Here is a 110,215-nt window from a genome sequence, read left to right as displayed (position 1 = left end):
TTCCTGCCCACCTCCGACCTGATGACGCCCTTGGCGCTCTCCAGCGCGGCGGCGGTCTCGGCGCGCTCGCCGTCCGACCCGTACACCGTGTAGTACACGGTGGCATCGCGCAGGTCGTTGGTGATGCGGGTGTCCGTCACGGTCACGAAACCGAGCCGCGGATCCTTGATCCGCCTCTCCAGCATCTCGGCCACGATCTGCTGGATGCGGTCGGCGAGCTTGCGCGCCCGAGCTGCGTCCACCATGATCGCACTCCCTTTCTGTGGTCCGGGCGAGGAGTTCGCCCCCGCCCATTCATTGTGGGGCGAGGCCCCACGCCCGCGCTCCGCTGCCGTCAATCCTCGTCGTGGAACAGCCGCTGCCGGGCGGACAGCAGCTCGATCTCCGGCCGCCCGGCCACCAGCCGTTCGCACTGGTCGAGCACCTGGGTGCAGTTGGCCGCGGTGCCCGAGACCACCGCCACCCCGATCTCCGCCCTGCGGTGCAGGTCGTTGCCACCGGTCTCGGCGACGGCCACCGCCGGGAAGTGCTTGTGCACCTCGGCGATGATGGGCCGCAGGACGGACCGCTTCTGCTTCAGCGAGCGGACGTCCCCCAGCAGCAGGTCGAGCGTCAGCGCACCCACGTACACCTGGTCGATCACCTCGGGATCTTTCGGAAGATGGAACGACGGTGGTCATCCGCCGTGTTCCCGGACCGTCCCCGGCGGACGGGCACGGTCCGGACATGACGGACGCCAGGCTAGAAGATCCGCCTGGCGCCGTGTCACCCGATTAAACGATCACATCGCCGGTCGAGTCCGGACGATCGCCCGCGCGGCTCCTCGCGGAACCGCGCGGGCGTCCGGCCTGCCTCAGTCGCGGGGCTTCTCCCGCATCTCGAAGCACTCGATGACGTCGCCCAGCTTGATGTCGTTGTAACCCACGCCGATACCGCACTCGAAGCCCTCGCGGACCTCGGTCGCGTCGTCCTTGAAGCGGCGCAGCGACGACACCGTGAGGTTGTCGGCGACCACGACGCCGTCGCGGACGAGGCGGGCCTTGGCGTTGCGCTGGATGATCCCCGAGGTGACCATCGAGCCGCCGATGTTCCCGATCCGCGGCACCTTGAAGATCTCCCGGATCTCGGCGGTGCCGAGCTGGGCCTCCTCGAACTCCGGCTTGAGCATGCCCTTGAGGGCCGCCTCGATCTCCTCGATCGCCTGGTAGATGATCGAGTAGTACCGGATGTCGACGCCCTCGCGGTCGGCCAGCTCCTGCGCGTTGCGCTCCGGCCGCACGTTGAAGCCGAGGATGACCGCGCCCTCCTCGGACGCCAGCGACAGGTTGACGTCGTCCTGCGTGATCGCGCCGACACCGCGGCGGATGATCCGCAGGCTGACCTCGTCGCCCACGTCGATCTTGAGGAGCGAGTCCTCCAGCGCCTCGACGGAACCGGACACGTCGCCCTTGAGGATGAGCAGCAGTTCCTGCCGCTTGCCCTCCTGGAAGTCCTTGAACAGTTCCTCGAGGGAGCTGCTCTTGCGACTCTTGAGCAGTTCGGCGTTGCGCTTGCGCGCGACCCGCTTGTCGGCGATCTGCCGGGCGATCCGGTCGTCCTCGACGACCAGGAAGTTGTCGCCCGCGCCGGGCACGGCCGCGAGGCCGAGCACCATCACCGGACGGGACGGGCCCGCCTCCTCGACGCTGTTGCCGTTCTCGTCGAGCATCGCCCGGACGCGGCCGTTGGCCACGCCGCAGACGATCGAGTCGCCGACCCGCAGCGTGCCTCGCTGCACCAGCACGGTCGCCACGGCGCCCCGGCCCTTGTCCAGGTGGGCCTCGATGGCCGAGCCCTGGGCGGGCATGTCGGGGTTGGCCTTCAGGTCGAGCTCGGCGTCGGCGGTCAGGACGATCGCCTCCAGCAGGCCGTCGATGTTGACGCCCTGCTTGGCCGACACGTCGACGAACTGCGTCGAGCCACCGAACTCCTCGGCGACCAGGCCGTACTCGGTGAGCTGCGCCCGGACCCGGTTCGGGTCCGCGCCCTCGACATCGATCTTGTTGACCGCCACGACGATCGGGACCCCGGCCGCGGTGGCGTGGTCGATCGCCTCGGTGGTCTGCGGCTTGACGCCGTCGTCCGCCGCGACCACCAGCACCACCAGGTCGGTGGTGTCGGCACCGCGGGCACGCATGGCGGTGAACGCCTCGTGGCCCGGGGTGTCGATGAAGGTGATCTTACGGTCCTCGCCGTCGACCTCGGTCTCGACCTGGTAGGCGCCGATGTGCTGGGTGATGCCGCCGGCCTCGCCCGCCTGCACGTTGGCGTTCCGGACGGCGTCCAGCAGCCTGGTCTTACCGTGGTCGACGTGGCCCATGACGGTGACCACCGGCGGACGGGACTGGAGGTTCTCCTCGCCGCCCTCGTCCTCGCCGTACTCGATGTCGAACGACTCGAGCAGCGCGCGGTCCTCGTCCTCGGGGCTGACGACCTGGACGTCGAAGTCCAGCTCCAGCCCGAGCGCCATGAGGTCGTCGGGATCGACGGACTGGGTCGCGGTGACCATCTTGCCGAGATGCATCATGATCGCGACGAGCGACGCCGGGTTGGCGCCGATCTTCTCGGCGAAGTCGGTCAGGGTCGCGCCCTGCGGCAGCCGGATGGTCTTGCCGTTGCCGCGCGGAGCCGAGATGCCACCGGCGGCGGGCGCCTGCATGTTCTCGAACTCTTGACGGCGTGCCCGCTTCGACTTGCGTCCACGCGCGGGGCGTCCGCCTGGGCGTCCGAAGGCGCCCTGCGTACCGCCGCGACCGCGGCCACCGCCACCGGGACGGGGGCCGAAGCCACCGCCACCGCCCGGACGGCCGCCGGCACCTGCGCGGGGGCCGCCGAAGCCGCCACCGCCGCCACCGGGACGGCCGCCGCCACCGGGCCCGCGGCCACCGCCGCCGGGCCCGCGGCCACCGCCGCCGGGCCCGCGGCCGCCACCGCCGCCGCCACCAGGACCACCGCGCCCGGGGGCGCCGGAGGGCCGCGAGGACGGCATGTTCATCGGGCTCGGACGCGGGCCGCCCGGCCGGGGCGGCATGCCGCCCGGGTTCGGACGCGGGCCGCCGGCGCCGGGAGCGCCGCCAGGACGCGGGCCGGGACGCGGACCGCCCGCGGCACCGCCGCCGCCACCGGGACGGTCACCGCCCGGACGGGGACCGGGACGCGGCCCCGACTTGGGCGACTGCCCCATGCCGGTGTTGGTCGAGCTGAACGGGTTGTTGCCCGGACGCGGCCCACCGGGACCGCGGCCGCCGCCGCCCTGGCGCGGGCCGGGGCGGGGCCCCGGCTTGGGCGCGCGGGGACCCGGCTTCGGGCCGCCCGGCGCGCGGTTGCCCGCGCCGGGACCGGCCGCGGGCGGAGCGCTCGGGGCCTGCGCCGCGGGCGCGTCCACCGGCGTGCTCGGCACCGGCGGGACGGGCGGACGCGGACCCGGCTGCGGACCCGGCTGCGGACCCGGCTGCGGACCGGGCTGCGAGCCCGGCTTGGACGCGCCGCCGCCCTGGCCACCGGGACCGGCCGGGCCGGCGGGACCACCGGGAGCCGGCCTGGGCGCGGACGTGCGCGGACCGGGGCGCGGCCCCGGACGGGCACCCTGAGAATCGGAACCGCCGCCGGACGGACCCGGACGCGGCGGCGCGGACGGGCGCGGCGCCGGCTTCTTCGGCGCGGCCCGCCTGTCCCCCTGCTTGGGGGCGGAAGAAGAATTTGAGAAGGCTTCTTTCAGCCTGCGTTCGACCGGCGCCTCGATCGTGGAGGACGCCGACCGCACGAACTCGCCCATTTCCTTGAGCTTGGCCATGACGACCTTGCTCTCTACACCGAACTCTTTGGCGAGCTCGTAAACCCGGACCTTCGCCACTGCACTCCCTACTCGGTCCGGGGGTGCGGCCTCCGGACCGTCGCTAACTTGCCGTACTCATCGCGGCGTGCTCATCGAGCGCTCATAGCAATCTCGACCTGCTTCCGACTAGACGTCGCTTACCATTCGGCCATCCTGCTGCCGCCCGGCGAGGGCCGCAAGCCGCTCCCGCAGCGGACCACCGTCGAGCGGCCCCGGCAGGCGGAACGCCCGCGGGAACGCCCGACGCCGCTCTGCGAGTGCGAGACACTCCAGGTCAGGGTGCAGATGCGCACCCCGTCCCGGCAGCCGCCCACGAGGGTCGGGGACGATGACGCCCTCGACCACGACCAGGCGCAGCAAGTCAGACTTGGCCGTGCGAACCCGGCAGCCCACGCACATACGAACAGGGGCCGCCCGGCCACGTTCCATGAGTCTACCGCGCCGAGGCGTCGGCGGGGCCTGTCGCATGCTCTCCTGACGCAGAAGATCCGGATTCGCCGGGCTCGGTGGCCTTCGGCGGTGTCTGCCCGGGCTCGGTGTCGGACCGGATGTCGATCCGCCAGCCGGTGAGCCTGGCGGCCAGCCGCGCGTTCTGCCCCTCCTTGCCGATGGCGAGGGACAGCTGGTAGTCGGGCACGACCACCCGGGCGACCCGGCCGTCGGCGTCGACCACCTCGACACTCGAAACGCGCGCCGGCGACAGCGCATTCCCCACGAACTCGGCGGCGTCGTCCGACCAGTCGACGATGTCGATCTTCTCGCCGTGCAGCTCGGCCATCACGTTGCGGACCCGGCTGCCGAGCGGGCCGATGCAGGCCCCCTTGGCGTTCACCCCCGCCTTGCGCGAGCGGACGGCGATCTTGGTGCGGTGGCCGGCCTCGCGCGCGATCGCCGCGATCTCCACGGTGCCGTCGGCGATCTCCGGGACCTCCAGCGCGAACAGCTTGCGGACGAGGTTCGGATGCGTCCGCGACAGCTGCACCGACGGGCCGCGGTGGCCCTTGCGGACCTGCACCACGTAGGCGCGCAGCCGCTCGCCGTGCTCGTAGCGCTCGCCGGGCACCTGCTCCTGCGGCGGCAGGACGGCCTCGATCTTGCCGAGGTCGACCAGCACGTTCCGCGGGTCCTTGCCCTGCTGGATGATGCCGCTGACGATGTCGCCCTCGCGCCCGGCGTACTCGCCGAACGTCAACTCGTCCTCGGCGTCCCGGAGCCGCTGCAGGATCACCTGCTTGGCGGTGGTCGCGGCGATCCGGCCGAACCCGGTCGGGGTGTCGTCGTACTCGCCGACGGCGTTGCCCTCGTCGTCGGTCTCGGTCGCCCACACGGTCACGTGCCCGCTCTGCCGGTCCAGTTCGACGCGCGCCTTCGGCGCCGCGCCCTCGGTCCGGTGGTAGGCGATCAAAAGGGCGTCTTCGATGGCCTTGACGGCCACGTCGAGCGAGATGTCCTTCTCGCTCTCCAGGGTCCGCAGGGCGGTCATGTCGATGTCCACGAGGTTCCCCCCTCTAGTCCGGCTCAGCCGGAGAACGCGTTTCCCCGGCCGTGTGCGACGGGGACGTGTCGCTCTGCGGGGGCGTCCCCGCAGACCCCTCGGAAGGGGGTGCGAACTCCACCTGCACACGGCCGCGCCCCAGCTCGCCGAGGCCGAACCGGCGCCGCACGACTTCCGGTCCGGCGGTCTTCCCCTTCCGGGGGGACGCTCCCCCGGACCCCCCGGAGGGGGTCGCGGGCCCAGCGGACTTGCCGCCGCCTCCGGCTCCCTTGGGCCGGCGCTTCTGGACGACGTCGATCTCGACGGCCTCGTCGTCGGCCGCCACCACGCGGCCCTCGATCTGGCCTCCCTCCGCCAACGGGGCGACGACCAGCCGGCCGACGGCACGGCGCCAGTGCCGCGGCTCGGTGAGGGGGCGGTCGACGCCGGGCGAGGTCACCTCCAGCACGTAGGCCGAGGTCCCCATCAGATCGGACCCGTCGAGCAGTTCGGAGGCCGCCTCGCTCAGCCGGGCGATGTCGTCGAGGCCGACCCCGTCGTCCCCGTCCACGACGATCCGGACGAGCCTGCGGCGGCCGGCCGGCCGCACGTCGACCTCTTCCAGGTCGAAGCCCGCCCCGGTCACCGCGGGCGCGAGCAGCCGGGTCAGCTCCGCGGCGGCGGCCTCCCGCGACGGGCGTGCCGGGGTTTCCCGCCCCTGCTGTCCGCGCCTCCCTTGAGCGCGGCCGCCACGGGACTCGACGCTCATGGGCCCTCCTCCTGTTGTGCAGCCTGCGTGAGCGGGGTCACCGCTCGTCCGTTGACACCTCAAGACTATCGACAGCCGGAGACCGCAGCGGTCTTTCGGACGGCTCACCGGCGCGGCGGATATGGAATGCTTGAGCAGGCCCGATGGACGCGGACGGAGACCGGCACCGCGGCGGGCCGCTACCATCTCCGCCAGCGGGTGAGGAGACTCCTTTGCCAGAGGCCGTTCCGCTCTCGCCGAAGGCGGTGTCACCCTCACCGAGGGCGATGTCGCGCCGCGCGATGCTGGGCCGGGCGGCGGCGCTGGGCGGCGGCGTGCTGCCGGCCCTCCCCTGGCTCGCGGCCTGCGCGGCGGAGGCCGCCCCGCGCAAGGACGTGCCCGTGCTCGTCGGCGCGATCGCGTCCGAGCAGAACCTGATCGCCACCTACGAGTCGGTGCGGTCCGCGAACGCCTCGCTGGCCGGACGCCTGGACCCCGTCCTCGCGCATCACCGCAGCCATCTGGCCGTCCTGAAGCGCCACTACGTCCCCGGGTCGGGTGACCGGGCGGACGAGGGCGGGGCCGTCCCGTCTCCGAGCGCGGTACCAGTCCCCGCCGGCGGCGGGAGCCTCTCGGTGCTGCGCGATCTGGAGGACCGCGCGGCCAAGGCGCGGACGGCCGACGTCGCCAAGGCCGGACCGGCGCTTGCCCAGCTGTTCGCCAGCATCGGCGCCTGCGAGGCGGGCCATGCCATGACGGTCACGGGCGAGGCTCCGGGCGTCCGGTCGAGGTCCGACTCCGACGCCGTGCAGAACGTGCTGGCCGCCGAGCACACGGCCGTCTACGGGTACGGGGTGCTCGGGGCCCGGCTGCGCGGGACGCTCCACCAGACCGCGAAGGAGCGGTGGAACGCCCACCGCGCCCGGCGCGACGAGCTGATCTCGATCCTGTCCGTCCGGCCGGTCGCCGCGGCGGCCGCCTACCGGCTGCCCGTCAAGGTCACCTCCGTCCGTACCGCCGCCCAGCTCGCGGCGGCGCTGGAGGACGGCCTCGTCCCCGCCTACCTCGGCCTCTCCGGCGTCTCCTCCCCCGACCTTCGGGCCTTCGCCGCCGACGGCGCGCAGCGGGCCATGGCGTGGTCCGCGCGCTGGCGCTCACGGGCGGGCGCCGCCGCGCCCGCGGAGGCGTTTCCGGGGCTGCCACCCTCGGCCCTGTCCCCGCGTCCCGAACCGGGTGAGTGATCTTCGGCTGGGCGGGAACAGGTGCGGGCCGCCGGGCACGCCCGTCCCGGCGGTCTCCGCTCTTGAGGTCCAGTAGGGTCCACCAAATGACCGCGTACGGCCTCCTCGTCTCTCCTTCGCACAACCGGGTCTATGCACAGGCCGCCGCCGACCTGGTGAAGGCGGAGCTGGCCGTGTTCAGTGAACGGGCCCTCGGCGGACGCGTCCATGACGTCCAGGAGACGACGATGGGCGGTGTGCCGTACGTGACCTTTTCCGCCGATGAGCTGACCGATCAGGACGTCCTTCTCCTGTCGAACCTGTCGTCGCTCTACGCGCTGTTCCGGATCGAGGGCGAGCTGCTGCGTCCTGTCATGCTCCAGCCTCTCGACCTGTTCGGCAGCGACCTGCTCACCATCCAGAAGTACTCGGGAAAGACGAACGAGTACTTCACGAAGCTGCTGCTGAACGTCACGGCGATGGCGACCGACTCCCCCATGGACCTCGTCACCGGCCGCCCCCGCGTGCTCGACCCGATGTGCGGGCGGGGCACGACCCTCAACCAGGCCATGATGTACGGGCTGGACGCCGCCGGGATCGACATCGACGGCAAGGACTTCGACGCCTACGCGGCCTTCATCAAGACCTGGCTGAAGAACAACCGGGTCAAGCACCAGGCCGAGATCGCCAACGTCCGGCGGGAGAAGGCCGTGATCGGGCGCCGCCTCCATGTGACGCTCGGCGCGTCCAAGGAGCGCTACAAGAGCGGCGAGACGATGGAGATCACCGTCGTGAACGCCGACTCCCTGGGCGCCGGCAGGTTCTTCCGGCCGGGCTCGTTCGACCTGATCGTGACGGACGCCCCCTACGGCGTCCAGCACGGCAGCCGGCCCAAGGGGGCGCAGCCCGGCCGCAAGGGGAAGCCGCAGCTGTCGCGCAGCCCGGTCGAACTCCTCACGTCCGCCGTCCCCGAATGGACGCGCCTGCTGCGTCCGGGCGGCGCCATCGGGATCTCCTGGAACACCTTCGTCGGCCGGCGCGACCAGCTCGCCGAGATCCTCACCTCGAACGGCCTGGAGGTCCGGGACTCCGGCGCCTACCGCGGCTTCCGGCACCGCGTCGACCAGGCCATCTCCCGCGACCTCATCGTGGCGACGAAGCCCCCGGCCTGAACGGCCTCAGGGGGAATGCCAGGTCTCCACGTGCGGGAGCAGTTCGTCCAGTCCGTGGATGAGGGCGTCCGGGGGCGTGAGACCGGGACGGTCGAACGCGTGGGTGGTCTGGTGCCGGATCTGGACGGCGCGCATGCCGGCGCCCTTGGCGCCGTGGATGTCGTCGTACGGGCGGTCACCGACGAAGACGCAGGACGCGGGGTCGGTGGCGCCGACGGCGTCCATGGCGGCCCTGAAGGCTTCGGCGTGCGGCTTCGTCCAGGGGATCTCGCTGGAGTAGACGGCGCCGTCGAGCAGGTCGAGCACGTCGTCGCGGGCGAAGACGCGCTCGTGCCACTCACGGGTCCAGATGGTGTTGGACAGGACGCCGATCTTGATGCCGCGCCCGCGGAGGGCGTCGAACAGGCCGGGGACGGCCGGGTCGGTGTGGGTGTGCGGGGTCCAGGTCTCGAAGTGGGTCGCGAGGAGCGCCTCGGTGGGCTCCACGCCCGCCATCGCGAACGCCTCCGCGAGCGTGGCGCTGCGGTGCTCCTCGGTGCCCCGCCGCCATAGTTCGTCCTCGGCCGCGACCAGCGCGGCGACGGCCTTCTCGACCGTGTCGGCGGGGAGGTGGGCGGAGCAGATGGTGCGCCAGACGTCGGCCAGTTCGAGGTCGTGCCACGGGGTCAGGGTGCCGCCCCAGTCGAAGATCACAGCTTGTACGCCCATGCACCGGATCGTAACCATCGGGACCGCCCTGGACGATCATTCATCCCCGCGGTGGCCCGCCGGTGCCGGTGTCCGCCGGGCCGCGGCTCGCCGCCGTCCGGGACCGCGAGTAGGGCGCCGGTCAGCGGGGATACCGCTCCGATGAGCGAAACCGAGCCGACGGAGGGGGTCATGAGAGAACGCAAACCCGGCGAGGATCGCGATTTCCGCGCGGACATCGACGACATGGGCGACGACGAGCAGGAGGAGCAGGTCGCCCTGACCGAGCAGTACGTCCAGGACCCGCCGGAGGACCATGTCATCGAGGAACCCGAGGAGAGCAGGAACGGCGTCGGGATCACCGACTACGAGGGCCGGACGGCCCGGCGAGGCGAGGAGGAACCGTGGCCGGATTCCGCCACCCCCGCCGAGGACGACGCGGTGAACCCCACCCGCAGGCCCTGAGCACGGGCGTGACCGGCGGGCCGCGGCAGGCGCGGCCCGCCGGCCAGTCCGCCTCCCCGTCCCGTGACGGACGTGGCGAGAGTCACTTTGCGGTTCATTTCCGCACCCCGGGGAATGTCATAGGCGGGCCGTAGGTTGCGCAATGCGGGCGAACTTGCGAGGTGACCGGGACATGTACGAGACAGTCACGGCACCGGTCCACCCCCCGGCCGACGCCGAATCCCCGTTCCCGCTCCGGGAGGAGCCTGACGAGCACGCGCCACCTCGTGCGTGGTGGCGGCGCAAGGCGGGCCTGATCGCCCAGTGGGCGCTGGTCCTCGGCGGCCTCGCCGCCCTGCCGCTCTACCGCGACGAGCTTCCCGACTTCGGCGCCACCTGGACGGCGGCGTCGCACGCCGATCCGGGCTGGCTCACGATGGTCGTGCTGGCCGTGGCGGGCTCGATGGGCGCGTTCGCCCGGCTGCAGCGCCGGCTGCTGCGCGTCGGCGGACTGCGGATGCCGCTGCGGCGCGCGTTCGCGATCACCTATGCGGGCAACGCCCTGTCCACGACGCTGCCCGCCGGCCCGGCGGTGAGCGTCGTCTACACCTTCCGGCAGTTCCGCCGCGGCGGGGCGTCGGCGCAGCTCGCCACGGCGGTGATCCTGGCGGGCGGAGTGATCACCACGACGGCCTACACGCTGATCGCCCTGCTGGCGCTGCTGGCCGACCCGCACGCCCGCGGGTTCGCGCTGCTCGGCCTCGCCGTCCCGCTGACCCTCGGGGTCCTGCTCGTGCCGGCCCTCCGGTGGCGCCCGCTGCGCGCCCTGATCACCGCGCCGCTGCGCCGCGCCTACCGCGCCGCACTCGCCCACCCCCGGATCGCCCCGTACGCCGAGCGGCTGGCCGGTGTCCGCGACGTCCTGCGCCCGACCGGCCGCGACTGGGCCGCGCTCATGGCGCTGGCCCTGCTGAACTGGGTGTTCGACATCCTGGCGCTGCTGTCGGCGGCGCACGCGGTGGGGATCGACGTCGACCCGAACGGCGTCGCCCTCGCCTACTTCGCCGCCCAGGCGGCGGGCAGCCTGCTGCCGCTGCTGCCCGGCGGCCTCGGCGCCGTCGAGGGCAGCATGGCCGCCTCCCTGGTCGCGTTCGGCGCGACGCTGTCGCCCGCCGCCGCGGCCGTCGGCCTCTACCGGCTCGTGTCCTACTGGTGCGTCGTCGCGGTCGGCTGGATCGCCTGGGCCGCCCTGCACGAGGGACCGCGCGTCCCGGCCCGCGTCAAGGCCGGGCTGGCCGGCGCCGGACGCCTGATCATGGACGGCATGTCCGCCGTCGCCTTCCCTTACGCCGCCGCCCCGCTGCACACCCCCGCCGAGGCGCCGCGCCCGTAGTCCGTGCGCCCGTGGTCCGGCCTCGGTCCGGAGACCGACGCCGGGCCGGGACCTTCGGCCGAGATCGCCTTCGCGGGGAATCAGCGCACCGGGACAGGGGCTTTAGTAGTCATCGATGTACCCGCCACGAAACGGACGCCCATGTACGGATCTCCCAACGGCCCGTCCGGAACATCGGTGACCGGCGTCGACGCGACCAGGTTCCGCTCGGTGCTGGGCAGGTTCGCGACCGGTGTGGTCGCCGTCACCGCCATCGACCCGGCTTCGGGAGGTCCCACGGGCCTGGCCGCGAACTCCTTCACGTCCGTCTCCCTCGATCCGCCCCTCGTGGCGTTCTGCGTCGCGCACACCAGCACCACGTGGCCCCTGCTGCGCTCCGCCGGCCGGCTCTGCGTCAACATCCTGGGCGAACCGCAACTGGAGATCTCCGAACGGCTGGCACGCAGGGGCGGCGACAAGTTCGCCGGCACGCGCTGGACGCGAACCCCCGGCGGCGCCCCGCTGATCGACGGGGCCCTCGCGTGGATCGAGCTCTCGGTCGAGCATGAGCACCCCGCCGGCGACCATGTGATCGTCGTCGGCCGCGTCCACGATCTCGCCGAACACCACGACGGGACTCCGCTGATCTTCTACCGGAGCGCCTACGGCACCATCGGCTGAGACGCCGGTGCGGGCGGAGGGGTCACACCGTCTCGGGGGCGCGCAGGCGGGTGAGCACCTGGACGGGGTCGTCGAGCACCTCGGCGAAGGCGAACTCGGCGGCGCCGACGAGTGTCGTGTCGTCGCCGAGGGAGGCGGTGCGGAGCTTGACCTTCTCGCGGGAGGCGGCGAGCGCGTTGGTCGCGAGGATGCTGCGGATCTGCGCGGCGGCGCCGAGGTAGATGTCGCGGAGCGTCCCGCCGAAGATGACCAGCCCGGGGTTGAAGATGTTGACGAGGTTGGCGACGCCGAGGCCGAGCCAGTGCCCGACGCGCTGCAGAGCCTCCCGCGCCTTGATGTCGCCGGCGTCGGCGGCGGCGACGACACCGCGGACCGCGTCGCGGCCGGCCTGGCCGGGGACCTCCTCGCGGCCGGCGTGGTGCAGCAGCGTCAGCTCCCCCACCTCGGCCTCCAGGCAGCCCTTCGAGCCGCAGGCGCAGGGCCTGCCCTCCGGGTTGACGACCATGTGCCCGATCTCGCCGCCGAATCCCTGGTCGCCGCCGAGCAGCCGGCCGTGCGCGATGATGCCGCCGCCGACGCCGACGTCGCCGTGCAGGTAGATGAGGTTGTCGACGCTCACGCCGGCGCCGCGCTCGTGCTCGGCGAGGGCGCCGAGGTTGGCGTCGTTGCAGACCGAGACAGGGATGCCGAGGCCGAGCCGGCGGGACAGCGCGTCGCCGAGCCGCAGGTCGCCCACGTCCAGGTTGGGACCGAACATGATCGTGTCGTCGGAGCGGCGGACGGTGCCGGGATAGCCCAGGGCCGCGCCGACGCAGACGGCGTCGCGTTCGGCCTTGCGGACGAGGGACCGGGCGCCCGCGACGAGCACGCCGAGGAGTTCCGTGGGGCCGGAGTCGCGGTCCCGGACGCCCTCGCGGCGGTCGAGGACGACGCCGCCGAGGCCGACGCGGGCGACGACGAGCCGGTCGACGCCGACCTCGAACGCCAGCACGTACACCCGGGTGGATTCGGGCCGGACGACGAGCGACGGTCGCCCGGCGCGCCGCCCGGGGCCGCGCGGCAGCTCCTCGCGGACGAGCCCGGCGGCGGTCAGGTCGGACGTCAGCGCCATGATCGTGCTGCGGTTCAGCCCGAGGGACTCGGCGAGCGTCGCCCGGGACGCCGGCCCGCGCAGGTGCACGAAGCGGAGCAGCGTCCCGAGATTATGTCGCCGGATGTCCTCTTGCGATGGGCCGGCCTTCATCATCGGTGCAGCCCCAGCTCTCCGCTGGTGCCCGAGGTGATCAGCTCGACGACCTGCCGGTGGGTGATGTCCGCGGTCCTGACCTGGGCGACCATCCGGCCGAGGTACAGCGCAGCGATGCGGTCGGACACCGCGAACACGTCGTTCATGTTGTGCGAGATCAGCACGACGGCGAGGCCCTTGTCGGCCAGCCGCCGGACGACCTCCAGGACCTGCTGGGTCTGTGAGACGCCGAGCGCGGCGGCGGGCTCGTCCAGCACGACGACCTTGCTGTCCCACAGGACGGCGCGGGCGATCGCGACGGTCTGCCGCTGGCCGCCCGACAGCGTCGAGACACGCTGCCGCACCGAGCCCATGGTGCGCACGGCGAGGCCGGACAGGGCGTTGCGGGCCATCTCCTCCATGCCGGTCTCGTCCAGCGCGAGCCCGCGGCGCTGCTCGCGGCCGAGGAAGAGGTTCTGGACGATGTCGAGGTTCTCGCAGAGGGCGAGGTCCTGGTGGACGATCTCGATGCCGAGACGGGCCGCGTCGCGCGGGCTGCCGACCCGCGCCGGTCGGCCCTCGAAGCGGTACTCGCCCGCGTCGGCCGGGTGGATGCCCCCGATGATCTTTACCAGGGTGGTCTTGCCGGCGCCGTTGTCGCCCACGAGCGCGGTGACCTCGCCGGGGTAGGCGGAGAACGCCACGTCGTGAAGCACCTTCACGGAACCGAAGCTTTTGCCGATACCACGCAGGTCAAGGGCTGGCGTAACTGACATGCCTAGAGGCTCCCACCGTGCCGCACCGCCGCCGCCCGCCGGACGGCTGGGGGCAGTGAGCGTATCAGCAGCGTTCTCCCGCGCGGAACCGCCGGACGGCCTGGCGGGGCCGTCCGGCGGGGCCTGGGAGCCGACGGTGCGGGCCATCGGCTCCCAGGCGTTTCCGGGCGCGTTCACGGGGTCACCGCGCGCACGGAGTCACCGTCCCGCGGTGGTCCGCCGGCGCCTGGCGATGGCGTCGATGCTCGCGGCGAGCAGCAGCACCACACCGGTGATGAGGAAGGTGAGGTACGCCTTGGTGCCGAGCAGCCCGAGCCCGTTCTCGATCATGGCGATGACCAGGCCGCCGAGGAGGGCGTCGCGCGCCTTGCCCCGTCCGCCGAACAGGCTCGTCCCGCCGATGACCGCGGCGCCGACCGCGTACAGCAGCGTGTTGCCGCCGCCCGCGGCGGTGTCGACCGAGTTGAGGCGGGACGCGGCGATGATGCCGCTGATCGCCGCCAGCCCGGAGCAGATCATGAAGACCGAGATCCGGATGCGGGCGACGTTGATGCCGGCCCGGCGGGCCGCCTCGGCGTTGCCGCCGACGGCGTAGATGTGCCGCCCGTAGGAGGTGCGGCCGAGCACGAACGTGCAGATGATCAGCAGGACGCCGACCACCAGCACGCCCCACGGGACGCCGCCGAGCGTGATCAGCGGACTGGGAGCGCGGTCCAGGCTGAGCACGTAGGTGCTGATCAGGAGCGCCGCGGCGACGACCGCGGACATGGCGACGACGAACGCCAGCGGCTTGGCGTGCAGGCCGAGGGAGCGCTGGCGCCGCCAGCGCAGGAGCTGGGTCGCGGCGTAGCCGCCGGCGGCGAGGACGGCGAGCGCCCAGCCGAGCCCGATCGGCATGTTCTTGTTGGCGAGCGCCACGATGAAGTCGTCGCGCACGGGCACGGTGCCGCCTTCGCCGATGAGGCGGAGGGTGATGCCTTGCAGCCCCAGGAAGAAGGCGAGCGTGACGACGAACGACGGGATTCTCAGCACCGAGACGAGCCAGCCGATCAGGGTGCCGATGACGAGGCCGACCGCCACGGCGCTGAGCACCGCGACGTACCAGGGCTGGCCCGAGTCGACGATCAGCTTGGCCATCACGGCCGCGCTGACGCCGCTGGCCACACCGGCGGACAGGTCGATTTCGCCCAGCAGCAGCACGAAGACCAGGCCCATGGCCAGGATCGTGATGGGGAGCGCCTGCGTCGCCAGGTTGGCGACGTTGCCCTTGCTGAGGAACGTTTCGGGCTTGAGCGCGGTGAACAGCGCGATGAGGGCGACCAGTCCGAGGATCGCGGGCAGGGCGCCCAGCTCACCTGCCCTGATCTTGTTCCAGTAGTCCAGGAGCGCGGACTTCAGGTCGTGCTCGCGACGGTCGTTCGCGAAGTCCGAGTCGGCGAGTTTGATGGCGGGAGTCTTGCTCTTGGGGATGTCGGTGGACACCTGGTCCCCCTTCAGATGCTCTCGGCGGCGGTCGCCGGCGCAAGGCCGAGATCACCGGAACGGCCGGCGGTGATGAGTTCCACGACTTGGCCGTGGGAGACCTCGGAGGTGGCCACGTCGGCCGCGACCCGTCCGAGGTAGAGCGCGCTGACGCGGTCGGCCACCTCGAACACGTCGTTCATGTTGTGCGAGATGAGCACGACTCCGTGCCCGGTGTCGGCCAGCCGCCGGACGAGGTCGAGGACCTGCCGGGTCTGGGCGACGCCGAGCGCGGCGGTGGGCTCGTCCAGGATGACGATCTTGGACTCCCACAGCGCCGCCTTGGCGATGGCGACGGTCTGGCGCTGCCCGCCGGACAGGCTGGACACCTGCTGGCGGACGGACTTGACGGTGCGGACCGACAGGCGGGCCAGGGTCTCCCTGGCGGCCTCCTCCATGGACGTCTCGTCCAGGACGATGCCCTTCTTCCGCTCGCGGCCGAGGAACATGTTCTGCACGATATCCAGGTTGTCGGCGAGCGCGAGGTCCTGGTAGACGACCTCGATGCCGAGCGCGGAGGCGTCGCGCGGGCCGCTGATCGTCACCGGCTTGCCATCGAACTCGATCTGTCCCGAGTCGATGGGGTGGATACCGGCGATGCACTTGATCAGGGTCGACTTGCCGGCGCCGTTGTCGCCGACGAGCGCGACCACTTCGCCCAGCCGCACCGTGAGGTCCACGTCGTGCAGCACATGAACGGCGCCGAAGCTCTTGTTGAGCCCGGTCAGGCGGAGGACCGGGTCTCCTTTTTCAGCCACGTGTTTCCTTCCAGAGGTTTGCGTGGTGCCCGTGGCGGGCCCCGCGTGTCCCGGGTTTCCGGGGACCCGGGACACTGTCAGCGGCGCGGGGCCCGCCACGAGGTCTGACAGGGCTGGCTACTCGATGCCGGCGGACTTGCACTTGGCGGCGTAGGCGCCCTTGCACAGGTCTTCCTTCTTGACGAAACCGTCGCCGGTGACCTGCTTGAGGTTCTCCTTGGTGACACCGATCGGGTTCAGCAGCACCGACGGGACGTCCCGCTTGCCCGTGGGGTCGTTCGTGGTGCCGTTGGTCTCGCCCTTCTGGCCCTTGATGAGGGAGATGGCGAGCTTCGCGGCGGCGTCGGCCTCCTGCTTGACCGGCTTGTAGACCGTCATGCACTGGGTGCCGTCCAGGATGTTCTGCAGACCCTGCAGGGTCGCGTCCTGGCCGGTCACGGCGACCTTGCCCTGCTCCTGGTTCTTCTTCAGGATCGAGATGACCGCGTTGCCGATGCCGTCGTTGGCGGCGAGCACGCCGTCGATCTTGCCCCCCTGCTCGGTCCACATCTGCTCGAAGATCGTGGCGGCCTTCTCGGCCTTCCAGTCCGGGACGGGCTGCTCGGCGACCTTCTTGTAGTTGGTCAGCGGGTCGAGGATGTTGTGCGCGCCCTTGGAGAACAGGGTCGCGTTGTTGTCCGTCGGCGCGCCGTTCAGGTAGGCGATGTTGGCCTTCTTGTCACCGAGGCACTTCTGCAGGCCCTTGCCGAGCTCCTCGCCGACCTTCACGTTGTCGAAGGACACGTAGTAGTCGGAGACCCCGCCGAGGGCGAGACGGTCGTAGTCGATGGTCTTGACGCCCTGCGCCTGCGCCTTGCGCTGGACGGCCGCGGCGGAGTTGGAGTCGAGACCGTCCAGGATCAAGACCGTGGCGCCGCTGGTGAGCATCTGGTCGGCGATGGTCTGGAAGCGCTGGGTCGAGCCCTCGGCGTTCTGGATGTCGTAGGCGACTCCGGCCGCCTTGAACGCCTGCTCCAGGTAGGGCCGGTCGAAGCTCTCGTAGCGGACGGAGGAGGTGGTGTCGGGCAGGATCACGCCGACCTTGCCCTTGGCGGAGCCGCCCGCGTCGTTCGAGCCGTCGTCCCCGCATGCGGTGAGACTGAGCGCCGCGGCCGTCGTGACGGCCATCAAGCTGAGGATCCCCTTGCGCATTGCCCGGGTCCTTTCTGGGGGTGGCCGCCGTGCCGCGGCCTGGGGTGGTAGCCGGTGCCCGGCGAGTGAGATTGCCCACTCGCCGGTCGAATGTTGTGCCCCGCAACTTATGTCGCGTCCGGCCGTCGCGCCAGACCTATCGGGAAGTTGATTTGTTGTCGCGGGTAACAATCCCGTAACGCGAGATCAACATGGGTGAAACCTTGGATGGCATGACGAGCCCGAGTCCGGGCCGCACCCCCGCCCGGCCCCTCCCGCGACACCGCACGTCAGGGCATATGTTCGGCGGCTCAACATTCACCTCGACCGGCGGTCAACCGGCGCGGCCGAATCCCCACGGCCGCCCGGAGCGTCTCGACCCAGGTGAGAGGCAAGATCGGCGGCCGAACCCGGACAACCCCCCGACAGCCCGGCCTCACGCCCCCACGCGGACCCGGTCAACACCGCCCCGCCGCCAGCACCGCGCACCAGCCGCACGGCGCGCCCTGACGGCACCGCGCACAAGCGGCACCGCGCGCCGCCGGCGCCGTGTCCTGGCAGCGCCGTGTCCTGGCAGCGTGTCAGTGGAGGGCGAGCACCTGGGCTATGCGGTCTGCCGCGGAGGTGACGTCGGCGGCGGGCGCGATGCGCTCGGCCCACGACCACCAGTACCACCAGCCGTCCGCGCCCTGCTCCGCCAGGATGTTCTCGGTGAGGGCGGACGCGTCGGGGTTCAGTACGTGCAGGCAGGGCGACTGGCCGCGGGGCAGGGTGAGACGCACCCGGAGGCCGCGCTTGACCAGCTCGTCGCCGAGCTCTTCCAGATATTCGAGCCGCGTCTTCGACAGCGCGGCCGTTCCCGTATCGTCAGGCGTCATCTTTTGTTCCTCACGGACGCCGCGTGGCCCGACGTGCTCTCAGCCTCCCGCTTCGCCCGCCCGTGCGCAAGCACCCCGGCCGCGGGCCGGCGGGACGGGAGACGTGGAGGCGGCCCGCGTTTCGGCGGTCGACCGGCCCCTGTCCGGGATATCTTGCGCGTAGCAGATGAACCGGAACATGGGGGCGACATGACGGTGGGCGCGGGTGCGCAGCCAGGAGCCGGCCCTTCTCCCGCGCCGGCCGGCGGAGCGGCGCGGGGCGCGCTGACGTGGCACCGGTTCCACTACGCGGTCGGCGTGTTCCTCGTCGCGTACGGCGCCGCGGGCCTGATGACCGCGGTGGCGCTGTGGGGCGACCGGCTGGACGAGATCGAGACCTACTTCGGGTCCGGCCCCGCGACCGGCGTCCTCGTGTTCGTCAAGGCGGCCGAGGTGCTGCTCGTGGCGGCCGCCGCGGCGGGCGTGGTGCTGCGCCGCGACATCCTGCTCGTGCCGCCGATGGCGGGCTGGATGGCGGGGTTCGCGATGTTCGCCGTCCTGGACGTCTTCAAGGGCAGGTGGGGCGGCCTCTTGGAGCACCTCGCGTACCTGGCGGCGTTCGTCGTGCTGCTCTTCCTGTCCTACGGGCTGAGCGCGAAGGCCCAGCTCGCGGGCGCACCGAAGGACGCCGGGCAGGGGTCGTCCCCGCGCGGGCCGAACGGGCTCTCCTGGACGCAGGAGTTCGCCCTCCAGGCGATCAACCGGGCCGCCGCGCTCACCGGGCCGCGGTCCCGCCCGGAAAAGCGCGAGTGATCTTGGCAGAAGTTGCCATTGGTGCGGCTTCCGCCCGATGCCACGTTGTGGCTCATGAGAGCCCGAAAGCCCGCAGGCACAGCCCTGCTGAGGTCGTGGACTCCGCTGGTGACGGCGGTGTCCCTGGCGGTCGCCGCGTCGTTCGCGGCGCCCGCCGCCGCGCAGCCCGCCGCGCCCGCGGCCGGCTGCGACCCGACGCAGACCGCGCCGGTATACCGAGGCAAGGTCCCCTCCCCGAAACAGGTCCTCGGCTTCGATCTGGGTGAGCGGCAGGCGAGCGCCGTGGAGTCCGACAGGTATCTGGAGACGGTCGCCGCCAAGAGCGAGCGCGTCGTCTCCGGGACGCTGGCCACCACCGCCCAAGGGCGTCCGCTGAAGTACGCGATCGCCGGACGTCCCGAGCTGATCTCCAAGGCGGGGCTGGCCAAGGTGCGCGCGGAGGCCGCCCTGCTGCGCGATCCCCGGACGCCCGCCGCGCTCGCCAAGCGGATCACCGACCGCGGCGTCCCGATCCTGTGGGTCAGCGGCAACGTGCACGGCGACGAGCCGAGCGGCACCGACGCGGCGCTGAAGGTGCTGCGCGACCTCGGCGACCGCACCGACTGCGCCGCCACGGCGATCCTCGCCAACGCGCTCGTGATCGTCCTGCCGACGCAGAACCCGGACGGCCGGGAGCTGAGGACCCGCGAGAACGCCTACGGCTTCGACATGAACCGCGACTGGTTCGCGCGGACGCAGCCGGAGAGCGACGGCAAGCTGGCGATGCTGAACGCGTACCCGCCGGCGCTCTACATCGACGCGCACGAGATGGGCGGGACGTCGTACTTCTTCCCGCCGAACGCCGATCCGATCTACCACGAGACGCCCGAGCAGGCGGTCGGCTGGATCAACGACATGTACGGCGCCGCGATGGCCGCCGAGTTCAAGCGGCAGGGCATCGACTTCTTCAACCGCGACGTCTACGACCTCTTCTACCAGGGGTACGGGGACTCGGTCCCGACCAGCGCCTTCCACGCCGCCGGGATGACCTACGAGAAGGGCGACGAAAGCCCCTACCCGGAGCGGGTGAAGGAGCAGTACCTCACCCAGTGGGTGTCGCTGTCGGCGGCGGCCCGCGACCGGCACCGCATCCTCACCGAGTGGCGCCAGATGACGGTGGACGCCTACGAGCAGGGCAAGGCGGGGAAGCTGGAGCCCAACCAGGTCTACAACCCGCCGAACCAGATCGACCGGCAGGTGCCCGATCGGAAGGTGCGCGGCTACTTCCTGCGGGACGACCCGGCCAAGCGCGCGGAGGTCCGGCTCATCGTGCGGCGGCTGCAGCGCATGGGCGTCCGCGTCGAGAAGCTCGTGAGGCCGCTGACCGTTCCGGACTTCAAAGCCTATGGGCGCCCGGAGGCCAAGACGACGCTGCCGGCCGGCACGTACTGGATCTCGATGGCGCAGGGCCAGAAGCACTGGATCCAGGCCATGCTCAACGAGGACTCCTACACGCCGTTCCCGTACTTCTACGACGTGACGGCGTGGAGCCTGCCTCTGCTGGGGAATGTGTCCGGCGGGTCTTCTGGGGCCGTCCTGCACCCGCGGGCGGTACCGGTGCGGACGCTGGAGGCGCCGCGTCCGGGGCATGAGGGCAAGGCGGCGCCCAGGCTCGGCGTCCTGCAGCTGTCGGCGACGTCCTCGTCGGCGCGGCAGTCGACCGGGTGGCTGCGGCACCGTCTCGACCGCGAGTGGAAGCTGCCGTTCACGCTGCTCAGCCCGGCGGACATCGCGGCGGGAAAGCTCGACGGCGTCCAGGTCCTGGTCGCCCCGAACGGGCCGGCGTCGTCCGCCTACACGGCGCTCGGCGACACCGGGCGTGCCGCGCTCCAGCAGTGGACGCGGAACGGCGGACGCTACGTCGGCTGGCAGGGCGGCACGCAGCTGGCGGCACGGCTCGGGCTGACGACCGCGACGCTGGCCGAGCCGACGTCCGACATCCCTGGGACGCTGTTCCGCGTGAACGTGGACGGCAAGAGCCCGCTGTCCGAGGGCGTCGGCGCGACGGCCTGGAACTTCACCTCCTACGACATGGTCATGAAGGCGTCCAGCGGCGTCGCCGTGTCCTATCCGGAGACGGGCTCGCCCGACTGGTTCGTCTCCGGGTTCGAGCGCGGCGCGGCCGAGCTGGGCGGCACCGCGGCGGTCGTCGACCAGCCCGTCGGCGAGGGGCGTTCCGTGCTGTTCGCGGCCGAGCCCAACTTCCGCGCGTTCAGCGACGGGACGGCCGAGCTGCTCTACAACGCCGTCCTCGGCCTGGACCCGAAGAAGGCGGCGGCACCCCAGGCGACCGCCACCGCGAAGGCGGCTCAGGAGGCGGCCGCGTTGCCGTCGTACGAGTCGCCCATCCGCGTGTCGGTGAAGGCGGCGGACGCCGCGAAGGCCGCGTCCGTGCTCCGCTCGGCGGGCGCGACATGGACGGAGAAGCGCGCCGGCGGCGTCGTCCACTACGTGATCGACAACCCGCGGGGGTTGCCGGTGGACCACCACCCGTTCGCCGCTCGCCTGCCGTCCCTCATCCGCAAGGCGGGGATCGACCCGGTCGCGGTCACCCTTCCCTGATCGGTCCGCGCGGCGTGCCGGGCCCGTCCCGGCACGCCGCGCGGGCTTCAGCCCTCTCGCAAGAACGCTCAGCGGACCAGCCAGGCGATGGCGGTCATCGTGCCGGGCGGGACTTCGGTGAACCCGCCGTCACGGACCGCCACCGTCGCGTTCCTGACGCACTGCCGCCACGGAACGTCCCGGGTCAGATGGACGGGCGCGCCCGCCTCGGCCCACGCCTCCACGTGCTTGCGACGACCTTGGCGGAGGAGCAGCTGGGCGGCGTGCCCGCACTGGGCCGCGGCCTTCCCCGTCGTGATCGTGATGTCCGGGTTGAGGGCGATCGCAGCGTACGGCGGCGCAGGCGGCGGCCCCGGCTCCTCGGCGTCGGCCAGGTCGAGGCCCGCGACCTGGAGCTTCGCCAGCTGCGGCGGGACGTCCGACACGGGTCCGGGCGGGAACGCCCGCACCTGCGCGCCCGCGTGCTCGACGGTGATACCGGGCAGCGCCTCCGCCTCCGGCCAGCGGACGCCGCGGGCCCGCCGCGTCACCTTCCTGATCCGGCGCGACTCCCACTCGCGGACGGCGGCGCGCCACTCCCCCTCGGGCTCGGCGGCGCGCGGGTCTGTCAGCAGCCGGACGACCGCCGTCGCCGCCGCCTCGCAGACCGCGCCGTGATTGGGCGGATCGGCCTTCTCGGCGCGTACCACCAACTGCATCGCCCATGGCGGATCATCGAGGGGGTCGTAGTCAGGTCGCACGCGTGGAGTATTCCAAACCCGATCCGGCTTTCCCGAGGCGGATGTGGGTACTGCAACTCTTATCGTCTCCCGGACGTCGGTCCTTTAAGGGACGGGCTCGTTCCGGGCAGGACGGTCCTCGCCGGAACGGGCGAGGGGGCACGGCGCAGCGTTCGGGTCGGAGGTCGCCGGTGACCAGTGGCGGGTGGAACGATTCCATACCGGGAATCGGCACGTTCTTCGTCGGTATCGACGTCGCCCCCGGCCGCTACAGGTGCGAGGAGGGCAAGGGCGGCTGGTGGGTGCGCTTCACCGGCCCCGGCGGGGGCGACCCGGTCGGCTCGTGGCCGCTGCCCGCCGGCCCCACGGAGATCGAGATCGCGCAGACCGACTTCGCGTTCGAGACCCATGTCTCCACGTCGTGGCGGCGGATCGCGCCGCCGCGCGCCCCCGAGGACGGCGCCCCGGCCGAGCCGCGTCCCGTCGCCGACCCGTCGCTGCGGGCCGAGCTGGACACGATCGTCGCGCGCCGCAAGCCGCTGCTGTGGCTGGCGCCGCTGTCGGTCCTCGCCCTCGGCCTGATCGGCTCCCCGGTGCTCGGCTCACTGTGGCTGATCGGGCTCGGCATGCTCGCGGTGCTGGTCGCGCTCGGCACCCCGTCGGTCTCGCTGGACCTGCGGCGCGCCCGCGAACTGGAGCGCCGCCGCGACCGCTACCTCACCCCCGAGGACTTCGACGACGAGGGCCGGGCGCTGCTGGCGCGCGTCCAGGCCGCGGTCGACTTCGTCCGCGACTCGCAGGTCAACCGGGAGGGACTGCTGGACGCGGTGGACAACGCCGTCACCCTGCCGCGGCAGGAATGGGAGATCGCGCAGGTGCTGGCGAAGCAGTCCAAGCTGCGCACGGAACAGGACGCCATGGCCGAGGCCGCGACGCTCCCCGAGGTGGAGGCGGCGCTGCGGCCGCTCCGGGACAAGCTCGACGTCTCGGTCGAGGCGGTGACGCGCCGCATCGAGGCGCTGGAACGCTACGCCGAGCGGGCCCGGGCGGCGGACGAGGTGCTGCGCGCCCAGCGCCATCTGGAGGCGATCGCGGAGAAGGCGCAGGAGTACGACGAGCTGCTCGCCGACACCGTCCGGGACGACCTCGCGATGCCCGCGATCGAGCGGCTGACCGAGCAGGGCGACGAACTGCTCCGGACGCTGCGCGAACGTCTCGCCAAGGCCGCCGAGGCGGGCGGCGAACTCCCGCCCCCGTCCTAGCCGACCAGGGTGCGGACCTGGGTCCGGGAGGTGAAGAGTTCGGCGCGCATGCCGGCCTCGCGTGCGGCGTGGACGTTGCGTTCGTTGTCGTCGAAGAAGAGCACGTCGGCGGGCCGGACCCCGAGGCGCTCGGCGCAGATCTCGTAGGCGCGCGGGTCGGGCTTGGCGACGCCGATGTGGCAGGAGTAGACGAGCGCGTCGAAGTGGGCGAGCCAGGCGCCGTGCCGGTCCTCGAAGCGGGGCACCAGGTCACCGATGATGTTGGAGAGCAGCCCGAGCGTGCGTCCCTCGCCGGCCAGTTCGCCGACGAGGGCGACCATGTCGTCGTCGACGTCGGTCCAGCTGCCGAGGTCGGCCTCGATCAGCGCGGGGACGTCGGGGAACGTGGCGCCGAGCCGTCCCGCGACGTCCGCCCAGTAGGACGCGCTCTCCTGGCCGGCGTCGTAGGCGGGGCGGCAGGCCCAGTAGGCGTCCCAGAACGGGGGGCCGGACCGGCCGGCGATCTTCTCGATCCGCCGCACCGCCTCGGGCGTCTGGGTGCGGGCGATCACTCCGTACAGGTCGAACACGATCACATCGGGCATGGACCCGAGCCTATGCGGCCGGGGTGGAACGGGCCGGAGCCGCTTCTCTTAGCAAGCGCTTGCTGCAAGCCGTAATCTGGTGCGGCGCGATCGAGCAAGCGGTTGGGCGGCACGGCATAATGAAAGGGTGACGACCACGAGCGCCAAGTCCGGACGATCCAGCGCCCGCGCCGCCGGCGAGGGCGGTGCCCGCCGCCGCGGCCGCGGCTCGCCCGGCCTGGCGTCGGAACGGCGCGCGCACCTGGTCAAGCTCGCGGCCGAGCTCTTCGCGGAGAAGGGCTTCCAGGCCACGACGGTCCGCAACATCGCCGACGAGGCCGGCATCCTCTCCGGGAGCCTCTACCACCACTTCGACTCCAAGGAGTCGATCGTCGACGAGATCCTCTCCGGGTTCTTCAACGACGTCATGGCCGCATACCAGGCGGTGATCGACGAGAACGACGACCCGCGGGACACGATCGCCGGGCTCGTGCGGGTCGCGTTCGGCACGCTCGAACCCCACCGCGCCGCGATCACGGTCATGCAGAACGACTGGAACTACCTGAAGGGCATGGACCGGTTCGCCTATCTGACCAAGTCCGAGGACGAGGTCGAGAAGATGTGGGTGAACACGCTCCAGGCGGGCCAGGCGGAAGGGCTCTTCCGTCCTGACCTCGACCCGAAGCTGACCTACCGGATGATCCGCGACACCGTGTGGGTGGCGGTCCGCTGGTTCCGGCCCGGCGGCCGGCTGAACGCCCAGGGGCTCGCCGAGCACTACCTCAAGGTGATGTTCGACGGCATCAACCTGCACTGACACGGCCGCGTCGATCAGGATCGCGACGCCGAGCCCGAGGCCCATCTGCTTGACGGCGACGTCCGCGCCGAGCAGCACCGGCAGGAACACCATCACCATGATCGCGGCCGCCGCGGTGATCACGCGGGCGGTGCGGGACAGGCCGAGCGCGACGTCGTCGGCGAAGTCGATCGAGGCGGCGTTCGGCCCGCCGACGTAGGCCCGCGCGTCCGTGTCATTCGGGCCGGCCGTATACATCCGTTGGTGTACATCCGGCGCGGTATCCCACAGTGGGCGGTCCCTAAGCCCCATAGTGTGCTTAGTCACTATTTGCCGAGTAGGGGTGACGCATTGGTCCGTGGGGACGCTGTTACCGATGAGATCTACGGGGGGAGGGCGCCATGACGGCTCAACGGGGCGCCGCCGGTCGGGACGAGCCCACGCCCGCGGCCATGCGCGCCGCGACCGCGCGCACCCTGCAGGAGCAGTTCCCCGGAGTACGCGTCTGGTACGGCGAGGCGACCGGGTCCTGGTGGGCCATGGTGCCGCTGCGCGACGGGCCGCGGCTGCTGGAGGCCCCGTCCCCGCAGCAGCTCCGCGACGAGATCATGAGCCTGCGGACCCGGGGGTGACCGGCCCCGGCCGCTGAGGGCCCCGAGCGTATGCCGCCCGCCGGGAACGGGGCGCGATCCGTCCCCAGCGGGCGTCTTCGAGGAAACTAACCCGAAAAGTGTTCAGGCACAAGCGCTTGCTCGGTTCCTGCCTTCTGCGTGTCCGGCCTGCTACGGCTCGTACTGGATGGACGCGCGCTCCGCCGTGATCGGCGTGATGTACTCGTCCACCACCGCGCGGTGAACCGGATGGTCGCGGTACACAAGATAGGCGTCCCGGTCGGCGAAGTCCGCCACGACCACGAAGTCGTACGCGCCGGGATTGACGCCCGCGTTCACACCGACGCCGTACTCCCTGATCTCGGGGATGACCCCGGGGAGTTCGCGCAGCTTCGCCGCGACCTCGTCCTGCTGGCCGGTCGTCGTCCCCTCGGCCCACCTGAACATGACCACGTGCCGGAAACCACTCATGGTCGGCACGCTACCGGTGGCCTCGCCCGGTGGCCTCGCCCGGTGGCCTCGCCGCTCAGACGCCGCCGAGCTCCGCCGCCGTGATCGCGCCGAGTTCCCAGCACGCCTCCAGGTCGGCCTTGCCCGGCTCGCCGATCACCACCACCGGGGGCTGGACGGCCTTCCACTTCAGCCCAGTGGTGATGGAGTCCAGGGCGCGCAGGGCGCCGGTCGCGTCGTTGTTGCCGTGCAGGAAGGCCCCGAACGGGCGGCGGACCGTCTCCTCCAGGCACGGGTAGTAGATCTGGTCGAAGAAGTGCTTCAGCGCGCCGGACAGGTAGCCGAGGTTGACCGGCGAGCCCAGGAGATAGCCGTCCGCCTCCAGGACGTCCACGGCCGAGGCCGTCAGCGCGGGCCGGGAGACCACCTCCACGCCCTCGATCTCGTCGGTGGACGCGCCTGCGCGCGCCGCCTCGAACATCGCCTGCACGGACGGCGACGGCGTGTGATGGACGAGCAGGAGCCTCTTCATCACCACGAGGCTAGCGGTGTTCCGCGCTCCGGGCGGGGTATGGCTTGGCTGGACGGGGGCGTCCGGCCCACGACAACGTCCGATCCCGGGAATGAGTTCCAGAGGATCTTGGTTGGGGGCTCAGCGGAGGTGTCCTTCGTGCGATCAGACGAGTCATTCCGGGGGGACGTCCCCCCGGCGACGCGTCATCCGGCGGTGCCGCCGCACCTGCGGCCGGTCTGGCCGCTCGCGCTCACCGCGGCCCTGGTCGCCGTGCTCATCGCGGTGCCGGCGCTGTCGCGGTCCCCGGAGTGGCTCGGCCGGCTGTCCCGGCTCGTCACGGGCAGCCCGCTCGCGCCCGGGCACGCCGTCGCGCTCGGCCTCGCCCTCGCGCTCGTCGCCCGCGGCGCCCTCCTGCGCCGCCGCGCCGCCTGGTACGGCCTGGTCAGCCTGGCGCTCCTCGGGCTGCTCGCCGTCATCGCCGGCGACGACCCGCTGTGGCGGCTGCCATTGCTCGCCGCCGTGCTCGGCGGGCTGTGGCTGGAGCGCGACCGGTTCCCGGTGCGTCCGCACCCCGAACGCGTCCGCACGGCGGTGAAGACCGGCGCGCTGCTGGTCGCGGCCGCCCTCGCCGGGTCGCTGCTGTTCGGCGGCGTGTCCGTGCGGTCGGTCGGCGACGTCGCGAGCGGCCTCGGCGCCACCGGCGCTCCCATGGACGGCGCGTCCTGGCTGCCGGGCGTGCTCGGCCTGGCCGGCGCCGCCGGGCTCCTCCTGCTGGTCATCACCCTCCTCGCCCCCGACCCGGCGCCCCCGCCCGGCGACGAGGCGGAGCGGCGCCGCGTCGCGGGCCTGGTTCTGCATCCCGGTTCCGACACCTTGGCCCCGTTCGCACTACGGCGCGACAAGGCGTACGTGTTCAGCGCGGACGGGCGGGCCGCGATCGGCTACCGCGTCCTGTTCGGCATGGCGGTGGCTGGCGGCGACCCGGTCGGCGACCCGGCATCGCACGCCGACGCCGTCCGCGCGTTCCGCGCCATGTGCCGGACGACCGGCTGGCGCCCGGCCGTCCTCGGCGCGAGCGACGGCCTGCTCCCCGCCTGGGGGCCGTGCCGGACGATCGGCTTCGGCGACGAGGTCGTCATCCGCCCCGGCAAGTTCACGCTGTCGGGACGGCAGATGCGCAACGTCCGGCAGGCCGTCAAGCGCACCGAGAACTTCGGCGTCTCCTCCGAGATCGCGCCGGAGCGCGAGCTCACTCCCGCGCTCCGCGAGCGGTTGCTGGACGTCGCGTCCCGCTCCCTCGGCGGCGCCGCCGAACGCGGCTTCTCGATGAACCTGGACGAGTTGCTGACCGGCTACCACCCGGGCGCGATCGTCGCCATCGCCTACGGCGAGGACAAGGAGCCCATCGCGTTCCAGCGCTACGTAACCGCGGGCGAGGGCGTCAGCCTGGACGCGATGCGCCGCACCCCGGGCGGCCCCAACGGCGTCAACGAGCGCCTCATCGTCGAGATGGTCCAGTACGCCGCCGAGCACGGGTACGGCGTCGTCTCCCTCAACTTCGCCGCCTTCCGCGAGCTGCTGGACTCGGACGAGCGCAACGTGCTGGAAAAGGCGGGTTACCGCGCCCTGCACCTTCTCGACCCGTGGATCGCCGTCGAGTCGCTGTACCTCTTCGACAAGAAGTTCAGGCCGTCCTACAAGCCGCGCAACGTCGTGTTCCGGTCCTGGTTCGACATCGCGTGGCTGGCCGCCGCCCTGCTCACGCTGGAGTTCGGCCGGACGCGTCCGGCCCAGCGCGCCGCGGACCCGGTCACCGAACCCGTCCACCACCTGGGCCGCCCCTGACGCGCTCCCCGGCTCGGCGGGGAGTCCTAGAACGTGATTCTATGGAGCCCCCGCCCGAGAGGATCGCGCATGAGCAGCACGGTGCAAGGCCACTGCGATCCGGCGTTCGCCGGCGTCCGCGAGGTGTTCGAGCGGCACTTCGCCGAGGGACGCGAGCTCGGAGCCGCCGTCGCCGTCCACGTGGGAGACCGCAAGGTCGTCGACCTGTGGGGCGGGGTCGCCGACCGCCGCACCGGACGTGCCTGGCTGCCCGACACACCCTGCTTCGCGTTCTCCTGCACCAAGGCGGTGACCGCCACTGCGGCGCTGCTGCTGGCCGAACGCGGCGCCTACGAGATGGACGGCCCGGTGACGGCCTGGTGGCCGGAGTTCGGCGCCGGGGGCAAGGACGGCGCGACCGCCGCGCACCTGCTGTCGCACCAGGTGGGCCTGCCCGCGTTCGCACGGCCGGTGTCCGCGGAGGAGGCCGCGGACGCCACGGCGCGGGCGGCGGAGCTGGCCACGCAGAAGCCGGAGTGGACCCCCGGCGACGCCCACGGCTACCACGCGCTGACCTACGGCTGGCTGGCCGGTGAGATCGTCCGCCGGCTGTCCGGCCGGACGGTCGGCGCGTTCGTGAAGGACGAGTTCGCCCGCGGCCTCGACCTGTGGATCGGGTCCCCCGGCGACGTGATCGAGCGAGCCGCGAAGCTGACCGCGGGACGGCGCACCGGGGCCGGCGCCGACGCGCCGAGGGCCCCCGGGCACGACCTGCTGAAGCGGCTCGCCGACGCCTACACCGACCCGCAGAGCATGATGAACCGGTCGATGAACAACCCGCACCCGGGCAAGGGCGGCTACAACAACCCCGTCGTGCTGCGCGCAGGCTGGCCCGCCGCAGGGATGATCACCACCGCACCCGCGCTCGCCGGTTTCTACCGCGACCTCGTGGCGGGCCGGATCCTGCGCCCGGACACGCTGCGGGACGCCCTTCGCCCGCGCGCCGGCGGCCCGGACCGGACGCTGCTCGTGGACAGCGCGTTCGGCCTCGGGTTCATGCGCCCGTCCCAGACGTTCTTCACACCCAAGCAAGGACGGGAGTCGGCGTTCGGCCACACCGGCGCGGGCGGCTCGATCGGGCTGGGCGACCCCGAGGCCGGGCTGACGCTCGCCTACCTGCCCAACCTGATGGGCGACCAGGCGTCCGGCGACCTGCGCGCCTTCCGCCTGACGCAGGCCGCCTACGCGTCCCTGTGACGCGGTAGCGTCCTCGGACATGGACGTACGTGATCTGCATCCTTGGCCGTCCACCGCGCGTGAGGCCGAGGCGATCCAGGACCGGTTGCGTCCGATGCTCGAACTGGACGTCCCGGGCCCGGCGGCGCCCCGCACCGTCGCGGGACTGGACGTCTCGTACGCGGGCGACGGCGGAGGCACCGGCGACCGGCTGGCCGCCGCCGCGGTCGTCCTGGACGGCACGACCCTGGAGGTCCTGGAGGAGTCGGTCGCCGTCGGCACGGCCGAGTTCCCCTACGTCCCGGGCCTGTTCGCGTTCCGGGAACTGCCCACCTTGCTGGACGCGCTCCGCGCGCTGAAGACGACACCCGACCTGCTCGTGTGCGACGGGTTCGGGGTCGCGCATCCGCGGCGGTTCGGGCTGGCGTGCCACCTGGGCGTCCTGACCGGCCTGCCGGCCATCGGCGTCGGCAAGACCGCGTTCGTCGGCACCTACGAGCAGCCCGGGCCGCGGCGCGGCGACGCGAGCCCGCTGCTGGACGGCGGCGAGGTCGTCGGGCGGGTGCTGCGGACGCGGGACGGCGTGAGGCCGGTGTTCGTGTCCGTCGGCCATCGCACCGATCTCGGCACCGCGTGCCGCAACGTCCTGGCCCTCGCGCCGGAGTACCGCCTGCCGGAGACGACGCGCAGGGCGGACCGGCTGTCGCGGGACGCCCTGGAAGCGCCGTCCGGGTAGCGCCGCCCCCTGGAAGGTGGCAGGCTCGTCCGAAATGCAGGCGTTGACCACCCCGGTCACCCGCGACACCGCTGGACGGTGCCCATGGACACCCGGCCGATGCGGGCCGACGCCCGCCGCAACTACGAGCGAATCCTCACCACGGCCCGCACGGCCTTCATGGAGAACGGCACGAACGCGTCCCTCGACGACATCGCCAGGCGCGCCGGCGTCGGCTCGGGAACGCTCTACCGGCACTTCCCCACCCGTGACGCGCTGCTGCACGCGGTCCTGCGGGAGCGGATCGACGGGCTCCTCGCGCACGCGGACGAACTGCTGTCCGCGCCGGCCCCGGAGGCGGGGCTGGGGCTCTGGCTGCGGACCTACCTGGCGGGCGCGGCGACCCCGCGCGGCACGGCCACCGTGATCATCGAGGCGATGTCCGCGGAGTGGGCGGACACCGGCCTCGGCGCCGCGGCCGCCGCGATCTGCGACGCGCTCGGCCGGCTGCTGGACCGGGCCCAGCGGGCGGGGACGGTCCGCGCCGAGATCGACCCGCGGGATCTGCTGCGGCTCACCAACGCGATCGGCGTCGCGTCCGAGCGCACCTCCGACCCCGGCGCGTACGCCGACCGGATGCTCACGCTGCTCTTCGACGGTCTGCGCGCCGCATAGCAGGGCCGCCTTGTTCCGTTGACCAAGCGTTCGCTAGGTTTACTGGGAAGCGACGTGGCGACGAGGAGCGTTGATGGGGCAGCTTGACGGCAAGGTGGCGCTGATCACCGGTGGTGCGCGCGGGATGGGCAAGGCGCACGTCCGCCGGTTCCTGGACGAGGGCGCCAAGGTCGTGTTCGGCGACGTCCTGGAGGAGGAGGGCGCGAAGCTCGCCGCCGACCTCGGGGACGGCACCCGGTTCGTCCCGATGGACGTGACCCGGCAGGAGGATTGGGAGCGGGCCGCCGAGACGGCGACGGCGACCTTCGGCGCGCTGAACGTCCTGGTCAACAACGCCGGGATCCTGCGGCACAAGACCATCGAGGACATGGCGCTCGACGAGTTCCGCCGGATCCTGGACGTGAACCTGATCGGCCAGTGGCTCGGGGTGAAGACGGTCACCGCCCCCATGCGCGCGGCGGGCGGCGGCTCGATCATCAACGTGTCCTCGACCGAGGGCTTCATCGGCGCGGCCGGCCTCGCCGCCTACAGCGCCAGCAAGTTCGGCGTCCGCGGCCTGACCAAGTCCGCGGCCCGCGAGCTCGGCCGGTACGGCATCCGGGTGAACTCCATCCACCCGGGCGGCGTGCTGACACCCCTGACCATGCAGGACGACATCGTCTCGGCCACGGCCGGCAGCGCCGACGCGTTCCTGAAGGCGCTCCCCCTCGGCCGCATGGGCAAGGCGCAGGAGGTCTCGGGGCTGATCGTCTACCTGGCCTCGGACGACTCGTCCTACTGCACCGGCAGCGAGGTCCTGGTCGACGGCGGCATGCTCACCGGCGCCGGCTACTGAGCGTGACGGGCCGCCGGTACCGGCTCGGACCCCCGCACCGGCGGCCCGTCACGGGCCTATGGACGCAGCTTATGGACGCAGCTCGGTCCACCCTTCGACGGCCTCCAGCTGCGCGGCGAGCGAGATGAGCGTGGCCTCGTCGGAGTCATGCCCGAGCAGCTGGGCCCCGATCGGCAGCCCGCTCTTCGTGAACCCCGCGGGCACGTTGACTCCGGGCCACCCCAGCACATTCCACGTCCACGCATAGGGGCAGGCGGCCGCGACGCCCGACTGCGTCTTCCGGTATCCGGCCCCGTCGAAGGCACCCACTTTCAATGGGGGCTGCGCGGTGGTCGGCGTCAGGACGACATCGGCCACCTGGAAGATGCGGCCGACCTTTCTGCGCAGGTGGGGGTCCATTCTCCTCGCCAGCGGCAGCAGCCGTCTGCCGACCAGCCGGCCCATGCGCGCCTCGGCCTCCGTCCTGCGTTCTGGCCTCGCGTTCGGAATCGAGTCCAGCCAGTCGGCGACACCGGCCGTCCCGCGCGGAACGAGCCCGAGCCCGACGAGCCCGTAGTCGGGTTCCGCCGGAAAGACCTTGTGCCCCAGATCGGTGAGCCTTCTCGCGAGCCGCTCGACGGCCGCGCGGATCTCCGGATCGAGCCTGCCGCTCACCCCGAAGGCCGTCCGGAACGAGACCGCGACCCGCAGTCTCCCCGGCTCCCGCCGGGCGGCCTCCGCGAACGGCGTCAACGGGGGATCGACCTGGTGCACATCGTCCGGGTGGCTGCCGCTCAGCACGTCGAGCAGCAGCGCGGCGTCCCCGACGCTCCGCGCGAGCGGCCCCCACACGGTGATCCCGTTGAACGGATCGGTGTGCGGATACCCCGACACCCGGCCCCGCTGCGGCTTGATGCCGACGAGGCCCGTCCACGCCGCCGGAATCCGGATCGACCCGGCGCCGTCCGACCCGACCGCGCCGGCGACCATGCCCGCCGCCACGGCCGCCGCCGACCCGCCCGACGACCCGCCCGGGGTGTACTCGGGATTCCACGGATTCCGCGCGACCCCGAACCCGGGCGACTCGCTGAACGGCCACAGCCCGATCTCGCACGTCGTCGTCTTCCCCACGATGACGGCGCCCGCGGCCCGCAGCTTCCGGACGACCTCCCCGTCCTCCGCGACCGGCCGGTGATCGCCCGCCACGGCGAACGGCGTCGTCTCCCCGGCCAGATCCGTGTCGTCCTTGATGGCGACGGGCACCCCGAGCAGCGGCAGCCGCTCCCCCTCCGCGAGCCGCTTGTCGGCCTCCAGCGCCTCCTGCCCCGCCGCCTCGCACCGCACCACCCGGAAGGCGCCCAGCGACTCCCGCCGTCCGATGCTCTCCAGGCTCTCCTCGACCAGATCCGCGGAGGAGACCTCTCCCCTCGCCAGCGCCTCCGCCTGCTCGGCCAGCCCCAGCCCCAGCACCACGCCGCCTCCCGGAGTATCGTTCGTTCGAACGAACGATACTGAACACGCCTGTTCTAGGGAAGACTGAGCACCGATGAGCGCCCGCGACCGGATACTCCAAGCCACCCTCCGCCTGATCGGCGAACAGGGCATCGGCGCCGTGACCAACCGCGCCGTAGCCCGCGCGGCCGGCGTCTCCCTCGGTTCCCTCACCTACCACTTCCCCAGCCAGGAGGACCTGCTCCGCGAGGCCCTGCACACCTTCGTGGACGAGGAGATAGCCCGCATCACGGCCTATGTCACGTCCCTGGGCGAGTCCGGCATCGCCGCCGTCCAGGCCGCCGACGAGGTGGAGAAGGCCGTCGTCGGCTTCGCCTACGGCCCGGAGCAGATCGCGAACCTGGAGCTCCACCTGCACGCCGCCCGCGACCCGGCCCTCCGCGAGACCTCGGTCCGCTCCGTCGAGGCGTACGACCACCTGGCCGCCGCGATCCTGAAGGCCCTCGGCATCCCTGACGCCGAGCGGCACGCCCCGGCGATCGTCGCGATGCTCTACGGCCTCGCCGTCCGCCGCCTCGCCACCGGCGACACCGCCGCCACCGGCACCGCCGACGCCTTCCGCCTTCTCGTCCTGGGCGCGCTCCCCCGCTGAAAAAGACTTCTGGCCCGCACGGCCCCAGAGCGGGGTAAGGGGGCCGTGCGGGCCAGAAACCTGTCTCAATCAGGAACCTCAGTCGGAACCTCAGCCGACGTTCGCTCTGCTCTCCGCCTGTGCACCTCCGCCGTGTCTCCGATGTGACGCCACTTACGCTAAGCCGCCGGAACCCCCAGCAGAACGCCCTTAAGGCTCCTTTAGGGAACCCCTGAGCCACCCTTATTCAGGCTAAGTTCGAGGCCGTCCTGGGAAGTCGCCCAAAGAACCACTCACCTGCAGAAACACGGACGGGCTCCAGGTTGCGCCCTCCTTGGGATCGCCGAACCTGGACAAGGCCGGGCCCGTTGGACACCAAGAGGCGCTCACCGACGGGTGATCCGGGGCACGGCCGGCTCGCTGACCTGGACATAGGCCACCGCCTACCTGGTCACCCGTGGCGGACGACGACTCCGGCTCAGCCCCCCTCCGCCGGTCATGGCGCGGAGCGGCCGCAGACACGACCACTTGGCCGCAGCTGCTCCCCGCGCCCTGATCGACACACGGCATCACAGCGACACCCTCGTCCTCCCGACACGGCGGCCAGACCCCGATGCTCGGCAAGACACATTCAGTCGCAGCAGGACGGTGATTCTTCCGGCGGGTTTCAGCAGGAAATGTCTTTCCGTGGCCGGTCTCAGTTTTTCTGGTCACCCCTCTACGTGTCCTTCGAAGAGCTTGTATTTCGCGGTGTCATCGTGGGTTCGAGCTCGCATCTGGGAGAAGGTGCCGCCTGCGTCCTGTCCGTGGCCCTCTTTGCAACTGTGCAGGTCTTTTACACTCCAGGCTGGCGAACGGCCATGTTTCCGGTGATCGGTGCGCTGATCACGGGCGTCGTCCACGGCATTCTCTTTCTTCCGGCTCCGAACATTTGGCCGCTCATCGTGGCGCACTGCGTTTACTTCTTTTCCGCGATGCGCGCCTTGCGATCTTTTGAACGCGGTCGCGTGCAGTGAAGAGGGGTTCCGTGTTCGGAATGTCGCGGGTCTGTGATCTGGGCGGGCGTACGATCTGCGGCTGTGAGGTGGGTCACAGCGGTGGTCGCGGCCGGGATCCTGGCCGTCCTGGCCGGGTGCGGCGGGGCGGCGGCGGCGCCGTGGCGGCTGGTCATCGCGACCGGGGGCCGCGAAGGCGTGTACTACGCCTACGGCCAGGGGATCGCCAAGGCGGCGCGGGAGCGGCTGCCCGAGGCGAGGCCCCAGGTGATCTCGACGGGGGCCTCGGTGGAGAACCTCCGGCTCGTGGGCGAGGGGCGGGCCGACGTGGCCTTCACGCTGGCCGACTCGGCGGCGCTGGCGTTCGAGGGACGGCCGCCCTTCGCGGCGCGGGAGCCGGTCGTCGCGCTGGCGCGGCTGTACGAGAACTACACCCACCTCGTGGTCCCCGCGGACAGCGGCATCCGGCGGCTGCCCGATCTGAAGGGGCGGGTCGTCTCGCTCGGGGCGGCCGGGTCGGGGACGGAGCTGATCGCGACCCGCCTGCTCACGGTGGCCGGGGTGGACCCGAAGCAGGGGGTGCGCGTCCGCAGGCTGCAGGTGGGGGACGCCGCCGACGCGCTGCGCGGCGGGCATGTCGACGCCTTCTTCTTCTCCGGGGGACTGCCGACCGGGGCGATCGCGGATCTGGCCCGGACGATCCCGATCCGGCTCATCGATCTCAGTGCGTATGTGGAGCCGCTGGAACGGCGATACCGGGCGTTCTACGAGGAGCGGTCGATTCTCGCGTCGACGTACGGGCTCGCCGGGCAGGTGCGCACGATCAGCGTGCCGAACTATCTGGTGGTCAACGCGTCGATGCCGGAGGAGCGGGCCTACCGGCTGACCCGGTTGCTGTTCACGCGGCGGGACGAGCTGGCCGCGGCGCATCCGGAGGCGCTGCACCTCAACCGGCGGTCGGCGGTCTCGACGTATCCGCTGCCGCTGCATCCCGGCGCGGTGCGGTACTACCGGGAGGCCAAGCGTCAGGGCTGACCGGGGCCGCGGGAAGCACGACCCTGGCGTGCAGGCCGTGCGGGCGGGCGGGGCGCAGCTCCAGGCCGCCGCCGGACGCTTCGGCGAGCGCCGTGGCGATGCTCAGGCCGAGGCCGGTGCCGTCGATGTTCTGGTGCTCCGGGCCGCGCCAGAACCGCTGGGCGGCGTTGGCCAGGTCGCGCCCGGGGAGGCCGGGGCCGTCGTCGACGACGTCGATGGCGACCAGAGGTCCGTCCGGGGCCTCGAAGGGGCGCGAGACGGAGACGGTGACGGTCGCGCCCCGGCCGGCGAACTTGACGGCGTTGTCGACGAGCGCGTCGAGGATCTGCCCGACGCCGTCCTGCACCGCGAGGACGGCGGCGTGCCTCGCGCCGCGGTGCCGCACCCGCACCCCGGACGGGTTGTGCCGCAGCGCGTCCACGCGTTCCCGGGCCACCCGGCCGCAGTCGACCACGGCGATGCCGGAGCCGCCTCCCTCGGCGCGGGCCAGCGCGAGGATGCCGTCCAGGATGCGGCCCAGGCGGGCGACCTCGTCGACGGCGAGCGCGAGATCGTCCTCCCCGTCCGGCGGCATGTGCGGGGCGAGGTTCTCCACCCGCAGCCGCAGCGCGGCGAGCGGGTTGCGCATCTGGTGCCCGGCGTAGGACACGAAGGACCGCTGCTGTTCGAGGACCTGGCCGACCGCCGTGACCATCGCGTTGAAGTGCTCCCCGAGCCGCCGCAGCTCGGCCGGGCCCGTCGTCACCGCGACCCGCGCCTGCCACTGGCCGGCCGACAGCTCGCCGGTCGCCTCGTCCAGCCGGCGCACCGGGCGCAGCACCCACCGGGTGAGCGGGACGGCGGCCAGACCGAAGACGAGCAGCGCCACGAGGCCGGCGGCGGCGAGTTCGCCCCACCGGGTCAGGGTACGGTCCCGGACGTCGGTGGTGGGCGAGATGGTGATGACGGCGGCGACGACCCGGCCGCCGAGGCCGACCGGCTCCGCCACGATCATCGGGGCGTGCCGCCACGGCCACACGACCTCCTTGCTGTCGGAGCGTTCCCCGGACAGCGCGTCCCGCACCCGGAGCCGGGCGTCCCCGCCGAGGACCAGCCCGCCGCGGGAGGCCAGCACGACGGTCCCGTTCCGGTCGATGACGGCGGTCGCGATGCCGTACAGGTCGTCGTAGCGGGTGAGCTCGGCGCGCAGCGTGACCATCTCGCCGGTGCGCAGCGCCGGTTCGGTGAGGGAGGCGAACCGGGCGGTGTCGTTGAGCTGGTCGATGAACAGGCTCTGGGTGCCGCGGGCGGCGAACGCGATCGCGAGCGGGACCTCCAGTGCCGCCAGCACCAGCAGGAGCAGCGACGCGTAGAGCACCAGCATCCGCCGCAGCATGCCTCTCCCTCCCGCCTGGACCGGCCGGAGCCGTCTCACGGTCCCTTCGCCGGACGTCCGGCCCCTTCGGGTTCGCCGGTGCCGTCGCGGACGGCGAGCCGGTAGCCGACGCCGTGCACGGTCTGGACGACCGCCGGATCGCCGAGCTTGGCCCGCAGTGTCGCCATGTGCACGTCGAGGGTGCGCCGCCCGCCCGGCCACGTGCTGTGCCACACCTCGGCGAGGAGGCGCTCGCGCGAGACGACGACGCCGGGCTCGCGGGCGAGCGCGGCGAGCAGTTCGAACTCCTTGCGGGTCAGCGCGATCTCGGTTCCGCCGGCCCCGGTGACGAGCCGCCGGGCCGGGTCGACGCGCAGGCCCCGCACGGTCACGGCGGGACGGGCGGAGGGCCGGACGCGCCGCATGACGGCGTCGATGCGGGCGCTCAACTCTGCGAGGCCGAACGGCTTGACCAGGTAGTCGTCGGCGCCGGAGCGCAGTCCGATGACGCGGTCCCGCTCGTCGCCGCGGGCGGTGATGGCGATGATCGCCACGTCGCCGCCGCCGCGCAGCCGGCGGCACACCTCGATGCCGTCCAGATCGGGCAGGCCGAGATCCAGCAGGACGAGGTCGGGTTCCGGCGCGTCCAGCGCGGCCGCGGCGGTGCCCGCCCGGGACACCTCGAAGCCCTGCCGCCGGAGCGCCACGAGGAGGGCGTCGGCGAAGCGGTCATCGTCCTCGACGAGCAGGATTCGCATCGCCCATTAGCGTAAGAATCCGGACGCTCTCTGTATACGGCCCAAATCCTAGAAGAATCTTAAATTTCGCAATTTGCCCTTCCCGGTGCGGGGACGCCGCCGTTTACCTTCCCGTGCATAAGCGCAGGACAGGCGCTTATGGGCCGCTCCTTCGATCGGGGCGGGCGGCGGCCCGGCCGATTCGAGGAGAACGGGCGGACGACATGCACACCAGGAAGGCCGCGGCACTGGCCACGGCGGTCGCGCTGGTAGCGGCCGGATGCGGATCCAAGGGCGAACGCGAGGCGAGCGGCGGCGGGGACACGCTGCGGATCGGGGCGTCCATGTCCCTGACCGGTTCGCTGGCCCGGGAGGGCGGCCTCACCAAGGAGGGCTACCAGCTCTGCCAGCAGGCGGTGAACGCCAAGGGCGGCGTCAAGGTCGGCTCCAAGAACCTCAAGATCGACATCCGGTACCAGGACGACACGTCCAAGCCCGACACCGCCGCCCAGCTCGTCGACCAGTTCAACGACAAGGGCGTCAAACTCATCCTCGGGCCCTACGGCTCCGCCAACACCGAGGCGGCGGCCGCGGTGGTCGAGCGCAACGGGCAGGTGATGGCCGACAGCTCCGGCGCCGACGACAAGATCTTCCACAAGGGGTACAGGCGGACGTTCGCCGCCCTCTCCCCCGCCCGCTCCTACGCCGCGTCCATGGTCCAGGCGATCAACGAGATGGCCCAGCCGAAGCCGTCCACGATGGCGTTCCTGTCGGCCGACGACGGGTTCTCCAAGACGGTCGCCGAGTCCGGCGCCGCGGAGGCGCGCCGCCTCGGCTTCAAGGTCGTGGCCACCGAGTACTTCCCGAGCGGCACCTCCGACGTCTCGTCCGCGCTCACCAAGGTCAAGTCGATGAGGCCGGACGTGATCATCGGTTCGGTGCACGTGGCCGAGGGCATCGCGATCATCAAGCAGGCCAAGGAGCTCGGCGTCGCCCCGGCCGGCTTCGCCGAGACCGTCGCGCCGCCCACGCCCGACTTCGCCAAGTCGCTCGGCAAGGACGCCGAAGGGGTCCTCGGGTCCACGCAGTGGACCGACAAGACGACCGGCAAGGACAAGTGGATCGGCACGGCGGCCGACTACGGAACGCAGTTCCGCGCCGCGTTCGGCGGCCGCGCGCCCGAGTACCACGGCGCGGAGGCGACCGCCGCCTGCCTCGCCCTGGTGTTCGCCGTGGAGAAGGCCGGGAGCACCGACGCGGACAAGGTCCGGGACGCCCTGGCCGCGCTGGACGAGCCGACCTTCTTCGGGCCGCTCAAGTTCGCCGCGAACGGCCAGAACCTCACCAAGAAGATGCAGGTCATCCAGATCCAGAACGGCAGGCCCGTCGCCGTGTGGCCGAAGGACGTCGCAGAGGCCCCGATGACCTGGCCCGGCACCGGGAAGCGCTGATGAGCCAGTTCCTGCAGGCGACCGTCTACGGGCTGCTCCAGGGCGGGCTGCTGGCGCTGATCGCCGTCGGGTTCTCCCTCGTGTGGGGGGTGATGAATGTGATCAACCTCGCCCACGGGGCGTTCGTGCTGGTCGGCGCGTACCTGACGTTCGAGCTGAACCAGCGGCTCGGCCTGGACCCGTTCGCCGCGATCGTCCCGGTCGCCGCCGCCCTGTTCGCCGCGGGCTACCTGGTGCAGCGCGGCCTGATCAACCTCGTCGTCAAGGCGCCGATCTTCATCACGCTGCTGCTCACCTTCGGGCTGGACCTCGTGCTGGTCAACGGACTCGTCCTGCTGTACTCCGGCGACTACCGCTCGGTCACGACCTCGTACGCCGGGGACGGCTTCACCCTGCTCACCGGCGTCCGCGTCCCCGTCGGACGGCTGCTTGCGGCCGCCGTCGCGCTGGCCATCACGCTGATCCTCGTCGCGGTGATGCGGCACTCCCGGACCGGGCTGGCGATCCTCGCCACCGGCATGGACCGCGGCGCGGCCCGGCTGATGGGCATCCGGGCGCGGCACGTCTACGCGCTGACGTTCGGGATCGCCGCCGCCATGGCCGGGGCCGCGGGCGCCGCGGTCAGCGCCGTCGGGACGTTCAGTCCCGCCGACGCCGGACGCTTCACCCTGTTCAGCTTCGTGGCGGCGGTGCTCGGCGGGCTGGGCAACATGTACGGCGCGCTGATCGGCGGAATCGTGCTCGGCCTCGTCGAGGCGTGGGGCGGGCAGCTGCTGCCCGGCACCCTGGTCAACGCCGTCGCCTTCGCGGTGCTCGTCCTCGTCCTGGCCGTCCGCCCGCAGGGCATCGCCGGCCGGGCCTTCTACGCGAGCCGGGTGGAGGTCTGAGCATGGAGATGAGCACCGCCACGGCCGGCGCGGGACGGAACGAGAAGGCCCCCGTCCCGCGCGGGCGACGTCCCGGGTGGCTGCCGTGGGCCGCCGGGGCGGTCGCCGTCCTCGCCGCGCTCGGCCTGCAGAGCCAGCTGTACACGGGTCAGGAGCGCACGGTCACCACGGTCTTCATGTTCGTCACGCTGGCGGTCGCGTGGAACCTCATCGGCGGCTTCACCGGTTACGCGTGCTTCGGGCAGGTCGGCTTCTTCGGGCTCGGCGCCTACACCACGGTCGTCCTCATGGTCCACGGCGACCTGTCCTTCTGGATCGCCTGGCCCGTCTCCGCGGCGGTCGGGGCCGTGTTCGCCGCCGTGATCGGGCTGCCGCTGCTCCGGCTCAAGGGGCACTACTTCGCGGTGGCGACGCTGGGGGTCGCCGAGGGACTGCGGGAACTGGTCACCAACGTCCCGCGCTGGACGGGCGGCGGAGCCGGCATCACGATCCCGTCCACCGGCGACCGGGCGCCGACCCTGTGGCTCGGCAACGACGGCTTCTATCTCCTCTTCCTCGGCCTCGGCACGGCGGCCGCCCTGGTGGCGGCACTGATCTCGCGCGGCCGCACCGGGTACGCGCTGCGCGCCATCAACCAGGACGAGGACGCCGCCGCGGCCATGGGCGTCAACACGACGTGGGCCAAGACGGTCGCGTTCGGCGTGTCCGCCGCGCTCACCGGCGCGGCCGGGTCCGCCTACGCCTTCCAGCAGGTCACCATCTATCCCGAGCGCCTGTTCGACGTGAACATCACGGTGCTCATGGTCGTCATGGTGGTGATCGGCGGGTCGGGCACGGTCTCGGGGCCGATCCTCGGCGCGCTCGGCATCGCCGTCGTATCGGAGTACCTCCGGCAGCACTTCCCGCAGATGCACAGCCTCACGCTCGGGGCGCTGATCATCGTGGCGGTGGTCCTGCTGCCGCAGGGCCTGGTCGACTTCGTGCGGGACGCGGTGCGCACGCGCGACTTCTCACTCCTGTCCAACGTGCGGAGGTACCGGCTGTGACCGCGCCGCAGGAACACCCGGCGGACGCGGAGTCCACGACCCCCGTGCTGCGGACGCGGGGCCTCGGACGCCGTTTCGGTGGGCTGCTCGCCGTCTCGGACGTCGATCTGGCCCTGTCCCCCGGCCGCACGCTCGGCGTGATCGGACCCAACGGGGCGGGGAAGAGCACGCTGGTCAACCTGATCAGCGGTCATCTCAAGCCGTCCGCCGGGTCCGTCCTGGTCGGCGGCAAGGACCTCACCGGGGCGAGGCCGTGGCGGGTCGCGCACGCGGGCGTCGCGCGCACCTTCCAGATCGTCAAGCCGTTCCGCGGGCTCACCGTCGCCGACAACGTGGCGGTGGCCGCGATGTTCGGCCCGTCCCCGGTCCGCGCCCCCGCGCACGCCCGCCGCGAGGCGGCGGAGGTGCTGGAGCGGGTCGGGCTCGGCGGCCGGGGCGACGTCCCGCCCGCCGAGCTGTCGGTCGCCGACGCCCGCCGGCTGGAGCTGGCGAAGGCGCTGGCGCTGCGGCCGCGGGTGCTGCTGCTGGACGAGGTGCTCGCCGGGCTGCGGCCCGCCGAGATCGACCCGGCGCTGCGGCTCATCGACGAGCTGCGGCGGGACGGCCTCGCCGTGCTGATCATCGAGCACATCATCCAGGCGATCGCCGCGATCTCCGACGAGGTCCTGGTGCTGCACCACGGCACGGTCCTCACCCAGGGCCCGCCCCGGCAGGTGCTCGGCGACGAGCGGGTCGTGGAGGCCTACCTCGGGCGCCGCTACACGAGGAAGAACCGCTCATGATGCTGGAAACAGGCCGGCTCACCGCCGGATACGGGCGGGTCCGGGTGCTGCACGAGGTCTCCCTCGACGTCGGCGAGGGAGAGATCGTCGCGCTCGTCGGCCCGAACGGCGCCGGGAAGTCCACTCTGCTGCGCGCCATCACCGCGATGATCCCCGACCGGAGCGGGACGCTGACCGTCGGCGGCCGGTCGCTGATCGGCGCGTCCGTGGAGGCCGTCGCGGCGGCGGGGGTCGCGCACGTCCCGGAGGGCCGGCGGCTGTTCCCCGGCCTGACCGTGCGCGACAACCTGCGCCTCGGCGGCTGGCTCGGCCGCAACAGGGACCTCGGCCCGGTGCTGGAGATCTTCCCGGTGCTCGGCGACCGCCTCGGCCAGGTCGCCGGGAGCCTGTCCGGAGGCGAGCAGCAGATGTGCGCGATCGCGCGGGCGCTGATGGGCAGGCCGAGACTGCTGCTCATCGACGAGCTGTCGCTCGGCCTGGCACCGCTTCTCGTGGACGAGATCCTGGCGCGGCTCACCGGCATCGCCGCGGCCGGGACCGGCATCCTGCTGGTCGAGCAGGACGCCGGCGCCGCGCTGGAGGTCGCCGACCGCGGGTACGTGCTGGAACTGGGCGAGATCGTGCTGGCCGGCACGACCGCCGAGCTCGCGGCCGACCCGCGGATGCGCAGCGCCTACCTCGGCGGCGAATGGGAGGCGGACGCCGCCGCCGTCCGGCCGGGGAAGGAGGCCGGCGAGGAAGCCTGACGCGATTCCGGGAAAGAAAAGCCTTCATCACTCTGTGTCTATACAATATGACTCTAGGTAGTGACGAAAGTGCGTCGCAGCAACCTGGAGGAACAGATGCACGTAGGGATGAAGCTCGGCATGGGCCTGGCCGCCACCGTGCTCGCCGGCAGCACGCTGAGCCTCGGCGCGGTCGCGGGGGCCGCGCAGCCGCCGCCGGCCCCGGGCCGGGGCGCGCCCGTCAGGCCCGCGCCTCCGCAGGACGAAGAGGGTCACGGACCGGGCGCCATCGAGGTCGGGCCTGATGGCGCCGCCGCGGCGATGGACCGGCTCCTCGTCCGGGACGAGGAGCGCACGCGCTGGTGCCGAGGGAGGGTCCTCCCGCAGGACGGGCTCAACGTCCGTTCGGGGCCGGGCCTCGGCTATCCCCGGGTCGGCGTCCTGGAGCACGGCACCTGGGTGCGGACGGACTGGGACACCATCCAGCGCCGGGACGGGTACCTGTGGGTGCGGATGAGCCAGCGCCACTGGATCGCCGACTACAAGCTCGGCAACGGCGACGGCAAGTGGTACGTCAAGTACTCCGACTGCTGACCGCGCTCCCACCGGGCCGATCGTGTGCGGGGTCGCCCCCGCGCACGGACGGCCCGGTCCCGACGCGCTGTTAGCCTCCCCCGTATGCGGAACGTGCCCTACACCGGTGGCGAGAAGGAAAGCCTCAAGGTCAGCCTCGACCGGCATCGAGACGTGGTCCTGTGGAAGCTGAACGGCCTTGACGAGGAGCGGGCGCGGCGGCCCATGACGCCGTCCGGGACGAGCCTGCTCGGTCTGACCAAGCATCTGGCGGCCGTCGAGTACAACTGGTTCTGCGAGACGTTCGGGCGGGAGACCGAACCGCTGCCCTTCGACGACGACGATCCGGAGGCCGACCTCAGAGTCGAGCCGGACGAGACCACGGCGGGGATCGTCGCGTTCTACGAGCGGGCACGGGCGGCGTCCGACAAGGTCATCGACGAGCTGGACCTCGACTCGCGGGGCACCGCCTGGCACGGTGCGACGGTGTCCCTGCGATGGGTGCTCATCCACATGGTCGAGGAGACGGCGCGGCACGCCGGTCACATGGACATCCTCCGGGAACTCGTCGACGGCGCCACCGGCGACCACGACGGGGCCTAGAAGCCGGTGTCCGCGAAGCGGACGAGCTGGACCTTGTACGAGGTGGGCGCCGTGGGGACGTTGCCGCTGGCGAGGACACCGGCGACGTAGATGAGGGCGGCGACGGCAAGGCCGACCAGGCCGATGAGGCCGGCGGCGACGTACTGGGCGCGGGGGCGTCTCATGACGATCAAGCTAGGGTCGCGCGACGCCGCCCCTTCCGCCCTTAAGCCGGACTTAATACGGATCTATAGTGATCGTCCGGCCGGCCGGCCAGGCCGCCGGCCTGCGTGCACGGGACGCGGCCGCTAGGTGCGGGAGTGCCGGCGGCGGCCGACCAGGCGGCGGGAGCGGCGGGCGGGCGGCAGCCACCTCGTCCGGAACCACATCTGCACCTGGGCTCCGCCGAGGACGCTGCGGTGGATGCGCAGGTAGCCGCCCGTCGACTCGGCGGCGCGGCGCGCGATGTCCAGGCCGAGGCCGGTCGACCCGCCGCCGCTGCTGCCCCGTTTCAGCGCCGCGTCCGGGTCGCTGATGCCGGGCCCACCGTCGGCGACGAGGATGCCGGTGACGCCCTGCCCCTGGTGCAGCGTGACGACGAACCCGGTGCCCTCGGCCGTGTGCCGGAAGATGTTGCCGAGCAGCGCGTCCACGGCCGCGGCCAGCTCGGTGCCGGGGATCGGCAGCGCCGCGGGCCCCTCGGCGCCGATCAGCTCGCAGGAGCGCCCCTCGTCCTCGGCGAGGACGGACCAGAACGCGACGCGGTCGCGCAGCACCTTGGACGCGTCGCAGCTGCCCCGCCCGGTCGGCCGCCGGACGGTCCGGATGATCTGGTCGACCTCGCGTTCGATGCGGTCGACGGCCTCCCGGGTCTGGTCGGCGACGGACCCGTCCCCGAGCGCCTCGGCGTTGAGCCGGAGCGCGGCCAGCGGGGTGCGCAGCCGGTGCGACAGGTCGGCGGCCATCTCGCGCTCCGCCGACAGCAGCTGGACGACGTGGTCGGCCATCGCGTTGAACGCCAGCCCCGCCTCGATGAGCTCGGGCGGCCCGTCCGGCTCGATCCGGACGGACAGCTCGCCGTCCCCGAACGCGCCCGCGGCCTCGGCGAGCCGCCGCGTGGAGCGGATCATCCGGGCGCCGAGCCGGTCGGCGACGGCGACGGATCCCGCGACGAGCGCGGCGGCGACGGTCGTCATGACGAGCCACGCCTTCCACACGCCGCGCGACAGGTCGTCGTCGGGCAGGAAGACCTCGACGACCGCGGTCCGGCCGGCGTCCAGCGACACCGGCTGAAGCAGCGCGTACCCGCCGTTCACCCGGGCGGTGTAGGAGCGTCCGCGCCGGCCGGCCTCGGTGAGCTGCTCGGCACGGGCGCTGAAGTCGCCGTGCGGGTTCTTCGGGACGAGACCGCCGTCCGGCATGTGCACGGTCATCCGCCCGGCGGCGCCGGCCTGGGTGCTGGCGACGGCGCGTTCGAGGGCGGCCGGGTCCTCGGTGACCACGAGGACGGGGCCGAGCGCGCTGGCCTGCCGCTCGGCGGTGGTGAGCGCGCGGTCGCGGGCGATCTCCCGGACGGTGAGCGCGAGCGGGATCAGGAACGCCAGCGCGACCATGGAGGTCACCGCCAGCGACACCAGGACGAGCGTCTTCCTCATGACCGCGGATCGGGTTCGGCCAGCCGGACCCCGACGCCGCGCACCGTGTGCAGGTAGCGGGGGGCGGCGGCGGTCTCGCCGAGCTTGCGGCGCAGCCAGGACAGATGGACGTCGATGGTCTGGTCGTCGCCGTACGCCTGCCGCCAGACCTCGGCGAGCAGTTCGCGCCGCGCCACGACCCGGCCGGGACGGGCGGCGAGGTAGGCGAGCAGGTCGAACTCGCGGCGGGTCAGCTCCAGCGATTCGCCGTCCAGCAGCGCCTCCCGCCGGTCCAGGTCGATGTGCAGGCCGCCGACGCTGAGCTCCGCGGTGGGCCCGGACCGCGCCGACCGGCGCAGCACCGCGGCGAGCCGGGCGCTGAGATGCTCGATGGAGAACGGCTTGATGAGGTAGTCGTCGGCGCCCGCGTTCAGTAACCGGACGATCTCGGGTTCGTCGTCGCGCGCCGTCGCGATGATGACCGGGACATCGGAGATGCCGCGCAGCATCTTCAGTACCTCCGCGCCGTCGAGGTCGGGCAGCCCGAGGTCGAGCACCACGACGTCGGGCGGCGACTGGGTGACCTCGCGCAGCGCGTCCATCGCGGTCCCGACGCTGCGCACGACATGCGACCGCACGCTCAGCTCACGAATCAAGGCAGTCCGGACATTCGCGTCATCCTCGACCACCAAAACACTCGCCATGGCGGAACCGTATGCCACCATGTGCCCATGCGTCGCGCGATGTCGTATGTTGCCCCCTGGGCGGGGGTGACCGCGCTCGCCGTGGCGCTCTCCTGGCTGGGGGTGCGCGACGTGGTGCGCAGCGCGGTCTCGGAACGGTCGGCCCCGCCGCCGCTCGCCGGCCCCGTGATCCACTCCAGCCCGACCCCGCCGCCGGGGCCGTTACCCAACGGATCGCCGACCGCGCGGCCGAGCCAGGCGACGGGCCAGGACAGGGGACCCGAGCCGTCCAAGACGCCGAAGGCACCGCCCGGCAGACCCGACGGTGCCTCCACTCCCCCGAAGCCGCCCGACAACGTGCGCAGCTACGAGACCCGGGGCGGGCGCGCGGCGATGTCGATCGAGAAGAACCGGGTGCGGCTCGTGTCGGCGACCCCGAACCCCGGCTTCGAGACCCGCGTGACGCAGGCCGAGGGATGGCTTCGGGTCGATTTCCTCGGCGACAAGCACACCTCGTCGGTCGTCGCGTCCTGGTACGAACATGACCCGACGGTCAAGGTCTACGAATACTGATCGCAAGACCAGTCGACTGTAGATGGTTTGCGAGAAAACGGTTTCACCGGCGGATCGGGCGGGAAACAGTCGATCACGTTGACGGAGCCGGCGGGGGCGGTCGGACAGAAGAGAGCCCCCATGGTCCTGGATCCCGGAGAGGCCGGGCGCGCCCGCGCCGCCGACACCGCGGAGCGCCGCGCGCAGGTCCGCAAGGCCGCCGCCGCGAGCGTGATCGGCACGTCCATCGAGTGGTACGACTTCTTCCTCTACAACACCGCCGCGGCGATCGTCTTCAAGGACGTCTTCTTCCCCGAGTCGAGCGACTACGCCGGGACGCTGTCGGCCTTCGCGACGTACGCGGTGGGGTTCGCGGCCCGCCCGGTGGGCGCGGCGATCTTCGGGCACTGGGGCGACCGGCTCGGCCGCAAGGCGACGCTGATCGTCACGCTGGTGCTGATGGGGGTGTCGAGCGCGCTGATCGGCGTCCTGCCGGGCACGGAGACGATCGGCTGGGCCGCGCCCGTCCTGCTGGTGCTGCTGCGGATCCTGCAGGGCATCGCCGTCGGCGGCGAGTGGAGCGGCTCGGTGCTGCTGTCGATGGAGTGGGGCGACCGGAGGCGGCGCGGGCTGATGGCGAGCCTGCCGCAGCTCGGCGTCCCGATCGGGCTGATCCTCGGCACCGGCATGATGACCGGGATCGCGCTCTCGGCGGACGACGCGTTCAAGAGCTGGGCGTGGCGCGTCCCGTTCCTGTTCAGCGTCGTCCTCGTCGGGATCGGGCTGTGGGTGCGGGTCCGGGTGATGGAGACGCCGCTGTTCGCCGAGGTCGTGCAACGGAACGAGGTCGCCAAGGTGCCGGTGGCGGAGGTGATCAGGCGGCATCCGAAGGAGATCGTCCTCAGCGCGCTGCTGCGCTGCTCGGAGCAGATGCCGTTCTACCTGTTCACCTCGTTCGCGCTCACGTACGTGCATAAGGACCTCGACATGGCGCAGGGGCTCGCGCTGAGCGCGGTGACGGCGGCGGCCGTGCTGGAGCTGTTCACGATCCCGGCGGCCGGGCACCTCGGCGACCGGATCGGCCCGCGGCGGGTCTACGCGGCCGGCTCGATCTGCGTGGCGATCTTCGCGTTCCCGTACTTCGCGCTGCTCAACACCAAGGTCGCGGCGCTGGTCGTCGTCGCGGTGATCGTCGCGCAGATCCCGCACGCCGTCCAGTACGGGCCGCAGGCGTCGCTGATCGCCTCGACGTTCCCGACCCGGCTGCGGTACGGCGGGGCCGGCATGGGCTACCAGCTCGCCTCGGTGTTCGCGGGCGGGCCGGCACCGCTGCTCGCGACCTGGCTGCTGCACGACTACGGCTGGCAGGCGATCTCGGTCAGCATGATCGTGGCGTCGGCGCTGACCCTGGCCGCGCTCGCCCTGCTGCCCGCCCCCTCGGAGGACCGGGTCAAGGCCGGTGCGGTGACGTGACGAACCGCTGCGGCATGATGAACATCGCCGTCGCCTCGACGGTCACCCGGCCGTCCGGCCCGGAGATCGTCCCGGACGCGTAGACCTTCCGGCCCTCCACCCGGCTCGCCTTCGCCTCCACCTGGAGCGGGACGCCGAGCGGGGTCGGGCGCCGGTAGCGCGTCTCCAGGGTCGCGGTCATGCCGGGCGTGCCGGTGGCGGCCGCCGCCATGCCGAGCGCCTGGTCGAGCACCATCGCCGAGACGCCGCCGTGCACGTACGACGGCGGACCCTCGTAGACGGCGTTGAGCGTGAACTCGCCGCGGACGATGCCGTCCGCGGCGACCGTCAGGCCGATCGGCGGCGCGAGGGGGTTGAGCGGCCCGGTGACGGGGTTGGCGACCTGCCGGTCCATCGTGCGTTCGCCGGGCGTGACGAACGGCGGGGCGTCCCGGCGTTCCACGGCGAGCCGCGCGGTCAGCGCCGCGACCTCGTCCGCCACGGCGGCGGCCTCGGCGGCGCCGACACCGGTGAGGACGGCGGCCTCGGCCAGCTCGCGGACGCGGGCGGCGAGACCGGTCAGCGCCGCGGTCTCGTCGTCCCCCAGCACGGGCCGCTCCATCGGGATCGCGCTCATCCAGCCTCCTCGCCGGGGACGCCCCCGGCCACCGCCCCATTGGCCGAACGAAATTCTAGAAGGTGCGCGCGACCGCTCCGGACGCAGGGGCCGGTAGATTCCTGCGGGACCCCCCGGAAGAAGCAGCACGAACGACCAGAGGACCCCACGTGACGGACCAGCCCCCGCCACCTCCCGAACAGCCTCCGCCATCTCCCGAAGATCCCCCACCGCATCCCGAACAGTCGCATCCCGAACAGCCGCATCCCGAACAGCCGCATCCCCAGCAGCCGCCGCCCTACCCGGGCGCCTACGGCCAGCCGCCCGGGCAGCCCCCTGGGCCGCCTCCCGGCCTGCCCCCTGGACAACCGCCCGGCCTGCCCCCCGGACAGCCCGGCATGCCGCCCGGCGGCCAGTACGACCCGCGCTACGGCTTCGGCCCGCCCGGTGTCCCGTACGGCCCGGGAGGACCGGCCCCGGGCGAGGAGACGACCTGGGCGATCTTCGCCTACGTCGGGAACCTCCTGATCGGCTTCCTGCCACCGCTGGTCATCTACCTGGTGAAGAAGAACACCTCGCCGTTCACCCGGTTCCACGCCGCGCAGTCGATGAACTACCAGCTCACCATGCTGATCCACCTGCTCGCGGTGGCGGCGGTCTGCGTCCCGCCCGCCATCGTGCTGAAGGCGCCCGCGTTCCTCGCGCTGCTCCTCTTCCCGTATCTGGAGCTGCTGATCGGCGGCTGGGTGTTCCTCATCCTGGGCGCGGTGAAGGCCGGCAAGGGCCAGCTCTACCGGTTCCCGACCTTCTTCTGCTTCCGCATGATCCGCTAGCTCACAGGTACTCGCGAGCGTAGCCGTCCAGCACCGGCAGGACGGCGTCGCGGTCACCGCCGGGCACCCGCAGCACGACCTCCTCGATCCCGAGCGCCGCGTAGTGGTCGAGCTTCTCCGGTGTGGGCAGCGTCCCGAACGGGATCACCGGCACCGTGTCCCGGCCGGCGTCCGCGCACGCGCGGCGCAGGCCGGGCAGCGCGTCGCGGATTCCGGCGCCGCCGATCGGCAGCCACCCGTCCCCGTACTCGGCGATGTGCGCGAACAGCGTCGGCCCGGGGGCGCCGCCGAGCAGCACGGGTACCCGGCCCGACGGTTTGGGCCACGACCAGCTCGCGTAGAAGGTCACGAACTCGCCCTTGAAGGACGCCTGCTCGTCCGTCCACAGCGCCCGCATGGCGAGGACGTGCTCGCGCGCCATGGCCCGCCGCCGTTTCCAGGGGACTCCGTGGTCGGCGCCTTCTTCCACGTTCCATCCGTAGCCGACGCCCAAGGCCACCCGCCCGGGGGCGAGCCGGTCGAGCGTCGCGACCGCCTTCGCCGTGACGATCGGGTCGCGCTGCGCGGGCAGCAGGATCCCGGTGCCGAGGACGATCCGCTCGGTCGTCACGGCCGCCGCGGCCAGCGACACGAGCGGGTCGAGCGTGCGGGCGTACTCCTCCGGGAGGCTTTCGGCGCCCGTCGGAGGCGCGGTCTTCCGGGACACGGGAATGTGGGTGTGCTCGGGGACGTACAGCGAGGCGAACCCCCGCTCCTCCGCCGCCCGCGCCAGCTCGTGCGGCGCCATGGTCAGGTCGGTGGCGAACATCGTGATCCCGAGCCGCATGCCTGGTCCTCCTTCGCGGGGTCCCCGCACCCTACGGGCGCGACCGGGCGGCCGCCCGCCGCGGTCTCACCTTCCGAGATCGCACACGGCCACGGTCGCGTCGTCGTGGACCTTGGTGCGCGGCCATCGGACGGCGCGGGGGTCGGTCCGCTCGATCTCCCGCGTCCGCTCGATCAGCCGGGCCGGCCCCGGATCCACGGCGAGCGCGGCCAGCCCGGCCCAGTCCGTGACGCCGAACAGGTCGGCGAGCCGTGTCGCGCCGTCGGTCAGCAGGAGCACGCGGCGCAGATCGGCGGCCGGCACGGTCCCGGTGATCGCGGCGTCGGCCACCGCCGGATCGGCCGCGGCGTAGTGACGGCCCCCGGTGATCTCCCGCACTCCGTCCCGGCCGTCCAGCAGGACGGTCGAGTCCGCCAGCACCAGGTAGTCGACCAGTTCGCCGCGCCGCCGCAGGGCGAGCACGGTCGCCGCCGGTGTCGTGGGGACGCGCAGGTCGCAGCTCTGCCGATGGGCCGCGGCCACGTCCGCGATCGCGCCGGCGAGCCGTCCGACCAGCGGCCGCGGCACCGGCCGGTGGGCGCCCTCCGGCGGCCCCACGGGCGGACCGGCCGGCGGCCCGGCGCCGTCCAGCATCCGCGCCAGCAGCCGGGTGCCGAGCGACCGCGAGTACCACGCGGTCCCGTGCACGCAGCCGAGTTCGGTGCCGAGCGGCAGCCCGCACCCGTCGAGCACCACGACCGCTCCCGCGGCCGCCGCCACGAAGTCCTCGTTGAGCCGCTCCGGGCTCCCCTGGTCCGTCGCCCATTCCACCCGCACCGGTACCCGTCCTCCCGTCGCCCGGCCACCAGTATGGAGCCGGCGCGCCTCACACGAGGACGGCCCGGTCGTCCACCCGCGCGATGGCCCGAACGGGGGCGCCGTCCGCGCCGGCCAAGGCGAGCGGGAACAGGGAGACGTCGATCGCGCAGCCCGCGTCCTGGGCGTCGACGAGGCGCCCGAGCCCGGTCAGGTTCTCGGCGATCACCGCACCGGCCCCGCAGAGGACGCGGTGGGCGGCGAGGGAGAAGTCGTCGGAGCCGGGCGGCGGGGTGCGGTCCACGCTGAGGGCGTCGATGCCCACCGTCCTGACTCCGGCGGCGACGATCGCCTCCGCGGTCTCCGGCGCGGGGTAGGGGTGCGCCAGGTAGCCGCCGGTCCCCCAGTGCTCCGGCCAGCCCGTCGCGATGAGCAGGACGTCGCCCGGTTCGAGACCGGGCGGGACGGCGTCCGGCGGTATCGGCGTGCGGGGCGGCAGCCCGCGGGCGTCCAGCACGACGGCCGGGCCGGTGAAGCGGGTCAGCGGCAGCTCGTCCAGCCGGGGCAGCGAGTCGTCGATGTGGAACGGGGCGTCCACGTGCGTGCCGGTCTGCGATCCCATGTGCAGCCGCAGGACGTTCACGCCGGCGTCCGCGACCGTGAGGGCGGGCACCGCCTCCACCTCGGGGTCGCCCGGGTACACCGGCATGCCCGTCGTGATCGGAACCGACAGGTCCAGCAGCTCAACGCCCATGTCATCGATTATCCCGGCCGCGCCGCCACCCGATAGCGTTGCGGCGTGTTGCCACATGTGAACGCCATCCGGTACGTGACGCCGCTCCGCGAGGGCGGTTCGCTGCCGGGCGTCGTCGAGGCCGACGACCTCGGTACCTACGTGATGAAGTTCCACGGCGCCGGGCAGGGCCGCAAGGCCCTGATCGCCGAGGTGATCGCCGGTGAGCTGGCGCGCAGGCTCGGCCTCCGGGTGCCGGACCAGGTGCTCATCGACCTGGACCCGGCGATCGGGCGGCACGAGCCCGACCCGGACGTCCAGGACCTGCTCAAGGCCAGCCCCGGCTGGAACCTCGGCGTGGACTTCCTGCCCGGGTCGCTCGGCTTCGACCCGCTCGGCTGGAGCGCCGACCCGGACTTCGCGTCCCGGGTGCTGTGGTTCGACGCGTTCATCGGCAACGTCGACCGCAGCTGGCGCAACCCCAACATGCTGGTCTGGCACGGCGACGTGTGGCTCATCGACCACGGCGCGAGCCTCATCTTCCACCACGCCTGGACGAACGCGGCCCGGCTGTTCTCCGGCCCGTACGACGTGGACGACCACGTGCTGACCCCGTACGCGACCCGGCTGGAGGCGGCCGAGGCCGAGCTCGCCCCGAAGATCACCGAGGGGCTGCTGCGGGAGGTGATCGAGCTGGTGCCCGACCGCTGGCTGGAGGGCGAGCCGGGCTTCGCCGGCCCGCGCGCGCTCCGGGACGCCTACCTCGACATCCTGCTGCCGCGCGCCGGCAAGCCGCGCGATTGGCTGCCCGGCCTCGACGTCAGCGGCCGCGGTCCGGGCACCTCCGCGCGGCGCGGCGGGAACCGCCCCGGCTGGCTCGGTGGTGCCCCGTGAGCGGCGACAGGGTGACCAATATCAGGACCGCCGGGCAGCCCACGGTGTTCGAGTACGCGGCGCTGCGCGTCGTCCCCCGCGTCGAGCGGGGCGAGGTCATGAACGTGGGCGTCGTCGTGTACTGCCGTGCCCTCGACTATCTGGGCTGCCGCACCCACCTGGACGAGCACCGCCTGCTCGCCCTGGACCCGGCGCTCGACCTCGCGGGCGTCCGTTCGTCCCTCAAGGCGGTGGACGCGGTGTGCTGCGGCGGCGAGCGCGCCGGCCAGGCCGCGGAGGAGAGCCCCGGCGCGCGCTTCCGCTGGCTGACGGCCCCGCGCAGCACGATCGTCCAGCCGGGGCCGGTGCACGCCGGGCTGACCGAGGACCCGGCCGCCGAACTGGACCGCCTCCTCGGCCTTCTGGTCAAGTGACGGCGGGGCCGCGGATCACGTCCACTCCCAGCGGATGCCGTGGTAGCCGGCGGCCATGCCGAACTCGATGAAGTGGACGCTCTGGTAGCTGGACATGCGCAGGTCGGCCGAGTCCTTGAGCGCGGTGTGGCCGTCGGGCCGCCACGTCCGGTAGCAGCGGGCGGGCAGCGTGGCCGGGTGGAACCGGACCTCGATGAGGTACTCGTGCTGCGGGGCGCGGAAGCCGCGGCCCTCCTCGGTCACGGGCGGGCCGGTCTCGTCGAACCCGAAGCCGTACTCCAGCAGGTACGTCTCGCCGCGGCCGAGCGCCCGGTCGAACAGCAGCTCGGCGGCGATGAGGCCGCTGGACTCGTCCATCCGGACGCGGCCGAACCGGCAGCCGCGCGCGGTGCGGGACGACGGCAGGACGCCCTGCGGATGGTGGTAGACGGCGATCCAGCGGTCGACGCCGCGCTGCTGCGCCTGGAACACCGCGCGGACCCGGACCTCGCGCAGCTCCCGGCGGCGGCCGATGATGTACTGGTCGTGCAGGCTGAGCCCGGTGACCTGCCGTTCGTCCCGATGGCCGATCTCGTCGAACAGGTCGCGGACGCCCGGCTCGGGGCACAGCTCCTCGACCGGCAGCCACGTCCCGGCGGGGCGCTCGGTCGTGGGTTTCAGCAGCGTCAGCAGCGAGTGGCGCGGCAGTTCGAGGATGGCCTCAAGGCCGCGGACGGCGCGCAGCGAATCGGCGCGCTCGGGCCTCGTCCGGCCGCGCTGCCAGTAGCTCAGCGTGGACAGGCTGACGGCGATGCCCTGTTCCTCCAGGCGGCGGCGCAGCGAGTCGAGACTCAGGCCGCGTGCCTGGATGGCGGCGTGCAAGGCGACGTTGAAGGGACCGTACTGGAGGACCTGTAGAAGATCGTCCTCTGCGAGACTCTGCATTGCCCGGCCTCCGGATCGGCTCCGGCCGGCCCCCCGCTGAACGGCCTTGACTCCTGTGATTGCAACTTCAGCGCTCACTGTAAGGCCCCGTGGCCCCGATGCCAACAGGCAACTTCTGACGTCCGGCTCCGCCCGGCGCCGATGCCGCTCCCACTCCACTCCCGCTCAATGCCACTCCCATTCGATGCCGACGATGCCGCGGCGGACGGCGCCGGCCGCGAGGTTCGCGCTGCCGGACGTGCCGATCCACAGTTCGCCGAGCCGCTGCCGCGCGGCCGCGGAGCTCTCGGCGGTGAAGCCGTAGCAGCGCGCCGGAAGCCGGTCACCGGCGAACTGGATGATCGCCACGTAGTCGTGGACGGGATGGGGGAAGCGCCGCTCATAGCTGTCGGACGGCGGCCGCCCGGCCGTCCCGAGCTCGTACTCGACGACCGCGGTGTCCCCCGCCGACAGCACCCGGTCGAAGACCAGCTCGAACGCCATCAGCCCGCCCTCGGCGCGGATCCGGCCCGGACGGCCGTACCGGACGTCCGCGAGCGCGGCCGGCCCGTCGCCGGTCCCGCCGCCCGCGGGGTCGCCGTCGCCCACGTGATGGACGCAGACCACGCGGTCGATGTCGTCGTCCGCCGCCCGCAGGACGGTGCGGACCGACAGCGTCCAGGAACGGCGCGCCTCGTCCAGCCGGTACACGTCGTGGATGCCGAGCCGTTCGAGCCGGTGGTCGCCGGACCGGTCGAGCTGGCCGACGAGCCAGGCGTGGCGTTCGGGGTCGGGCCACAGGTCCCGCGCCTCCGCGCCGGGCCGGCCCGCGGTGCGCCCGGCTCGTGCGCCCGCTCCCCGGACGGCCGCGCCGGGCGGCGCGGGATCGTCCAGCAGTTCGGCGAGGGCCCCCGGCGGCACCTGGAGGATCTCCTCCAGCGCGAGGACCACGGTGCGCGATCGCGGGCGGCTGCGGCCCCGCTGCCAATAGCTCAGGGTGGCGACGCTGACCGCCAGGCCCCGCCGGCCGAGCCGGTGGCGGATCCGTTCCAGGGTCAGCCCGCTCGCCTTGATGGCCTGCCGCAACGCCCCGGCGAACTCCACTGCGGGATGCTAACCCGCCCGGCAAGATCGATTCAGTTACCAGGACAGATCAGGCACACAGCGACAACATCCCTGAGAATCCCAGCAAACGGACGTTTCAGAACAGAATCGACATGAACGAGCCCAGCTCGCCGAACCCCACGCGCCGGTACGCCGCCCGCGCCCGCGTGTTGTAGTCGTTGACGTACAGCGAGACCGTCGGCGCGATGCTGCGCAGCGCCTCCCGCACCACCGCGGACATCCCGGTCTCCGACAGACCCTGGCCGCGCAGGTCGGGCGGCACCCACACCCCCTGCACCTGGCAGGCCCGCGGGGTGACGGCGCCCACCTCGGCCTTGAACATGACCCGGCCGTCCTCGATCCGGGCGAACGCCCGGCCGTCGCGGATCAGCTCGGCGACCCGGGCCCGGTACAGCACGCCTCCGTCGCCGGTGTTCGGCGACACCCCGACCTCTTCGGTGAACATCGCCACGCAGGCCGGATAGACGATGTCGAACTCCTCCATCCGCACGCGCCGCACCTTCGGGTCGGCGGGCACGTCGGGGACGGCGGAGGTCGCCATCACGGGCTGGGCGGCGCGGACGGCCCGGGGCGGCCCCCAGTAGGGCGCGAGGATCTCCCACAGATCCCCGACCGCGTCGACCGGCCCGACGATGGAGGAGCAGCGCCGGCCCTGGGCCTGCGCCCGCTCGGCGAACGCGCGGACCGCCTCCGGGCCCGCCGCGACCGGGATCAGGTTCGCGCCGGAGTAGCACAGCGAGACGAGCCGGCCGTCCCGCAGGTAGCCCCACATCTGCGCGCCGAGGCGGCGCGGGTCGAGCCCCGCGGCGTGCACGCGGGAGCTGACGAACACGTTGGACACCGGGTCGGCGTCCAGTATCGCGAGGGCCTCCGTCCGGTACCGGTCGTCCAGCACGCGCACCGGCATCGAGCCCAGCATGCGCACGGCTACCGGCCCCCGGCCCTCACCATTGAAAGCTCCACGCGGACAAGCCTATGTCGTCCGGGGGCCGCGCACCTCCACAGGCTCCATCACGGCCCGATCCGGCGACTCAGCGGTGGGACGCCGCCTGTTGCGCCTTGCCCGCCTTCTTGCCCGTGGCCGGCTGGGGCTCGGGCGCGGCCTTGCACCGCTGGTCCGGGCCGGGCCGGTTCGCGGGCAGGTCGCCGCCGCCGAGATAGCCGGCGACGGCCCGGTCGACGCACCTGTCCCCGGACAGCGAGACGCCGTGGTCACGCCCCTCGACCTGCACGAGGAGCCTGGACGTGGGGAACCGGCGGTGCATCTCCAGCGCGCCCTGGTACGGGGTCGCGGCGTCCTCGGTGGCCTGGACGAGCAGGATCGGCGACAGCGCGGACGTGCCCCTCGCCCGCGGCGGCGGTCCGCCGGGCACCGGCCAGAAGGCGCAGGGCGCGTTGTACCAGGTGTTGCCCCAGGTCTCGAAACGGTAGCCCTGGCGGTAGAGGCGCTCGCTGTCGGCGTGCCAGCGGTTCCAGTCGCGCGGCCAGGCCGCGTCGCGGCACTGGACGGCGTTGTAGACGGTGTAGTTGTTCTGGTCGAGCCGGCTCGGCGGCTGCCACGCCTTGCGCAGCGGCCCCGGGTCGTGCCGGACGATGAGAGCCGACAGGGCGCTCGCGTGCGCCGACCAGGAGTAGTCGGCGTAGCCGTCGGCGAGGAACACGTCGTCCAGTTCGGAGGGCCCGATCTTCCCGTCGACGGGCCTGGCCCTGAGCGCGGCCCGCGCCCTCGCGTAGGCGGCGGAGACCTTCCGTTCGGTGTCCCCGAGCCGGTAGACCTTGTGGTGCCGGGCAATCCAGGCGAAGTACGCGCGGATCCGCTTCTCGAACGCGACGTTCTGGTCGAGGTTGGCGTCGTACCAGACGCCGCTCGGCCGGACGACGCTGTCGAGCACCATGCGGCGGACCCGTCCGGGGAACATCGTCGCGTACACCGCGCCGAGGTAGGTCCCGTACGAGTAGCCGAAGTAGTTGATCTTCCGCTGGCCGAGGGCGGCGCGGATCGCGTCCATGTCGCGCGCCATGTCGGCGGTGCCCATGTGCGGCAGGATCCTCCCGTTCCTGCGGCCGCAGTCGCGGGCGTACGCCCTCGCGCGGTCCAGCCACGCCCGCTCCTCCTCCGCGTTCGCGGGGACGGTGTCGGGGCGCGCGCGGCCCGGGTCCTGGTAGCTCGTGTCGCAGACCAGTGCCGGCCTGCTGGCGCCGACGCCGCGCGGGTCGAAGCCGATCCAGTCGTAGGACGCGGCGACCTTCTTCGGCAGCGCGCCGGTGAAGAAGGCCGGGAGGTCGCGCCCGTGGGCGCCGGGGCCGCCCCGGTTGAGCAGCACCACGCCCTGGGACTTGGGCGCGGTGTGCCGGGCGCGGGTGAGTTCGAGCGTGACCTGCTCGCCCTTCGGGCGGCGGTGGTCGAGCGGTACCCGGATCGACGCGCACTGGAGGCCCTTGAGCCGGGTGCCCTCCACCGGGTCCTTGGCGGGACAGGCCGTCCACGCGAGGCCGGCGGGCCGGGGCTCGGGATGGGGTGCGAGGCGGGCGGCCGCGGCCGCGGGCGATCCCACGGCGGCGGCTCCGGCGACCCCGAACGTGACTGCGGCGGCGGCCGTCCCGGCGGCGGCCCTCTTTCCAGCGTCGTTCAGCACCTTCGCTTTCTACCGGCGGGACGGCCCGATCGGCGTGCACCCCGGATCGCGCGATTCCGGCCGGAAACCGGACCACTGCCGGAAAACGAACCGTGGCGTGCCCGTCCGGTCCCCGCGAAAGGACCGGACGGGCACGCCACGGGACGGCGTGCTATCCGTGTACTACGGGCGTCCGACCGGAAGGTCCTTGCCCGCGGTGGGCCGTGCGGCCTTCGCGGTCATGGCGGTCGGATCCGGGTCGTTCAGCGCCGGGACGGCCTTGCAGTAGGCGTCCGGGCCGCGGTGGCTCGCCGGCAGCGCACCGGTGTCGAGGTACGCCGCGACCTTGTCGTCCAGGCACGCGTTGCCGTTGAGCGTGTTGGCGTGGGTCTTGCCGCCGACCTCGAACACCAGGCGGGAGGACGGGAAGACCTTGTGCATCTCTAGGCCGCCCGCGACCGGCGTCGCCGCGTCCTGGGTGGACTGGACGAGCAGCATGCCGGGCAGGCTCTTGCCGCCCTTCAGCTTGAGCGCCGGTCCGCCCTGGAACGGCCAGAAGGCGATCGGGGCGTTGAACCAGACGTTGCTCCAGGTGTTGAACCGGTAGCCCTGCCTGTAGAGCTTCACGGCGTCGCGGTGCCATTTGCTCCAGTTGCGCGGCCACTTGGCGTCGGCGGCCTGGACGGCGTTGTAGACGGCGAAGCCGTTGTCGTCGCCGCCGGGGTTGAGCCAGTCGAGGAGCCCGGAGGCGTCCTTGTCGTTGGCCCACGCCGAGAGCGCCTGGGCGAACGGGATGTAGAAGCCGGTGTTGTAACCGGCGGACAGGACGATGTCGTCCAGCTCGTCCGGGCCGATCTTGCCGCCGATCGGGGCCTTCTTCGCCGCGGTGCGGACCGCGTAGTACTTGGCCTCGACGGCCTTCTCGCTCTTGCCGAGGTGGTAGAGCGAGTCGTACTTGGCGATCCACGCCCACCAGGACTTCATGTTCCGCTCGAACGCCTTGTCCTGTTCGAGCTGGGCGTCGTACCAGACCGTCTTCGGGTTGACGTTGCCGTCCAGCACCATGTGCTTCACGCGCTTGGGGAAGAGCGTGGCATAGGTGGCGCCGAAGTAGGTGCCGTAGGAGAAGCCGTACCAGCTGATCTTCTGCTGGCCGAGCGCGGCGCGGATCACGTCGACGTCGCGCGCGGCGTCGGTGGTGCGCATGTGCGGCAGCAGCCAGCCGAACTTCTTCGCGCAGTCCTGCGCGTACTTGCGCGACTTGGCGATCCACGCCTTCTCCTCCTTCGAGGAGGACGGGACGTAGTCCGGGCGGATCGGGTCGGAGAAGTTCGGGTCGCACGTCAGCGCGGGCTTGCTGGAGCCCACGCCGCGCGGGTCGAACCCGATGATGTCGTACTTGGCCGCGACGTCGGCGTGCCCGACGCCGCCCATCCAGCGCGCCAGGGCGGGCGCGTACTCGATGCCGGTGCCGCCGGGGCCGCCGGGGTTCACGAGCAGCACGCCCTGGTAGTTCTTGTCGTCGGTGTGCTTGAAGCGCGACACCGCGATGGAGATCTTGCGCCCGTTGGGCCTGCCGTAGTCGAGGGGGACCTCGACCTGGGCGCACTGGGCCTTGTTCATCGGGTCATCGGGGCCGCTGACCTCGCACTTGCCCCAGTCGATGCCGGTGGCCGCGACCGGCGCGGCACCGGCCGTCCCGGTGTCGGCGCTCGCGGAGACGGCGACGCCCGCGCCGCCCGCCGCCACGACCGCCGCGGTCGCGACCAGAACGATCCTTTTCACGTGACTCCCTCAGATCGGCGCCCCCGGAGTTCGCTCCGGGGGCCCGCGTGGAGCTCCGCCCGGCGGTGCGCCGGACGGAGCCCTCGCGTCAGCGGATGACGTCGGCCTTCAGGCGCGCCGCCTGCTGGGAACCCGCGCCGCTCAGCGTCTTGGCGGACGCGGAGGACGGCGGGGTCGGGTCACCGAGCTGCGGGACGTGCACGGTGCTCTGCTCCGGACGCTCTCCCCGCAGGAAGTAGGCATCGAAGTAGGCGTCCACCTGGGCGGAGCCGCGGTGCACGATGCAGTGCGTCCGGTCCCCGTCCTGGACGACCAGCCGCGAGCCCTTGAGCCTGCGGTGCATGTCCAGCGCGCCCGCGTACGGGGTGGCCGCGTCCGCGGTCGACTGGAACATCAGGATGTTGCGCGGCAGGTCGCGCGTGTGGCCGATGTTCACCGGCTTGCCGGCCTTGGCGGGCCAGAACAGGCACGGGGCGTTGTACCAGGCGTTGCCCCACGTCTCGAACGGGTGCTTGCTGTTGATCCGCTCGTTGTCCCGCTGCCACTTCTTCCAGCTCAGCGGCCACTGGACGTCCGTGCACTGCACGCCGAGGTAGACGGCGTACCCGTTGTCGTCGGCCCCGCCGGTGGTCTGCGCGCCGAAGGTCTGCGCGAACGTGGCGGTGTCGCCCGACTTGTAGGCCGACAGGCCCGCGGCGTACCCGTGCCAGACGGCCTGGCTGCGCCGGTAGCCGGCGTTCAGGATCACGTCGGTCAGCTCGTCCGGCCCGACGGCGATGGTCTGCCCGCTGTCGGGGTCGGTGTAGTAGACCGGCTTGTTCTTGAGCTTGGCCCGCAGGTCGTAGAAGTAGCTCCGGACCTGCTTCTGCGTCGTGCCCAGGTGGTACACCGAGTCGTACTTGGCGATCCAGCCGAAGTAGTAGTCGATGTTGATGTCGAACTGGATGTCCTGGTTCAGGTTGGCGTCGTACCAGGCGTCGGAGGGGCCGACGTTGCCGTCCAGCACCATCTTCCCGACCGTCTTCGGGTAGACGGTGGCGTAGGCCGAGCCGAGGTAGGTGCCGTAGGAGGCGCCGTAGTAGTCGAGCTTCTTGCTGCCGAGCGCCCGCCGGATCGACTCCATGTCGTTGACGGAGTCGATCGTCTTGATGTGGTTCAGCAGCCCTGTCGCGTCGGCCTTCGCGCACGCCTCCGCATATCCCTTGGACAGCTTCAGCCACGTGGCGACGGACTTGCGGTCGCCGGTGCCGTAGTCGGGACGCGGGGCGTTGGTGTAGTTCGGGTCGCAGGTGAGCGCCGGGACGCTCATGCCGACGCCGCGCGGGTCGAACCCGATGACGTTGTAGGCGTCGCGCATGGGGGCGGAGTTCTGCGCGAACACGCGCGGGCCGAACAGCGCGCCGCCACCCCCCGGACCCCCCGGGTTGACGACGATGTCGCCCTTGGCCTCACCCTTGCCCGTGTGCGGCGTCCTGGTGAGCTGAAGGGTGATCTTCTTGCCCTGCGGCTTGGCGTAGTCCATCGGCACCGACAGTTCGGCGCACTGCACGATCTTGGAGACCGGGTACAGCGCGTCGTAGAGGTCGTGCACCGTCTTGACGAAGTCCGCAGGGCAGGTGTGCCACGAGAGCGCGGCGGGGTTGAAGCCTCCGGCCGGTCCGGCGGATGGGCTCGCGGCCTGCGCGCTTGTGGCGCCCAGACCGGTGAGACCGAGCCCGGCCACCGCGGCCACGACAACGATCCTCTTCACAAATCCCCCTATCGTGCCGACTCCGGTTGAGTCAGACATACGGGTAAATGAGTGAAGATTGTGGCGGTTCTGGCATCTGCCCCGACAGGGCCCATTTCGAGTGGATGCGGAATCGTGACAAGATCAGCGGAACTTCGTAACACGCTGGGACGTTCCGCTCCCGGGTGTCCGTGCCGACGGCCCACGCGCACGCGAAAGGGCCCCGGGTTCGCACCCGGGGCCCTTCGTGTCGATCAGCCGGTCAGCCGTGCCGGCCGGTCGTGGCGTCGCTTCTCCGCGCGGGTCAGCCGACCACCACGTCGGCGCCGGGCCCGGACACCGAGCCGTCCTCGCCGATCTCGATGCCCATGTCGTCGGCGATGCGCATGGCCTCTTCGATCAGCGTCTCGACGATCTGCGACTCGGGGACGGTCTTGATGACCTGGCCCTTGACGAAGATCTGGCCCTTGCCGTTGCCGGACGCGACGCCGAGGTCGGCCTCGCGTGCCTCGCCGGGCCCGTTCACCACGCAGCCCATCACGGCGACGCGCAGCGGGACGGGGAAGTCCTTCAGCCCGGCGGTGACCTGCTCGGCGAGCGTGTAGACGTCCACCTGCGCGCGGCCGCAGGACGGGCAGGAGACGATCTCCAGGCCGCGCTTGCGCAGCCCCAGCGACTCCAGGATCGCCGCGCCGACCTTGACCTCCTCGACCGGCGGCGCCGACAGCGACACCCGGATCGTGTCGCCGATCCCCTCCGCCAGCAGCGCGCCGAACGCCACCGCCGACTTGATCGTGCCCTGGAACGCCGGGCCCGCCTCGGTGACGCCGAGGTGCAGCGGGTAGTCGCAGGCCGCCGCCAGCTTGCGGTACGCCTCGATCATCACGACCGGGTCGTTGTGCTTGACCGAGATCTTGATGTCGCGGAAGTCGTGCTCCTCGAACAGCGAGCACTCCCACAGCGCCGACTCGACCAGCGCGTCGGGCGTGGCCTTGCCGTACTTCTCCAGCAGCCGCTTGTCCAGCGAGCCGGCGTTCACGCCGATCCGGATCGGCACCCCCGCGTCCTTGGCCGCGCGTGCGATCTCCCCGACCTTGTCGTCGAACTTCTTGATGTTGCCGGGGTTCACGCGCACGGCCGCGCAGCCGGCGTCGATCGCCGCGAACACGTACTTGGGCTGGAAGTGGATGTCGGCGATGACCGGGATCGGCGACTTGCGGGCGATCGCCGGCAGCGCGTCGGCGTCGTCCTGCGACGGCACCGCGACGCGGACGATCTGGCACCCGGACGCGGTCAGCTCCGCGATCTGCTGCAGCGTGGTGTTCACGTCGGCGGTGAGGGTCGTGGTCATGGACTGCACCGACACCGGCGCGTCGCCCCCGACCGGAACGTTCCCGACCATGATCTGCCGGGACCTGCGGCGGGGCGCGATCGGATCCGGCGCCCCCTGCCCGTCGCCTTCGCCGCGGACGCTCGGAATACCCAGTGAAACGCTCATCCCTCTCCTCTGACTGACGGCCCCGCACCAAGCCTAGGCGCCCCACGCGGCTGAGTTGACGGCGCCCGGTACCGAACAGTGTGACCATGCGACTACACCCGGTAAACATTTTGTGTCATTCCGGTAGCCGCAGCGGGTTGAACAGGTCGGCGAGGATCAGCAGCACCCCGAGCCCCACCAGCAGCAGGACGGCGAGGTATGTCAAGGGCAGGAGCCTGGTCATGTCGACCGTGCCCGGATCCGGCCGCCTCCTGATCCGGTTGACGCCGGCCCGCGCCCGCTCGTACCCGACCACCGCGAGGTTCCCGCCGTCCAGCGGGAGCAGGGGCAGGACGTTGAGCGCGCCGAGGAAGATGTTCACCGAGACGACCAGCGACAGGTACAGGGCGAGCTTGTCGCGGGTGGAGCCGCCGGACGAGAAGATCTGCCCGGACACCTCGGTGGCGCCGACCACGCTGCCGACCTGGCCGCCGGGCGTGCTCTCCCGTTCGGGCGAGAACAGTTTCGGTATCGCGGCCGGCAGGTCCGCCGCGACCTGCCCGATGCCGGCGACCGTCCGGCCGATGCCGCGTCCGGCGAACACCGCCGCGTTCAGCGGCCCGGTCCGCTCGTATCCGGCTCCGACGACCGTCGCCGACATGCCGACGAACGGCTGACCGTCCACGTCCGCGAGCGTGACCGGCAGCGTCACCGGCCGCGGCGCCCCGGGCCGCTGGACCACCAGCGTCACCGTCTCGCCCGGCTTCGCCTCATCGATCGCCCCGGTGAGGTCGGCCCAGTCGGAGACGGGCGTGCCGTTGAACGAGACGACGCGGTCGCCGGCGCGCAGCCCCGCCCGGGAGGCCGGGGAACTCGGGCGGTCCTTGCCGCAGCCGCCCGACATCGCGGCGGGCACGCACGGGGTGACCTGGTCGACCGTGCTGGTCACCGTGCCGGGCTCGCGCACGCCGATCGTCATCGCCATCACCATGAGCAGCAGGAACGCGAACGCGAAGTTGGCGGCCACGCCCGCCACGATGACGACCGAGCGGCGTCCGGCGGGCTGCCGGTAGAAGGCGCGCGGACGGTCCGCCGGATCGATCTCCTCCAGCGGCGTGTAGCCGACGATCTTGACGAAACCGCCCAGCGGGATCGCCTTCACGCCGTACTCGGTCTCGCCCCGGCGGGTGGACCACAGGGTCGGACCGAAACCCACGAAGTACTCGGTGGCCTTCATTCCGAACCTCTTGGCGGTCAGCAGGTGCCCGCCCTCGTGGAGCATCACCGACACCAGCAGCGCCACGACGAACGCCGCCGCACCGAGGAAGTAGGCCATCCGGGCCCCCTCTGGGGTTCGTCCCGAGGCGGTCCCCGGGTCAGTCGGTTCCGGTCAGTTCCCTGGTCATCGACCGCGCCCACCCGTCGGCCGCGAGGACGTCGTCCAGCGTCAGGTCACCGGGGGTGCCCGGACCGTGCTCCTCCACTACCCGCGCGACCGTGTCGACTATCCCGAGGAACGGGAGCCGTCCCGCGCGGAACGCGTCCACACATTCCTCGTTGGCGGCGTTGTAAACGGCGGGGACCGTCCCGCCCAGCTCACCGGCGCGGCGCGCCAGCGCCACGGCCGGGAACGCCTCGTCGTCGAGCGGGAACAGCTCCCAGGTGTGGGCCTTCGTCCAGTCGACGCCGGCGGCGGCGTCCGGGACGCGGCCGGGCCAGTCGATGCCGAGCGCGATCGGCAGCCGCATGTCGGGCGGGCTCGCCTGCGCCAGCGTGGAGCCGTCGGTGAACTCGACCATCGAGTGGATGACCGACTGCGGGTGCACCATGACCTCGATCCGCTCCATCGGGACGTCGAAGAGCAGATGCGCCTCGATGACCTCCAGCCCCTTGTTGACCAGGGTGGCGGAATTGATCGTGATGACGGGCCCCATGTCCCACGTCGGGTGGTTCATCGCCTGCTCGGGCGTGACGTCGGCCAGGTCGGCGCGGCTCCGCCCGCGGAACGGGCCGCCGCTCGCGGTCAGCACGAGCCGCCGCACCTCCTCGGCGCGCCCGCCGCGCAGGCACTGGGCGAGCGCCGAGTGCTCGGAGTCGACCGGGACGATCTGCCCCGGCCTCGCCCGTTCCTTGACGAGGGGGCCGCCGACGATGAGCGACTCCTTGTTGGCGAGGGCGAGGGTGCGCCCCGCGTCCAGCGCGGCCAGCGTCGAGGCGAGGCCGAGCGCGCCGGTCACCCCGTTCAGCACCACGTCGCACTGCCAGGCGGCGACCTCGGCGACCGCGTCCGGACCGGCCACGATCTTGGGGATCGGGTAGTCGCCGGAGGCGTAGCCGCGCCGCTTGGCCTCGGCGTAGAAGGCGAGCTGGAGCTCCTGCGCGGCGGACGCCTTGGCCACCGCGACGACCTCGGGCCGGAACTCCAGCGCCTGCTCGGCCAGCAGGCCGACCCGGCCGCCGCCCGCGGCGAGCCCGGTCACCCGGAACCGGCCGGGGTTGCGGCGGATCACGTCCAGCGCCTGGGTGCCGATCGAACCGGTGGAGCCGAGGACGACCACCTCGCGTGCGGTCACGTCGGGGCTTGAGGGAGACATCACCCCACCATTGTCGGGCATCGGCCCGCTCAGCCGCCGCCCGCGTCGTAGGCGTGCCGCGCCCGCTCGACCTTCTCCAGGTTCACGGCGGACCACTCCGCGAGCGTCGCGAACAGCGGAGCGAGGCTGCGGCCCAGCTCGCTGATCTCGTACTCGACCCGCGGCGGCACCTCCGGATGGTAGGTCCGGACGACGAGGCCGTCGCGCTCCATCTGCCGCAGCCGCTGCGTCAGCACCTTCGGCGTGATCGTGGTGATGCGGCGCTGGAGTTCCACGAACCGCTGCCGCCCGTACTCGTGCAGCGTCCAGAGGATCGGGGTCGTCCACCGGCTGAAGACGATGTCGACCACCGGCGCGATCGGGCAGGCGAGCTCGGCGGCCACGTCCTCGGTCGTCGTCTTCCCCATCACGGCCTCCACGGGTAGTCACTTTCTTCTAGGTACCTACTATATCCAGGATGCTAGCTTCGCCGGGTCGCACCGCGACAGCGCCGCCTCCGGTGGCGTCAGCGCAGCTTGGACGGAGAAAGTCATGATCGTTGTCATGGGCGCCACGGGAAACGTCGGGCGGCCGCTCGTGCGGGCGCTGGCCGGGGCGGGCGAGCGGGTGACCGCGGTGTCGCGCACCGCGCCGGACGACCTGCCGGACGGTGTCCGACACCGCGCGGCCGACCTCGCCGAGCCGGAGACCCTGCGCCCCGTCCTGGAGGGCGCGGACGCGCTCTTCCTCCTCGTCGCCGGTCCACTGCTGGGGGACCCCTTCAGCCTGAACCCGCGCGACGTTCTCGATGTCGTGAAGGCCGCCGGCGTGGGGCGGGTCGTGCTGATGTCGTCGCAGGGTGCGGGGACGCGGCCGGCGGCGCACAGCCACGTGCATCTGCGGGCGTTCGAGGACGCCGTCCGCGAGTCGGGACTCGGCTGGACGATCCTGCGGCCGGGCGGCTTCGACAGCAACGCGTTCGCCTGGGCGGAGCCGGTCCGCGCGCACCGGACGGCCGCCGCGCCGTTCGCCGACGTCGCGCTGCCTTTCGTCCACCCGTCGGACATCGCCGACGTCGCGGCCGTGGTGCTGCGGGAGGACGGGCACACAGGCCGCGTCTACGAACTCACGGGCCCGGCTCCGCTATCCCCTCGGGAACGCGCCCAGGTGCTCGGCGACGCGCTGGGGGAAGCGGTGACGTTCGTGGAACAGACCCGGGAGGAGGCCCGGGCGCAGATGGCCGCCTTCATGCCCGAGCCGGTCGTGGACGGGACGCTCGACATCCTGGGCGAGCCCACCGCCGCCGAACGCCGCGTCAGCCCGGACGTGGAGAAGGTCCTCGGGCGTCCGGCCCGGTCCTTCGCGCAGTGGGCCGCGGACAACGCCGCCGCGTTCCGCTAGGCCTGATCCGCGAGCGGCAGGCGCAGGACGAGGCGCGCGCCGTACGAACCGTCGGCGACGTACAGGCGCCCGCCGTGGGCGATGGCGATCTGCCGCGCGATCGCCAGCCCGAGGCCGCTGCCGCCCTCGGCCCGGCTGCGCGCCGAGTCGAGGCGCGCGAAGCGCTCGAACACTCGGTCGCGGTCCGCGGGTGGAATGCCCGGGCCGTCGTCGTGCACCTCGACGACGGCCTCGCCCGCCTCCGCCCGCACCTGCACCTCGATCATCGCGACGGCGTGCCGGTCGGCGTTGGCGAGCAGGTTGACCAGGACGCGGCCGAGGCGGGGCCGGCTGGCCCGGACGAGGATGCCCGGCTCCGCCTTGACGGTCACCGGGACGACCGACGCGCGGCGGCCGATCTCGGTCTCCACCAGCGCCCCGAGGTCGAGGCGCTCGCGGACCGGCACCTCACCGGCGTCCAGGCGGGCGAGGACGAGGAGGTCCTCGACGATCTGGTGCAGCCGTTCGATGTCGGCGAGGGAGTGCCGCAGGGTGTCGGCGACGTCGCCGTCGTCGGGGGCGTCGAGGGCCAGCTCGATGCGGGTCCGCAGGCCGGTGATCGGCGTGCGCAGCTCGTGCGAGGCGTCGGAGATGAACGAGCGCCGCTGCACGGCCGCGATCTCCAGCCGCTCAAGCAGCGTGTTGACCCCGCCTGCCAGCCGCGCGATGTCGCCGCCGGTCACCGGCACGCCGACGCGGCGGCCGGGATCGGACTCGTCCAGCCCCTCCATCTCCCGCTGGAGCAGCACTACAGGCCGCAGCGCGCGACCCGCGGCGCACCGGAGGCTCCAGGCGGCCAGCGCCGCGGCCGCGGCGGCGAGCAGGACCATGACCGCGATGAGCACGCCCACGCGGCCCACATCGCCGAGCAGGTACAGCACGACCGCCGCCACGGCCACCGCGGCCGCCGGCAGGGAGGCGAGCGCGACCGCCGCCGGCGGCGGCCGGCGCGCCCGCACGGAGCGGAGCCTGTGCGGCCGGACGCGCGGAGGACCGACGTTCCGGACCGACATGTCTCCTTTGTACGCACGACACGGCCAAAGGACAGCAAAGGTGCCTGCCGCCGATCGCATAACCCTGGTCTGCAAAACCCCTGGTCCAGAGGCGTTCCGGCGGTCCACCGGAACCGCATAGCCGAGTCGATCTTGGGCCGCCGGGCGACACGTAAGCCTTTGCCGCCCTTTTCACCTTCGGTAACAGTGACAACACTCTTCCCCGCCTATAAAGGAGTGACGTGAAGCCGACTCCCGCCGGGGGGATGGAAACATGGGCCAGACGGGCGAGCCGGTCGTCGATCCGGGAGGGCTGAGCACGGCCCAGCGCCTGGGCGACGCCTGCGTCGTCTGCCGCAAGAGGTGGCCCCGGCCGCGCATCCGCGTCGGCCGCCTGCCGGACTCGTCCGGGGTGTTCGCGTGCGACGACTGCGCACCCGCCCCGCCGGTACCCCGCGCACGGCGGGGCCCCCGGGAGCCGTTCACGGACGCCGGACGGCCGGTCGGGGAGCCGCCGCCCGCGCGGACGACGGTGCCTGCCGCCGTCGTCACGGAGGTCTCTCCAGGGAGAAGGGTGACCCGGGCGTTCGGGGGGAAGTCCGGGACCACCCAGCAGGCGCGCCCGGCTGGGGGCGGTCGGGCGCGCCGGAGAGACCCCTGAGGGCAGGCACCGCGCCTTCGTCAAGCCTTCGTCACGCCTTCGTCGACTGGATCCAGGTCCGGGTCCATGCGGCGTAGTCGGTGCAGTCCTTCTCCTCGGACTCGCCGCCGCACGCCTTCGACGGCGCGTGGGCAAAGATGATCTTGTCGAGGTACCCGCGGTCGCCGACGTGGTAGGCGGCGCAGAAGCCGGACTTGAGGCGGTCGCCCGAGCACGCCTGCGGGTTGGCGGGCGCCACCCCGGTCCACTCGGAAACCTGCTGCTGGACGTCCGGCGACGCCGTCCACTGCAACCACTGGTACATGCAGTTGGGGTGCTGGGCGCGGGCGCCGATCATCCACGCGTCCACCCATCCGGTCGCGCCCTCGGACGGGACGACGCCCTGGACGGGCTTTGCGGCGCGGTTCAGCACGTCCACGTTGTAGGGCCACGCCTCGCCGAGCACGGCCCGCCCGCCGGCGAACGCGCTGACGGCGTCGGCCGGCAGTTCCCAGTACTCCCCGACGTACGGACGCTGCTTCGCCAGCACCCGCCCCGCCGCGGCGAGCTGCGCGGGCGTCAGCGAGTACGGGTCGCGGATCTTGAGCTTGCGCTCCTTGCCCCTGAGGTAGAGCGCGGCCTCGGCGATGGCGAGCGGGCTGTCCCGCATGATGATCTTGCCGGAGTACCGGCGCGCCTGGGCGGGATCGAACAGCGCGGCCCAGCTCGCCGGCGGCGGGACGGCCCGGGTGTCGTACATGAGCAGGTTGGAGCCCCACACGTACGGGATGCCGTAGTGCTTGCCGTCGCGTTCCAGCAGCTTGCGGAGCTTCGGCTCCAGCTTCTTGTAGCCGTCCACGAGGTCGGGGTTGATCGGGACGACCTGGTTCTCCTCGAGCAGCCGCCCCGCGACCTCGGGCGGCGCGGCGACGCCGTCGTACCGGCGGTCCTTGTCGGACAGGAGATCGGCCATCTCCTCGGGCGTCTTCACCACCTTGAGGCCGATCTTGCAGCCGGTGCGCTCCTGGAACGGGGTCACCCAGTCCACGCGCGGGTCGGTGCTGCCGCTCTCCACGGAGCCGGGCAGCGTGAGGAGGTTCAGCATCCCTTCGCCCGGCCCGAGGGTGCTCGCGACCTTCGCGACGCCGGCCGGCTTCTTGTCCCCGCCGCTGCAGGCGCCGAGGCCCGCCGCGGCGAGCGCCGTGGCCGCCACCAGGGCCGCCGCCACCTTGACCCGTCCCGTGGCCTTCAGCCGCATCTCGCTCCCGATCCGTGCCCGGGGCCCTCCCCCTCGTGAACGAGCCCGTCGGCGCAGCGTAGCGTCTCCGGCGCGGCCGGGACGCGTGCACCCGCCCCCCGGGCGGCGGCCGGAGCCCCGCCCGGCCGCCATTCCGTCCGTCCCGGGCGGGGCCGATGCATTAAATCGCAGGTCCTCCGCGCATTTCCCGCCGACCGCGTCCGGACCGGGCCGGAATTACCGAAGATCGCGACTCGACCGTTTCCCGCGGGGGTTTCCAGAAGGTAAGAACCCCATGACCATTGCCGCATCCTTTGCTGCGCATTTCGGTCGGGGTGTTAACGGAGAAACCGCCGGGCCCCGGGGGACGGCGGGTGCTGGCGTCCGCGCCATACACGGAGGTTGCTGGAGAGGGGTATGGCGCGGGCTGCCGTCCTGCCCGGGGCCGCGGCGGCACCGGCGGGCGTGGCGAGGTTGGGGAACAGCGGATCACCGTGCGGTGCTGCCTGGCCACGCGACCACCGGTACCCGGCCGAACGGCGACGGTGTGACGCCCTCGAGACGGAGGAGATTCGAGGGACGCCGCACGTCCTGCCGGGTGTCGCGGGACGGCCGTGCGGGGCCGTCGTGGGGCGCCGGCCGTCCGGCCGGCGGACGCCTGGGTGCGGCGTGCTTGACCACCTCGATCCGTGCGATGAGCCGCTGCGGGGTGTCGGCCTCAAGGAAGTCGCCGACGTCGCGGTCCTTGGGCGGCAGTGCCCACCAGTGGCCGGTGAACAGGCCGAACCAAATGGTCCAGCCCGGGAATCGCCTTCCGAGCGCGTCCACCTCTGCGGCGTGGTCGCCTGCGGTCATAGCGCGGCTCTCCTGCACATCCGGCTCCGCCGGCCGCGCGGCCAGCGGACCCCGTGTTTCTGACTGCCGACCCTGACTCATTAATTTCGCCTCAATTAATTGAGACAGTGAGATTGTGTCGCCCGACACAGACCTCGTCAATGGGTGGAGCCATTATTCATCCGCGCACACCGGACGAAAATTGACGACGGAAATCGCCGCCGGTAGGAAATTCCCGTGCGCTCAGCCGCCGGCGGGGAAACCGAGGTTGACACCCCCGTGAGAGGGGTCCAGCCAGCGCGACGTGACGGCCTTGGTCCGCGTGTAGAAGTGGACGCCCTCCATCCCGTGGGCGTGGCTGTCCCCGAACAGGGAGTCCTTCCAGCCGCCGAAGGAGTAGTAGGCCATCGGCACCGGGATCGGCACGTTCACGCCGACCATGCCGACCTCCACCTCGTTCTGGAAGCGGCGCGCGGCGCCGCCGTCGTTGGTGAAGATCGCTGTGCCGTTGCCGTACGGGTTGGCGGAGATCAGCTCCATGGCGTCCTCGTAGGAGCCCGTCCGCACCACCGACAGCACCGGGCCGAAGATCTCATCCTTGTAGGCGTCCATGTCCGGGGTGACGTGGTCGAGGACCGCCGGGCCCAGCCAGAACCCCTCGCCCGGGCCGCCGAGGACGTCCGGATCGCGCCCGTCGACGGCCAGCGTCGCGCCCTGCGCGACGGCGCCGTCCAGGTAGGAGGCCACCTTGTCCCGGTGCGCCTTCGTGACCAGCGGGCCCATCTCCGACTCCGGGTCGTCGCCGGGCCCGACCGTGAGCCTGGCGACACGCTCGCGGATCTTGGCCGTCAGCTCGTCCCCGACCGGGTCCACGGCGACCACGACGGAGATCGCCATGCACCGCTCCCCCGCCGAGCCGAACCCGGCCGAGACGGCGGCGTCCGCGGCGAGGTCGAGATCGGCGTCCGGCAGCACGAGCATGTGGTTCTTGGCGCCGCCGAGCGCCTGCACCCGCTTGCCGTTCGCCGCCGCCGTCGCGTAGATGTAGCGCGCGATCGGGGTGGATCCGACGAAGCTGACCGCCTTGACGTCCGGGTGGTGCAGCAGCCCGTCCACCGCGGCCTTGTCGCCGTGGACGACGTTGAAGACGCCGTCCGGCAGCCCCGCGTCCGCCCACAGCTCGGCGAGCCGGACCGACGCCGACGGGTCCTTCTCGGACGGCTTGAGCACGAACGTGTTCCCGCAGGCGATCGCCACCGGGAACATCCACATCGGCACCATCGCCGGGAAGTTGAACGGGGTGATCCCGGCGGCCACGCCGATCGGCTGCAGGATCGAGTAGGCGTCCACCCGGGTGGAGACGTTCTCGGAGAAGCCGCCCTTGAGCAGGTGCGGGATGCCGCAGGCGAACTCGGCGACCTCCAGGCCGCGGGCCACCTCGCCCGCCGCGTCCGAGACCACCTTGCCGTGTTCGGACGAGATCAGCCGGGCCAGCTCGTCGCGGTGCGCGCTGACCAGCTCGCGGAACGCGAACAGCACCTTCGTGCGCTGCGACAGCGAGGCGTCCCGCCAGCCGGGGAACGCGGCCTTCGCGGCGGCCACGGCGGCGTCGACCTCGGCCTGCGCGGCGAAGTCGACCGTCCCCGCGAGGCGCCCGGAGGCGGGCTCGTAGAGGTCGCCCCTGCGGGCGGCCTCCCCGGCGAACGGCTTCCCGCCGATCCAGTGCGTGACGTGCTTGCTCATGAGGTGGCCTCCGCATTCACTGCTTCAAGGGACGCGATCAGAATGCCGAGGCCCTCGGCGGCCTCGTCGTCGGTCAGGGTCATCGGCGGTGCCATGCGCACCACATTGCCGTACAGGCCGCCCTTGCCGACCAGCAGCCCCCGCTCCCGGGCGGCCTCCATCAACGCGGCGGCGAGCGGCGGGCTCGGCTCGCCGGTCTCCGGATCGGCCAGCTCGATCGCGAACATCAGCCCCTTGCCGCGGACGTCCGCGACGACCGGGAACCGGCCGGCCGCCGCCGACAGCCCGCCGATCAGCGTCGCGCCCTGCCTCGCCGCGTTCGCCTGCAGGTCGTGGTCGAGGACGTGGTCGAGCGTGGCGTTCGCGGCGGCCATCGAGACGGGGTTGCCGCCGAAGGTGGAGATGCCGACCGCGTGCAGGCCGTCCATGAGATCGCCCCTGGCGACGACGCCGCCGACGGTGAACCCGTTCCCGAGGCCCTTGGCGAACGTCATCATGTCCGGGGTCACGCCATGGGCGCCGATGCCCCAGAAGCTCTGGCCCGTCCGCCCCCACCCGGTCTGGACCTCGTCGGAGATGAACAGGATCCCGAACTCGTCCAGGACGCTCCTGTACGCGGCGAACAGCCCGTCCGGCGGCATCGTGAACCCGCCGACGCCCTGGATCGGCTCGGCGATCAGCGCGGCGACGTCCCCGCCGGTCGCGGTGGCGAGCACGTGCCTGAGGTCCTGCACGCACACGTCGATGTACTGCTCGTCCGGCATGCCGGCGAACTGCGGGAGGTGGCGGTCCGCGCCGTGGAGGAAGTGGACGTCCAGCGGCGAGAACGACAGGTTCGTCCAGGCGCGGTTGCCGGTCACGCCGGTCGCGGCGAACGACCGGCCGTGATAGCTCTGCCGCATCGCGAGGACCTGGTCGCTGCGCCGCGCGTGGGCGGCCAGCAGCAGCGCCGTCTCGTTGGCCTCGGTGCCGGAGTTGGCGAAGAACACCTTCGCGTCCGGGATGCCCGACAGCCGGGCGATCTTCTCGGCCAGCTCCACCTGCCCGCGCAGCAGGTACGCGGTGGAGGTGTGCACGACACCGGTCGCGAGCTGCCGCTCCACCGCGCCCCGCACCTCGGGGACGTCGTACCCGAGCATGTTCGTGAGGATGCCGGTGAAGAAGTCGAGATAGCCGTGCCCCTCGGCGTCGGTCACGCGGTTGCCCTTGCCGCCGACGATCTCGATGGGGTCCCGGTAGTTGAGCGCCATCCAGGACGGCATGACCGCCCGGTGGCGCCGAAGCAGATTCGCGTGTTCCGACATGGGACAAGTCTCGGCCGAGCGGGCGGCGGCGGCCACCCGCAGAGTGTCACGAGCGGCCACTTCTCGTTAACGGTGTGGCCGCGGCTGACATCCTGTAACGACAGGATCGTCGCCGTTGACACCCTGTCCGGATATCCTCGCGGGTGATGCTGCCCACTGTCGACGACGTCCTCCAGCTCGACGCGGTACGCCGCGGCCAGCCGCACGTCGTCGCGGGCGCGGACCGGATCGGCAACCGGGTCCGCTGGGTGCACGTCGCCGAGGTCACCGACATCGCCCACCTGCTGCACGGCGGCGAGCTCGTCCTCACCACAGGGATCGCGCTGCCCGACGAGCCCGAGCGGCTGCGCGCCTACATCGCCGACCTCGCCGAGGTCGGCGTGAGCGGCCTGATGATCGAGCTGGGCCGGCGCTACGCCAGCGTCCTGCCGCCCCCGCTGATCGCCGCCGCCGAGGAGTACGGCCTCCCGGTCATCGTGCTGGCGCACGAGCCCGCGTTCGTCGACATCACCGAGTCCGTGCACGCGCGGATCGTCCAGGAGCAGTTCGCCGAGCTGCGCGCCTCCGAACAGCTCCACGAGATCTTCACCCAGCTGTCGGTCGAGGGCGCCTCCACCGACGAGGTCGTCCGGCAGGTCGCGGCGCTGGGCGGGCACCCGGTCGTGCTGGAGAACCTCGCCCACCAGGTGCTCGCCGCGGACGCCGGCGGCGACGACCCGGCGGAGCTGCTGTCGGCCTGGGAGACCCGGTCCCGCGCCGTCCGGCCCGGCCGCCGCACCGGCTACGACGAGGCGTCCGGCTGGCTGGTCACCATGGTGGGCGCGCGCGGGGAGGACTGGGGCCGGCTGATCGTCGACCTCGGCTCGCCGCCGTCCCCGCGGGAGACCGTGCTGATCGAGCGGGCCGCCACCACCCTCGCCCTCGGCCGGCTGCTCGACCGGCACGCCGAGAGCGTCGAGCGGCAGGCGCACGGGACGATCATCGCCCGCATCCTCGCGCACGCCTACTCCGACCCGCAGGAGGCCGCCGCCCGCGCCCGCGCGCTCGGCGTCCCGCTGTCCGGCCGCCGCCTGCTCGGCGCCGTGCTCCGGCACCGCGGGCCCGCGGCCTCCGCCCCGCCCGTGGGAGAGCTGTCCCAGCTCGCCGAGACGGCCGCGGCCGCCTGCAAGGACGCCCGCCTCGCCGCCCTCGTCGGGGTCCTGGACGAGGGCGGCCCGCACGCCCGCGTCGGCGTCCTCGCCTCCCTGCCCGCCCGCGCCGACGCGGAGACGGCCCTCACCGAGGTCGCCACCCGCATCCGCAAGCAGTCCGGCGACACCGTGATGGCCGCCGGTTCGGTCGTGGAGACGATCAGCGACGTCCGCCGCTCGTTCCTGGAGGCCGAGCAGGTCGCCGACGTCGCCGCCCGCGGGTCCGGCGCCCGCCTCTTCTACCGCCTCCCCGACCTGCGGCTCCGCGGCCTCCTCCACCTGCTCCGCGACGACGCCCGGGTGCAGACCTTCGTCGAACGCGAGCTCGGCCCGCTCCTGGAGTACGACGCCGAGCGCGGCAGCGACCTCACCCGCATCCTGGAGCTCTACCTCGAATCCGGCCGGAACAAGGCCGTCGCCGCCCAGCGGGCCCACCTCTCCCGCCCCGCCTTCTACGAGCGCCTGCGCCGCATAGAGCGCGTCCTGGACGCCGACCTCGACGACGTGGAGTCGTGCGTCTCCTTCCATGTGGCACTGCTGGCCCTGTCGTCCGTCCGCTGGGAGCGCCCTTGATCCGTGACCGGTGAAGGCCGTCCGCCACGGGCCCTCCCGCGCTTACGCTTTACGTCATGGCGGACGCGGTATTGCACGTTCATCGATATGGGGAACCGGGCGGGGCGCCGGTCGTCCTGCTCCACGGCGTCACCGGCCACGGCGCGCGCTGGAGGCGGACCGCCGAGCGGTTCCTGGCGGACCGCTCCGTCCTCGCCCCCGACCTGCGCGGGCACGGCCGGTCGACGCACGAGCCGCCGTGGACGGTCGAACGCCATGTGGGCGACGTCCTGGCCATGATGGACGCCGAGGGCGTCGAGCGGGCCGACCTCGTCGGGCACTCCTACGGCGGGATGATCGCGCTGCATCTGGCGCGGACGGCGCCGCGGCGGGTACGGCGGCTGCTGCTGCTGGACCCGGCGATCGGGCTCGACCCGGCGAAGGCCGCCGGCGAGGCGCGCGGGCACCTGGCGCCGGCGTCGTTCGGCGACGTCGCGGAGGCCCGCGCCTACCGGGCGGCGCGCTGGTCGCAGGCGCCGGGCGAGGCCGTGGACGAGGAGGTCGCCGAGCATCTGGAGCACGGCCCGGACGGGCGGCTCCGGTGGCGGTTCGAGCCCGCCGCGGTGGTGACGGCCTTCTCGGAGATGGCCCGCCCGCACATGGCTCCGCCCGCCGGCATGCCCACGCACCTGGTCATCGCGACGGAGGCCGACCTCGTCCGGCCCGAGCTCGTGGTGGACCTCCGGGAGGCGCTCGGGCCGTGCCTCGACATCACCGAGATCGAGGCCGGGCACATGCTCTACGTCGACCGGCTTGAGGAGACCGGCACGCTGATCAGCACCTGGCTGGACGGAGCAGACGCCGCCCGGTGATCGGCGGCAGGGTCAGCGGAGTGTGCAGGCCGGGCGGGGCCTCGGCCACGGCACGGACCGCCCCGGCCATCCGCAGCGCGGACGACCCGGCGCCCCCGGGGCTGATCTCCTCTGGGGGGACGACCCCCCAGACCCCCTGGAAGGGCTCGCCGACCCGGCTCCCTCCGCTCCGCTGGAGCTCCGCTCCGGGAACCGGGTCGGCGATGTCCACCCGCCAGGGCGGCTCGCCGTCGATCTCGACGCGGTGGCCGCCGCCGCCCGCGGGCGGCGCGGGCCAGTGCGGGGCGATGTCCGCGCGCAGCCGCGCGATCCGGTCGATCGTGATCACGGGACGGCCGCGCAGCATGCCGGCCACCCGGGCCCGCAGCCCGGCCAGGGTCCCTTTGGCGATCGGGCCGATGTCCTCGGGGGCGGCGCAGAGTTCGTAGGACTCGCACACGTCGTCCAGCGGGACCGCCAGGTGCTCGGCGAGCAGGCGGACGACCGGCCCCCATTTTCGCCGCGGTGTGCCCGGCCGCACGATCGGCGGACGGCGGCCGATGGGGTTGCCGAAGCCGTGCCGGGTGACGGTCGCGGGGTCGTCCCGGCAGGTGAACCCGGTGATGGTGACACCGTGGATGCGCAGGCAGGCGCCGCTGAGCACCAGGGGGAGCACGTCGTATACCAGGCCGGGCCCGACGGTGAGGCAGGCGGCGCCGCCGGTCGCGCACGCCGAGCGGAGCCGGCGGACGAGCGCCCGGTCGGCGGACGGCGGGTGGACCATCTCCGGCAGGACGCCGGAGACCACGCCGATGCCCGCCTCCAGAATGCGGCACATCTCCCCGGCCACGTCGCGGGCGGAGGACGCCGTGTGGCAGATGACGTGCGGGCGCAGCGCCAGGAGGGCCGCCGGGTCGTCGGTCGCGATAACCCCGGTGGGGCGGCCGTTTCCGGCCAGCTCGCAGGCGTCCGCCCCGACGTGCTTCGGGTCGCCGGTGACGACGCCCGCGAGTTCGAGATCCGGATGCTCGATGAGGGCGGAAAGCGCCAGCCTGCCGGCGTTTCCCGTGCCCCACTGGCCGACGAGATAGGACATACCACCAGCTTTCGACCAAGCGCTCGGTCAATGGCGGGCGCATTGTAGGCACGGCCGTCCCGCGAGGACGAGCCCCGCGGGGGACGTACATCGGTGCGCTGCCGGGAAGGACATTCAGGTGACACTTCGCACGGGTCCGCGCACATTCGGGGTGGAGGAGGAGCTGCTCCTCGTCGATCCCGAGAGCGGTGCGCCCCAGGCCGTCTCCGGTTCCGTCATCCGCTACGCGCAGCGCCACGACGAGCTGTTCCTGACCGGCGGCCGGCGCTCCAAACCCCTGGAGACCGAACTGCAGCGCGAGCAGCTGGAGACCGCCACCCCGGTCTGCGCCACGCTCGGCGAGCTGTCGGAGCATGTCCGGTCGGCGCGGCTCGCCGCGGCGCAGTCGGCGGCCGGGGTCGGCGTCGCGGTGGCGGCGCTGGCGACGTCACCGGTCAGCGTCCGGCCGTCGCTCACCCCGTCGCACCGCTACCTGCTGATGGCGGACGCCTACGGGCTCACCGCCGACGAGCAGCTCACCTGCGGCTGCCACGTGCACGTCGGCATCGATTCCCCGGACGAGGGCGTCGCCGTCCTGGACCGGATCCGGCCGTGGCTGCCGCCGCTGCTGGCCCTCAGCGCGAACTCGCCGTTCTGGCAGGGCGCCGACACCGGCTACGACAGCTGGCGGCACCAGGTCTGGAGCCGCTGGCCGTCCAGCGGCCCGACCGAGCTGTTCGGCTCGGCGAAGGCGTACCGGACGACGGTCGAGGAGCTGCTCGCGACCGGCGCGCTGGTGGACGAGGGCATGATCTACTTCGACGCCCGCCTCTCCCGGCGCTACCCGACCGTGGAGATCCGGGTGCCGGATGTGTGCCTGGACGCCGACGACGCCGTGCTGATGGCCGCGTTCGTCCGGGCGCTGGTCGACACGGCCGCCGCCGAGTGGCGGGCCGGCGCGCCGCCCGACCCGGTGCGCGCCGACCTGATGCGGCTGGCGATGTGGCGGGCGGGGCGCTCCGGGCTGCGCAACGACCTCGTCCACCCGTGCACCCGCCGCGCCGCCCCGGCCCGCGAGGTGGTGCAGGAGCTGCTCGGCCACCTGTCCCCGGCGCTCGACCGCTCGGGCGATCTCGACACGGTCACCGGCCTGCTCCAGGGCCTGCTGCGACGCGGCAACGGCGCCCAGCGCCAGCGCGCGGACTTCACTCGCACGAGTGACGTCACGACCGTCGTCACCAACGCCGTCCACCACACGGCCGCGGTCTGACACGGGGCCCCGGAGCCGCGGCGCCGCGGCTCCGGGACCGAGGCCGGGTCAGGCCGTCCGGCGCTTCTGGAAGGGGAGGTAGCGGTCGGCGCGGCGGGGACGCGCGAGCAGGCCGGTGGACTCGACGGCGAGGATGCGGTCGAAGCGGAAGGCGCGTACGCCGCGCCGCATCCGGCACCAGCCGACGAGGTACCAGTGGTCGCGGTGGACGAGGCAGGTGACCGGCTCGACCTCGCGGATCGTGACGTTGGCGCCGGCGTCGCCGTAGCAGAGCCGGACGACGCGGTGCTCGGTGATGGCCGCGGCGATCACCCGGGCGCGGTCGGAGGTGGAGACGTCCAGGGGCTTGGTGAGGGTGGCGAGCGTGGTGGTGACCACGTCGTCGTGCGGAGTGGCGTCGAGGAGGGTGTGCAGGGCCCGGCGCGCGGTGGTGGCCTGCGGGCCGGTGCCGAGGTGCGCCAGCGAGAGCGCGAGGGCGGCGATCTCCGCCGCCGTGAGCGCGGCCGGCGCGGTGGGCGCGGTCTGGGGTTGCGTCGCAACGTTCGCCATGGTTCGATCATACGTTCGAACACTGACATTTTGGAGGTCCCGGGCACGGTCTGGCCGGGTCAGGTGACTCAGCGGCGGGCGGCCGGAGGCCATGATCGGCTTCGCGCTTGAGAAGGCGCCCTCGCATGGGGAAAACTGAGGCACGAAACGTGCTCTATTCGGGGGAATCGGGGGCGAACATGGGCCTAGCGTGGACCGGCGTTGAGTGACGCGCGCGTGGGCCGGCCCCCGATGAGCCGAGACGAGGCGGACAGGATGCTCGCACGCCTCAAGGACGAGAAGGACCGCATCGGCGGCGCGCTGCTGGAACTGGAGGCCCACCAGGGCTACCAGCTGCTGGAGGGCGCGACGCTGGCCGGCGAGACGCTGAGCCTGCAGTCCGACGTGCGAACGCGCATGGCGTCCCTGTGGATGCTGTACGACCTCTATGGGAACGTTCTCTCCGCCGCCGAGGACCTCAGGGCCCGCCACGGCCGGCCTGGGCAGGCGCAGCTCGCCGAGCTCACCCGGCTGCTCGACGGCCCGTCGGTGGAGATGCCCGCCCAGGAAGTGCCGCTGGAGCGGCGGACCCTGCTGTCCGTCCCGTCCGGCGAGAAGCTGACGCTGCGCGCGGCGGTCGACCGGATGACGCCGCTGTACGAGGAGGTCGCGCGGTCGGTCGCCGCGCTCGACACCGTCTGGTCGACGCTGCTGTCGCGGCTCGCGGAGGTCGAGGCCGAGCGGCGGGCGGCCGAGGAGCTGCTGGAGTCGCTCGGCGGAGTGGACCCGGACTTCGAGCGGCTCCGCGGCGAGCTGGAGTCCGTCGCCGCGGTCGTGCGCTCCGACCCGCTGGCGCTGGCCCGGGACGGCCTCGCCGACACCGCCCGGCTGGACGCGGTCCGCACGGGTCTCGCCGCGGCGCGCCGCGCCCTGCAGGAGGCGGAACGGCTGCGCGACGGGTTCGCCGGCCGGATCCGCGGCGTCGCCGCCGTCCTGGACCTGCTGCGCGAGGCGGAGGCGGAGGCGCGCGCCGTCCGCGACGAGGTGGTCGCCAAGATCGCCTCCCCGGTGCTGCCGGACCTGCCCGGCTCCGCCGCCGCGCTCGCCGACCGGCTCACCGCCGTCACCCGGCCCGGCGCGGGCACGGCCGCGCGCGGCGCCGGGTGGAACGACGTCGCGCGGCGCGTCGCCGACCTGGAGCGCGCGGCCGACACGGCGCTGGCGCAGGCGCGCGAGACCGTCGGCGTCATCCGGGGGCTGCTGGACCGGCGCGAGGAACTGCGCGGCCGGCTGCAGGCGTACCGGGTGAAGGCCGCGCGGCTCGGCCACGCGGAGGACGCCGAACTGGCCGGGCTCTACGAACAGGTACGCGTGCTGCTGTGGACCTCCCCGTGCGATCTGCGGAAGGCGACCGTGGCGCTGAGCGGATACCAGCGGGCCATCACCTCACGGGCTAAGGGAGCGGATCGATGAGCCAGTGCGCGCAGCCGGGCTGCGGCGGGACGATCTCGGACGGCTACTGCGACGTCTGCGGCAACCCGCCGGCACCCGCCGCGCCGAGCGTGCCCGCCCCGCGCCCGCCGATGGAGCAGCCGGACGACGCGTGCCGCCAGGCCGGCTGCACCGGCACGATCATGGACGGCTACTGCGACGTGTGCGGCAACCCGCCGGCGCACACGACCCGGGTGCCGACGAGCGGGCCCGGCACATCCGGTACGTCCGGCACCACGGGCACGGGCAGCGCGGGCACGGGCAGCACCCGGACGGGCAGCACCCGCACCGGGTCGTCCCGCTCGTCCGGCCGCCGGGGCATGCTCGGGGCCGGGCTCGTCGAGGTGCCGCGCGTCCCCTACCGGGACCCGTCCGGGGCCGTGCTGAGCGACCCGGAGGTCGCGGAGTCCAAGCGGTACTGCAGCGGCTGCGGCGACCCCGTCGGCCGGGGCCGCGGCGACCGCCCGGGGCGGACGGAGGGCTTCTGCCCGAAGTGCGGCGCCCGGTTCTCCTTCACCCCGAAGCTCGGCCCGGGCGACCTCGTCGGCGGCCAGTACGGGGTGCTGGGCTGCCTCGCCCACGGCGGGCTCGGCTGGATCTACCTCGCCAAGGACCGGAACGTCAGCGACCGCTGGGTGGTGCTCAAGGGGCTGCTCGACAGCGGTGACGCCGACGCGATGGAGGCGGCGGCCGCCGAGCGCGCCTACCTCGCCGAGGTCGAGCACCCGAACATCGTCAAGATCTACAACTTCGTCCAGCACGACGGCGACGGCTACATCGTCATGGAGTACGTGGGCGGGCAGTCCCTCAAGGACATCCTGCTCCAGCAGCCGCTGCCCGCGGGCGAGAAGCACCTCCCGCTCGCGCAGGCCATCGCGTACGGGCTCGAGGTGCTGCGGGCGTTCGAGTACCTGCACGCGCAGGGCCTCGTCTACTGCGACTTCAAGCCGGACAACGTGATCCAGTCCGAGGAGCAGCTGCGGCTGATCGACCTCGGCGGGGTCCGGCGCCTGGACGACCCGGACGGCGCCATCTACGGCACCGTCGGCTACCAGGCGCCCGAGATCGCCGACGCGGGGCCGTCCGTCTCGTCCGACCTGTACACGGTCGGCCGGGCCCTGGCCGTGCTCAGCTTCCCGTTCAAGGGCTACACCAGGAAGTACGTCGACTCGATACCGCCGCGCCCGGAGATCTCCGTGCTCGATCGGTTCGAGTCCTACGACCGGCTGCTCCGCCGCGCGACGCACAAGGAGCCGTCGGCGCGGTTCCAGGACGCGGCCGAGATGGCCGAGCAGCTCACCGGCGTGCTGCGCGAGGTCCTGGCGGCCGAGGACGGCACGCCGCGCCCCGCGCCGTCCGGGCTGTTCGGCCCGGAGCGGTTCACCACCCGGATGGCGGGCGGGACGCGGGAGGAGTCCGCGCTGCCGCCCGTCCCGCCGGCGGTGGCCGCTGCGGCGCTGCCGGTACCGCTGGTGGACGGCGCCGACCCCGCCGCCGCGTTCGTCTCCGGGCTCGGCGCACTGGAGCCCGCGCAGGCCGCCGAGGCGGCCTCGAACGCGCCGGAGCGCACGCCCGAGGTCAGGCTGGCGCTCGCCCGCGCCAAGATCGAGCTGGGCGAGGCCGGCGAGGCGGACGAACTGCTCTACGAGCTCGCCGCCGAACGTCCCGCCGACTGGCGGATCGGCTGGTACCGCGCCGTCGGCCTGCTCGCCCAGGGCCGGGTGGACGAGGCCGCGCCCCTCTTCGACCGGCTGTACGGGCTGCTGCCCGGCGAGCCGGCGCCCAAGCTGGCCCTCGCCTACTGCCGCGAGCGCTCGGCGCCCCGGGAGGCCCTCCGCCTGTACGAGATGGTGTGGCGCACCGACCAGAGCTACATCAACGCGGCGTTCGGCCTCGCCCGCGTGCATCTGGCGGCGGATGACCGGCGCTCCGCCGTGGCCACTCTCGACTCGGTGCCGAAGATCTCCATCCGGTACGTGCCCGCGCAGGTGGCGGCGGTCGCGACGACGGTCCGCGGCCGCCCGCCCGCCGAGCTGTCGGCGGCCGAGCTGGTCGCCGCCGGTGACCGGCTCGCCGCCCTCGACCTGGACGCCGAACGCCGCGAGCGGCTCGCCGCCGAGGTGCTGGAGGCCGCGCTCGGCTGGCTCCTGGACGGCCGCAGCACGGCGGCGAGGACGCAGGGCGGCGCCCTGTTCGGCTCCCCCCTCGCCGAGAGACCGCTGCGTCTCCTGCTGGAGAAGACCTACCGGGAGCTGGCGCACCGCACCCGTGACCGGGACGAGTGCCGCCGGCTCGTCGACTCCGCCAACGCCATACGCCCGAGGACGCTGCTGTGACCGACGACCACACCGGAGCCGACAACACCGGAGCCGACGCGACCGGAGCCGACCACGCGAAGGCGGCGGAGCTGTCGTGCCCCGCCTGCGGCGCGGTCGTGTTCGCCGAGGAGATCTTCTGCGAGGAGTGCGGCCACCGGCTGGCCGAGGCCCCGCCCGCGTCCGCGCCGGCGGGCCGCGACGGCGCGACGATCAGGCAGGAGTCGTCGCCGTCCGCGCGCCGGCCCGGGGGCCCGTGTCCCGGGTGCGGCGGGACGGCGATCGACGCGGACGGCTACTGCGAGACGTGCGGGCTCCGCCAGCCCGCCGAACGCGACCACGTCGAGATCGAGCTGCCCGCCCACGGCGCCGGGAACGGGTCCCGGCCCGCGGTCGCCGCGGGGGCGAGCGACCGCGGCCTCCGCTACAGCCGCAACGAGGACGCGCTCGCCCTCGCCGCCCACGCCGCCGGGATCGCGGTCGTCGTGTCCGACGGCGTCGGGTCCTCGCAGCGTCCCGAGGAGGCGTCCCGCGCCGCCGCCGACACCGGCGCCGCCGAACTGGTGGAACGCCTCGACTCCGGCGAGGACGCCGAGGACGCCACCCGGCACGCGGCGCTGCGGGCCGCCGCGGCGGTCGCGGCCCTCTCCACATCGCCGTCCGACGCGCCCTCGTGCACGTACGTGTCGGCGGTGACGCGCGGCCCGGTGGTCACCGTCGGCTGGATCGGCGACAGCCGCGCCTACTGGCTGTCCGCGGAGGGCGCCGCGGAGCCCGCCGGGAACGGGGCGCCGGGCCCGGCTCCGGACGAGGCAGACGCGGACGAGGTCAGCACCGGCGACATGGCGGAGCTCGGCTCGTCCCGCCGGCTCACCGAGGACGACTCCTGGGCCGCGTTCATGGTCGCCGAGGGCTCGCTGACCGAGGCCGAGGCGGAGGCGCACCCGAACGCGCACGTCATCACGGCGTGGCTCGGCGCCGACGCGGGCCAGGTCAGCCCGCACATCGCGACGTTCCGGCCGTCGGGCCCCGGCACCCTGCTGGTCTGCAGCGACGGCCTGTGGAACTACTTCCCCGGGGCCGGCGACCTGGCGGCCCTACTGGCCGGCGCTCCCGAGGCCGGCCCGGGCGGTGGCACGGAAGGCGAAACGGGCGGCGCCCCCGACGACGGCGCGGACGGCGAAGCGGGCGGGGGCGCGGGCGAAGCGGCGCACGATCCGGCGGCGGACCCGCTCGGCGTCGCGCGGATGCTGGTCCGGCAGGCCCTGGACGCCGGCGGCCGCGACAACATCACCGTCGCCGTGATCCCGCTCCCCTCCCCCGGCACGACCGACAGCCGCATCCACGAGAGCATCCCGCAGATCACGGAGCAGCCCCGATGAGCGAGCAGCCGCAGTTCACCATCTCGATCGACCAGAACAAGTACCTGCCCGAGGGCGGACGCGAGGTGCACGCCGTAGTGTCGGTCGAGGCGACCGCCGCGGCGGGCGCCCCCGTCCCGTCCTCGACGCGGGCGTCCGAGGTCATCATCATCGACACCTCGGGATCGATGTCCTACCCCGAGACCAAGCTGCGCGCGGCGGTCGCGGCGGCGCAGGTCGCGATCGACACGCTGCGCGACGGCGTCGAGTTCGCCGTCGTCTCCGGTTCCAACTCCGCCGCGATGGTCTTCCCGCGGCACCCGGGGCTGGTCGCGGCGACGCCGGAGACCCGCGCGGAGGCCAAGCACGTGCTGAGCGGTCTGCGGGCGTCCGGCGGCACCGCGATCGGGTCGTGGTTGCGGCTGGCCGACCAGCTGTTCGGCGACCGGGCCGGCATCCGGCACGCGATCCTGCTGACCGACGGCAAGAACCAGCACGAGACGGCCGCGGAGCTCGACGCGGCCCTGAACCAGGTCGGCGGCCGGTTCGTGTGCGACTGCCGCGGCGTCGGCACCGACTGGGAGGTCGCCGAGCTGCGCAAGGTCGCGTCCGCCCTGCTCGGCAGCGTCGACATCGTGGCCGACCCGGCCGGGCTGGTCGCCGACTTCCGTGCCATGACGGAGGCGGCGATGGGCAAGTCCGTCGCCGACGTCGCGCTGCGCGTGTGGACCCCGCAGACGGCGAACCTGCGGTTCGTCAAGCAGGTCATGCCGTCGGTGGAGGATCTCACCGGCAAGCGCGTCGACTCGGCACCGCAGGCGGGCGACTACCCGCTCGGCGCGTGGGGCGCGGAAAGCCGCGACTACCACATCTGCGTGGAGGTGCCGCCCGGCGAGGTCGGAAAGGAGCTGCGCGCCGCGTGGGTGAAGCTGGTCGTGCCGGGCGCGCCCGGTGAGGAGGCGCAGGTCCTCGCGAGCGCGAACGTCCTCGCCCAGTGGACGGACGACGAGGCGGAGTCCACCCGGATCAACCCGCGGGTGGCGCACTACACCGGGCAGGCCGAGCTGGCCTCGGCGATCCAGGAGGGGCTGCAGGCCCGCAAGGACGGCGACCTCGACACCGCGACCGCGCGGCTCGGCCGGGCCGTGGTCCTCGCCGACGAGGCCGGGAACGACGCGATCACCGCGATGCTCCGCAAGGTCGTGGACGTCGTCGACCCGGCGACCGGCACCGTCCGGCTGAAGCGCGACATCGACAAGGCCGCCGAGATGGAGCTCGACACCCGCTCCAGCAAGACGGTCCGGACGCGCAAGGACGAGACCGTGACCACCAGGAGGGGCGAGGGCTGAGCATGGCGAGCTGCCCCAACGGACATACCTCGCAGTCACCGGACTACTGCGACATCTGCGGCGAGCGCATCGGCGGCGCCCCCTCCGCCGCGGGCCCCGGGCCCTCGCCCGGCGGGACGCCGTGCCCCGACTGCGGGACGCCCAGCACCGACCGGTTCTGCGAGGCGTGCGGCTACGACTTCGCGACCGGCGGCGGCAAGCCCACGCCGAGCCCGGCGCCGGAGCCCGGCCCCGCGCCGGGTCCGCCCGTGCCGGCTCCCTCGGTGCCGGCTCCCCCGGTGCCGGAGCCGCCCGTGCCGGCGCCCCCGGTCCCGGCGCCGCCGGTGCCGTCCCCGCCGGTCCCCGGGCCGGTGTGGACGGCGGTCGTGACGGCCGACCGCGACTACTACAACACGGTCGTCGCCGAGGAGGGGCCCGACTCGGCGGCGCTGTCGTTCCCTCCGTACGCGCCCGAACGGCGGATCCCGCTCACCGGGCGGGAGATCCGCATCGGGCGGCGCAGCTCGTCCCATCCGTCCCCGCCCGAGATCGACCTGCGCGAGCCGCCCGAGGACCCCGGCGTCTCGCACGTCCACGCGGTGCTGCTGGCGCGGCCGGACGGCGCCTGGACGCTGGTCGACCCCGGCTCGACGAACCGGACCTGCCTGAACGGGTCCACCGACCCCATCCCGTACAACGTGGAGATCCCGGTCTCCGAGGGAGACCGCATCCACGTCGGCGCCTGGACCACCATCACGCTCACCCGAGGCGAGGCGACATGACGGCCGTTCAGCACGCTCCCCCGGGGCAGCCCGCCCCCGCCGCGCAGGCGCCGCCCGCCCGGCATGGCCCCGGAGGGCTCGGGCGGGCCCCGGACACACCGCCGTCCGGTGCCGCGCGGCTGCTCCCCCGGACGGTCGCGGGCCGCGTCCGGACGCTGACCGCGCTGACGCTCGTCCTGCTGGTGGTGCTGATCGGCGTCGCCTGGGCGGCGATCGCGAACGCCCGCGAGGGGGTGCGGGTCATCGGCCACGACGCCGGCCCGCAGGTCGTCGCGACCGGCGACCTGTACTTCCAGCTCACCGACATGGACGCGCAGCTCGCGAACGCGCTGCTGATCGGCGACGCGCCCGGCGGCGGACGCGACCAGGCGCTCGCCCGCTACGACCAGAACCGGCGCAAGGCCGGCGACGCGCTGCTGAAGGCCGCGAAGCTCGCCGACGAGACGACCGAGAACAACACGGCCCGGGACCTGCTGGACGCCCTCGCCCGGTACGAGCGCCTCGCCGGGCAGGCCCTCCTGCTGGACCGGCAGTCCCCGCACGCGTCCGGGCCTCCGTCGCAGAAGGTCGTGGACCTGTACCGGCAGGCGACCGACCTGATGAAGCTGGACCTGCTGCCGAAGGCGTACAACCTGACGCTCGACAACGGCACCCTCGTCCGGCACACCTACGAGGACAAGCGGTCGGCCGTCCTCCTCGGACGCTCGGGGATCCTCATCGGCGGGCTGGCGCTGCTGGCCGTTCTCGCCGGTTTCCAGCTCTTCCTCGCCCGGCGGTTCCGGCGGCTGCTGAACGTCCCGCTCGCGCTGGCGACGCTCGGAACGCTCGTCCTGGTCTCGGTGGGCGCACTCATGCTGACCGACCAGGCGGGCCACCTTCGCCAGGCCAAGGAGGAGGGCTTCGACTCGATCCTGGCGCTGTCGCGGACGCGCGCGATCAGCAACAGCGCCAACGCGGACGAGACCCGGTTCCTCCTCGATCCGGGGCGCGCCGACGCCTACGAGCAGGTCTACCTGAGCAAGTCCCAGACCGTCCTGTACCTGAAGGCGGGCAACCTGACCCAGTACAACGCGGCCGTCCAGAAGAGCCTGTCGTTCGAGCCGGGGCGCGCGCCGTTCCTCGGCTTCCTCGGAACCGAGGCCGACCGGCCGGTGGAGTCGAGCGGGCCGGACGCGGAGCTCGTCGACGTCATGAGGCGGGTGCTGGCCGACTACCAGAAGGTCCAGGCCAACGACCGCCGGATGAGGGACCTCGTCAACGGCGACCGGCGCGACCAGGCGGTCGCCGCCCGGGGCGCCGCCGCCGCGGACTTCGCCCGGTACGACCGTTCCCTGCAGGACCTCGTCCGCATCCACCGGAAGGCGTTCGACGAGGCCGTCGCGGACGGGGACGGCGGGACGAGCGGCTGGTACGCCGTGCTGCCGATCGCGGGCGTCGTCATCGCCGCGCTCGTGCTGGTCGGCGTGCGCCCGCGCCTGGGCGAGTACCGGTGGTCGAAATGAGGGGGCGGCGGCTCGCGGCGGCCCTCCTCACTGCGGTGACGGTGCTCGGTGCCGGGACGGCGTGCGGGATCGCCGACGCCGGGGAGGGCTCTGTCGCCGACAAGGACGCGCTGGTCATCGGAGTCAACGGTGACCAGCCGGGACTCGGCGAGCGCAAGGGCGGCACCACCTTCGAGGGGTTCGACATCGACATCGCCAAGGAGATCGCGAGGCGGCTCGGCGTGACCGGCGCGAATGTCACGTTCAAGCAGGTGACGTCGGCGACCCGCGAGAAGATGATCCAGGACGGCGACGTCGACCTCGTGGTGGCGAGCTATTCCGTCACGCCCGAACGCAAGGTGAAGGTGTCGTTCGCCGGCCCGTACTACGTGGCGCACCAGGACATCCTCGTCCGCGAGTCCGACGCCGGGAAGATCCGCGGCATCGACGACCTGAAGGGCCGGCGGCTCTGCAAGGTGCCGGGGTCGGTGTCGTTCCCGCGCGTGCACGACGAGCAGGGCGTCCCCGCGGTCCCCGTCGAGGCGGACGGTTACGCCGGCTGCCTTACCGAGCTGACGGAAAGCAGGCTCGACGCGGTCTCGACCGACGACCTGATCCTCGCGGGCCTCGCGGCGAAGGCATCCGGGAACGGCCCGCCGCTCACGATCGTGAACGCGCCGTTCACCGACGAGCCGTACGGCGTCGGCCTGCGGAGGGGGGACGCGGACGGCTGCGAGGCGGTCAACAAGGCGATCACGCAGATGTATCAGGACGGCACCGCGCCGCGGCTGCTGAACAAATGGTTCCGTCCCGCCGGGCTGAAGGTCACCACCACCGTCCCGCAATTCGAGGGGTGCGTTTGAGAATCCGTCACCGAGCGCACGGAATGGATTACGGAATGGCACCGGAAGGGGCGGTGAGACCGGCCGGTCACTGAGATCAGTCGGTTACGTAAGTTCCGGTCGGCGCGCGTGATCGTAAGTTATGGTCGCGATCAAAACCCGATCCGGTAATCTCCGTCCCCCCGAGGAGTTCCATGACGACGGTCATCCTGGTGGTGATGTGCGTCGTGGTAGGGGCGCTCGAACTCTACGCGGGCAAGCAGAGCCGGGACCAGGCGAATGCTTTCAACCGCCGGATCGACGAACTGAACGACCAGGTCACGAAGCAGAACAACGTGCTCGTCACCGTGGGCGAGCAGCTGACCGCCGAACTGGCGCGAGTCAAGCAGGACGTCCTGCCCGCGCTCGACAACCGGCTCCGGCAGAACACCGGGCAGGTCGAGGAGCTCGCGGGTCTCGTCCACCAGGCGGACGACTACCTGCGGACGCAGGCGGGCCGCCTGCACGAGCTGGAGCAGCAGCGGATCACGCTGGCCGCGCTGCGCCGCAAGCTCGGCGAGGTCGAGACGTCGGTGCGGGCCGTCACCCGGGCGGGCGGCGAGGCGGTCGAGGGGAAGGTCGACGCCGCCCTCGGCCGGCTCGCGGACCTGGAACGCGGCGGCGAGGAGATCCTGGAGCTGCAACGCGCGCTCACCCGCACCCTGGAGGGCGTCGAGGACGTCGTGGCGGAGCTTCTCCAGTTCACCGAGGGCGAGCTGGACGACACCGTCACCGCGGCGCTCACCGGGCGTCCCCGCGCCCACGGCGACGCCGTCACCACGACGGGGCGCCTGTGGACGCGCGACGACCAGCTTGAGGACATCCTCTGCGAGATGTACGAGCGGTGCGTGCGCGCGAGCCGGCTGAACGTCCGGTTCCGCACCGCCGAGGGGGCGGACGGCCCGGTCCCCGGCTCTCCGGAACGCCGCCGGTACTTCCTCGGCGGGCACGCCAGCGAGGACCTCGCGGGCGTGTTCAGCGCGCTGCTCATCTCGGCGGGCGCCGACACCCCTGCCAACGGCGGCGACGCGAAGCGGGGGCTCGCGCGGGTGGAGCCGGGCGTCCCGTCAGGGGTCGAGCCCGTACGCGTCCCCGAGGACGAGGCCGCGCTCAAGTCCCTGCTGCGAACGCTGTCGGAGTCCTCGGGCGCCGTCGCGCAGATCGGCCCGCTGATGGCCGTCCGGACGCGGGACGAGCTGCTGTGCGCGGTGCTGACCGCCGCGCAGTCGCTGGAGCTGGAGAGCGACGAGGTGTTCTGGGACCCGGCCGCCGCGACCGTCCGGCTGCGGCGGCTGCCGTCCCATCAGCTGTGGGACCTGACCGGCTGGGCCACCCCGTAAGCCCGCACGGTCCGCTCCGCCGGGCCGCCTATGCGCACGTACAGCGGGCAGCTCAGGGCACGGGTCTGCGGGTCGACCTCGGCGCACAGCCCGATCCCGGCGGCGCGATCGAGGAACACGACGTTCTCCACGGCCCTCGCACCGCGCACCGCGTACGGGACGGAGTCGGCGTCGCCGGTGTCGAAGAGCTCCTCGAACGTCAGCCTGCGCGCGAACCGCATCAGCACGTCGGCGTCCACGACGCGGCTGCCGATCGCCGCCGACGGACCCGCGACGACGATGCCGAAGCTCGGGTTCTCCCGGCCGCGGACGTAGATCTCCCGGTCGGGCTCCAGGCCCCTGCGCCGGTCGGGGACCTGGACGCCGAACCCTGCCTCGCCGTTCAGGTAGGCGGGCGGCCCGAACCCGGGCGGCGCCGTCCCGTCCCGGACGCGCAGCGCCCCCGCCGGCATCTCCCAGCCGGGCAGGTACACGCCGAGGCCCCGCAGCAGCAGCCGCCAGATCGGACGTCCGGTCACGTCGGGCGCGAACTCGCCGCGCGGCCCCCTGGCCCCCCGCGGCCCTTCGGCGTCGCCGTCCATGCCGACCATCATCGGCCGGACGATCTCCCTCCGACAAGATCCCGCGCGGGGCCGGACCCCTTACCCCGCGGCCCCTGCGGCGCCCGGGCCGCGTCGGCTACGGTTGAACCAACCGGATCATGACGAGGACGCCGCCGTGAATCTGCAGGACATGATGGTGCACCGCGACAACTCGTCGCGGACCGTCGACAAGTATCTGATGTCCTACGAGGGCCGCGTCATCGCGGTGCGCCGGCACCCCGCCGTCCTGCTGGCACCGGTCGCGATCGTCGTCGCCGGGCTCGTCGCGTGCTCGGCGGTCAGCGCGGTCACCGGGCTGCTCTGGGTCTGGTGGCTCTGGCTGATCGCGATCGGCTACCTGGTCTGGAAGGTCATCGCCTGGTCCGTGGAGTTCTTCCTGGTCACCGAGCACCGGGTGATGGTCGTCAACGGCGTCCTCAACCGCAACGTCGCGATGATGCCGCTGGCCAAGGTCACCGACATCGCGCTGAACCGCTCCATGGCGGGCCGGGTGCTCGGCTTCGGCGAGTTCGTGATGGAGTCCGCGGGCCAGAAGCAGGCGCTCCGCAACGTGGGCTACATGCCCTACCCGGAGCAGCTCTACCTGGAGGTCTCCTCGGTCATCTTCGGCTCGGTCGACGAGTCCCCCGACTAGGGCCCGTCCGGCCGGGGGCTCCGGCAGGGGCCGACCCGGTTCAGGAGTCGAAGCCGAGGCCCAGGCGGTCGAGGGTGCGGAGCCAGAGACCGCGGCGTCCGGCGTTGCGGTCGGCGCGGGCGATCTCACGGCGGGTCAGCTCGATGACGCCGTAGCGGAGCGGCTCCGGCGGGAACGGGACGGGCTTGGAGCGCACCATCTTCAGCCGGGTCCGTTCGGTCTCCTCACCGGGCGCGAGGCCGACGCGCAGCAGGTCGAGCATGACGTCGGCGCCGAAGCGGGTGGCTCCCACACCGAGGCCGGTGTAGCCCGCCGCGTAGGCGAGCCTGCCGTCGTAGGCCGTCCCGAAGAAGGCGCAGAAGCGGCTGCAGGTGTCGATGACGCCGCCCCACGCGTTGCTGAAGCGAACGCCTTCGAGTTGCGGGAACGTGGTGAAGAAGTGCTGGGCGAGCGTCGCATACGTGGCAGGACGCCGTTCAAGGCCGGGGTGTAGCCCGTTGCCATAGTGGTAGACGGCGTCGTAGCCGCCCCAGACGATCCGGTCGTCCGCGGTGAGCCGGTAGTAGTGGAACTGGTTGGCGCTGTCGCCGAGGCCTTGGCGGTGCCGCCACCCGATGGCCTTGCGCTGTTCGGCGGTGAGCGGTTCGGTGACGAGGGCGTAGTCGTACACGGGGACGAGGAAGCGGCGCAGCCGCCGCAGGATCGGCGGGTAGGCGCCGGTGCCGAGCGCGACCCGCCGGGCGGTGACCGTCCCGTGGGGAGCGCCGTTCCTCTGCGAGCGACTCACGCCGGTCAGCTTGAGACGCCGGGCGTCGGCTTGCAGTCCGGTGACGCGGGTGTTCTCGTAGACGCGGACGCCCAAAGCGCGGCACGCGTCCGCCAGGCCCCAGGCCAGTTTGGCGGGGTGCACCATGACGACGGAGTCGCGGTCCCACAGGCCGGCGAGGTAGGTGGGCGAGTCGACCTCGGCGCGTACGGCGTCCGGGCCCAGCATGATCGGTTCCCAGCCGTGTTCGAACGCCTTCTCCGCCGCCTGTTCGAGCGCGGGCACCTGCCATTCCTCGGTGGCGACGCTCATCTCCCCGGTCGGCTCCCATTCGGCGTCGATGCCGTACCGGGTCAGGGTCACGCCGATGGCGCGGAGGTTGTCCCAGCCGAGGCGTTCGAGCGTGTGCATGTCGTCCGGCCAGCGTCCGAGGCCGTTCTCCAGCCCGTGGGTGAGGCTGGCGGCGCAGAATCCGCCGTTGCGCCCGGACGCGGCGGCGCCGATCCGGCCGGCCTCCAGCACGACCACGTCCAGGGACGGGTCGCGTTCCTTGGCGAGCAGGGCCGTCCACAGGCCGCTGTACCCGCCTCCGACGACGGCGAGGTCGCACGACCGCGCGCCCGTCAGTGCCGGGCCGGCGGCGGGACGGGCCGGGTCCTGGAGCCAGAACGGCTCCGGGGCGGCGTCGGCGAGCGGCTCCGGCACGTCGGCTCTCGTCCCCCGATGGTTCATGACGGCGCCGTTCAGCGGGCCGCGCGGGCGCTGCGCCGGGCGGACACGACCGCGATCACGACGCCCACCGCGAAGATGAGCGTCCCCATCACGTTGACCTGCGGGGGCGTTCCCGTCCTGGTGGAGCCGTAGATCCACAGCGGGAAGGTGACGGTGGAGCCGCTGGTGAAGTTGGTGATGACGAAGTCGTCGATGGACAGGACGAACGCCAGCAGCGCCCCCGCGACCACACCCGGCATGATCATGGGAAGGGTGACGAGCCGGAACCGCGCCCACGGGCCGGCGCCGAGGTCCTGCGCGGCCTCCTCCACCGCCGGGTCCAGGCCGACGACGCGGGCCCGGACCGTCACGGCCACGAACGCGATGGAGAACATCACGTGCGCGACGAGGATCGTGAGGTAGCCGCGCGGCAGGTTGAACGTGACGAACATCGACAGCAGCGACGCGCCCATCACGATCTCGGGGCAGGAGATCGCCATGAACAGCACGAGGTTGGTCGAGCCCTTGCCGCGGAACCGGTAGCGGCCGAGCGCGAGGCCCGCGAACGTTCCGATGACCGTGGTGATGAGCGTGCTGAGCAGCGCGATCGTCAGGGAGTTCACGACGGCGGTGGTGAGGTCGCTCTTGTCGAAGAGGTGCGCGTACCACCTGAGCGTGAAGCCCTCCCAGCGGAAGTTCTGCTTGCTGTGCGTGTCGTTGAACCCGAAAAGGATCATGATCGCGATCGGCAGGATCAGCCAGGCGATCAGTGCGAGCGTGTAGACGTGCAGACCGGAGATTCGCCTGCGGGCAGCGGCCCGGCGTCGTTGCGGGGTCTTGGTGAGCGTCGTCGTCATCGTCTCGCCGCCTCCAGGACGTCCTGCGTGCCGAGAGTGCGGGCGTAGGCGAAGATCCCGACGAGCAGGATCGCCATCAGCGCGAACGACAGCGCGGACGCCGTCGGGTAGGCGCTGTTGTTGAAGTACTCCGTCTGGATCACGTTGCCGATCATCGTGTTCTGCGGGCCGCCGAGGACCTCGGCGTTCACGTAGTCCGACGACACCGGCACGAACGTCATGATCACGCCGGCGAAAACGCCGGGCAGCGACAGCGGCAGGATCACCCGGGTGAACGCCTTCGCGCGGCTCGCGTACAGGTCGTAGGCCGCCTCCACCACGCGCGGGTCGATGCGTTCCAGGGCCACGTAGATCGGCAGCACCATGAACGGCAGGAAGTTGTAGGTGAGCCCGGACACGACCGCGATCCCGGTGTCGAGGACGTGGAAGTCCTCAGGCAGGATCCCGTGGTCGCGCAACGGCCCGAGGATCGGCCCGTTGTCGGTGAGGACGAGCTTCCACGACACCGTCCGCAGGATGAACGAGACGAAGTACGGGAGCAGCAGCAGGAACAGGTACGTCGACTTGTTGCGCCCGCCGCGGAACGCGATCCAGTACGCGGCCGGGTAGGCGACGACGATGCACGCCACCGTCGCGATCAGCCCGTACCAGAGCGAGCGGACGAACTTGTCGCCGTAGGTGTCCAGGCCGTCGGTGTAGTTCTGCCAGTGGAGCGTCTGCCGGAACCCGTCGATGAGGTTGCCCGTCTGCAGCGACAGCGACACCATCAGCACCATCGGGACGAGGAAGAACGCGGCCAGCCAGAGCCCGCTCGGCAGGATCATGAGGTACGGCGCGAGCCGCCCCCGTCCCCGCGCCATCACGACCCCTTGGAGATCGGCTCGAAGATCTTCTGGTACTCGGTCTCCTCGGCCTGGGTGAGCCGCCGGTAGTGCCGCAGCCGGGCCAGGTCGCCCTGCGACGGGAAGATCAGCGGGCTGGTGCTCAGCCTGGTCAGGTCCTTCTTCTCCGCGCCGGTCGCCTGCTGCGCCTGCTGCGTGATGATCTGCTGGGTGGACGGGATCGGCGGCATGTAGTTGATGAACTCGGTCAGCGGGACGTTGTTCTCCGGGACGTACAGCCAGTCCATCAGCGTCAGCGCGTCCACCGGGTTCTCGGCGGTCTTGGGGATGCACATGTTGTCGGTCCAGATCGTGCCGCCCTCCTTGGGCACCACGAATTTCACGTCCGGGCTCGTCAGGCTGTAGACGTCACCGGACCACGCCATCGTCATCCACACGTCGCCCTTGCTGACGGCGTCGACGTAGTCCTGGGTGTAGTACTTGCGGACGATGCCCTTGTCCCGCTGCTCCCGGAGCTTGGAGGCGGCCTTCTCCCAGTCGGCCTTCGTCGACTTCTCCGGGTCGATGCCGAGCAGGAACATCCCGAAGTTCCCGAGCTCCTGCGAGTCGCCCATCATGCCGACCTTGCCCTTGTACTTCGGGTCGAACAGCTGGGCGATGCTGGTGATCTCCTCCTTCACGTACTTGGTGTTGTACGCGATGCCGGTCACGCCCGACTCGTACGGGATCGTGAAGGCGTTGCCGGGGTCGTAGGACGGGTTCTTGAAGGACTGTCCCGCGTTCGCCTGGAAGTTCTGCAGCTTCGACAGGTCGAGCGGGGCCAGGTAGCCGAGCTGGCGGCACTGCTCCAGCTGGATCCCGTTCGTCATGACCATCAGGTCGAAGCCGATGGACTGTCCGGCGGCCAGCGGCGCCTGGATCTTCCCGAACCACGGGCCCATCTCCTGGATGACCTCCTTGTAGGTCACCTTGATGCCCGTCTCCTTCTCGAACGCCTTGATGGTCTCCCGGTCGTCCTGCATGTAGCCGGGCCAGTTCGCCCAGTTGAGCCTGCCGTTCTTGGCCTTGCCCGCCCAGTACTTCTGGACGTCGCTCTGGCTGACCTTCTCCTTGCCGCCCTGCCCCTTCACGCCGCAGGCCGACAGGGCGAGCCCGGCGCCGGCCGCGCCCATCAGTCTCAGGACGTCGCGACGGGTCGTGGTCGAACGCGCCAGGCGCGGCCGCGTGAGTCCGCGCAGGAATGCGGGGTCGATCTCGCTCACTGGGGGGCTCCTAGGGCGTACGAGTGGCGCGGATCCCATGACAGCCAGACGTCGTCGCCGCGCACGGCGATGTCGTCGGCGGACGTGGCGTTCTGCAGGAACACGACGACGTCGGCCCCAGCGGAGGTGGTGATGTTGTAGTTCGTCGATGTCCCGAGGTACACGACCTCGGTCACGGTCCCCCGGACCCCGCACAGGCCGTCCCCCGGCTTGTCCAGCCCGATGCCGATCTTCTCCGGGCGGACGGTCAGCTCCAGCCGCTCCCCCTCGGCGAGGTCGAGGCCCTCCCTGACCGGGACTTCGATCCGCCCGTCCGGGCCGTGGGAGAGCACGGCGCTGCCGTCACCCGCCCGGGTGACCTCGCCGCCCAGCAGGTTGGACGTCCCGATGAACCCGGCGACGAACCGCGTGGCCGGATGCTCGTAGATCTCCCGTGGCGTGCCGAGCTGCTCGATCAGCCCGTCGTTCATGACGGCGATGCGGTCCGACATCGTGAGGGCCTCGCCCTGGTCGTGCGTCACGTACACGAACGTGATGCCGACCTCCCGCTGGATCCGTTTCAGCTCGACCTGCATAGCCTGGCGCAGCTTCAGGTCGAGGGCGCCGAGCGGTTCGTCCAGCAGCAGGGCCCGCGGCCGGTTCACCAGCGCGCGGGCCAGCGCGACCCGCTGCTGCTGGCCACCGGACAACTCGGCGGGACGGCGCCGTTCCCGTCCCGCCAAGTCGACGATGTCCAGCATCTCCCCCACCCGGCGCCTGATGTCCGCCTTCGGAACGCCGCGCCGGCGCAGGCCGAACGCGACGTTCTCGAAGACGCTCATGTGCGGGAACAGCGCGTACGACTGGAACACCATGTTCACGTCGCGCCGGTTGGGGGACACACCCGTGACGTCCTGCCCGTGCAGACGGACCTCGCCCGCCGTCGGCTCCTCGAAGCCGGCGACCATGCGCATGGTCGTCGTCTTGCCGCAGCCGGACGGGCCGAGCAGGGAGAAGAACTCCCCCTGCGCGATCGCCAGGTCCACGCCGCGGACCGCGGCCACGGTCTCGCCATAGGCGTGGTACGCCTTCTCGACTCCCTGGAGCTCGATGGCGGGAACCGCGCGACCGGGGTCGTCGCGCGCCGGGGCGGGGTGGGTCTCGGTCATGGGCGGGACTTCCTTCACGGGCTCCGGTCGGCGTCGATCAGCCGCCGATGTAGTGCATGACGTGCTTGACGCGGGTGTAGTCCTCGACTCCGTACATCGACATGTCCTTGCCGTAGCCGGAGTGCTTGAAGCCGCCGTGCGGCATCTCCGACACCAGCGGGATGTGGGTGTTGACCCAGACTGCGCCGAAGTCCAGGGCCTTGCTCATGCGCATGGCACGGCCGTGGTTCTGCGTCCACACGCTTGCGGCCAGGCCGTACTTCACGCCGTTGGCCCACTCGACGGCCTGCTGCTCGTCCGAGAAGCTCTGGACGGTGATGACCGGCCCGAACACCTCGTTCTGCACCATCTCGTCGTCCTGCCTGAGGCCGCCGACGACGGTCGGCGCGAAGAAGTAGCCGCTGTCGCCGACGCGCTCGCCGCCGGTGAGGACCTTGGCGTGGCTGGGCGCCCGCTCGATGAAGCCCTGGACGCGGGCCAGCTGGTTCGCGCTGTTCACCGGTCCGTAGAAGGCGTCGGCGTTGCTGGGCGGCCCGACCACGGTTCCCTTGGCGGCCTCGGTGAGCGCCTCGGTGAACTCGTCGTGCAGCCGGCCGGCCACCAGGACGCGCGTGGCCGCCGTGCAGTCCTGCCCGGCGTTGAAGAACCCGGCCTCGGCGATGCCCGCCGCCGCCGACTCGACGTCCGCGTCGTCGAACACGACCACCGGCGCCTTGCCGCCCAGCTCCAGATGGACGCGCTTGAGGTCCTTGGCCGCCGACGCGGCGACCTCCATACCGGCCCTGACGCTCCCGGTGATGGACACCATCTGCGGCGTCGGGTGCTCCACCAGGGCGCGTCCCGTGTCACGGTCGCCGCAGATGACGTTGAAGACGCCCGGCGGCAGGTACTCGGCCGCGATCTCCGCCAGCATCAGCGTGCTCGCCGGCGTCGTCTCGGACGGCTTCAGCACGACCGTGTTGCCCGTCGACAGCGCCGGCCCGATCTTCCAGACCGCCATCATCATCGGGTAGTTCCAGGGCGTCACCTGGGCGCAGACCCCGACCGGCTCCCGCCGGATCGAGGACGTGTGGTCCGCCATGTACTCGGCGGACGCCTTGCCCTCCAGGACCCTGGACGCCCCCGCGAAGAAGCGGAGGTTGTCCACCATCGGCGGCACCTCCTCGTCCAGGGTCATCTGGAGCGGCTTGCCGGTGTCCCGGCTCTCCACCCGGACGAGTTCCTCCGCGCGCTTCTCGACCGCGTCGGCGAACCGCAGCATCGCCAGGCTCCGCTCACCTGGCGTGGCGTCGCGCCAGGCGGGGAACGCGTCGGCCGCCGCGCGGAACGCGGCGTCGACGTCCTCGGCGCCGGACACGGGCGCCTCGGCGTACGTCTCGCCGGTGCTGGGGTCGACCACCTCCAGCGTCCGCCCGTCCTTGGCGTCCACGTACTCGCCGCCGATAAAGTTGCGCAGCCGCTCGCCGCTCATTCTCAGATCCCTCCCGGGCGCCTTCGCCCGTTGTGTCCTGTTGGCCCGACCCTTACAGAGGTTTCAGCCCAACACAAGTGATTCCGTTGTTACGATCGAATTTCACGACTAATTCACTTGGCCCAGAGGCCTCACACCCTCGATGCCGCAGCTAGGAGACCACCGATGGAACGCGCATCCCGCGTCCAGCTCGACGAGACCGCGAAGCAGATCATCGAGCAGCTCCAGCAGGACGGCCGCCGCTCGTACGCCGCCATCGGCAAGGCGGTCGGGCTCTCCGAGGCCGCCGTCCGCCAGCGCGTCCAGAAGCTCCTCGACACCGGCGTCATGCAGATCGTCGGCGTGACCGACCCGCTCATGCTCGGCTTCTCCCGGCAGATGATGATCGGAGTCAAGTGCGAGGGCGATCTGGAGAAGATCGCCGACGAACTGGCCGGCCTCGACGAGATCGACTACGTCGTGATCACCGCCGGCTCGTTCGACATCCTCCTGGAGCTCGTCTGCGAGGACGACGAACGCCTCCTGGAACTCCTCGGCCGGATCCGCGCTGTCCCCGGCGTCGTCTCGACCGAGAGCTTCGTCTACCTCAAACTGCGCAAACAGACCTACTCCTGGGGAACCCGCTGACTTCACCGGACACCCGACGATTCTCGTTCTCAGTGGGGATGCCCTGGCAACACCTCGCGGCGTACTTTTAAGAGCCGCAAGGAAGGAGACCGGCCATGTCTGAGTCGGTTCGCCAGGACCTTCCCGCCACCCGCCACGACGATCACATCACGCTCCGGACCTCCGCGGACCAGTTCCTCGTGATCCAGAAGGCCGCCGAACTGATCGGCTGGACGGTCACCGACTTCGTCCTTTCCGCAGCCCTGGACCGGGCCGAACGAGACCTCTACGAACACGCCGCCGCCCAGCAGCCGACGGCCCCCGACCCGACCGCCCCGGACCCCGCAGACCCCTACTTGGCCCTCGTCACGGCTCTGACCTGACCCTGACCGCAAGGGAATTCAGGATGCGGGCTCTGTGAGGGCTTTGGACAGGCGCGCGGCGTAGGCTGCGGCCTCGGCTTCGGAGTCGTACTTCTGCCGCGGCCAGAAGAACCCGCGGAGGCCGTCCTTGCGGTTGCGCGGGACCACATGGACGTGCAGATGCGGGACGCTCTGGCTGACCCGGTTGTTCATGGCCACGAACGAGCCCGCCGCATCGAGCACCGACTCCATCGCACCCGCGAGCCGCTGGGCATGCCCGAAGAACGTCCCCAGAGAGTCCACGGGAAGATCCGTCAGCGTCTCGTAGTGCGTGCGCGGAATCAGCAGAGTGTGCCCCTTGAACAGCGGCCGCATATCCAGAAACGCCATCACCTCGGCCGTATCCAGCACGACATGCGCGGACCGCTCCCCCTCGGCGATCTCGCAGAACACACACTGCTTGCCCACAGCCTCACCCATGAGCCCCATCCTCTCGCGCACCCAACCGTTCAACACCCGCCCCCGCCAAGCGACGAGCCGCCGGGCAGCTCAGCGCCGCGATCCGCAGCGAGGAGGCGTCGTAGACGGCGCGGACCTCGGGGGCCGGCTCCATGACCCGCTGCAGCGGGCGGCCACTTCCCCACCAAGCAAGACCGCAAGTGTCTCTGCCTGGCGTTAGATCCGGTAGGCGGTGCTCTCGCACGCGTAGCCGACGACGCAAGCACGGGTCGACGCCGCTTCGGCGTCCCGACCGTCCCGCCGCATGACGCCATGCTTAGCGCCCTGACCGTCGTCCCACCGGTTGGGCAGGCTCGCCATCCCGAACAGCGCCCGCCCGGCGTCGAACACGCCAGGACCCCACCTGCCAAGGCCGAGGCAAGTGGATCGTCCGCCCAGTCACCCCGAAAATGGCACTCCCTCGTTGCGCTGCGGGCGGGCTAACGGAGTCCTTACGTCCGAGGCCCTAGCGTCTGGTTCTCATGCGGCTGGAGAGCGTCGCCTTCCGTTATCGGCGGAAGGATCCCTGGGTGTTCAGGGATGTCACATTGTCGCTCGCGCGCGGCAGCGTGTCCGAGGTGACGGGTCACAACGGCGCCGGGAAGTCCACACTGCTCCGGGTGATGGCGGGGCTGCGCAGGCCAGGCGCCGGCGAGGTCAAGGACCGGCCCGCGCGGGTGGGATACGCGCCGGAGCGGTTCCCGGTGGACCAGCCGTTCAGTGTCCGCGCGTACTTGGGCCACATGGCCGCCATGCGACATATCCCCACAGACGTGGTCGGCGTATGGTCGGAGCGACTGCGCTTCGCTCACCTCCTCGATGTGCGCCTGCCCGAACTGTCGAAGGGCAGCGCGCAGAAGATCGGGCTCGCGCAGGCCTTCATGGCCGATCCGGAACTCCTGATCCTGGACGAGCCTTTCGCCGGCCTGGACGCGGCCACACGCGACGCGCTACCCGCTCTGATCTCCGAACTCGCGGCGAACGGCACCACCGTCGTCGTCAGCGACCATCAGCGCTGCATCGAGGCAATGCCGGGCATCCACCGCCTGCACGTAGCCGACCACACCGTAACCCGCCTCCCCCCGCCCAACGACACCACCGACGCCCGCCCAAGGCCAGAGAACAACGCCAGAACCCACCCCGCCCCAAACAACGACGCCAGGACCGGCAACACCGAGACCAGCCCCGCCCCAGGCGACGACGACACGACTCACCCCGAGCCAAGCGACAACGGCGGGGCCGGCCTGGAGCTAGGTGACAACACTGAGACTCGCCCCGCACCAGAGGACGGCAGCAGGACCCGGACTGCGGCAGGTCGTGGGGCCTTGGCGCCGGTTGTGCCGGGGGGTGGCAGCGGGTTGGCTGTGCTTGAGGTCGAGGTGCCTGAGGGTGAGGCCGATACCGTGGAGAGCAAGTTGCGCGCGGACGGATATCGGGTGCGGAGGCGCGAGGGGTGATCGCGCTCATCCGGTTCCAGATCGCGGGGTACGTCCGTTCGCTGCGCGTCCTGCAGCCGCTGATCGTCGTGGCGCTGCTCGTGGCGCTGGTTCTCGTTCAGGGCCCGGGCGGGCCGAAAGCCGCCGACCTCGCCGTCAGGACGTTCGGGGACGTGGCGGCGTTCATGTTCCCCGTCTGGGCCTGGGCGGCGCGCGCCCTGCTCGACACGCAGCCCGACGAACAGCGTTCACTGACGGCCACCGCCGCCCGTCACCCGTCCGGCCCCACGTGGGCGGGCCTGCTCGCCGCGTACGGAGTAAATCTCTCTCTCGGCGTCATTGCGTTGGCCGTCCCCCTCTTCCAAGCGGTCCAAGCTGGCTCGCCGGGACGGGCGGTCCTGGCAGGGTGCGCGCTCAACCTTCTCGTGGCCGTGCCGGGGACGCTGCTCGGCGCATGGACGAGCCGGGCGCTCATCCCCGATCCCGGTGTCTCGCTACTCGCCCTCCTCGGCGGCGCGACCGCGCTTTTGCTACTCGGGCTCGGACGGCTCTCCTGGCTCTCCGTCCCAATGATCGAATGGATGCGTGCCGCGAACCACGGCCCGTCCGCCTTCACCGCGACTTTGCCCACCGTGGCCCTCCATGTGCTCCTGTGGTCCACAGTCGTAGGAACCGCCTACGTCATCACCGCCCGCCGCACCCCCTGAGTCACGTGTCAGGCCGCTTGGACGGTCAGCCATGTTTGCTCCAGTGGGGTGTTCCGGCGCGTGCAGAAGTAGATGCGGCCTGGGTCGCCCCAGTGCCAGCCGAGGCGGTCGTCGGAGTCGAGTTGGAGGAGGAGATGCCATTCGTCCACGGCACGCTCCTCGTCCGGAGTGAGAGCCGGGGGGTTGAGGGAGTTCAGGGTGCGACCGGTCGAGGCGTACAGGCAGTCGGGGCCGAGCGGACGTTGGACGAGGGTGGGCCAGCCTCCCAGCTGGTGAGCGGGAGCGTCGTCCGGGCAGGTGTGGCGCGTCCAGGCGGCGTGTAGTTGCTCATAGACGGGCAGGACGCCGCTGTAGACGGTCTCCAAGCGCTGGACGACGGGCTCTTGGGGTGAGGGCAGAGAAAGGAACGGAGCGGCGCCCAGCGTTGTCCGCGGGTAAGAGAGCGCACCGGACGGCGAGGTCGCGGCATGGAGGTCACCTGTGAAAACGCGCCAGCCGTCCCGCTGGCCCGCCTCGTTGCCCCAGGGACGGGGGATCTCGCTCGCGTAGTAGAACGCGGCCCGGCCTGAGGGCAGGCCGGGGATCTCGGCGAGGCGGGCGAGGCCGGCGAAGTCGATCGCGCCAAGGAAGTCGAGCGGACGGCCGTTCCACTCAGGCCATCGCTCACCCGGCGGCAGCAGCGGGGCGCCGCCGAGATGGACGGCCGCCTCACCGCCGGCGCCGAGGCGTAACGCGGCCCTCGTCAGGGGCAGCAGAAGAGCCGTGATCTCGGGGGCGAGGAAGACATCGAACAGGGCGTGGAGCCGACGGTACTGGGCGGCGAAGTGGTCCATCCCCGTAGCGTCGCGCGGACCACACCCGCCACGCAGCACCCACCGAAATTGTGGATAACTCATGCGGCACCGCGGCCCGGTGTCGCCGCAACGTGGAGGGGTTCGGCCTCCGCCGATGAGCAGCCGCCCTGCGGCCCTCCCGCCGACCGAGGTCGGTGCGACATGCGCCTGTAGTGGCGGTCGATGTTCGCCGTTCAGGGCCCAGGGCTCAGCGGAAGCGGCCTCCTCGGTGAGAGGACACCGCTGGGCGCCACCCTGTCCGCGGTCAGCTGTCAGAGCCTCAGGCTTGGGGGTGGCTTCGTCAGCGTTCGAGGGCGCCGGCGAGTTGGAGCAGGAAGCGGTCGACCTCCTGCTCGTCGTAGCCGGGGCCGAAACGGACCACGCGGAACGCGCTCTCCCGCACGTCACGGGCCGTCACGGGCGGGGCGGCGCCGCGCAGGCCGGCGATCACGCGGTCGAGGAACGCGTCCACGTCCCGCACGTCGTAGCCCGAGCGCGCCCCTGCGCCGGAGAACCGGGCGTTCTGGATCCAGTTCATCAGCCAGGCGGGCTGGGCTCGCGGGCGTCCTGGCCGCTCCCCGATCGGCGCCACGACCTGGAGTTCCCTGATGCACTCCCGCAGCAACTCGTCCACGGCGCGCCGGTCGTAGCCGCGCATCACGATGGTGAAGCGGGTCTGGCGCACCTCGTCCGCGGGCATCGGCGACCCGCCGTCCAGTGCCTGCGAGATCCGTTTCAACAGGTCGTCGACCTGTTGACGGTGATAGCCCCGCATGACCACCGGCAGCCGTACACCCGTCCTCACCGGCACCGCGCTCCTCAACCGTGTCCCCGCGCGGCGGCAGGACCCGCCCCGCGGCGCGCTCAGTCCTTGGTCGCCGCGGCCAGCTGCCCGCAGGCCCCGTCGATCTCCCTGCCCCGAGTGTCGCGCACCGTGACCGGGACCCCATGGGCCTCAAGGCGGCGGACGAACTCCCGCTCGTCCTCGGGCCGTGAGGCTGTCCACTTCGAACCCGGCGTCGGATTCAACGGGATCAGATTGACGTGAACGAGATTCCCGCGCAAGAGCCTTCCGAGAAGATCGGCCCGCCACGCCTGATCGTTGATGTCCTTGATGAGGGCGTACTCGATCGAGACACGGCGGCCGCTGCGGTCGGCGTAGGCCCAGGCCGCGTCCAGCACCTCGGAGACCTTCCACCGGTTGTTGACGGGCACGAGGTCGTCACGGAGCTCGTCGTCGGGCGCGTGCAGGGACACCGCCAGCCGGACGGACATGTCCTCGGCGGCGAGCTTCTCGATCGCCGGCACGAGCCCGACCGTGGATACCGTCACGGAACGCTGGGAGATGCCCAGCCCCGCGGGTGCCGGATCGGTGATACGACGCACCGCGCCTATCACGGCCTTGTAGTTGGCCAGGGGCTCCCCCATGCCCATGAAGACGATGTTGGAGACGCGTCCGGGCCCGCCTGGGATGCGACCGCGGGCGAGTGCGCGCGCGCCCGCGGTGACCTGCTCGACTATCTCGGCCGTGGACAGGTTGCGGGTGAGCCCCGCCTGACCCGTCGCGCAGAAGGGGCAGTTCATCCCGCATCCTGCTTGGGACGAGACGCACATCGTCGCCCTGTCCGGGTACCGCATCAGCACCGATTCGAACAGGACTCCGTCGAAGGCCTTCCAGACGGTCTTGAGGGTCGTACCGTCGTCGCAGTCCATCTCACGGACGGGGGTCAGCAGCGAGGGAAGCAGCTCGGACACGAGACGTTCACGGACGGCGGCCGGCAGATCCGTCATCTTGGCCGGGTCGTCGACCAGGCGGGCGAAGTAGTGCCGCGACAGCTGGTCGGCACGGAACGGCTTCTCCCCCAGCGCGGCGACCGCCTCGCGGCGTTCCGCCGTGGTGAGGTCGGCGAGATGCCTCGGCGGCTTGCCGCGCCTGGGGGCGGCGAAGACGAGCTTCGCCGGGGTCTTCTCGGGCGCGGTGCCGGCGGCGGCGGGCTGGGTGGCAGACATGGTGCTTCCAGTGTCGCAAACACCGGCCCGTGCCTCGTCCGTCTGCGGACACTCCCCCCGCCCGAACATCGACATTCCTGCACATGACCTTGTCTGCGACTAAGGTCTCGATCATGTCGGTATTGCGCAGGGGCGCCGCCTCGCCCCGGGGTTCCGCGGCCACGGTCGTCCACGCGGCGGCCAGCCCGTACGGCAGCCGCCGGCTCACCATCGAGACCGACGGCGACGTCACCGCGGCCTACCTGAAGGACGCGCGGGGTTCGGTGATCGGGGCGGTCTGGGTCGCGAACCATCGCCAGGCCCCGCCGGAACTGGACCAGTCCCGGCTGAACTCGGGGCGTGCACCGATCCTGCCGGAGTCCCATGTGCGCCGGCCTGAGGGGCGCGAGGCCCTGGACGCCGAGGCCATGGAAGTCGTGTGGTTCGAGGAGGGCGACGGTGTGGCCGTCCTGGAGGCGGGCGACCCGCTGCTGGTGATCCCCGGCTGGTCGGACATGGGACGCGGCATTCCCGGCTACGCCCGCGACGCCACACGCCAGAGCCCGTTCGCGTTCCCCCTGGACGAGGAGATCGAGAACTTCGGGCCGCGCATCGAGCAGGCGCGCGAGCACTGGAAGAGGTGCCGCGCCGACGGCTCATGGGCGGAGTTCCAGCAGGCCGTGCTCGGCCATCTGCTGCAACGGCTCGGTCCGAGTGGCCACTACTGGCACGACGTCGGACGGCAGTTGGCGAGCGGTAGGCCGAGCGTGGCGCCGACCGTGGGGGTGTCGGAGCGTCCTGCAAGGGGCGACCGTGAATTCACCATCCTGAGCACGGTCGGTATGAGCCGCCAGCGGATGCCCACGGTCGAACTGTACGAGGATGATGTCGCCCCATACGGACGGATCGAACTGGCCGTCGCCAGCACTCTGTCCAGTCAGCGTGCGGGCAGCATCTTCCCGTGGCTGGCGCAGTACCCCTGGCGGTCGGTGACCTGGTTCGCCCCGGGAGACGTCGTCAAGTGGTACCACGAGGCCCGCACGTTCCCCCTCGGCAACGACGAGTCGTCTTGGGAAGGCGTCCTGCTCCTGGACGATCCCGGCCGGCTCGCGGGTCCTGAAGCACCCGGCCTGACCGGCCTTAGGCTCAACGGCGACGCCGTCCGGTGGCTGTGGCTTGTGCCGATCAACGGTGAGGAACACCGCTACGCGAAGAGCGAGGGCTCGGACGCGCTCATACGACGTCTAGCCCAGCAAGGCCGCTCCTGGGTCGTCTCCTAAGGGATGGCGACGACGCCAACAGGCGTCGTCCTAGGAACGTCCTAGCTGGGGACGAACAGTTCCAGCAGAAGCCACACGACGGGGGCCGTCGCGACCAGGGAGTCGAGGCGGTCCATGACGCCGCCGTGGCCGGGCAGGAGCGTTCCCAAGTCCTTGAGGCCGAGGTCGCGCTTGATCATCGACTCGACGAGGTCGCCGGCGGTCGCGGTGACCACGGCGGCCAGCCCGATGATCACCCCTTGCCAGACGTGCCCGCCGTCCAGGAGCCACCACACCAGCCACCCGCCGACGATCATGCAGGTGACGGCCGAGCCGGTCACGCCCTCCCAGGTCTTCTTCGGGCTGATCGTCGGCGCCAGCTTGTGCTTGCCGAGGAACGACCCGGCGAAGTAGCCGCCGATGTCGCTGGCGACGGTGGTGGCGATGAAGATGACGATGCGATGGTCACCGTCGTCCGGCCGCATGAGCAGCGCGACGATGCCGCCCATCAGCACCAGGTAGACGGACACGAACGACCCGGCGGCGACGTCCCGCACATATCCGGCCGCGCCCTCGGTCATGCGCGTCATGAGCAGCGCCAGCACCGTCAGGGACACCGCCGCGATCGTGGCGGTGGCCCCCCACACGTACGCCACGACGGGCGTGCCGACCATTCCCGTCGCGACCGGGATGAACGGGACGCGGATGTCGCGACTCTTGAACGCTTCCGTCAGCTCCCGCATGCCGAGGAACAGGAAGACGACCATCACGCCAAGGAAGATCTCCTTGACGGTGTAGAGCGACAGAAGCACGAGCGCGCCGAGCGCGACGCCCACACCTATGGCGATCGGAAGGTTGCGGCCCGTCCTGCTCTCGCGCTTGTCCGCGGGCGTCGCGCCGTCGGAGGAGGGGGCGTCCTCGGCGGGGCCGTCCGGTCCCTGCCCGGGGGGCGAGTCCACTGCTTCTCCGGGGGGCGGGCCGGCCATGTCGGCCTCCGGCTCATCCGGGGAGCCCGAGGGCTCCCCGGCGTCGTCGAGTTCCATCAGACCTCGAGCAGTTCGGCCTTCTTGTGCTCGAGCAGCTCGTCGATCTGCGCCACGTAGCGGTGCGTCGTGTCGTCGAGTTCCTTCTCGGCACGCCTGACCTCGTCCTCGCCGACCTCGCCGTCCTTGGCGAGCTTGTCAAGGGCGTCCTTGGCGCGGCGCCGGATGTTGCGGATCGAGACCCGGCTCTCCTCGGCCTTGGTGCCGGCGACCTTGATGAACTCCTTGCGGCGCTCCTCGGACAGATCCGGGAACACGACACGGATGACGTTGCCGTCGTTGGTGGGATTCACACCGAGGTCACTGTCCCGGATGGCCTTCTCCACCGCCTGCATGGACGACTTGTCGAAGACCTGGACGATGACCATCCGCGGCTCGGGCAGCGTGAACGACGCGAGCTGGTTGATCGGCGTCGGCGTCCCGTAGTACTCGGCGGTGATCTTGTTGAACATCGCCGGGGTGACGCGGCCGGTGCGTATGGCCTGGAAGTCCTCCTTGGCGACCGCGACCGCCTTCTCCATCTTCTCCTCTGCTTCGAGGAGGGTCTCGTCGATCACTGTGACTCCCATGTCATCTGGTCGGCCATGGTCCCTGCGGTTCCGCGTCGCCCGCGGCGCGGCTGCGGGCTGCGGTCAGCCCTGCGCCGGGCTGACCAGCGTGCCGATCTTCTCACCCCGGACGGCCCGGACGATGTTGCCCTGCCCCATCAGGTCGAAGACCACGATAGGGAGCGCGTTGTCCATGCAGAGGCTGATGGCCGTGGCGTCCATGACCTTCAGGCTCCGCTGTAGAACTTCACCGTAATCCAAACGGTCGAACTTGACCGCGTCTGGATTCTTTCGGGGATCGGCATCGTAGACACCGTCCACTTGTGTCGCCTTCAGCACCGCCTCCGCGCCGATCTCCAGCGCGCGCTGCGCGGCGCTGGTGTCGGTGGAGAAGAACGGCTGGCCGAGCCCCGCACCGAAGATGACCACACGGCCCTTCTCCAGGTGCCGCATGGCGCGCCGCGGGATGTACGGCTCGGCCACCTGGCTCATGGTGATGGCGGTCTGCACGCGGGTGTCGAGACCGAGCTTTTCAAGGAAGTCCTGCAGGGCGAGGCAGTTGATGACGGTGCCGATCATCCCCATGTAGTCGGCGCGTCCGCGGTCCATGCCGCGTTCGGCCATGACGGCGCCGCGGAACATGTTGCCTCCGCCGCAGACGACCGCCACCTGCACGCCGTCGCGGACGGCTTCGGCGATGGCCTCGGCGACATGCTGGACGACCTCGGGGTCGATGCCGAGCGGGTCGCGTCCTGCGAAGGCTTCGCCCGAGAGCTTCAGCAGGACTCGTTTCCAGCCCGCACGCGGCGCGTGCTGCCCGGACGACGAGGCCGCCGTCGCGCTACTGGTCGTCTTGTCCGGCACGTCGGCGGCCTCCTCGTTGCGTCGCTATATCTTCGGGTACTCGTTTCCAGAGTGCCCTTACGCCTGCCCGACCTTGAACCGGGCGAAGCGGACGACCTTCACGCCGGCCTCGTCGAGGACCTTCGCGATCGTCTTCTTGTTGTCCTTCACGAACGCCTGCTCCACGAGGACGAAGTCGCGGAAGTAGGCGTTCACCCTGCCCTCGACGATCTTCGGGATGGCCTTCTCGGGCTTGCCCTCGTCGCGGGTGAGCTGCTCGGCGAGCGCCCGCTCCTTCTCGATCGCCTCGGCGGGGATCTCCTCGCGGGTGAGGTACTTGGGGGCCATCGCCGCGATCTGCTGGGCGACGTCCTTGGCGACCTCGGCGTTCTCGGTGTCCAGCTCGACCAGCACGCCGGTGGTCGGCGGCAGGGACGGGTCGGACTTGTGCAGGTAGCTCGCCACGTAGGTGCCCTGGAAGTGGGCGAAGCGGCGCAGCTCCAGCTTCTCACCGATCTTGGCGCTGTTCTCCTCGACCAGGGCCTGGACGGTCTTGCCGGGCTCGATCTCGGCGGTCAGCAGGGCGGCGGCGTCGGCGACGCCGCTGCCGGCGGCGAACTCGACCAGGCGCTGGGCGAGCTCGATGAACTGCGCGTTCTTGGCGACGAAGTCGGTCTCGCAGTTGAGCTCCAGGAGCGCCCCGTCACCGGAGTTCGCAAAGTGCTCGGCGACCAGGCCGTTGGCGGCGGTGCGCTCGGCGCGCTTGCCGACATCCTTGGCGCCCTTGAGGCGCAGCAGCTCCGTCGCCTTCTCGAAGTCGCCGTCCGCCTCGGTGAGGGCGTTCTTCACGGCCATCATGCCGGAGCCGGTCAGGTCGCGCAGCCGCTTGACGTCAGCGGCGGTGAAGTTGGCCATCGCTCTCTTCGCTTCTCTCGTCGTTGGTCGTGGACCCGCGACGGTCCCGGCGGCGTCCGTGCGGAGCCGCCGGGACCCCGGGATCAAGCCTGCTCGTCCTCGGCGGCCTTGGGAGCCTCAGGGGCCTCGGCGACCTCAGTGGCCTCAGTGGCCTCAGCCTCGGGGGCCTCAGCAGCCTCGGGGGCCTCGGGGGCCTCGGCGACCTCGGTGGCCTCGGTGGCGTCCTCGGCCTTCGCCGCCTCGGCCTCCGCCGGCTCGCCCTCCGCGGGGGCCTGCGCGTCGGCGCCCTCGGCCGGCTTGTTCTCCAGCAGGTTGCGCTCCCACTCGGTGAGCGGCTCCTCGGCGCCCGTGGCCGCGGCGCCCTCGGCCGGCTTCTCGTCGCCGCTGGGCGAGGCGCCCGCGCGCGCGATGAGGCCGTCCGCGACGGAGTCCGCGACGACGCGGGTCAGCAGGCTGACGCTGCGGATGGCGTCGTCGTTGCCTGGGACCGGGTAGTCGACCTCGTCGGGGTCGCAGTTGGTGTCGAGGATCGCGACGACCGGGATGCCGAGCTTCTTGGCCTCGTTGACCGCGATGTGCTCCTTCTTGGTGTCCACGATCCAGATGGCGCTCGGAACCTTCGCCATGTCGCGGATGCCGCCGAGGGTGCGCTCCAGCTTGTCCTTCTCGCGGCGCAGCCCGAGGAGCTCCTTCTTGGTCATGCCGGAGCCGGCCACGTCGTCGTAGTTGATCTCCTCCAGCTCCTTGAGCCGGGTGAGCCGCTTGTGGACGGTGGAGAAGTTCGTGAG

At 72.1% G+C, this 110,215-nt stretch carries 110 protein-coding genes (2 of these 110 cut by a window edge); 49 read left to right on the top strand and 61 right to left on the bottom strand.

Annotated elements, in window-relative coordinates; all coding sequences use genetic code 11:
• The 6 genes from rbfA to rimP form a co-directional block, all read right to left on the bottom strand.
• A protein-coding gene (rbfA, locus tag ACQPXG_RS14190) for a 30S ribosome-binding factor RbfA (protein ID WP_433468131.1) crosses the window boundary here: on the bottom strand, positions 1-245 show its 5' portion. Its footprint begins 289 nt before the window's first position; the window shows 245 of its 534 coding nt (coding positions 1-245); its start codon is at positions 243-245; its stop codon lies beyond the left edge, outside the window.
• A gap of 89 nt (positions 246-334) precedes the next feature.
• Complete coding sequence (locus ACQPXG_RS14185) at positions 335-643, bottom strand: DUF503 domain-containing protein (protein WP_433468130.1); 309 nt, start codon at positions 641-643, stop codon at positions 335-337.
• 210 nt (positions 644-853) lie between these two features.
• Positions 854-3,892, bottom strand: coding sequence for a translation initiation factor IF-2 (infB, locus tag ACQPXG_RS14180; RefSeq protein ID WP_433468129.1), 3,039 nt, complete (start codon positions 3,890-3,892; stop codon positions 854-856).
• Between the two features lie 108 nt (positions 3,893-4,000).
• Positions 4,001-4,273: a YlxR family protein gene (locus tag ACQPXG_RS14175; protein WP_433468128.1), complete on the bottom strand. Its 273-nt coding sequence runs from the start codon at positions 4,271-4,273 to the stop codon at positions 4,001-4,003.
• 34 nt (positions 4,274-4,307) lie between these two features.
• On the bottom strand, positions 4,308-5,357 hold the full coding sequence (nusA, locus tag ACQPXG_RS14170) for a transcription termination factor NusA (RefSeq protein ID WP_433469964.1): 1,050 nt from the start codon (positions 5,355-5,357) through the stop codon (positions 4,308-4,310).
• Between the two features lie 25 nt (positions 5,358-5,382).
• Positions 5,383-6,117 (bottom strand): ribosome maturation factor RimP, encoded by a 735-nt coding sequence (gene rimP, locus ACQPXG_RS14165; RefSeq protein WP_433468127.1) that lies wholly within the window; start codon positions 6,115-6,117, stop codon positions 5,383-5,385.
• Between the two features lie 212 nt (positions 6,118-6,329).
• Between rimP and ACQPXG_RS14160 the strand changes: the two genes are divergently transcribed.
• Both ACQPXG_RS14160 and ACQPXG_RS14155 read left to right on the top strand, forming a co-directional pair.
• A complete protein-coding gene (locus ACQPXG_RS14160) occupies positions 6,330-7,337 on the top strand; it encodes a ferritin-like domain-containing protein (RefSeq protein ID WP_433468126.1) in 1,008 nt (335 codons plus the stop codon).
• An 86-nt stretch (positions 7,338-7,423) separates the two neighbouring features.
• Positions 7,424-8,488: a TRM11 family SAM-dependent methyltransferase gene (locus ACQPXG_RS14155; RefSeq protein WP_433468125.1), complete on the top strand. Its 1,065-nt coding sequence runs from the start codon at positions 7,424-7,426 to the stop codon at positions 8,486-8,488.
• Between the two features lie 6 nt (positions 8,489-8,494).
• Here the strand turns inward: ACQPXG_RS14155 and ACQPXG_RS14150 are convergent, their stop codons facing one another.
• Positions 8,495-9,196 (bottom strand): HAD family hydrolase, encoded by a 702-nt coding sequence (locus ACQPXG_RS14150; RefSeq protein ID WP_433468124.1) that lies wholly within the window; start codon positions 9,194-9,196, stop codon positions 8,495-8,497.
• Between the two features lie 171 nt (positions 9,197-9,367).
• Between ACQPXG_RS14150 and ACQPXG_RS14145 the strand changes: the two genes are divergently transcribed.
• The 3 genes from ACQPXG_RS14145 to ACQPXG_RS14135 all read left to right on the top strand — a co-directional run bounded on the left by ACQPXG_RS14145 (position 9,368) and on the right by ACQPXG_RS14135 (position 11,672).
• Complete coding sequence (locus ACQPXG_RS14145; protein WP_433468123.1) at positions 9,368-9,640, top strand: hypothetical protein; 273 nt, start codon at positions 9,368-9,370, stop codon at positions 9,638-9,640.
• Between the two features lie 172 nt (positions 9,641-9,812).
• Positions 9,813-11,012, top strand: a complete 1,200-nt coding sequence (locus ACQPXG_RS14140; protein WP_433468122.1) for a lysylphosphatidylglycerol synthase transmembrane domain-containing protein — start codon at positions 9,813-9,815, stop codon at positions 11,010-11,012.
• A gap of 141 nt (positions 11,013-11,153) precedes the next feature.
• Complete coding sequence (locus ACQPXG_RS14135) at positions 11,154-11,672, top strand: flavin reductase family protein (protein WP_433468121.1); 519 nt, start codon at positions 11,154-11,156, stop codon at positions 11,670-11,672.
• A 22-nt stretch (positions 11,673-11,694) separates the two neighbouring features.
• Here ACQPXG_RS14135 and ACQPXG_RS14130 read toward each other — a convergent pair whose 3' ends face one another.
• The 6 genes from ACQPXG_RS14130 to ACQPXG_RS14105 all read right to left on the bottom strand — a co-directional run bounded on the left by ACQPXG_RS14130 (position 11,695) and on the right by ACQPXG_RS14105 (position 18,000).
• The gene (locus ACQPXG_RS14130; RefSeq protein WP_433469963.1) at positions 11,695-12,915 is read right to left on the bottom strand and encodes an ROK family transcriptional regulator; all 1,221 of its coding nucleotides are present in this window, start codon (positions 12,913-12,915) and stop codon (positions 11,695-11,697) included.
• Positions 12,915-13,673 (bottom strand): ATP-binding cassette domain-containing protein, encoded by a 759-nt coding sequence (locus ACQPXG_RS14125; protein WP_433468120.1) that lies wholly within the window; start codon positions 13,671-13,673, stop codon positions 12,915-12,917. The genes ACQPXG_RS14130 and ACQPXG_RS14125 overlap by 1 nt, the downstream gene beginning before the upstream one ends.
• Positions 13,674-13,871: 198 nt before the next feature.
• A complete protein-coding gene (locus ACQPXG_RS14120) occupies positions 13,872-15,155 on the bottom strand; it encodes a sugar ABC transporter permease (RefSeq protein ID WP_433468119.1) in 1,284 nt (427 codons plus the stop codon).
• 11 nt (positions 15,156-15,166) lie between these two features.
• A complete protein-coding gene (locus ACQPXG_RS14115; RefSeq protein WP_433468118.1) occupies positions 15,167-15,952 on the bottom strand; it encodes an ATP-binding cassette domain-containing protein in 786 nt (261 codons plus the stop codon).
• Between the two features lie 117 nt (positions 15,953-16,069).
• A complete protein-coding gene (locus ACQPXG_RS14110; protein ID WP_433468117.1) occupies positions 16,070-17,119 on the bottom strand; it encodes a sugar ABC transporter substrate-binding protein in 1,050 nt (349 codons plus the stop codon).
• A 584-nt stretch (positions 17,120-17,703) separates the two neighbouring features.
• Positions 17,704-18,000, bottom strand: a complete 297-nt coding sequence (locus ACQPXG_RS14105) for a hypothetical protein (protein WP_433468116.1) — start codon at positions 17,998-18,000, stop codon at positions 17,704-17,706.
• A 189-nt stretch (positions 18,001-18,189) separates the two neighbouring features.
• Between ACQPXG_RS14105 and ACQPXG_RS14100 the strand changes: the two genes are divergently transcribed.
• Together ACQPXG_RS14100 and ACQPXG_RS14095 are read left to right on the top strand one after the other, a co-directional pair.
• Positions 18,190-18,792 carry a hypothetical protein gene (locus tag ACQPXG_RS14100; protein ID WP_433468115.1) on the top strand — a complete coding sequence of 201 codons (603 nt, stop codon included), beginning with the start codon at positions 18,190-18,192 and terminating at the stop codon, positions 18,790-18,792.
• A gap of 54 nt (positions 18,793-18,846) precedes the next feature.
• Positions 18,847-21,393, top strand: a complete 2,547-nt coding sequence (locus tag ACQPXG_RS14095; protein ID WP_433468114.1) for a M14 family zinc carboxypeptidase — start codon at positions 18,847-18,849, stop codon at positions 21,391-21,393.
• A 68-nt stretch (positions 21,394-21,461) separates the two neighbouring features.
• Here the strand turns inward: ACQPXG_RS14095 and ACQPXG_RS14090 are convergent, their stop codons facing one another.
• Entirely contained in the window at positions 21,462-22,133 is a 672-nt protein-coding gene (locus ACQPXG_RS14090) for a hypothetical protein (RefSeq protein WP_433468113.1), read from the bottom strand.
• A 170-nt stretch (positions 22,134-22,303) separates the two neighbouring features.
• Here ACQPXG_RS14090 and ACQPXG_RS14085 point away from each other — a divergent pair, with 170 nt between their 5' ends.
• Positions 22,304-23,374: a hypothetical protein gene (locus tag ACQPXG_RS14085; RefSeq protein ID WP_433468112.1), complete on the top strand. Its 1,071-nt coding sequence runs from the start codon at positions 22,304-22,306 to the stop codon at positions 23,372-23,374.
• Here the strand turns inward: ACQPXG_RS14085 and ACQPXG_RS14080 are convergent.
• Positions 23,371-23,958, bottom strand: coding sequence for an HAD family hydrolase (locus ACQPXG_RS14080; RefSeq protein WP_433468111.1), 588 nt, complete (start codon positions 23,956-23,958; stop codon positions 23,371-23,373). The two genes, ACQPXG_RS14085 and ACQPXG_RS14080, sit on opposite strands and share 4 nt — an antisense overlap.
• A gap of 127 nt (positions 23,959-24,085) precedes the next feature.
• On the opposite strand from ACQPXG_RS14080, the gene ACQPXG_RS14075 reads away from it, so the two are divergent.
• The 3 genes from ACQPXG_RS14075 (at position 24,086) to ACQPXG_RS14065 (ending at position 25,365) form a co-directional block, all read left to right on the top strand.
• Positions 24,086-24,754: a TetR/AcrR family transcriptional regulator gene (locus ACQPXG_RS14075; protein WP_433468110.1), complete on the top strand. Its 669-nt coding sequence runs from the start codon at positions 24,086-24,088 to the stop codon at positions 24,752-24,754.
• Between the two features lie 49 nt (positions 24,755-24,803).
• A complete protein-coding gene (locus ACQPXG_RS14070) occupies positions 24,804-24,953 on the top strand; it encodes a hypothetical protein (RefSeq protein WP_433468109.1) in 150 nt (49 codons plus the stop codon).
• 181 nt (positions 24,954-25,134) lie between these two features.
• Positions 25,135-25,365: a hypothetical protein gene (locus ACQPXG_RS14065; RefSeq protein WP_433468108.1), complete on the top strand. Its 231-nt coding sequence runs from the start codon at positions 25,135-25,137 to the stop codon at positions 25,363-25,365.
• 150 nt (positions 25,366-25,515) lie between these two features.
• On the opposite strand, the gene ACQPXG_RS14060 is transcribed toward ACQPXG_RS14065, so the two are convergent.
• Positions 25,516-25,815 (bottom strand): Dabb family protein, encoded by a 300-nt coding sequence (locus tag ACQPXG_RS14060; protein ID WP_433468107.1) that lies wholly within the window; start codon positions 25,813-25,815, stop codon positions 25,516-25,518.
• Between the two features lie 55 nt (positions 25,816-25,870).
• On the bottom strand, positions 25,871-26,326 hold the full coding sequence (locus tag ACQPXG_RS14055; protein WP_433468106.1) for a flavodoxin family protein: 456 nt from the start codon (positions 26,324-26,326) through the stop codon (positions 25,871-25,873).
• 138 nt (positions 26,327-26,464) lie between these two features.
• Between ACQPXG_RS14055 and ACQPXG_RS14050 the strand changes: the two genes are divergently transcribed.
• The 5 genes from ACQPXG_RS14050 to ACQPXG_RS14030 all read left to right on the top strand — a co-directional run bounded on the left by ACQPXG_RS14050 (position 26,465) and on the right by ACQPXG_RS14030 (position 31,593).
• Complete coding sequence (locus ACQPXG_RS14050) at positions 26,465-28,153, top strand: bifunctional lysylphosphatidylglycerol flippase/synthetase MprF (protein WP_433468105.1); 1,689 nt, start codon at positions 26,465-26,467, stop codon at positions 28,151-28,153.
• 69 nt (positions 28,154-28,222) lie between these two features.
• Positions 28,223-29,389, top strand: a complete 1,167-nt coding sequence (locus ACQPXG_RS14045) for a serine hydrolase domain-containing protein (protein ID WP_433468104.1) — start codon at positions 28,223-28,225, stop codon at positions 29,387-29,389.
• A gap of 19 nt (positions 29,390-29,408) precedes the next feature.
• Positions 29,409-30,104 carry an endonuclease V gene (locus ACQPXG_RS14040; protein WP_433468103.1) on the top strand — a complete coding sequence of 232 codons (696 nt, stop codon included), beginning with the start codon at positions 29,409-29,411 and terminating at the stop codon, positions 30,102-30,104.
• An 84-nt stretch (positions 30,105-30,188) separates the two neighbouring features.
• A complete protein-coding gene (locus ACQPXG_RS14035; protein WP_433468102.1) occupies positions 30,189-30,758 on the top strand; it encodes a TetR/AcrR family transcriptional regulator in 570 nt (189 codons plus the stop codon).
• A gap of 73 nt (positions 30,759-30,831) precedes the next feature.
• The gene (locus ACQPXG_RS14030; RefSeq protein WP_433468101.1) at positions 30,832-31,593 is read left to right on the top strand and encodes a glucose 1-dehydrogenase; all 762 of its coding nucleotides are present in this window, start codon (positions 30,832-30,834) and stop codon (positions 31,591-31,593) included.
• A gap of 69 nt (positions 31,594-31,662) precedes the next feature.
• Here ACQPXG_RS14030 and ACQPXG_RS14025 read toward each other — a convergent pair whose 3' ends face one another.
• Positions 31,663-33,045, bottom strand: a complete 1,383-nt coding sequence (locus ACQPXG_RS14025) for an amidase (RefSeq protein ID WP_433468100.1) — start codon at positions 33,043-33,045, stop codon at positions 31,663-31,665.
• A 73-nt stretch (positions 33,046-33,118) separates the two neighbouring features.
• On the opposite strand from ACQPXG_RS14025, the gene ACQPXG_RS14020 reads away from it, so the two are divergent.
• The 3 genes from ACQPXG_RS14020 (at position 33,119) to ACQPXG_RS14010 (ending at position 35,685) form a co-directional block, all read left to right on the top strand.
• The gene (locus tag ACQPXG_RS14020) at positions 33,119-33,676 is read left to right on the top strand and encodes a TetR/AcrR family transcriptional regulator (RefSeq protein ID WP_433468099.1); all 558 of its coding nucleotides are present in this window, start codon (positions 33,119-33,121) and stop codon (positions 33,674-33,676) included.
• A gap of 701 nt (positions 33,677-34,377) precedes the next feature.
• Positions 34,378-34,671 (top strand): CPBP family glutamic-type intramembrane protease, encoded by a 294-nt coding sequence (locus tag ACQPXG_RS14015; protein WP_433468098.1) that lies wholly within the window; start codon positions 34,378-34,380, stop codon positions 34,669-34,671.
• A gap of 63 nt (positions 34,672-34,734) precedes the next feature.
• Positions 34,735-35,685 (top strand): TAXI family TRAP transporter solute-binding subunit, encoded by a 951-nt coding sequence (locus ACQPXG_RS14010; protein WP_433468097.1) that lies wholly within the window; start codon positions 34,735-34,737, stop codon positions 35,683-35,685.
• Here the strand turns inward: ACQPXG_RS14010 and ACQPXG_RS14005 are convergent.
• Positions 35,597-37,060 (bottom strand): sensor histidine kinase, encoded by a 1,464-nt coding sequence (locus ACQPXG_RS14005; RefSeq protein WP_433468096.1) that lies wholly within the window; start codon positions 37,058-37,060, stop codon positions 35,597-35,599. The genes ACQPXG_RS14010 and ACQPXG_RS14005 overlap by 89 nt on opposite strands.
• Before the next feature lie 35 nt (positions 37,061-37,095).
• Complete coding sequence (locus ACQPXG_RS14000; protein WP_433468095.1) at positions 37,096-37,797, bottom strand: response regulator transcription factor; 702 nt, start codon at positions 37,795-37,797, stop codon at positions 37,096-37,098.
• Between the two features lie 203 nt (positions 37,798-38,000).
• On the opposite strand from ACQPXG_RS14000, the gene ACQPXG_RS13995 reads away from it, so the two are divergent.
• From ACQPXG_RS13995 to ACQPXG_RS13965, 7 genes are all read left to right on the top strand, one after another.
• On the top strand, positions 38,001-39,227 hold the full coding sequence (locus ACQPXG_RS13995; RefSeq protein WP_433468094.1) for an amino acid ABC transporter substrate-binding protein: 1,227 nt from the start codon (positions 38,001-38,003) through the stop codon (positions 39,225-39,227).
• On the top strand, positions 39,227-40,114 hold the full coding sequence (locus ACQPXG_RS13990; protein WP_433468093.1) for a branched-chain amino acid ABC transporter permease: 888 nt from the start codon (positions 39,227-39,229) through the stop codon (positions 40,112-40,114). The genes ACQPXG_RS13995 and ACQPXG_RS13990 overlap by 1 nt, the downstream gene beginning before the upstream one ends.
• Positions 40,115-40,116: 2 nt before the next feature.
• Positions 40,117-41,160: a branched-chain amino acid ABC transporter permease gene (locus ACQPXG_RS13985; RefSeq protein WP_433468092.1), complete on the top strand. Its 1,044-nt coding sequence runs from the start codon at positions 40,117-40,119 to the stop codon at positions 41,158-41,160.
• Positions 41,157-41,942 carry an ABC transporter ATP-binding protein gene (locus tag ACQPXG_RS13980; RefSeq protein WP_433468091.1) on the top strand — a complete coding sequence of 262 codons (786 nt, stop codon included), beginning with the start codon at positions 41,157-41,159 and terminating at the stop codon, positions 41,940-41,942. The genes ACQPXG_RS13985 and ACQPXG_RS13980 overlap by 4 nt, the downstream gene beginning before the upstream one ends.
• On the top strand, positions 41,939-42,688 hold the full coding sequence (locus ACQPXG_RS13975; RefSeq protein WP_433468090.1) for an ABC transporter ATP-binding protein: 750 nt from the start codon (positions 41,939-41,941) through the stop codon (positions 42,686-42,688). The genes ACQPXG_RS13980 and ACQPXG_RS13975 overlap by 4 nt, the downstream gene beginning before the upstream one ends.
• A 60-nt stretch (positions 42,689-42,748) precedes the next feature.
• Complete coding sequence (locus ACQPXG_RS13970) at positions 42,749-43,261, top strand: hypothetical protein (RefSeq protein WP_433468089.1); 513 nt, start codon at positions 42,749-42,751, stop codon at positions 43,259-43,261.
• An 84-nt stretch (positions 43,262-43,345) separates the two neighbouring features.
• Entirely contained in the window at positions 43,346-43,843 is a 498-nt protein-coding gene (locus ACQPXG_RS13965; protein ID WP_433468088.1) for a DinB family protein, read from the top strand.
• On the opposite strand, the gene ACQPXG_RS13960 is transcribed toward ACQPXG_RS13965, so the two are convergent.
• The 3 genes from ACQPXG_RS13960 to ACQPXG_RS13950 form a co-directional block, all read right to left on the bottom strand.
• Positions 43,840-44,007, bottom strand: coding sequence for a hypothetical protein (locus ACQPXG_RS13960; protein WP_433468087.1), 168 nt, complete (start codon positions 44,005-44,007; stop codon positions 43,840-43,842). The genes ACQPXG_RS13965 and ACQPXG_RS13960 overlap by 4 nt on opposite strands.
• Before the next feature lie 123 nt (positions 44,008-44,130).
• Entirely contained in the window at positions 44,131-45,477 is a 1,347-nt protein-coding gene (locus ACQPXG_RS13955; protein WP_433468086.1) for a sensor histidine kinase, read from the bottom strand.
• Positions 45,474-46,160: a response regulator transcription factor gene (locus ACQPXG_RS13950; RefSeq protein ID WP_433468085.1), complete on the bottom strand. Its 687-nt coding sequence runs from the start codon at positions 46,158-46,160 to the stop codon at positions 45,474-45,476. The genes ACQPXG_RS13955 and ACQPXG_RS13950 overlap by 4 nt, the downstream gene beginning before the upstream one ends.
• A 27-nt stretch (positions 46,161-46,187) precedes the next feature.
• On the opposite strand from ACQPXG_RS13950, the gene ACQPXG_RS13945 reads away from it, so the two are divergent.
• Together ACQPXG_RS13945 and ACQPXG_RS13940 are read left to right on the top strand one after the other, a co-directional pair.
• Positions 46,188-46,712, top strand: coding sequence for a hypothetical protein (locus ACQPXG_RS13945; protein ID WP_433468084.1), 525 nt, complete (start codon positions 46,188-46,190; stop codon positions 46,710-46,712).
• Between the two features lie 120 nt (positions 46,713-46,832).
• Positions 46,833-48,164 (top strand): MFS transporter, encoded by a 1,332-nt coding sequence (locus tag ACQPXG_RS13940; protein WP_433468083.1) that lies wholly within the window; start codon positions 46,833-46,835, stop codon positions 48,162-48,164.
• On the opposite strand, the gene ACQPXG_RS13935 is transcribed toward ACQPXG_RS13940, so the two are convergent.
• A complete protein-coding gene (locus tag ACQPXG_RS13935) occupies positions 48,142-48,780 on the bottom strand; it encodes a PaaI family thioesterase (protein ID WP_433468082.1) in 639 nt (212 codons plus the stop codon). The genes ACQPXG_RS13940 and ACQPXG_RS13935 overlap by 23 nt on opposite strands.
• A 149-nt stretch (positions 48,781-48,929) precedes the next feature.
• Between ACQPXG_RS13935 and ACQPXG_RS13930 the strand changes: the two genes are divergently transcribed.
• On the top strand, positions 48,930-49,592 hold the full coding sequence (locus ACQPXG_RS13930) for a DUF4870 domain-containing protein (protein ID WP_433468081.1): 663 nt from the start codon (positions 48,930-48,932) through the stop codon (positions 49,590-49,592).
• 1 nt (position 49,593) lies between these two features.
• Here the strand turns inward: ACQPXG_RS13930 and ACQPXG_RS13925 are convergent, their stop codons facing one another.
• From ACQPXG_RS13925 to ACQPXG_RS13915, 3 genes are all read right to left on the bottom strand, one after another.
• Entirely contained in the window at positions 49,594-50,418 is an 825-nt protein-coding gene (locus ACQPXG_RS13925) for an LLM class F420-dependent oxidoreductase (protein WP_433468080.1), read from the bottom strand.
• Between the two features lie 66 nt (positions 50,419-50,484).
• Positions 50,485-51,234, bottom strand: a complete 750-nt coding sequence (locus ACQPXG_RS13920) for a hypothetical protein (RefSeq protein ID WP_433468079.1) — start codon at positions 51,232-51,234, stop codon at positions 50,485-50,487.
• Between the two features lie 49 nt (positions 51,235-51,283).
• On the bottom strand, positions 51,284-51,967 hold the full coding sequence (locus ACQPXG_RS13915; protein WP_433468078.1) for a cyclase family protein: 684 nt from the start codon (positions 51,965-51,967) through the stop codon (positions 51,284-51,286).
• A gap of 45 nt (positions 51,968-52,012) precedes the next feature.
• Between ACQPXG_RS13915 and ACQPXG_RS13910 the strand changes: the two genes are divergently transcribed.
• Together ACQPXG_RS13910 and ACQPXG_RS13905 are read left to right on the top strand one after the other, a co-directional pair.
• Positions 52,013-52,840, top strand: a complete 828-nt coding sequence (locus ACQPXG_RS13910) for a HipA family kinase (RefSeq protein WP_433468077.1) — start codon at positions 52,013-52,015, stop codon at positions 52,838-52,840.
• Positions 52,837-53,253, top strand: a complete 417-nt coding sequence (locus tag ACQPXG_RS13905) for a DUF3037 domain-containing protein (protein ID WP_433468076.1) — start codon at positions 52,837-52,839, stop codon at positions 53,251-53,253. Before ACQPXG_RS13910 ends, ACQPXG_RS13905 begins: the two co-directional genes overlap by 4 nt.
• Positions 53,254-53,268: 15 nt before the next feature.
• Here ACQPXG_RS13905 and ACQPXG_RS13900 read toward each other — a convergent pair whose 3' ends face one another.
• The 10 genes from ACQPXG_RS13900 to ACQPXG_RS13855 all read right to left on the bottom strand — a co-directional run bounded on the left by ACQPXG_RS13900 (position 53,269) and on the right by ACQPXG_RS13855 (position 65,888).
• Positions 53,269-54,177: a hypothetical protein gene (locus ACQPXG_RS13900; protein ID WP_433468075.1), complete on the bottom strand. Its 909-nt coding sequence runs from the start codon at positions 54,175-54,177 to the stop codon at positions 53,269-53,271.
• A 165-nt stretch (positions 54,178-54,342) separates the two neighbouring features.
• On the bottom strand, positions 54,343-55,260 hold the full coding sequence (locus tag ACQPXG_RS13895) for a helix-turn-helix domain-containing protein (RefSeq protein ID WP_433468074.1): 918 nt from the start codon (positions 55,258-55,260) through the stop codon (positions 54,343-54,345).
• A 97-nt stretch (positions 55,261-55,357) separates the two neighbouring features.
• Positions 55,358-56,200 (bottom strand): GNAT family N-acetyltransferase, encoded by an 843-nt coding sequence (locus ACQPXG_RS13890; protein WP_433469962.1) that lies wholly within the window; start codon positions 56,198-56,200, stop codon positions 55,358-55,360.
• A gap of 112 nt (positions 56,201-56,312) precedes the next feature.
• Entirely contained in the window at positions 56,313-57,917 is a 1,605-nt protein-coding gene (locus ACQPXG_RS13885) for an alpha/beta hydrolase (protein WP_433468073.1), read from the bottom strand.
• 162 nt (positions 57,918-58,079) lie between these two features.
• Positions 58,080-59,681, bottom strand: a complete 1,602-nt coding sequence (locus tag ACQPXG_RS13880; RefSeq protein ID WP_433468072.1) for an alpha/beta hydrolase — start codon at positions 59,679-59,681, stop codon at positions 58,080-58,082.
• A gap of 88 nt (positions 59,682-59,769) precedes the next feature.
• Positions 59,770-61,431, bottom strand: a complete 1,662-nt coding sequence (locus tag ACQPXG_RS13875) for an alpha/beta hydrolase (RefSeq protein ID WP_433468071.1) — start codon at positions 61,429-61,431, stop codon at positions 59,770-59,772.
• Positions 61,432-61,714: 283 nt separating this feature from the next.
• Positions 61,715-62,908, bottom strand: coding sequence for a flavodoxin-dependent (E)-4-hydroxy-3-methylbut-2-enyl-diphosphate synthase (gene ispG, locus ACQPXG_RS13870; protein WP_433468070.1), 1,194 nt, complete (start codon positions 62,906-62,908; stop codon positions 61,715-61,717).
• 115 nt (positions 62,909-63,023) lie between these two features.
• Positions 63,024-64,223 carry a M50 family metallopeptidase gene (locus ACQPXG_RS13865; RefSeq protein WP_433468069.1) on the bottom strand — a complete coding sequence of 400 codons (1,200 nt, stop codon included), beginning with the start codon at positions 64,221-64,223 and terminating at the stop codon, positions 63,024-63,026.
• 40 nt (positions 64,224-64,263) lie between these two features.
• Positions 64,264-65,481, bottom strand: a complete 1,218-nt coding sequence (gene dxr / locus ACQPXG_RS13860; RefSeq protein WP_433469961.1) for a 1-deoxy-D-xylulose-5-phosphate reductoisomerase — start codon at positions 65,479-65,481, stop codon at positions 64,264-64,266.
• Between the two features lie 29 nt (positions 65,482-65,510).
• Complete coding sequence (locus tag ACQPXG_RS13855) at positions 65,511-65,888, bottom strand: winged helix-turn-helix transcriptional regulator (RefSeq protein ID WP_433468068.1); 378 nt, start codon at positions 65,886-65,888, stop codon at positions 65,511-65,513.
• A gap of 124 nt (positions 65,889-66,012) precedes the next feature.
• Between ACQPXG_RS13855 and ACQPXG_RS13850 the strand changes: the two genes are divergently transcribed.
• Entirely contained in the window at positions 66,013-66,861 is an 849-nt protein-coding gene (locus tag ACQPXG_RS13850) for an NAD(P)H-binding protein (protein ID WP_433468067.1), read from the top strand.
• Here ACQPXG_RS13850 and ACQPXG_RS13845 read toward each other — a convergent pair.
• The 5 genes from ACQPXG_RS13845 to ACQPXG_RS13825 all read right to left on the bottom strand — a co-directional run bounded on the left by ACQPXG_RS13845 (position 66,858) and on the right by ACQPXG_RS13825 (position 73,650).
• Entirely contained in the window at positions 66,858-67,913 is a 1,056-nt protein-coding gene (locus ACQPXG_RS13845; protein WP_433468066.1) for a sensor histidine kinase, read from the bottom strand. The genes ACQPXG_RS13850 and ACQPXG_RS13845 overlap by 4 nt on opposite strands.
• A 671-nt stretch (positions 67,914-68,584) precedes the next feature.
• Positions 68,585-69,790: an ABC transporter substrate-binding protein gene (locus tag ACQPXG_RS13840; RefSeq protein ID WP_433468065.1), complete on the bottom strand. Its 1,206-nt coding sequence runs from the start codon at positions 69,788-69,790 to the stop codon at positions 68,585-68,587.
• A 468-nt stretch (positions 69,791-70,258) separates the two neighbouring features.
• Complete coding sequence (locus ACQPXG_RS13835) at positions 70,259-70,624, bottom strand: hypothetical protein (protein ID WP_433468064.1); 366 nt, start codon at positions 70,622-70,624, stop codon at positions 70,259-70,261.
• A 222-nt stretch (positions 70,625-70,846) separates the two neighbouring features.
• Complete coding sequence (locus tag ACQPXG_RS13830) at positions 70,847-72,346, bottom strand: CoA-acylating methylmalonate-semialdehyde dehydrogenase (protein ID WP_433468063.1); 1,500 nt, start codon at positions 72,344-72,346, stop codon at positions 70,847-70,849.
• Complete coding sequence (locus ACQPXG_RS13825) at positions 72,343-73,650, bottom strand: aspartate aminotransferase family protein (RefSeq protein WP_433468062.1); 1,308 nt, start codon at positions 73,648-73,650, stop codon at positions 72,343-72,345. Before ACQPXG_RS13825 ends, ACQPXG_RS13830 begins: the two co-directional genes overlap by 4 nt.
• A 146-nt stretch (positions 73,651-73,796) precedes the next feature.
• Here ACQPXG_RS13825 and ACQPXG_RS13820 point away from each other — a divergent pair, with 146 nt between their 5' ends.
• Both ACQPXG_RS13820 and ACQPXG_RS13815 read left to right on the top strand, forming a co-directional pair.
• Complete coding sequence (locus ACQPXG_RS13820) at positions 73,797-75,413, top strand: PucR family transcriptional regulator (RefSeq protein WP_433468061.1); 1,617 nt, start codon at positions 73,797-73,799, stop codon at positions 75,411-75,413.
• 56 nt (positions 75,414-75,469) lie between these two features.
• Positions 75,470-76,264: an alpha/beta fold hydrolase gene (locus ACQPXG_RS13815; protein ID WP_433468060.1), complete on the top strand. Its 795-nt coding sequence runs from the start codon at positions 75,470-75,472 to the stop codon at positions 76,262-76,264.
• On the opposite strand, the gene ACQPXG_RS13810 is transcribed toward ACQPXG_RS13815, so the two are convergent.
• The gene (locus ACQPXG_RS13810) at positions 76,227-77,339 is read right to left on the bottom strand and encodes an NAD(P)H-dependent amine dehydrogenase family protein (protein ID WP_433468059.1); all 1,113 of its coding nucleotides are present in this window, start codon (positions 77,337-77,339) and stop codon (positions 76,227-76,229) included. The genes ACQPXG_RS13815 and ACQPXG_RS13810 overlap by 38 nt on opposite strands.
• Before the next feature lie 118 nt (positions 77,340-77,457).
• Here ACQPXG_RS13810 and ACQPXG_RS13805 point away from each other — a divergent pair, with 118 nt between their 5' ends.
• Positions 77,458-78,588: a carboxylate-amine ligase gene (locus ACQPXG_RS13805; RefSeq protein WP_433468058.1), complete on the top strand. Its 1,131-nt coding sequence runs from the start codon at positions 77,458-77,460 to the stop codon at positions 78,586-78,588.
• Between the two features lie 48 nt (positions 78,589-78,636).
• Here ACQPXG_RS13805 and ACQPXG_RS13800 read toward each other — a convergent pair whose 3' ends face one another.
• Positions 78,637-79,137, bottom strand: a complete 501-nt coding sequence (locus tag ACQPXG_RS13800; protein ID WP_433468057.1) for a helix-turn-helix transcriptional regulator — start codon at positions 79,135-79,137, stop codon at positions 78,637-78,639.
• Between the two features lie 255 nt (positions 79,138-79,392).
• Here ACQPXG_RS13800 and ACQPXG_RS13795 point away from each other — a divergent pair, with 255 nt between their 5' ends.
• The 8 genes from ACQPXG_RS13795 (at position 79,393) to ACQPXG_RS13760 (ending at position 90,095) form a co-directional block, all read left to right on the top strand.
• Entirely contained in the window at positions 79,393-80,589 is a 1,197-nt protein-coding gene (locus ACQPXG_RS13795) for a hypothetical protein (RefSeq protein ID WP_433468056.1), read from the top strand.
• Positions 80,586-82,943, top strand: coding sequence for a tetratricopeptide repeat protein (locus ACQPXG_RS13790; RefSeq protein WP_433468055.1), 2,358 nt, complete (start codon positions 80,586-80,588; stop codon positions 82,941-82,943). Before ACQPXG_RS13795 ends, ACQPXG_RS13790 begins: the two co-directional genes overlap by 4 nt.
• Entirely contained in the window at positions 82,940-84,304 is a 1,365-nt protein-coding gene (locus ACQPXG_RS13785) for a PP2C family serine/threonine-protein phosphatase (protein ID WP_433468054.1), read from the top strand. Before ACQPXG_RS13790 ends, ACQPXG_RS13785 begins: the two co-directional genes overlap by 4 nt.
• Entirely contained in the window at positions 84,301-85,632 is a 1,332-nt protein-coding gene (locus ACQPXG_RS13780; protein ID WP_433468053.1) for a vWA domain-containing protein, read from the top strand. The genes ACQPXG_RS13785 and ACQPXG_RS13780 overlap by 4 nt, the downstream gene beginning before the upstream one ends.
• A 2-nt stretch (positions 85,633-85,634) precedes the next feature.
• Positions 85,635-86,393: an FHA domain-containing protein gene (locus tag ACQPXG_RS13775; protein WP_433468052.1), complete on the top strand. Its 759-nt coding sequence runs from the start codon at positions 85,635-85,637 to the stop codon at positions 86,391-86,393.
• Complete coding sequence (locus tag ACQPXG_RS13770; RefSeq protein WP_433468051.1) at positions 86,390-87,895, top strand: hypothetical protein; 1,506 nt, start codon at positions 86,390-86,392, stop codon at positions 87,893-87,895. Before ACQPXG_RS13775 ends, ACQPXG_RS13770 begins: the two co-directional genes overlap by 4 nt.
• Positions 87,892-88,737, top strand: a complete 846-nt coding sequence (locus ACQPXG_RS13765; protein WP_433469960.1) for a glutamate ABC transporter substrate-binding protein — start codon at positions 87,892-87,894, stop codon at positions 88,735-88,737. The genes ACQPXG_RS13770 and ACQPXG_RS13765 overlap by 4 nt, the downstream gene beginning before the upstream one ends.
• A 173-nt stretch (positions 88,738-88,910) precedes the next feature.
• Positions 88,911-90,095, top strand: a complete 1,185-nt coding sequence (locus ACQPXG_RS13760; RefSeq protein WP_433468050.1) for a hypothetical protein — start codon at positions 88,911-88,913, stop codon at positions 90,093-90,095.
• On the opposite strand, the gene ACQPXG_RS13755 is transcribed toward ACQPXG_RS13760, so the two are convergent.
• Positions 90,059-90,688, bottom strand: a complete 630-nt coding sequence (locus ACQPXG_RS13755; protein ID WP_433468049.1) for a hypothetical protein — start codon at positions 90,686-90,688, stop codon at positions 90,059-90,061. The genes ACQPXG_RS13760 and ACQPXG_RS13755 overlap by 37 nt on opposite strands.
• A 124-nt stretch (positions 90,689-90,812) precedes the next feature.
• Between ACQPXG_RS13755 and ACQPXG_RS13750 the strand changes: the two genes are divergently transcribed.
• Positions 90,813-91,331 carry a PH domain-containing protein gene (locus ACQPXG_RS13750; protein ID WP_433468048.1) on the top strand — a complete coding sequence of 173 codons (519 nt, stop codon included), beginning with the start codon at positions 90,813-90,815 and terminating at the stop codon, positions 91,329-91,331.
• Positions 91,332-91,371: 40 nt separating this feature from the next.
• Here the strand turns inward: ACQPXG_RS13750 and ACQPXG_RS13745 are convergent, their stop codons facing one another.
• The 6 genes from ACQPXG_RS13745 to ACQPXG_RS13720 are packed head-to-tail and all read right to left on the bottom strand — an operon-like array spanning position 91,372 to position 98,388.
• Complete coding sequence (locus ACQPXG_RS13745; RefSeq protein WP_433468047.1) at positions 91,372-92,829, bottom strand: NAD(P)/FAD-dependent oxidoreductase; 1,458 nt, start codon at positions 92,827-92,829, stop codon at positions 91,372-91,374.
• An 11-nt stretch (positions 92,830-92,840) separates the two neighbouring features.
• The gene (locus tag ACQPXG_RS13740; protein WP_433468046.1) at positions 92,841-93,665 is read right to left on the bottom strand and encodes an ABC transporter permease; all 825 of its coding nucleotides are present in this window, start codon (positions 93,663-93,665) and stop codon (positions 92,841-92,843) included.
• Positions 93,662-94,525: an ABC transporter permease gene (locus ACQPXG_RS13735; RefSeq protein WP_433468045.1), complete on the bottom strand. Its 864-nt coding sequence runs from the start codon at positions 94,523-94,525 to the stop codon at positions 93,662-93,664. The genes ACQPXG_RS13740 and ACQPXG_RS13735 overlap by 4 nt, the downstream gene beginning before the upstream one ends.
• Positions 94,525-95,769, bottom strand: a complete 1,245-nt coding sequence (locus tag ACQPXG_RS13730) for a polyamine ABC transporter substrate-binding protein (protein ID WP_433468044.1) — start codon at positions 95,767-95,769, stop codon at positions 94,525-94,527. Before ACQPXG_RS13730 ends, ACQPXG_RS13735 begins: the two co-directional genes overlap by 1 nt.
• Complete coding sequence (locus ACQPXG_RS13725) at positions 95,766-96,917, bottom strand: ABC transporter ATP-binding protein (protein ID WP_433468043.1); 1,152 nt, start codon at positions 96,915-96,917, stop codon at positions 95,766-95,768. The genes ACQPXG_RS13730 and ACQPXG_RS13725 overlap by 4 nt, the downstream gene beginning before the upstream one ends.
• Positions 96,918-96,954: 37 nt before the next feature.
• Positions 96,955-98,388, bottom strand: a complete 1,434-nt coding sequence (locus ACQPXG_RS13720; protein ID WP_433468042.1) for a gamma-aminobutyraldehyde dehydrogenase — start codon at positions 98,386-98,388, stop codon at positions 96,955-96,957.
• A gap of 165 nt (positions 98,389-98,553) precedes the next feature.
• Here ACQPXG_RS13720 and ACQPXG_RS13715 point away from each other — a divergent pair, with 165 nt between their 5' ends.
• Positions 98,554-99,015, top strand: a complete 462-nt coding sequence (locus ACQPXG_RS13715) for an Lrp/AsnC family transcriptional regulator (protein WP_433468041.1) — start codon at positions 98,554-98,556, stop codon at positions 99,013-99,015.
• Between the two features lie 95 nt (positions 99,016-99,110).
• The gene (locus ACQPXG_RS13710; protein ID WP_433468040.1) at positions 99,111-99,377 is read left to right on the top strand and encodes a DUF1778 domain-containing protein; all 267 of its coding nucleotides are present in this window, start codon (positions 99,111-99,113) and stop codon (positions 99,375-99,377) included.
• An 18-nt stretch (positions 99,378-99,395) separates the two neighbouring features.
• Here the strand turns inward: ACQPXG_RS13710 and ACQPXG_RS13705 are convergent, their stop codons facing one another.
• Together ACQPXG_RS13705 and ACQPXG_RS13700 are read right to left on the bottom strand one after the other, a co-directional pair.
• Positions 99,396-99,836, bottom strand: coding sequence for an HIT family protein (locus ACQPXG_RS13705; RefSeq protein WP_433468039.1), 441 nt, complete (start codon positions 99,834-99,836; stop codon positions 99,396-99,398).
• 195 nt (positions 99,837-100,031) lie between these two features.
• A complete protein-coding gene (locus tag ACQPXG_RS13700; RefSeq protein WP_433468038.1) occupies positions 100,032-100,205 on the bottom strand; it encodes a hypothetical protein in 174 nt (57 codons plus the stop codon).
• Positions 100,206-100,336: 131 nt separating this feature from the next.
• Between ACQPXG_RS13700 and ACQPXG_RS13695 the strand changes: the two genes are divergently transcribed.
• Together ACQPXG_RS13695 and ACQPXG_RS13690 are read left to right on the top strand one after the other, a co-directional pair.
• Positions 100,337-101,311 carry an ABC transporter ATP-binding protein gene (locus ACQPXG_RS13695; protein ID WP_433468037.1) on the top strand — a complete coding sequence of 325 codons (975 nt, stop codon included), beginning with the start codon at positions 100,337-100,339 and terminating at the stop codon, positions 101,309-101,311.
• On the top strand, positions 101,308-101,997 hold the full coding sequence (locus ACQPXG_RS13690) for a hypothetical protein (protein ID WP_433468036.1): 690 nt from the start codon (positions 101,308-101,310) through the stop codon (positions 101,995-101,997). The genes ACQPXG_RS13695 and ACQPXG_RS13690 overlap by 4 nt, the downstream gene beginning before the upstream one ends.
• A gap of 8 nt (positions 101,998-102,005) precedes the next feature.
• Here ACQPXG_RS13690 and ACQPXG_RS13685 read toward each other — a convergent pair whose 3' ends face one another.
• The 3 genes from ACQPXG_RS13685 to rlmN form a co-directional block, all read right to left on the bottom strand.
• A complete protein-coding gene (locus ACQPXG_RS13685) occupies positions 102,006-102,830 on the bottom strand; it encodes a DUF1963 domain-containing protein (RefSeq protein ID WP_433468035.1) in 825 nt (274 codons plus the stop codon).
• A gap of 301 nt (positions 102,831-103,131) precedes the next feature.
• Complete coding sequence (locus ACQPXG_RS13680; RefSeq protein ID WP_433468034.1) at positions 103,132-103,635, bottom strand: DivIVA domain-containing protein; 504 nt, start codon at positions 103,633-103,635, stop codon at positions 103,132-103,134.
• A gap of 59 nt (positions 103,636-103,694) precedes the next feature.
• Positions 103,695-104,840: a 23S rRNA (adenine(2503)-C(2))-methyltransferase RlmN gene (gene rlmN, locus ACQPXG_RS13675; RefSeq protein WP_433468033.1), complete on the bottom strand. Its 1,146-nt coding sequence runs from the start codon at positions 104,838-104,840 to the stop codon at positions 103,695-103,697.
• Between the two features lie 113 nt (positions 104,841-104,953).
• Between rlmN and ACQPXG_RS13670 the strand changes: the two genes are divergently transcribed.
• Positions 104,954-106,099, top strand: coding sequence for a suppressor of fused domain protein (locus tag ACQPXG_RS13670; RefSeq protein WP_433468032.1), 1,146 nt, complete (start codon positions 104,954-104,956; stop codon positions 106,097-106,099).
• Between the two features lie 41 nt (positions 106,100-106,140).
• Here ACQPXG_RS13670 and ACQPXG_RS13665 read toward each other — a convergent pair whose 3' ends face one another.
• The 5 genes from ACQPXG_RS13665 to rpsB form a co-directional block, all read right to left on the bottom strand.
• The gene (locus tag ACQPXG_RS13665) at positions 106,141-107,121 is read right to left on the bottom strand and encodes a phosphatidate cytidylyltransferase (RefSeq protein WP_433468031.1); all 981 of its coding nucleotides are present in this window, start codon (positions 107,119-107,121) and stop codon (positions 106,141-106,143) included.
• A complete protein-coding gene (frr, locus tag ACQPXG_RS13660) occupies positions 107,121-107,678 on the bottom strand; it encodes a ribosome recycling factor (RefSeq protein WP_433469959.1) in 558 nt (185 codons plus the stop codon). Before frr ends, ACQPXG_RS13665 begins: the two co-directional genes overlap by 1 nt.
• Positions 107,679-107,753: 75 nt before the next feature.
• Positions 107,754-108,452: a UMP kinase gene (gene pyrH, locus ACQPXG_RS13655; protein WP_433469958.1), complete on the bottom strand. Its 699-nt coding sequence runs from the start codon at positions 108,450-108,452 to the stop codon at positions 107,754-107,756.
• Between the two features lie 138 nt (positions 108,453-108,590).
• The gene (gene tsf, locus ACQPXG_RS13650) at positions 108,591-109,427 is read right to left on the bottom strand and encodes a translation elongation factor Ts (RefSeq protein WP_433468030.1); all 837 of its coding nucleotides are present in this window, start codon (positions 109,425-109,427) and stop codon (positions 108,591-108,593) included.
• 83 nt (positions 109,428-109,510) lie between these two features.
• On the bottom strand, positions 109,511-110,215 hold the 3' portion of the coding sequence (rpsB, locus tag ACQPXG_RS13645) for a 30S ribosomal protein S2 (RefSeq protein WP_433468029.1). The gene runs 303 nt beyond the window's last position; the window shows 705 of its 1,008 coding nt (coding positions 304-1,008); the start codon falls outside the window, past its right edge — the gene reads right to left on this strand; the stop codon is at positions 109,511-109,513.

It is taken from the genome of Spirillospora sp. CA-128828 (genome assembly GCF_050945415.1).
Lineage (GTDB): Bacteria > Actinomycetota > Actinomycetes > Streptosporangiales > Streptosporangiaceae > Spirillospora.
Note: the sequence above shows the minus strand (reverse complement) of the source record. Positions and strands in the feature narration are given on the sequence as shown.

What these genes read in the sequence shown, in the direction of transcription:
- ACQPXG_RS14175 (WP_433468128.1), bottom strand. Translation starts at nt 4,273, where the DNA reads ATGTGCGTGGGCTGCCGGGTTCGCACGGCCAAGTCTGACTTGCTGCGC.
- nusA (WP_433469964.1), bottom strand. Translation starts at nt 5,357, where the DNA reads ATGACCGCCCTGCGGACCCTGGAGAGCGAGAAGGACATCTCGCTCGAC.
- rimP (WP_433468127.1), bottom strand. Translation starts at nt 6,117, where the DNA reads ATGAGCGTCGAGTCCCGTGGCGGCCGCGCTCAAGGGAGGCGCGGACAG.
- ACQPXG_RS14155 (WP_433468125.1), top strand. Translation starts at nt 7,424, where the DNA reads ATGACCGCGTACGGCCTCCTCGTCTCTCCTTCGCACAACCGGGTCTAT.
- ACQPXG_RS14150 (WP_433468124.1), bottom strand. Translation starts at nt 9,196, where the DNA reads ATGGGCGTACAAGCTGTGATCTTCGACTGGGGCGGCACCCTGACCCCG.
- ACQPXG_RS14145 (WP_433468123.1), top strand. Translation starts at nt 9,368, where the DNA reads ATGAGAGAACGCAAACCCGGCGAGGATCGCGATTTCCGCGCGGACATC.
- ACQPXG_RS14140 (WP_433468122.1), top strand. Translation starts at nt 9,813, where the DNA reads ATGTACGAGACAGTCACGGCACCGGTCCACCCCCCGGCCGACGCCGAA.
- ACQPXG_RS14135 (WP_433468121.1), top strand. Translation starts at nt 11,154, where the DNA reads ATGTACGGATCTCCCAACGGCCCGTCCGGAACATCGGTGACCGGCGTC.
- ACQPXG_RS14130 (WP_433469963.1), bottom strand. Translation starts at nt 12,915, where the DNA reads ATGAAGGCCGGCCCATCGCAAGAGGACATCCGGCGACATAATCTCGGG.
- ACQPXG_RS14125 (WP_433468120.1), bottom strand. Translation starts at nt 13,673, where the DNA reads ATGTCAGTTACGCCAGCCCTTGACCTGCGTGGTATCGGCAAAAGCTTC.
- ACQPXG_RS14110 (WP_433468117.1), bottom strand. Translation starts at nt 17,119, where the DNA reads ATGGCCGTCACGACGGCCGCGGCGCTCAGTCTCACCGCATGCGGGGAC.
- ACQPXG_RS14105 (WP_433468116.1), bottom strand. Translation starts at nt 18,000, where the DNA reads ATGACGCCTGACGATACGGGAACGGCCGCGCTGTCGAAGACGCGGCTC.
- ACQPXG_RS14100 (WP_433468115.1), top strand. Translation starts at nt 18,190, where the DNA reads ATGACGGTGGGCGCGGGTGCGCAGCCAGGAGCCGGCCCTTCTCCCGCG.
- ACQPXG_RS14095 (WP_433468114.1), top strand. Translation starts at nt 18,847, where the DNA reads ATGAGAGCCCGAAAGCCCGCAGGCACAGCCCTGCTGAGGTCGTGGACT.
- ACQPXG_RS14080 (WP_433468111.1), bottom strand. Translation starts at nt 23,958, where the DNA reads ATGCCCGATGTGATCGTGTTCGACCTGTACGGAGTGATCGCCCGCACC.
- ACQPXG_RS14065 (WP_433468108.1), top strand. Translation starts at nt 25,135, where the DNA reads ATGACGGCTCAACGGGGCGCCGCCGGTCGGGACGAGCCCACGCCCGCG.
- ACQPXG_RS14060 (WP_433468107.1), bottom strand. Translation starts at nt 25,815, where the DNA reads ATGAGTGGTTTCCGGCACGTGGTCATGTTCAGGTGGGCCGAGGGGACG.
- ACQPXG_RS14055 (WP_433468106.1), bottom strand. Translation starts at nt 26,326, where the DNA reads ATGAAGAGGCTCCTGCTCGTCCATCACACGCCGTCGCCGTCCGTGCAG.
- ACQPXG_RS14045 (WP_433468104.1), top strand. Translation starts at nt 28,223, where the DNA reads ATGAGCAGCACGGTGCAAGGCCACTGCGATCCGGCGTTCGCCGGCGTC.
- ACQPXG_RS14040 (WP_433468103.1), top strand. Translation starts at nt 29,409, where the DNA reads ATGGACGTACGTGATCTGCATCCTTGGCCGTCCACCGCGCGTGAGGCC.
- ACQPXG_RS14035 (WP_433468102.1), top strand. Translation starts at nt 30,189, where the DNA reads ATGGACACCCGGCCGATGCGGGCCGACGCCCGCCGCAACTACGAGCGA.
- ACQPXG_RS14030 (WP_433468101.1), top strand. Translation starts at nt 30,832, where the DNA reads ATGGGGCAGCTTGACGGCAAGGTGGCGCTGATCACCGGTGGTGCGCGC.
- ACQPXG_RS14020 (WP_433468099.1), top strand. Translation starts at nt 33,119, where the DNA reads ATGAGCGCCCGCGACCGGATACTCCAAGCCACCCTCCGCCTGATCGGC.
- ACQPXG_RS14005 (WP_433468096.1), bottom strand. Translation starts at nt 37,060, where the DNA reads ATGCTGCGGCGGATGCTGGTGCTCTACGCGTCGCTGCTCCTGCTGGTG.
- ACQPXG_RS14000 (WP_433468095.1), bottom strand. Translation starts at nt 37,797, where the DNA reads ATGCGAATCCTGCTCGTCGAGGACGATGACCGCTTCGCCGACGCCCTC.
- ACQPXG_RS13995 (WP_433468094.1), top strand. Translation starts at nt 38,001, where the DNA reads ATGCACACCAGGAAGGCCGCGGCACTGGCCACGGCGGTCGCGCTGGTA.
- ACQPXG_RS13990 (WP_433468093.1), top strand. Translation starts at nt 39,227, where the DNA reads ATGAGCCAGTTCCTGCAGGCGACCGTCTACGGGCTGCTCCAGGGCGGG.
- ACQPXG_RS13985 (WP_433468092.1), top strand. Translation starts at nt 40,117, where the DNA reads ATGGAGATGAGCACCGCCACGGCCGGCGCGGGACGGAACGAGAAGGCC.
- ACQPXG_RS13975 (WP_433468090.1), top strand. Translation starts at nt 41,939, where the DNA reads ATGATGCTGGAAACAGGCCGGCTCACCGCCGGATACGGGCGGGTCCGG.
- ACQPXG_RS13965 (WP_433468088.1), top strand. Translation starts at nt 43,346, where the DNA reads ATGCGGAACGTGCCCTACACCGGTGGCGAGAAGGAAAGCCTCAAGGTC.
- ACQPXG_RS13960 (WP_433468087.1), bottom strand. Translation starts at nt 44,007, where the DNA reads ATGAGACGCCCCCGCGCCCAGTACGTCGCCGCCGGCCTCATCGGCCTG.
- ACQPXG_RS13955 (WP_433468086.1), bottom strand. Translation starts at nt 45,477, where the DNA reads ATGAGGAAGACGCTCGTCCTGGTGTCGCTGGCGGTGACCTCCATGGTC.
- ACQPXG_RS13950 (WP_433468085.1), bottom strand. Translation starts at nt 46,160, where the DNA reads ATGGCGAGTGTTTTGGTGGTCGAGGATGACGCGAATGTCCGGACTGCC.
- ACQPXG_RS13945 (WP_433468084.1), top strand. Translation starts at nt 46,188, where the DNA reads ATGCGTCGCGCGATGTCGTATGTTGCCCCCTGGGCGGGGGTGACCGCG.
- ACQPXG_RS13940 (WP_433468083.1), top strand. Translation starts at nt 46,833, where the DNA reads ATGGTCCTGGATCCCGGAGAGGCCGGGCGCGCCCGCGCCGCCGACACC.
- ACQPXG_RS13935 (WP_433468082.1), bottom strand. Translation starts at nt 48,780, where the DNA reads ATGAGCGCGATCCCGATGGAGCGGCCCGTGCTGGGGGACGACGAGACC.
- ACQPXG_RS13925 (WP_433468080.1), bottom strand. Translation starts at nt 50,418, where the DNA reads ATGCGGCTCGGGATCACGATGTTCGCCACCGACCTGACCATGGCGCCG.
- ACQPXG_RS13915 (WP_433468078.1), bottom strand. Translation starts at nt 51,967, where the DNA reads ATGGGCGTTGAGCTGCTGGACCTGTCGGTTCCGATCACGACGGGCATG.
- ACQPXG_RS13900 (WP_433468075.1), bottom strand. Translation starts at nt 54,177, where the DNA reads ATGCAGAGTCTCGCAGAGGACGATCTTCTACAGGTCCTCCAGTACGGT.
- ACQPXG_RS13890 (WP_433469962.1), bottom strand. Translation starts at nt 56,200, where the DNA reads ATGCTGGGCTCGATGCCGGTGCGCGTGCTGGACGACCGGTACCGGACG.
- ispG (WP_433468070.1), bottom strand. Translation starts at nt 62,908, where the DNA reads ATGAGCGTTTCACTGGGTATTCCGAGCGTCCGCGGCGAAGGCGACGGG.
- ACQPXG_RS13865 (WP_433468069.1), bottom strand. Translation starts at nt 64,223, where the DNA reads ATGGCCTACTTCCTCGGTGCGGCGGCGTTCGTCGTGGCGCTGCTGGTG.
- dxr (WP_433469961.1), bottom strand. Translation starts at nt 65,481, where the DNA reads ATGTCTCCCTCAAGCCCCGACGTGACCGCACGCGAGGTGGTCGTCCTC.
- ACQPXG_RS13855 (WP_433468068.1), bottom strand. Translation starts at nt 65,888, where the DNA reads ATGGGGAAGACGACGACCGAGGACGTGGCCGCCGAGCTCGCCTGCCCG.
- ACQPXG_RS13850 (WP_433468067.1), top strand. Translation starts at nt 66,013, where the DNA reads ATGATCGTTGTCATGGGCGCCACGGGAAACGTCGGGCGGCCGCTCGTG.
- ACQPXG_RS13845 (WP_433468066.1), bottom strand. Translation starts at nt 67,913, where the DNA reads ATGTCGGTCCGGAACGTCGGTCCTCCGCGCGTCCGGCCGCACAGGCTC.
- ACQPXG_RS13840 (WP_433468065.1), bottom strand. Translation starts at nt 69,790, where the DNA reads ATGCGGCTGAAGGCCACGGGACGGGTCAAGGTGGCGGCGGCCCTGGTG.
- ACQPXG_RS13835 (WP_433468064.1), bottom strand. Translation starts at nt 70,624, where the DNA reads ATGACCGCAGGCGACCACGCCGCAGAGGTGGACGCGCTCGGAAGGCGA.
- ACQPXG_RS13830 (WP_433468063.1), bottom strand. Translation starts at nt 72,346, where the DNA reads ATGAGCAAGCACGTCACGCACTGGATCGGCGGGAAGCCGTTCGCCGGG.
- ACQPXG_RS13825 (WP_433468062.1), bottom strand. Translation starts at nt 73,650, where the DNA reads ATGTCGGAACACGCGAATCTGCTTCGGCGCCACCGGGCGGTCATGCCG.
- ACQPXG_RS13820 (WP_433468061.1), top strand. Translation starts at nt 73,797, where the DNA reads ATGCTGCCCACTGTCGACGACGTCCTCCAGCTCGACGCGGTACGCCGC.
- ACQPXG_RS13815 (WP_433468060.1), top strand. Translation starts at nt 75,470, where the DNA reads ATGGCGGACGCGGTATTGCACGTTCATCGATATGGGGAACCGGGCGGG.
- ACQPXG_RS13810 (WP_433468059.1), bottom strand. Translation starts at nt 77,339, where the DNA reads ATGTCCTATCTCGTCGGCCAGTGGGGCACGGGAAACGCCGGCAGGCTG.
- ACQPXG_RS13800 (WP_433468057.1), bottom strand. Translation starts at nt 79,137, where the DNA reads ATGGCGAACGTTGCGACGCAACCCCAGACCGCGCCCACCGCGCCGGCC.
- ACQPXG_RS13795 (WP_433468056.1), top strand. Translation starts at nt 79,393, where the DNA reads ATGCTCGCACGCCTCAAGGACGAGAAGGACCGCATCGGCGGCGCGCTG.
- ACQPXG_RS13790 (WP_433468055.1), top strand. Translation starts at nt 80,586, where the DNA reads ATGAGCCAGTGCGCGCAGCCGGGCTGCGGCGGGACGATCTCGGACGGC.
- ACQPXG_RS13780 (WP_433468053.1), top strand. Translation starts at nt 84,301, where the DNA reads ATGAGCGAGCAGCCGCAGTTCACCATCTCGATCGACCAGAACAAGTAC.
- ACQPXG_RS13775 (WP_433468052.1), top strand. Translation starts at nt 85,635, where the DNA reads ATGGCGAGCTGCCCCAACGGACATACCTCGCAGTCACCGGACTACTGC.
- ACQPXG_RS13770 (WP_433468051.1), top strand. Translation starts at nt 86,390, where the DNA reads ATGACGGCCGTTCAGCACGCTCCCCCGGGGCAGCCCGCCCCCGCCGCG.
- ACQPXG_RS13765 (WP_433469960.1), top strand. Translation starts at nt 87,892, where the DNA reads ATGAGGGGGCGGCGGCTCGCGGCGGCCCTCCTCACTGCGGTGACGGTG.
- ACQPXG_RS13760 (WP_433468050.1), top strand. Translation starts at nt 88,911, where the DNA reads ATGACGACGGTCATCCTGGTGGTGATGTGCGTCGTGGTAGGGGCGCTC.
- ACQPXG_RS13755 (WP_433468049.1), bottom strand. Translation starts at nt 90,688, where the DNA reads ATGATGGTCGGCATGGACGGCGACGCCGAAGGGCCGCGGGGGGCCAGG.
- ACQPXG_RS13745 (WP_433468047.1), bottom strand. Translation starts at nt 92,829, where the DNA reads ATGAACCATCGGGGGACGAGAGCCGACGTGCCGGAGCCGCTCGCCGAC.
- ACQPXG_RS13740 (WP_433468046.1), bottom strand. Translation starts at nt 93,665, where the DNA reads ATGACGACGACGCTCACCAAGACCCCGCAACGACGCCGGGCCGCTGCC.
- ACQPXG_RS13735 (WP_433468045.1), bottom strand. Translation starts at nt 94,525, where the DNA reads ATGGCGCGGGGACGGGGGCGGCTCGCGCCGTACCTCATGATCCTGCCG.
- ACQPXG_RS13725 (WP_433468043.1), bottom strand. Translation starts at nt 96,917, where the DNA reads ATGACCGAGACCCACCCCGCCCCGGCGCGCGACGACCCCGGTCGCGCG.
- ACQPXG_RS13720 (WP_433468042.1), bottom strand. Translation starts at nt 98,388, where the DNA reads ATGAGCGGCGAGCGGCTGCGCAACTTTATCGGCGGCGAGTACGTGGAC.
- ACQPXG_RS13715 (WP_433468041.1), top strand. Translation starts at nt 98,554, where the DNA reads ATGGAACGCGCATCCCGCGTCCAGCTCGACGAGACCGCGAAGCAGATC.
- ACQPXG_RS13710 (WP_433468040.1), top strand. Translation starts at nt 99,111, where the DNA reads ATGTCTGAGTCGGTTCGCCAGGACCTTCCCGCCACCCGCCACGACGAT.
- ACQPXG_RS13705 (WP_433468039.1), bottom strand. Translation starts at nt 99,836, where the DNA reads ATGGGTGAGGCTGTGGGCAAGCAGTGTGTGTTCTGCGAGATCGCCGAG.
- ACQPXG_RS13695 (WP_433468037.1), top strand. Translation starts at nt 100,337, where the DNA reads ATGCGGCTGGAGAGCGTCGCCTTCCGTTATCGGCGGAAGGATCCCTGG.
- ACQPXG_RS13685 (WP_433468035.1), bottom strand. Translation starts at nt 102,830, where the DNA reads ATGGACCACTTCGCCGCCCAGTACCGTCGGCTCCACGCCCTGTTCGAT.
- rlmN (WP_433468033.1), bottom strand. Translation starts at nt 104,840, where the DNA reads ATGTCTGCCACCCAGCCCGCCGCCGCCGGCACCGCGCCCGAGAAGACC.
- ACQPXG_RS13670 (WP_433468032.1), top strand. Translation starts at nt 104,954, where the DNA reads ATGTCGGTATTGCGCAGGGGCGCCGCCTCGCCCCGGGGTTCCGCGGCC.
- ACQPXG_RS13665 (WP_433468031.1), bottom strand. Translation starts at nt 107,121, where the DNA reads ATGGAACTCGACGACGCCGGGGAGCCCTCGGGCTCCCCGGATGAGCCG.
- tsf (WP_433468030.1), bottom strand. Translation starts at nt 109,427, where the DNA reads ATGGCCAACTTCACCGCCGCTGACGTCAAGCGGCTGCGCGACCTGACC.